Genomic DNA, 115343 nt, shown 5'->3' on the forward strand with positions numbered 1-115343 from the left:
GGCGTCATCTTATCTGGAGCAGTTCTATGCCATCTGCGTGTGCGTCCCCCTCTCGTCCTGTATTACATCTGCTGTGCGGCAAAATTGCCGCTGGAAAATCAACGCTGGCCCATCAGCTGGCGCAGGAAACCGGTGCGGTAATCGTTAGCGAGGATGCGTGGCTGGCCCATCTTTTTGCTGAAGAGATGCAGGATGTGGCGGATTACGTGCGCTGTGCCGGTAAGCTGCGCAATGCGATGACGCCTCATCTCATCTCGCTGTTGCAATGTGGCGTGTCGGTGGTGCTGGATTTCCCCGCCAACACCGTTGGTCAACGTCAGTGGATGAAGGCGGTGATCAACAGCGCCGAGGCTGAACATCAACTGCATTTCCTCGATGTGCCCGATGCGCTTTGCAAAACGCGGCTGCAGGCGCGCAATGCCGCCGGTCAGCACGACTTTGCTGCTACCGATGCGCAGTTTGCGCTGATAAGCAGCTACTTCGTTGCGCCGCAGAGTGAAGAGGGCTTCAATGTGGTAACGCATCGCGAATTAAGCAGGTAAATGATGAACAAAACGTGGTGTCAAACGCTGAATCTCGTCTATCCGATTATTCAGGCGCCGATGGCGGGTGTTTCCACGCCGGAAATGGCGGCGGCGGTCAGTAACAGCGGCGCGCTGGGATCGATCAGCGTGGGCGCCTCAACGCCGCAACAGGCGGCGATCATGATCCGTAAAACCCGCGCCCTGACCGCCGCACCCCTCAACGTTAACGTCTTCTGTCACGCGCCGGTGCAGCGCAATCCACGGTTGGAACAGGCGTGGATTCAACGCTTTCAGCCGGTTTTTGCCCGCTATCAAGCGGCACTGCCTGAGTCGCTGGCGGAGATTTATCACACATTCCTAGATAACGACGCAATGCTGGAAGTGCTACTGGAAACCGCGCCTGCCGTAGTGAGCTTTCATTTTGGTCTGCCGTCCGCCGCGGTGGTGCAGCGCTTGAAACGTCGCGGGATCATTACCCTGGCAAGTGCAACTAACGTTGCGGAAGCACGCACCATTGAAGCCGCAGGCATCGATTGTATTGTGGCGCAGGGCATTGAGGCGGGCGGTCACCGCGGGGTATTCGATCCGGCAGGTGAAGATCAGCGGCTCAGCACCTTTACGCTGGTGCAGGCGATTCGCAAGATGTCGCGCCTGCCCGTCATCGCAGCGGGCGGCATCATGGATGGCGCGGGCATTGCCGCCATGCTCAAGCTGGGTGCGGTCGGTGTGCAGCTGGGAACGGCTTTTATCTTGTGTCCGGAATCAGCCGCCAATGCGGCGTATCGTCAGGCGTTAAAAAGCGAGCAGGCGAACAGGACCGAAATGATCGCAGCCATTTCCGGCCGATCGGCAAGATGTCTAACGAACGATTTCTGCCATCTGGCGCGTCATTTCGCGCAGGAGACCATTCCGCCTTATCCGCTGGCCTATGCGCTGGGCAAGGCGCTGGCAGCCGCAGCCGCAGCCAAAGGTGAACACGGATTTGGCGCGCAGTGGGCCGGACAGGGCGCGGCACTGGCGCGGGATATGCCGGCCGCTGAATTGATTAATACGCTGGTGGCGGAGTGGCAGGCGGCGTAAACGTGAGTCCTGTTTTGCTGGGACACTCTGCGTGGTTAAGGAGCCAGTGATGACAACTCCCCCGTATATCAATCCCGGAGAACAGGTCGTGTTGTACGACGGCGTATGCAAATTGTGCAACGCGTGGGTAGTTTTTTTACTTCGTCACCGTATTCCGCGCCATATACGTTTTGCGGCGGTTCAGAGTGAGCAGGGGAAGGCGCTATTACGTTTTGCCGGTCTGCCGGATGACAATATCCGTAGCATTGTGTTGATGAAAGACCATGACCATTGGCTGCGCGCGCAGGCGATATTTCGCATCATGCAATGTATGCCGTGGCCGTGGCGAATCCTGGCGGTATTGCAGTTTATGCCTGACGTTATCAGCAATTATTGTTACGACCGCATTGCCTTAAATCGCTATCGTCTTTTTGGCCGTTACGACAATCATTACAAGATTGAATCCGATTATAACGGCCGATTTTTAGACCAGTAAAACAGGGTCCGCAGTATTACTCCTCAAAGCGGTACTCTGCCTCGTTCATCGTGCTGGCCATCATGGATTTAATCCATTCGGTCGGTTCTCGTTTACCGCTTCGTTTGTGTGAATATATTTTCACCGTGAACCTGGGTGCTGGAAACGGCAGCCTGAACGTTTTCACCCCTGCGGCCTGTTTAATTTTGCCGGCCACGAATGAGGGGATCGCCATCAGAAGTTCGCTTTCTGCGACAATAAACGGCGCGCTAAGCATTGATGGTGTTCTCATGGTAATGCGACGTTTAAAACCTATCTGTTCAAGATGGGGATCCAGTAATCCCTGTTTTTCATTCCACGGCGTAACGACCAGATGCCCAGCAGCAAGATACTCCTCCAGGCTCAGACTGGAACGTTGCACATTGCTAACCACAATAAATTCATCACTGAATAAATCGGTCTCTTCCAGATCGGGATGATGCATGCCGTCCGGCTCGCTAAAACTTAGCGCCATATCGATTTCACCGGCGAGTAATTCAATCAGTGCCGGATTATGCGGTAAATGGCAGAGTTCAAAACTCAGGTTGGGTGCCGTCGTTGTCAGCGCATGCATCAGCCCCGGAAATACACAAAAAGCGGTGTAATCCGTTACCGCAATTCTAAAACAGACATCACTGGTTAGGGGATTAAAAGGCTGCACCGGGCTGAGATGCCGATTTAGCCCGGTTAGCGTTTCGGCAATATAGGGCGCCAGCTGACAGGCATAGACGCTGGGACACATTTTGTGGCCCTCGCGATAAAACAGAGGATCGTTAAAAAATTCACGTAATCGGGAGAGCGCGTGGCTTAGCGCAGAGGTACTCAAACTGAGTTCAATCGCGGCCAGCCTGACCGAGCGATGTCTGAAAACTGCGTCGAAAACGGGGAGGAGATTCAAGTCCAGTCGACGCAGAACATGATGCATGAAATTCACCTATCATTGATTTTATTGCACTTATTTCATCGAACAATACCCATTATGCTGGGTAGCATCAATATGATTAAGTCAGAAAATAATGAATGAAGATAACGATTCGGCCAGCCAATCCTGAAGACGCGGACGCCATCTACGGCATGATTGCTGAGTTGTCGGTTTATGAGCATGGATTGCAGCAGTCATCAGCTACCGCTGAAGAGATCAGAAAGATGCTATTCACTCCCGAAAGTAATAGTGAAGCGTTGATGTGTGAGATTGATGGCTCAACCGCCGGTTATGCCGTGATTACCAGTAGCTACTCGGCATGGCTCGGGCGTCGCGGACTCTATTTGGAAGATTTGTACTTCTCGCCCAATTTTCGCGGACTGGGCGCAGGTAAAGCGCTGCTGCAGTATGTCGCGCAGCACGCGGTTAATCACCAGTGCAATCGTATTGAGTGGAGCGCGTTAGATTGGGATCAGTCGGCCAGAGAGTTCTATCTCAGTATTGATGCGCTGCCCTTAAATGAGTGGGTTCGTTATCGACTCGACGGGGCGGCATTAGAAAAATTCGCCGCCACCGCGCTGCAATAGGTATTCAGTCACACTGAGCTAAGAGGTGAAAACGTAACTTGCCGAGCGCACGACTTGTAGCGGCGCAATGCATTGTGCGATAAATCGCGCCGCTACGGCGTGGGGTAATTTTAAGCCGTGCTTAACGGATTGGCATTCGGTCAAACCGGCCGATCAAGGTCATTCCCGTTACAGTGACTGCAGAAACGCCAGCAAATCCGCATTCAACTGATCGGTATGCGTCACCGCAAAGCCGTGAGGGGCATTGTCATACACTTTCAGCTGCGCCCCGGCGATCATTTCGGCGGCAACTTTCCCGGTGGTTTCGAATGGCACGATCTGGTCGTTGCTGCCGTGAATCACCAGCGTAGGAACGTCGATTTTCGCCATGTCTGGACGGAAATCTGTCTCAGAGAAGGCGGTAACACAATCAATGGTGCCTTTCAGCGAGGCCAGCAGGGCAATATTCAATGTCTGCGTTAGCGCGCCTTGTGAAACCGTTTGACCGGCGTTGGTGCCGTAGAACGGCGTCGCAAAATCACTGATGAACTGCGCACGATCTTTTCGTAAGCCCTGACGAATGCCCTCAAACACCGATAAATCGACGCCTGCTGGATAATCGGCGGCTTTGCCGAAAATCGGTGTCACCGCACCTAACAGCACTAAACTGTCCACGCGGGCGGTACCGTAATTGTTGATGTAGCGCGCGACATCGCCACCGCCCATCGAGAAACCGACCAGCGTCACGTTTTGCAGATCCAGATGGGTGATCAGGTCATTGATATCAGAGGCAAAGGTGTCGTAGTTGTAGCCTTCCCACGGTTGATCGGAACGACCAAAGCCACGGCGATCGAAAGCGATTACGCGGTAGCCTTTCTCCGCCAGGAAATTAAGCTGGCTGTCCCACATATCCCCATCGAGCGGCCAACCGTGACTGAACAGCACTGGCTTGCCGGTGCCCCAATCTTTGAAATAGATGGCTGTACCATCTTGCGTCTTAAATGTGCTCATGTTTGTGCCTTATTGATGTTGATTGATGAGAGCGCCTTATTCAGGCGCCACGAGATAACGTACTGCCGGAAGGTCTGTGCCCTGATGGAAACCCAGCACCCGGTTCTGAATCTTTTGATCGTTCATGGTGTAACGCTCGCGCTGCCGCAAATGTTCCATCCATGAGCCGACGACAAAGGTCTCGACAAAAATGCCGGGCTGCAGCATGTCTTCATACAGAGACCAATTGAGCGCGCCGCCCCGCCGTCTGACACGACGCATATCCTGCATGCAGACCGCAAAAGCATGCGCATCGCTACGGTCGATTTGATAGTGATAGCTGACCATTACCGGCCCGCGATCGTGGCGAATCTGCAGTTCGGGCAAGGGATCGTTAACCGTACTGAGATCGAGGTTCAGATCCGGATCTTGATCGAGCCGCCAGCGCAGCACCGTCAGGCTGGCCAGCAGCATGCCGACGGTGGCGACAGACAGTGAGAAGGGAATGCTGAATGTTGATGCCAGTTGTCCCCACAGGGCGCTGCCTAACGTCATCGAGCCAAAAAACACGGTCAGATAGACCGCCAGCGCACGGGCTTTCACCCATTTGGCGGCGCTGCGTTGCGCACCAAGGTTGAGCGTGGAGAGCACGGCGATCCATGCAAAGCCGGTAAAGAACTCAAACGCATTGAGCAGCCAGACGTGACGAATAAACGCCAGCGCCAGCATAGTGGCAGCAAACATGATGCTGGCGAGCACCATCAATTGATCCGGATTAAAGCGTTTGCGCAGGCGCGGCAACAGCAGTGCGCCGCAAATTGCGCCCATGCCGATGCAACCCAACATAACGCCGTAGCCGCCCGGCCCGAGCCCCAGTTCACGTCGAGCCACCAGCGGCAATAATGCCCAGCCAGCACTGCCAAACACAAAGAAGGCGATGGTACGCGCCAGCACATTGCGCAGTACCGGCGCGGCATGAACATAACGTACGCCCGCGCGTACCGCCGGGAAGAAGTGTTCCGGTGGTAGGCGCTGCACACTGGGCTGCGCTTTCCAAACGTAAAGCACGATAAAGACACCCAGTACCGATAATGCATTGAGCAAAAACACCATCCACGGACCAGCAAATGACAGGATCAAGCCACCGAGCGCCGGGCCGATAGCGCGACTGATATTGATACCGAGTGAGTTGAGCGCAATCGCGGGGCCGAGTTCTTCCTTGCTGACCAAATCCGGCACGATGGCCTGAAAAGGTGGCGAGCTCATCGCCGCGCCGGTGCTGAGCAGGAAAGCGGCAATCAACAGCACCAGCGGTGTGACCAGCCCCGCAAAGGAAAGGCATGTCAGGCCGGCTGCGGCAATGAATACCCAAATCTGTGAGAACAGCAGATATTTACGGCGATCAACGATATCCGCCATCACGCCAGACGGCAGTGCAAACAGAAACATCGGTAAGCTGCTGGCGGCTTGCACCAGCGCCACCGAGAGCGGATCGGCGCTCAGAGTCAGCATGGTCCAGTTGATGCCTACGTCGTTCATCCATGAACCGACATTGGACACCACGGTGGCAATCCACAGCATACGGAATACTCGCTGACGCAGCGGCTGCCACGGTGAAACCGTCAGCGGTACGGCTGGTAAATCCGCCTCAGGCGTGTCATGAACATCATTAACCTGCGCCACGTGCCACCTCCGATGATCCCGCGCTGAAAAGGCGCCAGCGTCCCGCGCCGGTGAGCGCCAGCGTCGTGAAAATGATCAGCAGCAGCCAGCCAAACTGGCCTTCCGCTATGCTCCAGTCGGGATGGACAAACACCATCGCCACCAGTAACACACCGATGATGGGCAGACAGGCCAGTCGGGTAAAGACGCCGAGCAGGATAAACAGCGGACAGACCACTTCAGCAAATATCGCCGGCAGTAGACTCATGTAAGGACCCAGGCCAAACGGATCCTCAATACGCGTCAGTTCTTCGCTGAAATGAAACACTTTCGGCAGGCCATGCACGTGAAGCAGTAGCAGGCAGCCGGTAAGCCGCAGGAAGAACAGCCCCGCATCAATGCGAGGCGGCTGAGAGAGTGAATTTTTCATGGTTTAGAAGGCGAAGCAGCTGCAGCCGAGCGCGCCCCAGAAGGCGTTCTCTTCCGAAACCGGCAGGTTAGCACCGCGCGCAATTTCGTGAGAATGGGAATGCACGCCGCACGGGCCGCTGCAGTGATGCGCGTGTTGCATCATGCCGACACGGGTATTTGCAGCGGGCGGCGCACTGCGATAGTGGCCGGGAACCTTGACCACGGGCGACCATTCCGGCAGCACTGGAATCGATGGCGGCGCTTCTGAACTGAACGATCCTGCGGCATACACGATGTTACCGTCGACAATGGTCAACACGGACTCAATGCCTTTAATCTCCTCTTCGGGCACGCTGAAGTAGTCTTTGCTCAGTACCACCATGTCGGCCAGCTGACCGATTTTAATCTGGCCTTTTTTGCCTTGCTCGCTGGAGAACCAGGCGCTGCCTTGCGTCCACAACATCAGCGCCGTATCACGATCGAGGCGGGCGTTAACGTCGTACATCTGCATGCCGCCCACGGTTCGTCCGGAAACCAGCCAGTAAAGTGCGGTCCACGGGTTATAACTGGCCACGCGGGTCGCATCGGTTCCCAAACCTACCGGCACGCCGGTCTCCAGCATGCGCGCCACCGGCGGCGTGTGGCGGGTCGCCTCAATGCCATAACGCTCGGCAAAGTATTCGCCCTGGAAAGCCATGCGATGCTGTACGGCAATGCCACCGCCCAGCTCTTTGATACGGTCAAGGTTACGCTGCGTCACAGTTTCGGCGTGGTCGAAGAACCAATGCAGACCGTTGAACGGAATGTCGCGGTTCACTTTTTCAAACACATCCAGCATGCGGCTGATCGATTCATCGTAAGTGGCATGCAGGCGGAACGGCCAGCGGTGCTCCACCAGATGACGCACCACGCGCTCCAGCTCATCTTCCATGCCTGGCGCCAGATCCGGACGCGGTTCGAGGAAATCTTCAAAATCGGCGGCGGAAAATACCAGCATTTCACCGGCGCCGTTGTGGCGGAAGTAGTCGCTGCCCTGGCCCGGCGTCAGCATATCAGTCCATTTTTCGAAATCTTCCAGCTCGTGGCCCGGACGCTGGGTAAACAGGTTGTAGGCGATACGCAGCGTCATCTGCTTCTTCTCATGCAGCTCAGCAATGACTTCGTAATCTTCGGGATAGTTCTGGAAGCCGCCGCCGGCATCAATCGCGCTGGTCAGGCCCAGACGGTTTAGCTCGCGCATAAACTGGCGTGTGGAGTTCACCTGCTGCTCCAGCGGCAGTTTCGGCCCTTTCGCCAGTGTGGCGTAGAGGATCATGGCATTCGGGCGCGCAATCAGCATGCCGGTTGGGTTGCCATTGCTGTCACGCTGGATCTCGCCGCCCGGTGGATTTGGCGTGTCTTTGGTGTAACCCACCACCTTTAACGCGGCGCGGTTGAGCAGGGCGCGATCGTACAGATGCAGGATGAATACTGGCGTATCGGGCGCCGCTTCATTGATCTCATCCAGCGTAGGCATGCGACGCTCGGCGAATTGAAACTCGGTCCAGCCGCCCACTACGCGCACCCACTGTGGCGACGGCGTGCGCAGCGCCTGTTCTCTCAGCATGCGCAGGGCATCCGCGATGGAGGGCACGCCTTCCCAGCGCAATTCGAGGTTGTAATTCAGGCCGCCGCGGATCAGGTGAAGGTGCGAGTCGTTCAAGCCGGGCACGGCAGTATGGCCTTTAAGGTCAATCACTTTGGTGCCTTCACAGTGATGCTGCATCACCTCGGCCAGAGTGCCTACTTCGAGAAATTTACCCTCGCGCATCGCCACGGCTTCGGCAATCGGATTGCCGCGATCGACGGTATGAAACCGGCCATTGGTCAAAATGATGTCTGCTTTACCTAACGTAACCATAAAACCTCCTGAATGAGATGTCCTGCCGATTTCGCAGGTTAACTGCGTGTTAGGGATTATGTTCAGGGGCGCGGGAAAGCGTCTAGTTATACAAAAGGATAGGTATACCTCCGTATAGTTATACCTATAGATAATAGTTTGCCTGCCCGAAGGTTCTTACACTGCGTCCAGACATTCACCTCAATGGAACAAAACATCATGACGACGAGCAAACTTGAAGTACTGACGCCGCAAAACTGCCAGATCATTTTTATCGACCAGCAGCCACAAATGGCCTTTGGCGTGCAGTCAATCGACCGCCAGGTCCTGAAAAATAACGTGGTAGCGCTGGCTAAAGCCGCTAAAGTTTTCAACATTCCTACCGTGCTGACCACCGTTGAGACCGAGAGCTTCTCAGGTAACACGTTCCCGGAGCTGCTGGATGTGTTCCCAGGTCAGGACATTCTCGAGCGTACTTCCATGAACTCGTGGGACGACCAGAAAGTGCGTGATGCGCTGGCAGCCAACGGTAAAAAGAAAATTGTGGTTTCGGGTCTGTGGACCGAAGTGTGTAACAACACTTTCGCGCTGTGCGCCATGCTGGAAGGCGATTACGAAATCTATATGGTGGCGGACGCTTCAGGCGGCACCACCAAAGAAGCCCACGACTATGCCATGCAGCGCATGATTCAGGCTGGCGTTATTCCCGTCACCTGGCAGCAGGTGATGCTGGAGTGGCAGCGCGACTGGGCGCACAAAGAGACCTATAACGCCGTGATGGATATCGCTAAAGAGCACTCAGGTGCCTACGGCATTGGTGTTGATTACGCTTACACCATGGTGCACAAAGCGCCTTCGCGTCAGAAGAGTGAGCATCGCACTCTGGCTCCGGTTGCCGCGCCAGTTCGCTAATTCGTCCTCCAGGCGAGCGCGTTTTGGGCTCGCCTGCCTCTTTTGCAAGGAGGACCTGTGAGTCCTTTACTCATTTCTCTGGCTGCGGGCGTGTTTATCGGCCTGATTTACGCCTTACTCAACGTGCGATCGCCGGCTCCGCCCGCCGTGGCGTTAGTAGGATTGTTGGGCATGATTATTGGCAGTTCGCTGGGCGGCAAACTGACGCATCCAACGGCCTCCGCCGCGCTGCACCCTAATACTCAGCGCTTGATTGCCGCCGAGCAGCCGTCACTACCCGCCACGCTAACCCCTAAACAGGCGGGATAACGATGCTAAAAACCTATGCGATTTCCCTCGCCGTCGGCATTTTAGTCGGCATCATTTATGCCGTCATGGACGTCAATTCCCCGGCTCCGCCGGTGATTGCGCTGCTGGGACTGTTTGGTATGCTGGTCGGCGAACAGATTATCCCGCTGTGCAAACGCCTGATTAACCGTCAACCGGTGACGCTGGCCTGGTTCCGTCACGAATGTGTCCCAAAAATCAGTGGCACGCCGCCACCCTCCGGTGACAAAACCCCCTAAGGACGCACCGCAGGGAGTGAATAATAATTAAGGAAAACAGCATGCAGCTGTCGCAGCGCATTGTCGTTGTTGATGATGAACGAACTGTTCGCAGTGGTCTGACCAATCTGCTGCAGTCGGAAGGTTACGCAACGCAGGCGTTTGAGTCGGCTGAGGCTTTATTAGCGGACGAAATGGCGCTGAAAGATGCTGCGCTGTTCATTATTGATGTTGAGCTCAAAGGCATGTCGGGTTTTGAATTGTTTCGCGAGCTGGTAAAACATCTTAAGAATCCTCCCGGCATCATCATCTCCGGCAACGGTGATGAAAATATGCTCTGGTATGCCATCAACTTAGGCGCGATAACCTTTATGCGAAAGCCCATTGATATCGACCTGCTGTTTGAACATATCCGCCAGGCGTTGCCCTCCCAGGCTGCGCGCCAATGAGCACGCTTTTCCTGTCGTTAAATATTTCGGATGACGCGGGGCTGGTACTCAGCGACGACATTGTTTTCACGCCTCTTGCTCAGGAAGGGCAGGTTGAATGGCTCGAATGCCGACATCTTATTTCCGATGAGTGCTTCATTCTGGCCACGGCTGCGGCAGAAGAGGCCGATTTTCAGGTTACTCAGTTGCTGAAAAATGAGTACGCGCTGCGCAGCTCATTAGCGGAAGGTTGGGCGCTAAAACCCCTCAGACACACGCTATATCATGGGCGCTACGCCCTGATTTACGGCGCTTTCAGCTACCGAACGCTGGCTGATTATCTGCGCCTGCCTGCGGGTAAAATTCACAAATTGACCCGTTGCGCCGTCCTGCTGTGCACCGCACTCAGTAAGCTGCATCAGCAAGGCGTGGTCCACGGCGACATCAAGCCGGCTAATTTTTTCTTCACCGACCAAGGTGACGTGCTCCTCGGTGGCTTTGGCCTGGCGTTTAAGGAAACCGATTCACAGCAGCCGCTGCGTGCATCGATTACCGGTGGAACGCTGGCCTACATGTCGCCCGAACATACCTCGCGCACCGCGCACGCTGTCAGCCGGGTGAGCGATCTCTACAGCCTCGGCATCGTGCTCTATGAGCTGCTGACCGGCAGGCTGCCCTATGGCAGCGCCGATGGCGGCGTGGCTGAATGGGTGCATCATCACATTGCTTCCGAAGCGCTGCCGCCCCATTTGCTGCGCAAAGATGTGCCTCTGGTGCTCTCATCGATTATTTTACGGCTGCTGACTAAATCACCCGAACACCGTTATCAAACGATCGAAGGCGTGCTGGCCGATCTCCGGCGCTGTGAGTCAAATTTGATGCCTGACGGTTTAGTGGAATCCTTCGTGCTAGGATTACAGGATATGCCGACGTCGACACTGTTATCCGACGTACTGTATAGCGATCATGCTCAGGCCAGTGAGATGCTGGCGGCTTTTGATGAGGTGAGCAGCAGCGGTAAACACTGCATGGTGGCGATCGGTGGCGTGCCCGGTTCAGGAAAATCGTCCCTGATTGCCTCGGCGCTAAAAATTCTGCGGGATAAAAATGCGCTGCTAACGGTGACCAAAGCCGATCAGCACTCACCCATTTTGCCTTACGCGGTTTTTACCTCGGCGTTCCGGTCGCTGACGCTGCATCTGCTCGGGCTGCCAGCCGACGAGTTGACGCGCTGGAAAATACATATTGCGCGCCAACTGGGTAATTATGCCGGACTGGCGGTCAATCTGGTGCCTGAGTTGGGCATCTTGCTCAACCAGAAAGCCACGGTACAGGCGGATGCGCGTTCGCTGGACGCACGCAATCGTCTGAACCTGGTGGCATGCAGCCTGGTGAAAGCCTTTACGGTGCCGGGGCGACCGCTGATCCTGCTGATTGATGATGTGCATTGGGCCGATCAGGCGACCTTGCAGCTGCTGCAGAATCTGCTGCGTTCCAGCGAAGATATTCCCTTATTGCTGGTGATTTCTCACCGCGATCGCGCCTCGTTGCCGTGTCCGACGATCTCAGCCAGTCTTGATCGTATTCGTGCGGCGGCCACCCGCATTGTGGATGTGACGCCCGAGCCGCTGTCGGTGAAAAATATTGCCAGCTGGCTGGCCGGGCTTTTTCACTCCCGCAGCGCGGAGACGGCAGAGCTTGCGCAAATTATTCATGAAAAAACCGCCGGTAATCCGCTCGCCACGCGAGAATTTTATCGCCAGGCGGTGCGCGATAATCACATCACGCACGTTGCATCGCATAAATGGCGCTATAACCCGCAGGCGTTGAAACACAGCCATTACACCGCTAACGTTGCCGCCAGCGTGCTGCAACAGCTGCAATTGCTGCCTCTTCCGGTGGGCCAGCTGTTAGGCCGACTGGCCTGCATCGGCAGTACGGGCGATCTGCAGATATTGGGCGGCATTCTGGGCACACCCGTGACTGCCATTCACTCCACGTTATTACCCGCCGTTGACGCCCGGCTTGTCTCGCTGATAGAGAACACCTACACCTTTATGCATGACAGCATGCATGAGGCCGCGTTGACGTTGCTCTCGCCTGAAGTAAAAGATGATTTTCACTACGCCGCCGCCGGCTATTACCTGCAGGCATCCCGCGAGGATAGCGCGCATACGCTACTGTTTAGTGCCGCACACCACACCATCACCCTGAAAAACCGCACACTTTTGATGCCGGAAGCCGCTGCATTCTGTCAGCTGTTATTGAATGCGACCCGACGAGCGAAAATTATGGGGGATTACGCGTCTGCGCTGCGTTTCTTGCAAACCGCCCGATTGCTCAATGCCCTGTCAGGCGAGGAGGAGAGTGGCGTATTTTTGTTTGAGCAAGCGGAGTGTGAATTTTTAAACGGCAATTTATCGGGCGCGTTAGCGTTGAGTTCAGAGATTCTCGCCACACCCGGTGCGGTAACAGATAAAGCCGAAGCGGCCACGCTGATTGCTGAAATTCATATGCGGCAGTCTGACAGCCAACTGGCATTGGAAACCGCCTTAGCCTGGCTGGCGGTTTTTGGCATTCATTTAAACCGCTCTCCGGATAAAGCTGAGTGCGATGCCGCCAGGCTGCTGCTGAAAGAGGATGTAGGGAAAAATCCTTACACGCGCTTTCGTTCACTGCCGCGGTTGAACTGCCACAAAACCGAAGCCGTCATGAACCTGATGGCCAGTGCCAGTACTTTCGCGGCCTTTATCAGCCCAAGGCTACAGTTCATTATCCTGTGCAGACTTCTGCACCTGACGATGGACAAAGGCATCAGCGGTGCATCCACGCTGGCACTGGCGTGGTACGGCGTGGTGTGTGGCGATCAGTACGACGAATACAGCCGCGGATTTGCCAGTGCGCTGCTGGCCCGTGAGCTGGTGTATAAACACGACTTCGTCAGCTACAAAGCGCGTACGTTAATGCCGCTGGATCAGGTCAGCGTGTGGACCATGCCGCTGAGTTACGCCATTGAGTGCGCTAAAACCACCTTTGACGTCGCGGTGGATATCGGCGATCGCACATCGGCATGTTTGGCGCTGCGACATCTCACGATGAATTGCCTGGCGCGCGGTGACCATCTTGATGGGGTGCATACGTCGATCATGCGCGGCATGGTTTATGTACGCAAAGCGCAATATCGCGATGTGGAAGTGATTCTCGGTATGCAGTTGGATTACGTGATGTTCTTACGTAAACCTACCGGCGAGACGTTGTCCGGCGATGATTTCAGGGTGCCAGCGTTAAACGTGGTTAAACCGGAAAATGCCATTGAACCGCCGTTTTTGATGCAGTTTTGGGCGCGGTTGTATAAAGGCATGGCCCATTTTTTTGCCGGTGAATATGCCGCTGCCCACGGCCAGTTCGCTGATGCTGCACCGCTGACTGACGTTATTCCCGGTCATGTGCATATGCTGGATTTTCATCTGTATAGCGCGCTGTCACTCACGATACCGCGGCAACCGAATGAGGTTGATGACAGTCAGTGGCAACAACTGCAACGCCATCTTGAAAGGATCATTACCTGGTCATCGGAGAATCCTGGCACCTTTGCCGATAAAGCGGCGCTGCTGCGTGCCGAATTGCTCAGGCTGGAAGATAAGAGTGGATCGGCGCTTGAGCACTATGAAAACGCCATCGAACTGTCGCGCAAAGGTCAGTTCCATCATATCAATGCTCTGGCGTGTGAGCTTGCTGCGCGCTGTGCCAGTGATCGGGGCATGGCATTCGCCGCCGATGGCTATATTAAGGGCGCCCTTGTTGCATGGGATCGCTGGGGCGCGGGGGCAAAAGTTCGTCAACTTGAAATGCACTATCCCCATCTGGCGACACAACATCCACAAACCGCATTAAACACCGTGACGTTTGAGCAAAGCGCGGCGATCAGCGACGTGCAGAGCATGGTGACCGCCATGCGCGCGTTAACCGAAGAAATCAATCTTGATCGGCTGATCCATATTTTGATGATGATGCTGGTGGAGCGCGCCGGGGCTCAGCACTGTATTTTGATTCGTCTCATTGACGGCAATGTACCTGAAATACAGGCCAGAGCGTCCTCCACGGTGGAAGGTGTCAGAGTTAAGATCGTGAAGGAATTGCCGGTTGCGACCGATCTGCCGCTGTCAATTCTCTCGGCGGTGATCCGCACCGGACAGGAAATTCGTACTGGAAGACCGGAAGTGTTCAGTCCATTTAGTCAGGATAACTATCTGGTTGCCTCCGGTGCGGCGGTGATGTGTGTGCCGATGTTCCGTCAGGCACAAATGGTGGGGGTGCTCTATCTGGAAAACCGGCTGATGCCGGAGGTCTTCACCGCTGAGCACTCAAGAATTGTGTCGATGTTAGGGGCGCAGGCCGCGGTTTCACTGGAAACCGCACGGTTGTATGCCGAGCTGGTGGAAGAGAACATCCAGCGTCGGAAAATTGAAAAACAGCTGCGCGCCAGCCAGACATCGCTGATGCTCGGTGAAAAAATCAGTCATACCGGAACCTGGCACTGGCATCTGGCGCCGGATATCCAGCTGATATCGGACGAATATAAACGCATCATGGGGCTGCCGGCTGGGCAGGTAAGCACCTCAATGGCGGAGTTTCAGCGGCGGGTACATCCGGACGATATTCTCTGCCTGAAGGCGTTGATTGAAACCAGCGTGGCGAATGGCGTGAGCATGCAGGCTGAATTCCGCATTATCCGTGATGACGGTGAATGCCGTTATATCAAGGGCATCGGTGAGCCGGTGGAAAACTGGCCGGATGTCGCTGAATATTTCGGTACGCTGACGGATATCACCGCGCAGCGTCAGTCTGAGGATGCCGTCAGGATTGCGCAGGCAGAGCTCGCACGCGTTGCGCGGGCCACCACGGTAGGACAGCTGACGTCTTCTATTGCCCATGAAATCAATCAGCCGCTGATGTCGATTGTGGCGAATGCGGGCGCCAGCCTGCGCTGGTTAAAGCGCGATCCGGTCCAGCTGGATAAGGCCAGCCAGAGCCTTGAAGAAATTATCAACGAAGGGCAGCGGGCCGGCGAAATTATTCGCGGTCTGCAGTCTCTCACGCGTAATAACGTCGCAGAGTATGGACCCGCCAGATTGCATCTGCTGGCACGCGATATTTTAACCTTGTCGCGTCTGGAACTGGAGCGCCGCTCCGTTTCGTTAGAGCTGGATATCAAAGCAGAATGTGATGAGGTCTTTTGCGAGCGCGTACAGATTCAACAGGTGCTGCTTAACCTGGTCATTAATGCCATTGAAGCGATGGCCGATCATCCGGGGACGCGGTTATTGCGACTTTCATCATCCAACCCTGATCCTAAAGTTATTCGTATTGAGGTAGCTGACAACGGCACCGGCTTATCAGCCGAGGTTATTGACAAAATATTTGACTCATTCTATACGACAAAAGCGGAAGGGATGGGAATGGGCCTGACAATCAGTAACGAAATAATTAAACGTCATGGTGGCATACTGAGTGCGGAAAATCGTCCGCAGGGCGGCAGCATATTCTGGTTTACGTTGCCGGTGAATACTGATAAATAGTTTTTCTTCTCCTCCCGCACTATTTTGCGGGAGAAGCGTCACACCGTTATTACCCTACAATATAACGCGTGGCGTTATTCATCTTGCAGTAAGTTGAGTTTTTCAGCGGCTCTGACCAATTCTGAAACCGAACGCACCGCCATTTTTTCCATCACCCGGCGTTTATGCACTTTTGCCGTAATTTCACTGATTACCATTTCTGCGGCAATCTGTTTATTTAACAGACCGCGAATGACAAACTGCATCAGTTCCCTTTCTCGTGGCGTTAAAGAGTGATAACGCCCGGTGAGTGCGATTTTTTCCTGTGACAGCGCTGCGCTTTTTTCGGCCAGCGCCATGGCATCGGCTACCACTTGCATCAGATCATCGGGCATCACCGGTTTGGTAAGAAATTCAAAGGCACCGGCTTTCATCGCTCTGACACTCAGGGGAATGGTGCCAAAGCCGGTCAGGAAAATGGTGGGAATAGTGTATCCGCGCGCGGTGAGATCGTGCGAGACATCAAAACCGTCCAGACCCGGCATGTTCATATCGACAATTAAACAGCTCGGCGTACTGTAATGCGGCTGATGCAAAAATTCCGTGGGGGAAGTAAAGGTCGCGATCAGATAGCCTTCTGAGCTCAGAAGATTTTGCAGCGCGTTGATGACAGAGGGGTCATCGTCAACAATATAAATCGTTCTATCCATAAAAACTCATTCAGACTCTTACGAGTTCTATTCACTACATGCGAGCTAATATACCCGCAAAATAGTGCCTTAGGAATGGCGAAAAACTTATATGTGAAATCGATGATGTGCTGCGCAATATGAACGGTGCAAGCGTAAAAAGGTGAGAAGGCCAAAACGGCTTTCTCACCCAGCAGACGTAAAGATTATATCAATCAACCTTTAGGGTTCATCAATACGTGATACTTTCAATGTGGTTTGTTCCCCACGACCATACACTTTTCCGCTGACGCGAACTTTATCATCGGCGGAATAGGTTTTTTCTTTGAACGCTGACTTTTCGGCATTGATGGTGATCGTTCCCGTATTATCACGGAATTTATAACTGTCACCTTTAAGTTTTTCAATAATATGACCCTCAAGGGTGACATAGCCGCCCTGACGGAAATCCCGAATACGCGATATGGGTGTTTGACCGGTATCTTCTGAACCCTTAAAACCCGCATCCTGATTGTTTTGTGGCGGTGCGGTTTCGCCTGACTTGTAGCCACCTTCCGCTGCGCTAACACCGACGCTGAACATCATTATTACCGAAGCTAAAACGATATGTCTCATACGTTCTCCATGTTTTATCGTGCTTTCTCTGTTTCAAGTCTGGCACAAATACGCGCGACTGCACGACAAACGCAGCGGCAATTGATAAAAACACAACGGTATTTATCAGGATTAATCTCATTATTTAAAAACCAATTAACCTTTTGCTTAAAATAACCTCACCTTACATCAACCTCATTAATCTCTTTAAACATCATTTATAAGCGAAGCGGAATTTTAACGCTATTTTTGCTCTACAGTTAATAGGGTCTTAACTGGAGGAGCATGTAACATGTCGAAAGATAAAAAAGAACAAAATTTAACCCATGCCGCGCCGCACAAAGGGCCGGAAACCTCTGAGCCGGGTTTAGGCGATTTAGCGCCGCAAGGCGGCGGACATAAACCCGCGGCCGAACCGACGCCACCGGGCAAACAACCCACCGCGCCCGGCAGCCTTAAAGCACCCGCAACACAAAACGACAAGCTTGAGCAGCTCGACGAGTATCGTAAAAATGGCGAAAACGCCGACCTGACCACCAATCAGGGCACCCGCATCGCCAACGATCAGAACTCGCTGCGCGCCGGTTCACGCGGTCCGACACTGCTTGAAGACTTCATCATGCGCGAAAAAATCACGCATTTTGACCACGAACGTATTCCTGAGCGTATCGTGCATGCGCGCGGTTCAGCGGCGCATGGCTATTTCCAGCCTTATCGTTCCATGGAAAAATTGACCAAAGCGGGCTTCCTCAGCGATGCCGAAAAAATCACACCCGTCTTCGTGCGTTTTTCCACTGTGCAGGGTGGCGCCGGCTCGGCCGATACCGTGCGCGATATCCGTGGATTCGCCACCAAGTTCTATACCGATGAGGGCGTTTTTGATTTAGTCGGCAACAATACGCCGGTGTTTTTCATTCAGGATGCCCATAAGTTCCCGGACTTCGTGCATGCGGTGAAACCCGAACCGCACAACGAAATTCCACAGGGGCAGAGTGCGCACGACACCTTCTGGGATTATGTGTCGCTGCAGCCGGAAACGCTGCACAACGTCATCTGGGCGATGTCGGATCGCGGCATTCCGCGCAGCTACCGCACCATGGAAGGCTTTGGCATCCACACCTTCCGCCTGATTAATGCCGAGGGTAAAGCCACTTTTGTGCGCTTCCACTGGAAACCGGTAGCGGGCAAAGCCTCGCTGCTGTGGGATGAAGCGCAGAAGCTGACCGGTCGCGATCCTGATTTCCACCGTCGCGATCTGTGGGAAGCCATTGAAGCGGGTGATTTCCCGGAATATGAGCTGGGCTTGCAGCTGATCCCTGAAGAAGACGAGTTCAAATTCGATTTCGACATTCTTGATGCCACCAAACTGATTCCTGAAGAGCTGGTGCCGGTGGAGCTGGTGGGCAAAATGGTGCTCAACCGCAATCCGGATAACTTCTTTGCCGAAACCGAGCAGGTGGCGTTCCATCCGGGCCACATCGTGCCGGGGCTGGATTTCACCAACGATCCCCTATTGCAGGGCCGCTTGTTCTCCTACACCGACACGCAAATCAGCCGTCTGGGTGGGCCGAATTTCCATGAGATTCCGATTAACCGTCCGGTTTGCCCGTACCATAACTTCCAGCGCCAGGGCATGCATCGCACGGAAATCGATACCAACCCGGCCAACTACGAACCGAACTCCATCAATAACAACTGGCCACGCGAAGTTCCGCCTGCGGCCAAAGAGGGTGGATTTGAGAGCTACCAGGAGCGGGTGGAAGGCAGCAAGGTGCGTGAGCGTAGCCCGTCGTTTGGCGAATACTACTCGCAGCCACGGCTATTTTGGTTAAGTCAGACGGCGGAAGAGCAGCAGCATATTATCGGCGCCTACTCATTTGAGCTGAGTAAGGTGGCGCGTCCTTACATTCGCGAACGTGTGGTCGATCATCTGTTACAAATTGATGTCACACTGGCGCAGGCCGTCGCCACCAATCTGGGCCTGAAACTCAGTGATGAACAGCTTAAAACCGCTCCGCCGAAGGATGTGAACGGCCTGCAGAAAGATGACAGCCTGAGTCTGTATGCGCAACCGAGCGGCGATATTAAAGGCCGTCAGGTCGCGTTACTGCTGAGTGACGGGGTAAAAGCCGCCGACGTGCTGGCGATTCTGCAGGCGCTAAAAGCGCAGGGTGTGCATGCCAAAATTCTGGCGGCGCACATGGGACAAGTGCTGGCGGATGACGGATCGGTACTGCCGGTTGACGCCACCTTTACCGGTCTTCCTTCTCTGACCTTTGATGCGGTGATTGTGCCAGATGGCAATATTGATGCGTTGCTGCTGAGCGGTGATGCGCGCTATTTCCTGCTGGAAGCATACAAGCATCTCAAAGTCATTGGTCTGAGCGGTGATGCGCGCCGGTTTAAAGCACAGTTCAACGTGCAGGATAACGAGGCTGAAGAAGGGCTGGTGGAAGACGTTAAAGCCGAAGGCACCTTTATGGCGGATTTCCTCTCCTTGATGGCATCCCATCGCGTGTGGTCGCGCAGCAAAAAAGCGCTGACCGTCGCGGCTTAACGATTTAGCGCGGCATATTGTTTGCCGCGCTGAACCGCATCGCAATAAAAAAAGCCCGCACTAAGCGGGCTTGGTAGATGCCACTACCGAATGATCTCGTCGTAAACGCGTGCTGTGTTGCTGCCACTGAGTGTGGTGGAGCCATACTACAGTAATATTTCGTTACTGGTCATATGAGTTATCGATGGTGCCAAAAATAACCTTAATCGTCTACTGAAGCGCTGTTTACCTGCTTAACTCTGTTGTGTGCGGAAAACAGAGGACAAAATGCAGTTAAAAAGAAAAACGGACAACACGACAACATCTGATGCGGGTTTGCTGAAAAGCATTGTGCTGTCGGGCATGCTGCTGCTGATCACGGTGGCCAGCATGAGCATCTGGACCTTGCGTGAAGATTGGCTTGGCACGGTGCGTCAGACGCAGGAATCCGCGATGAATCTGGCGTTATCACAGTCGCGTCAGGCGGAAGACACCTTTTTGCAGACGGAACTGTCGCTGCGTCAGGTTCAGCGTGATCTGCAGCTACAGCTCGCAACGCGTATTCAGGGCGCTGATCTGAGTAATACCATGCGCGAGCTGCAACGCCGCTTGCCGCAGTTGCACGGCTTGTTCTACTACGATGAAGACGGCAAGTGGATTGCGACCTCTGCGCAACGCATGCCCAACAATATCAATAACTCCGATCGCGAATACTTTGCTTTTCAGCGCAATAATCGCCGCAACAGCGTGCATATCGGCCCGGTGATCAACAGTCGCAGCACCGGCGAGTTAGTGATCCCCGTTTCCCTGCGCGTCAGTGATGCCAGCGGTGGATTTAAGGGCGTGTTACTGGCCACCATCAGAGTTGACTTCTTCCGTCGTTTCTACAGCTATTACGAGCTTGGTGCGCGTGATGTGCTGGTGTTAATGCTGGCTGACAGCACCGTGCTGTATGCCCGCCCGATGCCAGACAGTTTCATCGGAAAAAATCTCTCGTCCAGTCCGCTGTTTCAGGAGATGCTGGCCAAAATGGATCGCGGTAGCGGGCAATGGAAATCGGTGCTTGATGATCAACCGCGTATCTTTGGTTTTGCGCGTTCCGATCGCTATCCTATTATTGTCGCGGCCGGTTACAACAGCGACGATCTCTTCCATGTATGGGTCAACCGTCGGGCGCAGGATATTCTGCTCAGCATCATCCTGCTGCTGACCATTATGCTACTCGGCACCTTCCAGCTGCGTCAGGCGCGTCGCGTGTTGCGTTATCAGCAGGAGCTGCACCGCCTGCGCGACAAACTGCACAACGCCAATCTTGCACTGAACAAACTCGCGCATGTTGATGGTTTAACCGGTCTGGCAAATCGCCGGGAATTTGATCGTTTCCTGCATGACGCGCTGGCAAATGTCGCCGTAAGCGGTAAACCGCTTTCGCTGATTATGATGGATATCGATTTCTTTAAGCACTACAACGACACTTACGGCCATATTGCCGGGGACAAGTGTTTGAAAGTGATCGGTGAGGTGTTAACTAACGTGGCCGGGCGGCGAACCGATATGGCCGCGCGCTATGGCGGCGAGGAGTTTGCGCTCATCCTGCCTGATACTTCATTCGATGAGGGGATGATCATTGCCCAGCGGGTTGTTGACGCGGTGAGGGAAAAGCAGCTTGCGCATGATTCTTCGCCCAAAGGCTTTGTCACGCTCAGTGCCGGCTGCGCGACCACCGCCACATCCGCCAGCCTCAGCGCGGTGAAACTGCTGGAGTACGCCGATCACGCCTTGTACCGGGCAAAGCGTGAAGGGCGTGATGGTGCGAAAGGCGTGACGGTGCTGCCTTTGTCAGATGAGCAGAGAGAATAATGGGCTTATTCCACTGCGGGCAGCTGGTACTTGATATATTGACGCAGCGCTTCATGCATCTGGCTATTGCTTTCGTCCTCTAAGCCGCGTTCTTCATATTCTTTCGCCAGCTGAATAATCACCTCGTCATATTTCCCCTTGAAGGTGATGTTATTAACTGCCACTTGCTTAATCATTAACTCGCGCAAGGCAGCGACTTCAATCTCCAGTCGGCTAACGTTTTCTTCCAGCTCTTTTACGCGTTCTTCATTCGCCATAGGTTCTCCGGATGTTATTAAGCTGTGGCTGTGTCAGGGCCTGAATATCGCATTGGCATGCGTGTAATTCAAGCGTGAAGCGGTTACTTCGCCACCGGCAGATCCGCCAGCCGGGTGGTGTAGGCCGGGGATAGCATCTCGCGCTTCATCGACCAGGGTTTCTGAATCCCTTGTCCGGCAAACCATAACGCGCCGCGCTGATGGGCATTCATTTTGTCGATCAGTGCCATCAGCTGGTCACTATTATGACGCGGCTGATACTCAGCAAACAGATCAAACTGCGCCACGCCATCGCTAAAGAAATCACCCAACATCACACCGCCTTTCATATATCGTTTACCGGGAACCCAGATGCGATCTAAACAGTTGAGCGTGGCCTGAATAATATCGCGACTGTCAGCCGTGGGCGTAATCAAGGTTTGGCTGGCCGCATTGGCGTAATAAGGATGATGCGGGTCATGTGGACTGGTGCGAATAAACGTACCGATATGACGGCAATATTGCCGCTCGCTGCGCAACTTCTCTGCGGCACGTGCGGCGTAATTGGCGATGGCTTCGCGCATATCCTGGTATTCGGTAATGCGGTCACCAAACGAGCGCGAGCAGAGGATATTTTGTCGATTGGGAATCACCTCCTCAAACGCCAGACAAGACTCGCCACATAATTCACGCACCGTGCGCTCCAGCACCACGCCAAAGTGTTTACGGATGAGCGCAGTCGGGGTTTCAGCCAATTGCAACGCGGTGGTAATCCCCATCAGGTTGAGCTTTTGCGATAAGCGACGGCCCACGCCCCACACCTCTTCGACCTTAACGAGTTTCATCAACTCGCGCTGGCGGCGGGGCAAGGAGAGATCCATCACGTTCTCGGCTTTGGTCCAGCGTTTCGCAGCCCAGTTGGCGAGCTTGGCGAGGGTTTTGGTCGGCGCAATGCCGACACCCACGCGCAGATGAGTGTCTTGATAAATGCGATCGCGAATATCGCAGCCTAACTGTTCGAACGTCATGCAGGCATTGATGCCGGTGACGTCAACGAAGGCTTCATCGATGGAATATTCATCCACGCGCGTGGATATCAGCGCCAGTGTTTCCATCACGCGGCGCGACATATCACCGTACAAGGCATAGTTGGACGAAAACACCACCACCTTATGGCGCATCAGCTCTTCGCGATGTTTAAAGTAGGGCGCGCCCATTTTGATGCCCAGCGCTTTGGCCTCTCGGCTCAGGGAAATAATGCAGCCGTCGTTATTCGACAGCACCACAATCGGCTTGCCGCGCAGATCCGGGCGAAACACCGTTTCACAGCTGGCGTAAAAGGAGTTCACATCCACCAGGGCAAACATCAGCGGCCTATGGTTTTAATCACGTGTTTAACGATGCCGAAAACTTCGAACTCATCGGCGTCAGGAATGGCGATAATCGCATGCGCGGCATTCATCGGTTTGAGATGCAGGTAAGGCTGTAACATCAGTTGTTTCACGGTGAACTCACCCGAAAGCGACGCCACCACAATGTCACCGTGTTTGGGTTTGAGCGAACTGTCCACCACCAGCATGTCACCTTCATTGATACCAATGTCGATCATCGAGTCACCGCTGACTCTGATGAAGTAGGTAGAGCTGGGGTGATCCACTAAAAAATCGTTGAGGTCGAGGCGTTGTTCTACGTAGTCCTGAGCGGGCGACGGAAAGCCGCAGGGCACGCGGCTGATGAACAAGGGTAACGCTAAAATGGCGCGGATTTCCGCGGGCTGAAAAAACTGCATGGCTGCGATCTCAAATCGTTACTGTATATGTATACAGTAATATCGATTGGGCAGTTTGATCAAGCCAGAACAGGCAATGATCTGCAAAACAGTTGGTAGCAAAGAGAATTTATTCTGCAGAAAACGGCCTGCTGCTGCGCTTAAATCATCATCCCCATGATCTGCATCGTGCTTTGCTGCGAGGCGGTGACAAACGGAATGTCTTTGATGTGCTGCATACCAAAGGCTTCATAGAACTTTCGAGCGCGTACGTTATTGCCTAACACTTCCAGCCACAGATAGCCTTCGCGTTTGTCACGCGCCTCATTGATGATGCTCTCAAACATCCATCGACCATAGTTTTTCCCGGTTTCTTCCGGATTGAGATACAGCTTATTCAGCAACGCGCCGCTCATGCCAGAATCCGGCACCGGCGTGTTCCAGGTGACTTTGGCGAAGCCAATGGGCTTGTCGGTCTCGGCAATCAGCCAGCTTTCATTGGGCGCCGCTAAGCTGCTATTCAGCTCTGCCAGACCATATTCCTTGTCGATAAAGGCATCCAGTTCTTCTGCGGAAACCCACATATGTTTGAAATGCGCATTGTAGGTCATGCGCCCCAGCAGGTGCAGCAGCTCTGCATCCTCTGCCTTGGCTTTGCGTATGGTAAACTCCATGCCAGATTTCCTTGCTTAATTCTTGTTATTAATCACATCGTCGGTGCGAGCACGGCAACCGAACGGCAATTACCATAACGTGTTAGTAACAAAAACCCAAGATAACCAGAGCTTTCTGTTAACAAGGCGCTACGCCGATGATCTATAGTAAGTACTGAGAACCAAGCGTAAGCCCATATTCTCAGGAGGTAGAAGATGTCAGATTCGCAACCTAAAATTATCGGCGAAGCCGCCTATACGCTACTGGTGCGCCGCGAGGAAGTCAGTGTCTTATCACTGTTGGCAGAGCTCGCGCGCATGGCGAGAAAAGCGCAAAACAGTGAACAGCTGCAACGCATTGCCCAGGCCCAGCAATGGTTGCTCACGCACCGCCAACCGGCGGGCAGCGATAATCGTGTCCATTCAGCGTTACGCGGGTTGAGTCGTCAGGAAGGCAGTGTCAGACTGCCCTCGGCAGACACCGACGACAATTAACTATCCCAGCGGGCTCACGCGTCGATAACTTTCGGCGCTGAGCTCATTGATTTGGAAATAAAAGCTTTCCAATTATCCTAATTCACACTTATTAGCACTTTTTGCAACAAACCCCACCTAACAACTTGAGTAAGCTCCTTGTACAGCTTTTTGCTACCTGTACAACTTTACTTAGGTCAAATGATCTAACTTTTTCATTTATTGGGGTCAATTATGCGTCAGAACGGATACACGCCGAGTTCAGTCGAGGCCATTGCCAACTACTTCAGCAAAGCGTCGCTGCCATCGCAGCAGGAAACATTGGGTCAGATCGTGGTTGAAATCCTGCGTGAAGGCCGTAATCTCAACCGCAAATCGCTCTGCACCAAGCTGCTGCGCAGACTGGAACTGGCTGCTAATGCGGAAGAAGAGCATCATTATCATCAGCTGATTGGCTTATTATTCGACCGCGAAAGCTGAGAGCCAGTCAGACGTCAAACTTGTACAAGTATAAATATTTTACTCTGAAAACGCTCCCACACTGTCTTCGCCCCGCACCGGGGCGAAGCGGCGATCAGAGATTCGTTATGAATAATTCGTTATGAATAGAAGTGAACACCAGAAAATAATCGATGAAATTATTGGCGAAGCGGCGCTGGCGCTCTTGCAGCGAACGGGGCCCGTCAATACCCAGGCGCTGATGGATCAGCTGATGTTGATGAAGCAACAGAGCTCGAATGACGAACAGCGTGCGGCCATCACTGCCGCTATCACCGAGGTGCGCAACAGTATTTCGGCGGGGAAAAAGCGCCGGGAAGAGCAGCCGCAGAGAGACAACGTTCTTCAGCTGTTTGGTAATAATGAACAGTCTGGCAACAATCGTAAACATTGACCGATTGGCTCGCGTTTAGGCATATAGATTCGAGCATATACGCAATCACGGGACTGAAATTATGTCGGAAAATCACAACCTCTATGCTGCACTGCCTGACACCGAGCTGGCCGAGCATTTTCGCAATGCAGATAGCACATTAAGAAATGAATCTGCAGTGCTGGATAGGGTTATCCGCCACGTGCTGGCCACCGAAGGACGCGTCAGTAATAAATCGATTATTCTCTGCCTGATTATGGCGCTGGAAACCGCAGAAAGTGATGCCGAAGCCGATGTGCTGCGCAAGACACTGGAAATAGTGGTGGGCTATACGCCTGACGACGCCTGATATTCCGCTCTGTCCCCCCACGCGGGGACAATATTGTCAATCCTTCGCAATGAGAGCCAACCGGCGCTTCGCTTTGCCAATATTAATTCTATGCAACCACGTCCGAAACTGTTTTAACTGTATATGTGAAGCGATCTCGGTAGAAAGCGTGCAAATATACAGCTGACTCTGCGTATGATTATTGGTGCCGGTGGCGTAAATTTCGCTTTTATTATCACGCTGTTGTAATTCTATTCCCGTGAAGTGTAAATCCCCCCACAGCTGTAGAGTGGTCTCGAACTTTTTAAAGTCCATTATGATGCCCTTATTATGTTCACGCGTAATGAAGTCGTGCTGGCTCAGCAACGTAAAGCAATTCAGTGTTTAAGCCAGCATAGTTGGAGACTACTTTTAAGGATAATCGCGTTTAGACGCGGATCGTCTGATCCATTTGCGTTTATTACCGCTTTGCTTATCCATCGCTAATGCACTGGCGCTGGCAGGATCAAACAGTGACAAACTTTCTATTTGATGCACCATAATCACTTTACGAAACTCCAGCACACTTTTAGGTGTTGAGGAAAAATCGATGTTGTGATTTTGGTACCACTGGCTGTAATTATGCTCAACGGCCAGGCTCAGCGTGCGTGGATCGCGATAACCGCTCAGCATCGGAATTAACACGATATTGGCGGTATTAGGGTATTCAAAGGTGGCGGCATGGATCATCCCGATATAGATACGGCGCGATTTCAGCGTCACCCAAGCCAATTCACCTTCTTCCATGCACTGCAGCAGCAGTTGCTCAATGCCGTTGGAACGGGAAAGGCGCTGATAAAGCTCCTTACGTCCTATCGCGTTGAGCCGGGCGCTGACCGCCCAATTGGAACGGTACATGCAAAACAGAATGGCAAAGGCCAACATCAGTACCACCGGCGCCTGGATGCCTAAAAAACTCCACGTCATGAAATCGACGTTCCAGTGCACATTCTCTGCCGAGGTTAGGGCAAAGGCATTGTTCACGCCCGATGCAGCCAGCAGGATCAGCCAGATGATCGCGGTCGCCAGCACGCCTTGCAGAACAAAAATACAGCCATATAGGGCAATGAGAAAATAGACATCCCAGCCAAAGGATCGTTTAATTTTTAAGCGACTCGACATGTCGCGACTGGTGTACCAATAGCCGCACACCATCATTACCATAAATATCGCCGTACCCATTTAAATATCCTTCAGTGTGCTGACATGCTCGGCAAAATCGCGCTGCACTTCAGGACTCAATGGATTAACCGAAGCGTTACCATCTTCATCAATAATAATTCTATCGCCTTCCTCAATCGATTCCTGAATGTCCTGCCGCGTCATGACTTGCAGTAATGATTCGGGGCTACCGAACAGGGAAGTTATAAAACCGAACATAATCGAGCAATCCTTCTTATTTATACCAACATTAACTATGGCACATCCCTCAGTAACCAAGCCGCGTAACTGAAATAAAGGGGACTTTCCGGATTAATCTGCCAGAGGTGCATGAATGCGCACCAAACGAAAATTACGGCAAACAAAGGCAGGGTCGCCATTTATGGCGTAATGCCGCTCACTTAAGCAAATCATTGCCTGGTTATGCAGGTGCGCATGAATGCGCACCCTACGAAAACCCAGCTCTGTAAACGTAGGGTCACCATTCATGGTGACCGATTCACGCTTAACTAACGAACATTACGCCATTTATGGCAACCTGATGATAATCATGAGGAATCACTGTTGAGTCAGTGGCGTTTTACTGCCAGGTTCCGCGCCGGTGATCGGATTGAGATCGGGGTGTGAAGCGGTACGCGCCGCAAGCGTGTCCAGATCGCTCAACTGCCCGGCGGGTAGCGTGACGCTGGCTGAACCATCCCCGCCATCCACCGCGGGTTGAGGATCGGCTACATAATCAAAGTTCTCGTCCGAATTCCAGCTGCCGCGAATATCGTCGCCCTGAGACATGTTGTAATAAGTGTGGGCATACTTTTCAATCGGTGGCAGTTTGCCCGGCGGGAAGTTGTTGTGGATGGAGTAGAGCGCTTTTTCAAACGACAGCTGATGCGCCACTTCACGCGTCATCAGGAAGCCCAGCGCGTCCTTCACGCCGACATCATCGGTGAGATTAATCAGGCGTTCATAAAGGATTTTGGCGCGGGCTTCGGCAGCGACGTTAGAACGCAGATCCGCCGTTACTTCGCCGATGGTATCGATATAGGCCGCGGTCCAGGGTACGCCAGCGGAGTTGGTCAATGCCGGGCCGCCGCCGTACAGAATCGAGGTCAGATGGCTGTCATTACCCGCGCCGGTAATCGATCGATAGAGCGCGCCTTGCTCTTCACTGCCTTCCGCCAGCGTGCCTTTCGCACCCTTATTCAGCATGCCGACCAGCGAACCGATAATTTCCAGATGGCTTAACTCTTCAGTGGCGATATCCATCAGCATTTCACGACGGCCTACATCTTCATCACTTAAACCCTGCGTGAAATAACGCATCGCAGCGGCCAGTTCGCCCTGCGGACCGCCAAACTGTTCGAGTAATAAATTGGCCAGACCGGGATTGGGTGCATTAACGCGCACGGTAAATTGCAACTGTTTTACGTGTCGAAACATAGCTCACCTCAAAAAAAATAAAAATGGAGAAAGAGAATTAACAGGGATAGTTAAAATAATGAGTAACGATAAGAAATGGAGGAGGGAAGGAGTGTACTTTGCCTTGCGCCCATCAACTGCATGCCGCCTGATTAATACTAAGCGTGCATCCCATTGCTGCAAGCGTACCGGGTTAAATATATTTTCTTTCGATGTGCGGAATTACTTTTATTTCGCGTTTAGTGAATAGTGGCATGAATTAAATAATTGATAAGGATGATGTGTGCAGCCGGTTATTTATGCCTAACGCTTCTGCCTGGTGCGCATCAATGCGCACCAGCTAAACCGCCAGGGTCGCCATAAATGGCGACCGGGTATACACGTAATTAGAACAACTCACGATACAGTGACGCGATCATCGCCACGCTGCACTCGCGCGGATTGCCCGGCGTACAGACATCGGCGAAGGCGGCGGCGGCTAATGCTTCCACATCCTGTTCCTGCATGCCGATATCACGCAGCCTTAGCGGAATACCGATATCATGGTTTAAGGAGATCACCGCATCAATGGCCAGCGCACGCGCATCGGCTAATGAACACGCATAAGCACCTTCCATGCCTAACGCATGGGCGATAGCGCGATATTTCTCGCCGGTATGCTCGGCATTGAATGCCATGATATGCGGCAGCAGTACGGCATTGGCGATGCCGTGCGGCGTGCCATAAAACGCGCCCAGCGGATGCGCCATGCCGTGCACCAGACCCAGGCCGACATTCGAGAAGCCCATTCCGGCGATGTACTGGCCGAGCGCCATATCCGCTACGCCGGCAGGCACGCCTTTAACCGAGTCACGCAGCGAGCGGCCAATAATTTCAATCGCCTTGAGGTGGAACATGTCGGTGAGTTCCCACGCGCCGCGCGTGATATAGCCCTCAATCGCATGGGTAAGTGCATCTACGCCGGTCGCCGCTTTCAGGCTGGCGGGCATGCTGGCCATCATGTCGGGATCAATGATGGCAATCGCTGGAATATCATGCGGGTCGTAGCAGACGAACTTACGTTTTTTCTCTTCATCGGTGATGACGTAATTAATTGTCACTTCGGCTGCGGTGCCTGAGGTGGTTGGCACCGCAATAATCGGCACGGAAGGATTGCGCGTGGCAGCACCGCCTTCCAGCATGCGTACGTCGCTGAACTCCGGATTGGCGATCATCATGCCGATGGCTTTGCAGGTATCCTGCGGCGAGCCGCCGCCCACCGCGATCAGATAATCGGCGCCTGAACGACGAAAAGCGTCGACCCCCGCATGCACCACATCGACGGTGGGATTGGGGATCACCTCGTCGTAAATGTCGAAACTGAGGTCGTGCTGTGTCAACAGATCGGTGATACGGGTGGCGACAGAAAACTTGATGAGATCTTTGTCGGTCACCACCAATGCTTTGCTAAAACCGCGTTTATGAATCTCATCGACAATCGAATGAATAGCGCCCGCACCGAAATAGGCGGTCTCATTGAGGATCATTCTGTTAATCATATTAATTACCTTCACGTAGATGCCAGATTTGAGTTTTTTCGATTAAATTCATCAAGATAAGAAGATTTAACCGTATCCAGATTTACGTGGTAATGAAGATGCAGATATTGCGTTGCCTCAATAAAACCGCGGTTTCTGCTTAGCGGAATAAACAGGAGAAATCACGACCCTAAACGCATCGTCTCTGCACGTTTTGCCGTGTCGTAAACATATTGCAGCATCGGTTCCAGATCGGTATCAGGTCCGGAGCTGATGATCTTGGCGCGCAACCACTCAATCTCGCTGGTGATATCCGACGGAAAAATGGTGTTGTTCTGCGCATTACGCAGCCATTTCAGCAGAAAGTTATTCTTGCCGCGTACGCCGCCAGATTTCTTCGTTTTGGCGTTGATTTTGAGGGCGACCAGAATGCAGTAATAGAAGTGAACGCGTTGGCTGTAGCTTTGTGGGATCATGCGCTTTCACCCGCCATGACAGGTGAAAAATGTGATGTCGATCGGTTTTCCATCGTCCGGATTCCTGCCTGAATTCATCTAAAAGCCGTGATAAATGTTGCCCAGGGCTCTCTTTCCGCGCTGTGGCCGCACGGTAAACGAACCATATGATAATCCTCGCGAAGGATGCAAGTCGGCTTAATCTGGGAAATGAGGCGGACCATGGCAGCGCTGGTGGTCAAAATAAGCGAAGCGTATGAAAAAACGATAAGGTGATTCTTTTGCGGCATAAAGCTTAAAACGGCCACTTATCCTATAGCGAAGCCGCGCATATCTGGCAATATCGTGATCTGTGTCTACACTTAAAGCTGACGATGTTCGCAGTAAGCTTGGCGAGTGAGTTCAAATGATGTTTGTTTGTGGAGAGTTATCTATCGAAATGCCGTGTTATCTGCAAAACCTCCTTGCATACAATTCTGCGGTTGTTACCGCCTCGATCGCCCCGCCAGCCTCCGAACATCCTGTAATGGTACATTCCACAAGACAGGAGAAAAGTCGTGACCCCCGCGGTTAATCAGAACAGCACCTTGCCGTCGTTAAGTGGCGGACTTTATGCCTTCTTTTTTGATGTCGACGGCACGTTGGCAGCGATTCAGTCGCAGCCCGAGTCGGTCTCTATTCCCGCCTCGGTACGCCAGCTCCTGCAACAAATTTCCCAACTCAGCAACGGCGCGTTAGCGCTGGTTTCCGGACGTCCGATTGCGCAACTCGATGTCTTAGTGGCGCCACTCAAAGCCCCAGCCGCTGGTGTACATGGCGCAGAACGCCGCGATGCGGCGGGCGCCGTTCATCGCCACAGCTTGCCGGGGGATATTGCGCAAACGCTGCAAACCGAACTGCAGCACACGCTGGATCAGTGGCCTGATACGCTTTTAGAAGTGAAGGGCATGGCGTTTGCGTTGCACTACCGTAATGCGCCGCAGTATGAAAACGCCATCATGCAGCTGGCGGAAGACGCCGTCGCCCGTTTTCCTGAACTGGCGCTCCAGCCGGGCAAATGCGTGGTGGAACTCAAGCCACAGGGCATTGATAAAGGTGCAGCCGTGCGTGAGTTTATGCAGGAAGCGCCTTTTGCCGGACGCATTCCGGTATTTGTGGGAGACGACCTGACAGATGAAAAGGGATTTCTGGTGGTGAACGCCATGCAGGGAATTTCTGTCAAAGTCGGTGAAGGGGCCAGCCATGCACGCTATCGCCTCAACAGCGTTGAGGCCGTATGGCACTGGCTTGAACAACTATTATTACAACTAGAACATGACAATGTTGGTAAGGAGTTTAGGTTATGAGTCGTTTAGTCGTCGTATCTAACCGTATCGCGATTCCCGATGGTAGCAAGGCCAGCGCAGGCGGGCTTGCTGTCGGTATTTTGGATGCTCTACGAGATACCGGAGGATTATGGTTTGGCTGGAACGGAGAGATCAGCGAATTCTCAGGAGAAGATGAGGATGAAGAGCTCTCTCAGCTCGAAAAAGACGGAATTACCTACGCGTCACTGCCGCTGAATCAAAACGATTACGATCAGTATTATCTGCAGTTTTCGAATACCGTCATTTGGCCCGCTTTCCACTATCGCCTCGATCTGGTGCAGTATCAGCGCGAAGCATGGGAAGGTTACTGTCGGGTGAACACGTTGCTGGCGCAGCGTCTGAAGCCCTTACTGAAGCCAGACGATGTGTTATGGATCCACGATTACCACCTGCTGCCGTTTGCTGCCGAGCTGCGCAAACTGGGCATTAATAACCGCATCGGATTCTTTTTACACATCCCGTTCCCGACGCCAGAGATCTTCAATGCGTTGCCACCGCATCAGGAACTGCTGGAAATGCTGTGCGATTACGATCTGCTGGGCTTCCAGACAGACTCTGACCGCGTGGCGTTCCTTGATAGCCTGAGCCAGCTAACGCAGTTGCAGAATAAAGGTGAGAAAAAGCACCGAGCTTTCGGCAATACCTTTATGACCGAGGTCTATCCGATTGGTATTGAGCCGGATACCATTAAAGAGATGGCAGAAGGACCGTTGCCACCGAAAATGGCGGCAATGAAACGCGATCTCGGGGATTTGCAGAACATCATTGCCTGCGAGCGTCTCGATTATTCCAAAGGATTACCGGAGCGTTTCCTGGCCTTCGAAGCCTTGCTGGAGAACTTCCCCCAGCATCGTGGCAAAATCCGCTATTCGCAAATTGCGCCTACTTCACGTGGCGATGTTCAGGCCTATCAGGACATCCGTCATCAGTTGGAAACGGAAGCGGGGCGCATTAACGGCAAATACGGCACGCTGGGTTGGACACCGCTTTACTATCTCAACCAACACTTTGACCGCCGTTTATTAATGAAGATCTTCCGTCTGACCAACGTCGGTTTGATTACGCCATTGCGTGATGGCATGAATTTGGTGGCGAAAGAGTATGTGGCGGCGCAGGATCCGGATAATCCAGGTGTACTGGTGCTGTCGCGCTTTGCCGGTGCGGCAAATGAGCTGACCTCGGCGCTGATCGTCAACCCTTACGATCGTGATGAAGTGGCCGCGGCGCTGGATCGCGCGTTGACCATGCCGCGTACCGAACGTATTTCGCGTTATAACGACATGATGGCGGTGTTGCGCAAACAGGATATTTCGCACTGGCGTGAAAGCATTCTGAAAGATTTAAATACCTTGCCGGTGCGCAGTGACGATCACGGTACGGAAAATAAGGTCGCTACCTTTCCTAAATTAGCGTAAGCCCGCTAAAAAAGGGCGCGTAAATGCGCGCCCTTATCCTTCACCGCGCAATAAATTGCGCCGCTACGCTAAATGCAAACATTGAGCATTTCGCCCATTATTCGCACGCTCTGTAGCGGCGCGATTCATCGCGCGTCTTTTGAACTTCCGCTGCGCTGCACAGCGTTTCCACGCGCCACTTTAACTTCACGAAATCGATTTCATTTTATTAAGCGTGAATGCGCTGATTCATCAGTAAAAAGCGCACCTTTTGGTTAAAAAACGCCCGATAATAGAAAAAAAAGCTTTTTTTTGCTCTCACCCTAAAGTTCCGCGCTGGTACGCCGATAGTTCTCGCGTAGCAAACCGAAAAAACGCCTATTCATTCATTTCTCTAATGTAACGCCCTGTTACATCCCTTGCCATGCGCTAAACACTCCCTACGATCCACTGACAGTTCCCAGGCGCTCTGCGCCCAGACTTCACGCTTCGCTAGCGCCTCGCTTTAGTACTGGCGGGCAATATTCCCTGTAAGTGATTAATTTAGAAGCGAATAATTTTGCTTTGATTCGGAGTATTATGCTGCAGATAGTATTTTATGTAGCGTGTTATAGCACTGTAATCGCAACAAAACAGATAACTGATCGTGTGGTAACGACAATCTGCCACAGAGCCTAAAATCGGCCTCCGATTAGCAAAATATCAGGGAAATAATCAGGATTCGTGCAAAAAACGCACAACAGAAAAGCAGCGCTGAAGGTTTAGGAAAAAATTTGCCTTAAAAGTGTGACGCAGATCACACTTTATCTAAAATTTCGCGCCACTCACGTTGTATGTCGAAATCAGACGATATAGATTTGCGTTGTTTTCGGAATAGTCTTAAAAACTGTAAGCAGACGTCACGGAAGATGGTTACAACTCAAGCAAAGAATGGCCTGGAGTTTTGATTACTACTGATCAGTATCCAAACAGAAAGTGAAGGATGCGTTGGCTCAAGCCTGATTATTTTTTGCCATCTTTAGATTTACCAACCAGCAGCCCGAACCATAGAACAATTTAATTCTGTGGCCGTATATGTGTCGCGTCTATCAGGATGGAAAAAAATGGGTACATCAGAATTACTAAAACATATATATGACATCAACTTGTCATATTTGCTTCTTGCTCAGCGTTTAATTAACCAGGAAAAAGCTTCAGCAATGTTTCGTTTAGGCATCGATGAGTCGATGGCAGATGCATTGTCACAATTAACCTTACCTGAGATGGTTAAATTAGCGGAGACCAACCAATTGGTTTGCCAGTTCCGCTTTACCGACCACAACCACATTAATCGTTTGACTCAAGAGTCACGCGTTGATGACTTGCAGCAAATCCATACCGGTATTTTATTATCCAGCCGCTTATTGCGAAGTGCGTCTAAAGATGACGTCTCTGCGAAGAAGAGGGCAGTTTAATGACTGAAAAAAGTATTGTTCAGGAAGCGCGCGATATTCAGCTGGCAATGGAGTTGATTACGTTGGGCGCACGACTGCAAATGCTGGAGAGTGAAACTCAGCTAAGCCGCGGTCGCCTGATTAAACTCTATAAAGAGTTGCGTGGTGCTCCACCCCCGAAAGGCATGCTGCCATTCTCTACGGATTGGTTCATGACCTGGGAACAAAACATTCACTCCTCTATGTTCTGCAACGCCTGGCAGTTCCTGCTGAAAACCGGGTTGAACAGTGGTGTTGAAGCGGTGATTAAAGCTTACCGTTTGTATCTTGAGCAGTGTCCGCAATCGGACGAGGGCCCGCTGTTGGCGCTAACGCGTGCATGGACCCTGGTGCGATTCGTTGAAAGTGGCATGCTGGAACTTTCTGACTGTAAGTGCTGCGGTGGAAGCTTTATTAACCACGCACATCAGCCAGTGGGCAGCTTTGTCTGCAGCCTTTGCCAGCCGCCATCACGTGCCGTAAAAAGACGTAAACTTTCTGCAGATTCTGCCGATACCTTTCCACAACTGCTGGATGAACAGGTTAAACGCGCCGTTTAAGTTTGTTCGCATCGTGGAAAATATCCAGCAGCGGTTAATACCGCTGCTTTTTTTTTGCCTGCGATAAACGAATAACACCTGCGGCTCTCTGGCTTAACTTCCATCAACACGTTACGGACGTAAGGATTTTTTGTGCTGATAATTCTGGGTTATATCGTGGTCGTCGGCTCCGTGTTGGGCGGCTACGCGATGGTCGGCGGACATTTAGGCGCGCTATATCAACCGGCGGAGCTGATCATTATCGGCGGTGCCGGTATTGGTGCTTTTTTAGTCGGTAATAATGGCAAATCGATTAAGAAAACATTAAAAGCGCTGCCATTGTTAATGCGCGGCTCGAAATATAACAAAGCGGTATACATGGATTTAATGGCGCTGCTCTATCGCCTGATGGCGAAATCACGTCAGCAAGGCATGCTTTCATTAGAGCGCGATATTGAAGATCCCAGCCAGAGTGAAATTTTCGCTAACTATCCGCGTATTTTGTCCGATAAACAGTTAGTCGATTTTATTACCGATTATTTGCGTTTAATGGTCAGTGGAAATATGAATGCGTTTGAAATCGAAGCGCTGATGGATGAAGAGATTGAGACCTACGAGCACGAGTGCGAAGTACCAGCGCAAAGTATATCAGCAGTGGGTGATGGCTTACCGGCTTTCGGTATCGTCGCCGCCGTAATGGGCGTGGTACATGCGCTGGCCTCAGCAGATCGTCCGGCTGCAGAACTCGGTGCGTTAGTCGCCCATGCGATGGTCGGTACCTTCCTCGGCATCTTGTTGGCATACGGTTTTATCTCGCCGCTGGCCTCCGTGCTGCGTCAGAAATGTGCCGAAACCACCAAGATGATGCAGTGCGTGAAAGTGACGTTGCTCTCAAGCCTCAACGGTTATGCGCCGCAAATTGCGGTCGAGTTTGGTCGTAAAACGCTCTATTCCGCCGAGCGTCCATCGTTCTCTGAACTGGAAGAGCACGTGCGTAACGCCAAGAACCCGGCGAAACAAACTTCGGATGAGAATTCATGAAAGCAGGCAATCGCCCTATTGTGCTGGTTAAAAAGCGCAAACATAAAGGTCACCATGGCAGCCACGGTTCGTGGAAGATTGCCTATGCCGACTTTATGACGGCGATGATGGCGTTCTTTATGGTGATGTGGTTGCTCTCCATCTCCAGCCCCAAAGAGTTGGTCCAAATTGCGGAATACTTTAAAACGCCGCTGAAAGTGGCATTAACCGGCGGTCAACGTAGTAGCGACAGTGAAAGTCCAATCCCCGGTGGCGGCGACGATCCGACGCAGCAAAAGGGTGAAGTAAAGAAAATTGTCGATATGGATGCGCAGAAGAAAAAGCTGGAAGAGATTCGCCTGAATCGCCTGCGTGAAAAGCTCGATCAGCTGATTGAAGCCGATCCGCGTCTTAAGGCAATGCGCCCGCATCTGATTATTAACATGGTGGAAGAGGGGCTGCGCATTCAGATTATTGATAGCCAGAACCGCCCGATGTTTAGAACCGGCAGCGCCGACGTCGAGCCGTATATGCGCGACATCCTGCGCACCATTGCACCGGTACTGAATGATATTCCAAACAAAATTAGCCTGTCAGGCCACACCGACGATATCCAGTATGGCAATGGCGATCGCGGCTACAGCAACTGGGAGCTGTCGGCAGATCGTGCCAACGCCTCACGCCGCGAGCTGATGATCGGTGGGCTGGACGGCAGCAAAATGCTGCGTGTGGTCGGTATGGCCGACACCATGAAGCTGAAAAACCGTGGTGCTAATGATGCAGTCAATCGCCGCATTAGCCTGCTGGTGTTGAATCACGACACCGAAGCGGCAATTGAAAAAGAGAATGCCGAGAGCGATGCCGTTCAGGTCAGCGACCCGGCGCAAATTATCCCCGACATTACCGCACCCGCCGTACCGGCTGTGCCGACTGCCCCAACAGGTTCCACTGCGACACCGGCTGCGCCGGCTGCTGCAACGGCACCTGCGGCAGCGGCAACGCCCGCGGCGAGCGTGGTGACACCAGACCAACCCTCACAGCCGAGGTGATCCCGTGAGCATGGACATCAGCGATTTTTACCAGACGTTTTTTGATGAAGCCGATGAGCTGTTAGCGGATATGGAGCAACACCTGTTGGGACTCGATCCCCAGGAGCCCGATTCCGAGCAGTTGAATGCCATCTTCCGCGCCGCCCACTCCATCAAGGGCGGAGCCGGTACGTTTGGCTTTACGGTTTTACAGGAAACCACCCACATCCTGGAAAACATTCTGGATGGTGCGCGCCGCGGCGAGATGCAGCTCAGCACCGATATCATCAACCTGTTTTTGGAAACCAAAGATATTATGCAAGAACAGCTCGATGCCTATAAAACGGCGCAGGAGCCGAACGTAGAAAGCTTTAAATACATCTGCGAAGCGCTGCGTCAGCTGGCACTGGAAGCGAAAGGCATTGCGCCTGAAGCGCCAAAGGTCGCCGAAGTCGTTGACATCGCGGCTCCGGCTGCAGCTGCAGGCCTGCGTCTGCAGCTGATTGACCTCAAAGAGAAAGAGCCGGAGCTGATGCTGGAAGAGCTCGGCAATCTTGGTACGGTCAGCAATGTGGTGAAAGGCGCTAACTCGCTGGACGTCACCATTGATGGCGTCGGCAAAGATGACATTGTCGCGGTACTGTGCTTTGTGCTCGATGAAGCACAGATCCACTTCCCGGCAGGCGCGGCAGCAGTGGCCGACGCCCCAGTGGCTAAAGTGGCCGCTGAACCGGTGCAAACCGCGACCGTAACCGATATCACCCCCGCGGTGAAGCGCGAACCTAAGCGTGCAGCCGCACCGGCCAAAGGCAGCGAATCCAGCAGCATTCGCGTTGCAGTAGAGAAAGTTGACCAGCTGATCAACCTGGTCGGCGAACTGGTGATCACCCAATCGATGCTGGCGCAGCGTTCCGGCGCGTTAGATCCGGTGGCACATGGCGACCTGCTGAACAGCATGGGCCAGCTGGAGCGTAACGCCCGCGATCTGCAGGAATCGGTGATGTCGATTCGTATGATGCCAATGGAGTATGTCTTCAGTCGCTTCCCGCGTTTAGTTCGCGATTTGGCCAGCAAGCTGGGCAAAGAAGTGGAACTGACGCTGCTTGGCAGCTCGACCGAACTGGATAAGAGCCTGATTGAGCGCATCATCGATCCGTTGACGCACCTGGTGCGTAACAGCCTCGATCACGGTATCGAAACCCCGGAAAAACGTCTGGCTTCCAGCAAAACAGCGGTGGGTAACCTGACGCTGTCTGCGGAACATCAGGGTGGCAACATCTGCATCGAAGTGATCGATGACGGTGCCGGTCTGAACCGCGAACGTATTCTGGCCAAAGCGCTGTCGTCTGGCCTGCCGGTCAGCGAAAGCATGAGCGATGAAGAAGTCGGTATGCTGATCTTCGCGCCGGGCTTCTCCACCGCGGAGCAAGTGACCGATGTGTCTGGCCGCGGCGTCGGCATGGACGTGGTGAAACGGAATATCCAGGAGATGGGCGGTCACGTCGAAATCTCCTCGAAGCAGGGCAAAGGCACCACCATTCGCATCCTGCTGCCGCTGACGTTGGCAATCCTTGACGGCATGTCCGTGCGCGTGGCCAACGAAGTGTTCATTCTGCCGCTCAACGCGGTGATGGAATCGCTGCAGCCGACCGCGGAAGAGCTGAAACCGCTGGCCGGTGGCGAGCGCGTGTTGGAAGTGCGTGGCGAATATCTGCCGCTGGTGGAACTGTGGAATGTGTTTGAGGTGCAGAACGCCAAAACCGACGCCACACAAGGCATCGTGGTGATTCTGCAAAGCGCAGGCCGTCGCTATGCGCTGCTGGTTGATCAGTTGATTGGTCAGCATCAGGTCGTAGTGAAAAACCTTGAAAGCAACTATCGCAAAGTGCCGGGCATTTCTGCCGCCACCATTCTGGGCGATGGTAGCGTGGCGCTGATTGTGGATGTCTCAGCACTGCAATCGTTGAACCGTGAAAAGCGTGTGGCCGGTGCCGCAGCGTAATAGATAACGAAAGGGTAAAAAAATGACTGACATGGCAACCGTGACCAAAATCGCTGGCGAAACCGTGGGCCAGGAATTCTTAGTTTTCACACTGGGTGACGAAGAGTACGGCATCGACATTCTGAAAGTGCAGGAGATTCGTGGCTACGATCAGGTAACCCGTATCGCCAACACGCCGGAGTTCATCAAAGGTGTAACTAACCTGCGCGGCGTGATCGTGCCGATCATCGACCTGCGCGTGAAATTCTCGCAGCCGGATGTGGTGTACAACGAGAACACCGTGGTGATCGTGCTGAATCTTGAGCAGCGCGTGGTGGGTATCGTGGTTGATGGCGTTTCTGACGTACTGTCATTGACGCAAGAGCAGATTCGCCCTTCACCGGAATTCGCCGTCACCATGTCCACCGAGTACCTGACCGGTCTGGGCGCGCTGGGTGAGCGTATGCTGATTCTGGTCGACATCGAAAAGCTGCTGAGCAGCGAAGAGATGGCGCTGGTGGATAACCTGCGTACCGCGTAATAAAAACACCGGGTCGCTGCGGCGGCCCGTTATCATCACGTACGTGAATTAACTCGTTAAAAATCAATAACAAATCCGCGAAAAAAACCTGCTGTTTTCCTCAATATTCTCCGCCGCTGGTCGATAACTGTTCTGCATTATTTTTCTTCTTTTTCCAGGGCAAACTATGTTTACGAGAATCCGCGTTGTCACCAGTTTATTGCTGGTGTTGTTGGTGTTTGGCTTTTTACAGCTGGCATCCGGCTCACTGTTTTTCAAAGCGCTGAGCGATGACAAAAACAGTTTTAACGTTTCACAACTGGCGAGCAAAAACATTGCCGCTATCAATGATGCCTACATGAGCCTCAATCAGAGCCGTGTGGTGTTAACCCGCATTCAACTGCGCATGGCAACCAGTAAACTGACCGGTACCGAAGCGGATATCGCCGGTTTGTACGACGACAGCAAAGCCTTCCAGAAAGATGCCGCAGATAACTACACGCTGTTTAAAGCCACACCGGATACGCCGGGACAGGATGTCGCGCTCAACAAACGTCTGGATGAAACCTATTCGGCTTATGCCAGCGCGCTGGGTGAGATGCAGGATGCGCTGCTAGCGAAAGATCTGGCGCAGGCGGGCAAAGTGCCGGTCGCGCCGAGTCAAAGTGCGTTCCTCAAGGAGTATCGCAATTGGCGCGCTGACCAGAATCGCTTAACGGCAGCAGGAGTTGAAGCGAACAGCAGCGCCTATGTCAGCATGATGTGGATGTTAGGCACGGTGATGGCTCTGGTCGTGGCGGTGATTATGTTGTGCTGGTTCGGCATGCGCAACATCCTGATTAAGCCGCTTAACGATAACATTCAGCATATTCAGCACATTGCGCAGGGTGATTTGACGCAAAGCATCGCGGTTGAAGGACGCAACGAAATGAGCCAGCTGGCGGAAAGCCTGCATGAGATGCAGCAGTCGCTGGTGCGTACGGTGAGTGATGTGCGTGACGGTTCGGACGCCATCTTTACCGGGGCGAGCGAAATCTCTGCCGGCAACAACGATCTCTCGGCACGCACCGAAGAACAGGCGGCTTCACTGGAGCAGACCGCAGCCAGCATGGAACAGCTGACCGCCACCGTGAAGCAGAACGCGGAAAACGCGCGTCAGGCGTCACAGCTGGCGCTGAGTGCCTCCGAAACCGCGCAGAAGGGCGGTGACGTGGTTCAAGGCGTGGTGCGAACCATGAGCGACATTGCAGGCAGTTCGAAGAAAATTGCCGATATCACCAGTGTGATTGATGGCATCGCCTTCCAGACCAATATTCTGGCATTGAACGCGGCCGTAGAAGCCGCGCGCGCCGGTGAGCAGGGACGTGGATTTGCGGTGGTAGCCGGTGAAGTGCGTAATCTGGCCCAGCGCAGTGCGCAGGCGGCAAAAGAGATCAAAGGGTTGATTGAAGACTCTGTCAACCGGGTGAACAGCGGTTCAGCCTTGGTTGGCACCGCCGGTGAAACCATGAGCGATATCGTGAATGCGGTAACGCGTGTGACCGACATCATGGGCGAAATTGCCTCGGCGTCGGATGAGCAGAGCCGGGGTATCGATCAGGTCGGTCAGGCGGTGACGGAGATGGATCGCGTGACGCAGCAGAACGCCTCGCTGGTGGAAGAGTCTGCCGCGGCGGCGGCATCGCTCGAAGAGCAGGCCAGCCGTTTAAGCCAGTCCGTCGCGGTATTCCGCGTACCGCGCGCGGCACAAGCGCAACCGCAGGCGAGAGCCGGTGTGCGCCATCCGCAGATCGCCCCGCCCGCGCTGGGCACGCCACGTAAAGCGGTGACCGCGGCGGCGGGTGACAGTAACTGGGAAACGTTTTAATTCGCTGAAAGTCCGGTCGGCATCAATGCCGCCCTACACGATTGACCCGTAGGGTCGCCATTCATGGCGACCAGAACAACCCTGAAATGCGGCTTTATCGCTCCGTCGATAAAGGCGCATTTTTTTTACTGTTAATTTTTTTAGTTATAAAACACTGCAATCATACTTAAACGCAGAGTTTTAATTTGTAAAGTCGCTTAAGCACCCTGAAAAATTCAGAATATTGGTCGATAACGGGGGAAGCTGAAACGAATCCCTGGAGATCCCATGTTAAAACGAATCAATGTAGTGACCAGTTTACTTGCCGTATTACTGGTTTTTGGCGCTTTACAATTACTGTCGGGAGGCTTGTTCTGGTCTGCCTTACAAAAAGATAAAGAGGCGTTTGCGGTGGCGCAGATCTCAACCAACAATGTTGGCGCGATGTCCGATGCCTGGATTGAACTGAACCAAACCCGCACGGTGCTCAACCGCGCCATGCTGCGTATGCAGGGCACCATGGCGGCGCAGGCCAATGGCGGTCAGTTGGGCGCGTTAATTGCCCAGACTGAAAAGCAGCTCGATGTTGCCGCAGGCCACTATCAACGTTACTACGATTCCCCCGCCACACCGGGCTTGCCGGATGCGTTGCGCGATAAATTAGAAGCGAACTATGCCGCGTTTAACGACGGACTCAAAGCGATGCTGGAACGCCTGAAAGCCAACGATCTGCAAGGGATGTTTGCGCAGAACATTGAAGCCAAACAAGTGGCGATGAAAGCCACCTACGAAGAGTGGCGCACGGCTCAAAGTGCGCTGGCAGCGGAAGGCGTGGCGCAAAATCAGCGTGCCTTCCACACCATGATGTGGCTGCTGGCGTCTGTGGCGCTGGTGGTGATTGTCGTCATTGTTGGCTGTTGGTTCGGCTTACGCAGCGTGCTGATTCAGCCGCTGCATCAGTTGCTGGCACATATTCGCCATATCGCCGCAGGCGACCTCACCCAAAACATTGTGGTGGAAGGGCGTAATGAAATGAGCCAGTTGGCCGGTAGCCTGCATGAAATGCAGCAGTCGCTGGTCAGCACCGTAGGCAATGTGCGCGATGGTTCCGATGCGATTTTCACCGGAGCCAGCGAAATCGCCGCCGGTAATAACGATCTTTCGGCGCGGACTGAAGAACAAGCCGCTTCACTGGAGCAAACCGCTGCCAGCATGGAGCAGCTGACCGCTACGGTGAAACAGAATGCGGAAAATGCGCGTCAGGCCTCACAGCTGGCTCTCAGCGCTTCCGACACCGCGCGCAAAGGCGGCGAGGTGGTTGATGGTGTGGTGCGTACCATGCAGGATATTGCCGGCAGTTCGAAGAAGATCGCTGACATTATTAGTGTGATTGATGGCATTGCCTTCCAGACCAATATCCTGGCGCTGAATGCGGCGGTTGAAGCCGCGCGTGCCGGTGAGCAGGGCCGTGGTTTTGCCGTGGTGGCAGGTGAAGTGCGTAACCTGGCGCAGCGCAGTGCACAAGCGGCGAAAGAGATCAAAGGCTTGATTGAAGACTCGGTAAATCGCGTCAATAACGGCTCGCAGCTGGTCGGCACCGCCGGAGAAACCATGAATGATATCGTCGGCGCCGTTACGCGCGTTACCGATATTATGGGCGAGATTGCTTCGGCATCCGATGAACAGAGCCGCGGTATCGATCAGGTAGGGCAAGCGGTGACCGAGATGGATCGCGTCACGCAGCAGAACGCCTCGCTGGTAGAAGAGTCAGCCTCTGCCGCCGCGTCACTGGAAGAGCAGGCGAGCCGTTTGAGCCAGTCTGTCGCCGTATTCCGCATTCCGCGCGCCACTCAGGCGCAGCCAAAGGTGCGTCAGGCCGTCAGCGTCCCGCGCAAAGCGGTGAGCGCGCCGGTGGCGGAAGGTAATTGGGAAACGTTTTAACGTCTGAGTAGCAGGTCGGCATGAATGCCGACCCTACAAAACCTGTACCTCATCCCTAGGGTCACCATGCATGGCGACCTCCTTCATCCCCGCTGGTCCAACCCCTTCTAACACACATAAAGATCCCCTCAGGAAAGCCGATAACAGGAGCGATCCGCCAACCAATGAGGTGTTTATGTTAAGTCGTATTCGTGTTGTATCCGGCCTGCTGTGCGTGCTGGCGCTCTTTGCCTTACTGCAGCTGTTTTCCGGTGGGGTGTTCTACTCCACGGTAAAAGCCGATAAAGATAATTTTGCCTATAACCAGCGTCTGAGCACGCTGCAGCGGGCAATGGGCACCTCATGGGTATCGCTGGTTCAGGCGCGTAATACGCTGAACCGTGCGGGCATCCGATACCTGCTGGACAGTCAGCAGGCTGGCTCAGGCGCAACCGTGAAAGATCTGGTGGCGCTGGCGAGCGAGGAGTTGAAGCACGCTGATGAGGGTTTTGCCGAATTTAACGCCAACCTGTCTGAAAAGGGCAAAAAGGCAGAGAACGTGCTGACGCTGCAGGCTAACTACAACGCCTATCGGGGTGCACTGGGTGAGTTGATCGATTTCCTCGGTAGCGGAAATTTTAAAGGGTTTGTTGATCAGCCGACGCAAGGATTCCAGGACAAATTTGCCAAGGATTACAACGCCTGGATGGGTTACAACATCGTGCTGGCGAACAAAGGCATTGAGGCAAATGAAGCGGCCTACACCCGTTCCATCATGCTGGTGGTAGGCACGCTGCTGGTGACCTTGCTGGTGATTGCGCTGGTGTGGAGCGGCATGCGCACGGTGCTGATTCGTCCGCTGAAGCAGAGCATCGAGCACATTCGTCACATTGCACGTGGCGATTTGACGCAGCAGGTGGAAATCAGTGTGCGCAATGAGATGGGCGAACTGCTGACCTCAGTACAAGAGATGCAGCACGAACTGGCGCGGACGGTGCGTATCGTGCGTGACGGTTCCGATGCGATCTACACCGGGGCCAGCGAAATCGCCATGGGCAACAACGATCTCTCCTCGCGTACCGAGCAGCAAGCGGCTTCGCTGGAAGAGACCGCTGCCAGCATGGAGCAGTTGACCGCTACGGTGAAGCAGAACGCTGAAAATGCCCGTCAGGCATCGCAACTGGCGCTCACCGCCTCTGAAACCGCGCAGCAGGGCGGCAAAGTGGTGGATGGCGTGGTCACCACCATGAAAGAGATCACCGGCAGCTCGAAGAAAATCGCTGACATCATCAGCGTGATCGATGGCATCGCCTTCCAGACCAATATCCTCGCACTGAACGCCGCAGTGGAAGCTGCGCGCGCCGGTGAGCAGGGACGGGGTTTTGCCGTGGTAGCGGGTGAGGTGCGCAGTCTGGCACAGCGCAGCGCACAGGCGGCGAAAGAGATTAAAGGATTGATCGAAGATTCGGTCAGCCGCGTCAACACCGGTTCCGTGCTGGTGGAGAGCGCCGGGGAAACCATGACCAACATCGTGAATGCGGTCACGCGCGTCACCGACATCATGGGCGAAATCGCCTCGGCGTCGGACGAGCAGAGCCGTGGTATCGATCAGGTTGGCCTGGCGGTGAACGAGATGGATCGCGTGACGCAGCAGAACGCAGCCCTGGTAGAAGAGTCTGCTACCGCGGCGGCCGCGCTGGAAGATCAGGCAAGCCGACTGAAACAGTCGGTTGCGGTGTTCAATATAGGTAAAGAATTTGTCGTTCAGGCCGTTAACGTATCTACAGCGGCAAAAAATTTGCGTTCTGGTGCGCCAAAAACGTTGGCACCTGCAGGCGCACGTAGCACTGACGATAACTGGGAAACCTTTTAATCCTTGTGGCCGCCGCAAGGCGGCCCATGAGAATGGCGCGACTGGCAGCACAGTAGCAACCGCAGTATCACAATTTAAACAGTTTGTTGCCGGGTGACCTGAAATGAAGAAATCGACGTTATTGGATCAAAGTGAAGCGACATCGCTGCTCTCGCAAATGGTGCAGCGCTTACCGCTCTCAGATACTCATTTTCGTCGTATTAGCCAGCTGATTTATCAGCGCGCGGGCATTGTGCTGGCCGACCACAAGCGCGAGATGGTTTACAACCGTTTAGTGCGTCGTCTGCGCACGCTGAATATCGATGACTTTGGTCGTTATCTGGCGTTGCTGGAACACGACCAAAACAGTGCTGAGTGGCAGGCGTTTATCAACGCGCTGACCACCAACCTGACCTCTTTCTTCCGCGAGGCGCATCACTTCCCGATCCTCGCGGATCATGCGCGTAAGCGCACGGGGAATTACAGCGTGTGGAGCACCGCCGCCTCAACCGGCGAAGAGCCGTACTCCATCGCCATGACATTGGCAGAAACGCTGGGCACCGGTCCGGGTAAATTCCAGGTACACGCCAGCGATATTGATACGCAGGTGTTAGAAAAAGCCGTGGCGGGCGTCTATCGCCAGGAAGAGCTGCGCACGTTATCGCAGTCGCAGCTGCAGCGCTTTTTCCTGCGTGGCACTGGCCCGCACGAAGGCATGGTGCGCGTGCGTTCCGACCTCGCCAACATGGTGAACTATTCGCAACTGAATTTACTGGCCAACGACTGGGCGTTGCCGGGTCCGTTCGACGCGATCTTCTGTCGCAACGTGATGATCTATTTCGATAAAGAGACGCAGGAACAGATTCTGCGCCGTTTCGTGCCCCTGCTGAAACCCGGCGGTCTGCTGTTTGCCGGGCATTCAGAGAACTTTAGTCAGATCAGTAAAGAGTTCTGGCTGCGTGGACAGACAGTCTATGGACTGAGCAAGGAAAGACGATGAGCAAAATCACCGTGATGTGCGTGGATGACTCTGCGCTAATGCGTCAGTTGATGACGGAAATCATCAACAGCCATCCCGATATGGAGATGGTCGCGAGTGCGCCAGATCCCCTGGTGGCGCGGGATTTAATCAAACAGTACAACCCGCAGGTGTTGACGCTGGATGTGGAAATGCCGCGCATGGATGGCCTCGATTTCCTCGAGAAGCTGATGCGCCTGCGTCCGATGCCGGTGGTGATGGTTTCCTCGCTGACCGGTAAAGGATCGGAAGTGACGCTGCGCGCGCTGGAGTTAGGTGCGGTGGATTTTGTCACCAAGCCACAGCTTGGCATCCGTGAAGGCATGCTGGCCTACAGCCAGATGATTGCCGATAAAATTCGCGCCGCCGCGCGCGCCAAACTGCATGTGCGGGCCTCTGCACCGATGCCGGTGATGCTGAAAGCGGGGCCGCTGCTGAGCAGTGAAAAGCTGATCGCCATCGGCTCATCCACCGGCGGCACCGAAGCGATTCGCCATGTATTACAGCCGCTGCCGGCGACCAGCCCGGCGCTGCTGATTACGCAACACATGCCGCCGGGTTTTACCCGCTCGTTTGCCGAGCGACTGAACAAACTGTGCCAGATCACCGTGAAAGAAGCGGAAGACGGCGAGCGTATTTTACCGGGCCATGCCTATATCGCGCCAGGCGCGATGCACATGGAATTGGCGCGCAGTGGCGCGAACTATGTGGTGAAACTGAATGACGGTCCGCCGGTGAACCGACACAAGCCATCGGTTGATGTGCTGTTCCGTTCGGTGGCGGTCCATGCAGGACGAAATGCGGTTGGCGTGATCCTGACCGGGATGGGTAACGATGGCGCGGCCGGGATGCTGGAAATGCATCGCGCCGGCGCCTGGACCATCGCCCAGGATGAAGCCAGCTGCGTGGTATTTGGCATGCCGCGCGAAGCGATTGCGATGGGCGGCACCAGTGAAGTGGTCGATTTGGGCCACATCAGTCAGCACATGCTGGCGAAAATTAGCGCCGGACAGGCATTGCGAATTTAACAAGCCCGTCCTGCTGGACGAGACAACACGGGAGTAGATATGGCTGATAAAAATATGCGCTTTTTGGTGGTGGATGACTTCAATACGATGCGTCGTATCGTCCGTAACCTGCTGAAAGAGCTTGGATTCAATAACGTCGAAGAAGCAGAAGACGGCGTCGATGCCCTGACTAAACTGCGTGCAGGCGGCTTTGATTTCGTGGTTTCAGACTGGAACATGCCGAACATGGACGGTCTGGAACTGCTGCAAACCATTCGTGCCGATGCCACGCTGAATAAACTGCCGGTACTGATGGTCACCGCGGAAGCGAAGAAAGAGAACATCATCGCAGCAGCGCAAGCGGGCGCCAGCGGCTACGTGGTGAAACCGTTCACCGCGGCCACGCTGGAAGAGAAGTTAGGCAAAATATTCGAAAAACTGGGTATGTAAGGAGATGTGATGAGCGACCTTCCGAAATCAACCGAAGAAGCCTCGGCACACGACATTATTACCCGCATCGGCTCCCTGACGCGCATGTTGCGCGACAGTCTGCGTGAGCTGGGGTTAGACCAGGCAATAGCAGAAGCGGCGGAAGCAATTCCTGACGCGCGCGATCGTCTGGATTATGTTGTGCAAATGACGGCGCAAGCGGCTGAACGTGCGTTGAACTGCGTTGAAGCAGCGCAGCCACACCAGGACCAAATGGAAGCCAACGCCAACCAGCTGAAAGGCCGCTGGGATGCGTGGTTTGAAAATCCGATTGAACTGACAGATGCGCGCGAGTTGGTTTCGGATACGCGCCAGTTCCTGACTGACGTTCCGGGACACACGTCGTACACCAACAAGCAGTTGCTCGAAATCATGATGGCGCAGGATTTCCAGGACCTTACCGGTCAGGTGATCAAGCGCATGATGGATGTGATCCAGGAGATCGAGCGTCAGCTGTTGATGGTGCTGTTGGAGAATATGCCAGAAGCCAACGCCGCAGCCCGTAAGGATGCGACCAGCCTGCTGAATGGTCCGCAGATCCATGCCAATGCACCCGGCGTGGTCGCGAACCAGGATCAGGTTGATGACCTGCTGGATAGCTTAGGGTTTTAATGTTTTGGCTAGCGGTCGGCATAAATGCCGACCCTACGCCGTTTTGTAGGGTGGGCATGCATGCCCACCTGGTCAAAGCGTGCAGTAAAATCACGATGCCGCACGTTTTCTCAACCCTTCCGCTTCCGCCACCAGCACCTGTACACCCAACGCCTCAAACGCCGCGATCTGCGCCGAAGTAATGCCGCTATCGGTAATCAGATAGTGAATATGGCTCCAGTCGCACGGCAAGGCGAACATCGAAACCTTATCAATCTTGCTGGAATCGGCCACCACATAGACGGTATTGGCGGATTTGATCATCGCCAGTTTAACCTTGATATCGGTCTCGCTAGGAAAGCTCAAACCCAAACGCGGTGAGATACACGCCGTGGCAAGAAACAACTTCTCCGCCAGGACGTTTTCGAAAAACGAGGCGGCTTTCTCTCCCGATGTCGATAGCGTAGGAAACTTGAAGGTGCCGCCGGTCAGCAAAATATTGATGCCCGGTTCACCGCCCAGCTTCAGCGCAATATTCACCGCGGTCGTGATCACTGACAACCGGCGTATATGGCTAATCGCTTCGGCAATCGCCGTGGTGGTCGTGCCGGAATCGAAAATCACCGTATCGCCATTTTCAACATACTGTGCGGCAAGTCGGCCAATCGCCTGTTTTTCATCGAGATGCGTCTGACGCTCCAGCAGCATCGCGCCGGTATTGCGCTTGCCGGTCATCAGCGTAGCGCCGCCGTGATAACGCTGCACGTGCCCCTCTTGCTGCAACATGCGCAGATCGGTACGAATGGTCGCTTCCGTCAGGCCAAAGGTATCTGTTAACGCTTTTACCGTGACGGTGCCGTCTTCGCGGATCATCTCCAGAATCTTCTCACGGCGTTGCTGCATATCAGCCAACTGCTCAGTTTTGCTTTTCAATCGAAATGCTCCCTCTTTCCAATCACGGTCTGATTCCACCAAAAAGTAAACCCGAGCTGATTTTACTCTGCGTTTTGGCCATTTGCGAGGCAGCTTCCAGAAATGATGATTTTCGAATGAAAATAATAATTAGCTATGCGATTGATTTCGCAGAAAGCCGTTAGCCACTCTATCCATGCGCCACATGCCGTCATTTTTTCAAATTCAATAAAATCATGGGGATAATTTTTATTGCTGCAATTTGTATGAAATTTGATCTCCCCCACAAACCATTATTTATCGATAGCTTATATTTTTGTTCGAAAATGATATTTGTAATAACGATAATCCTGCCAGCGGTAAACCTGGTCGTAGCGTAATGATGAAAGGAGTGAGTGAATGAGTGGGGAATATGACGTTAACCTGCGCTACGGCGTGAACATTGAGCAGGATTTAACCGGGAAAGTGGCGGTGGTCACTGGCGGGCTAGGCGGGATTGCGATGGCCAGTAACGCCATGCTGCTGGAGAAAGGGGCGCGGCTGGCGCTGCTCTATCCGCCATTCGAAAGCGACAAAGTGGCTGGCGTGCAGGATCAGTTTGCGGCCGATCGCGTGCTGCTGGTGTGCTGTGACGTAACCGATCCTTCCTCGGTTGACGCGGCATTCAATCACGTCGAACAGCATTATGGCCAGATCGATATTCTGGTGAACTGCGCGGGCTACGTCATGTTGCAGCCGGTATTAGAAACCGATTTTGCCGAGTGGCAAAAGCAGATTGACGTCAATCTCACTGGGCCTTTCCTCTGCTCGCAGGCGGCGGGTAAACGCATGGTGCGTGCCGGTAACGGCGGCAAAATCATCAACATTGCCTCGCAGGCGGCATCCATCGCTATCGACAACCACGTTGCCTACACCTCTGCCAAAGCCGGCCTGCTCGGCATGACCAAAGTGATGGCCAAAGAGTTTGCTCCGCATCGCATTAACGTCAACACCTTGTCGCCCACCGTGGTGCTGACGCCAATGGGTGAAAAAGCCTGGCGCGGTGAGAAGGGCGAACAGATGAAAAAACTCATCCCACTGGGACGCTTTGCCTATACCGACGAAATCGCCGCTGCGGTGCTGTTCTTCGCCAGCAACGGCAGCGACATGATCACCGGCGCAGATTTGATGATCGACGGTGGCTTTACCATCTGGTAACGCCGCGCCAACACCAGAACGGCTGACCCTGCAAATACAACAAAGAGAAAACCACCATGAAAAAACCTACCCTGCTGTTGACTGCCATTGCCAGTTGCCTGATCGCGCAAGCCAGTTTCGCTGCCGAAAAGGGCACCATCATGATCCTGGTGAACTCACTGGATAACCCGTATTACGCCTCTGAAGCCAAAGGTGCCAACCTCAAAGCGCAAGAGCTGGGCTATAAAACCAGCGTGCTGTCGCATGGCGAAGATGTGAAAAAGCAAAGTGAACTGATTGATGCCGCCATCGGTAAAAAAGTACAGGGCATTGTGCTGGATAACGCCGACTCCACCGCCAGCGTTGCGGCGATTAAAAAAGCCAAAGATGCCGGAATTCCTGTGGTGCTGATTAACCGCGAAATTCCGGTGGATGACGTGGCGCTGGCACAAATCACTCATAACAACTTCCAGGCCGGTTCCGACGTGGCGAACGTCTTTGTTGAGAAGATGGGTGAAAAGGGCAGCTACGCTGAACTCACCTGTAACCTTGCCGACAACAACTGCGTCACGCGTTCCAAATCCTTCCACCAGGTTCTCGACCAATATTCAGACATGAAAAGTGTCGCGCGTCAGGATGCGAAAGGCACGCTGATTGACGGCAAACGCATTATGGACAGCATCCTGCAGGCACATCCGGATGTGAAAGGGGTGATTTGCGGTAACGGACCGGTGGCGCTGGGCGCGATTGCGGCGCTGAAAGCGGCGGGCCGTAGCGATGTCATCGTGGTGGGCATTGACGGCAGCAATGATGAACGTGATGCGGTGGAGAAAGGCGACCTGAAAGCCACGGTAATGCTGCAGGCGCAAGCCATCGCCGCGCAGGGCGTAACCGACCTCGACAACTTTATTCAGAAAGGCACCAAGCCTGAGAAGCAGCGCGTCATGTTCCGCGGCATTCTTATTACGCCAGACAACGCCAAAGGCGTGCAGGACTTTAACTTCAAGTCGTAATCAACGCGGTGCGCCCGGTCACCGGGCGCCCAGGAGAATGTGATGCACAGACGACTCTGGTTACTGCTACCTGTCGTGATCCTTAGCGGTTGCCGCATTGTGTCGCAGCAGGAGCTGGCCGACCTGAAAAATCCGCCCAATGCCAACATGGGCAATATCACGCAGATGTGGCAGCAAAAGCTGGTACCGCAAATTGCCCATGACGCGAAACCGCTGGCAGAACTGATGAAGTCGCTCCAGTCGGCCACGGATTTTGATAGCGCTTGTAAAACCTACGGCTATCGCAGTCAGGAAGAGAATCCCTGCGTATTCAGCGTCAGCCTGAATGGCGAGGTAACGGCAGTGAATACCACCTCGCGCAGCGGCAAGATGACGCTGAAAGATGTCTCGGGTGCCAGCGTAACGGTGCAAACCGGGCCAATTATTCGCGGTACTGCATTACGTGATGTTTACAAAGGCGTCAGCTATCAGGACTTCAATGATCAGGTGATGTTTGGCGATTTCGGTCGCACCATCAATCAGCAGGCATCCGACATGATGCAGGCATTTAAGCCGAAAGTGGGCGACAAAGTGGCGATTGCTGGCGTGTTCAGCAGTTGGGACATTCCGCAGCAGGCGCCCGATATCACACCGGCGCAAATCACCCGGCAATAAGGAGAGGGCTATGTCGCAAATCCCGCCCGACGGGCCGCTGGATGTGATTATCGAAACCCGCAATGTGTCACGTATTTATCCCGGCGTTACCGCCCTGGATCAGGTCAATTACCGCGTCTATCGCAACAAGGTCAACGTGCTGATTGGCGAAAACGGCGCGGGCAAATCCACCATGATGAAAATGCTGGCTGGCGTCGAGATCCCCTCCTCCGGCGAAATTCTGCTGGATGGTGAGGCGGTGGCGCTGAGCTCCACGCATCAGGCGGAAAAACAGGGCATCAGCATTATTTTCCAGGAGCTGAACCTGTTTCCCAACATGAACGTGATGGACAACATTTTTATGGCCAATGAGTTTTTCCAGCGCGGCGTGATCAACGAGAAGTATCAATACTCACTCGCCAAAGCGCTGCTGGAGCGGCTGGAACTGGATGTTGATCCCTATGCGCCGCTGGCTGAACTCGGTATCGGCCATCAGCAGCTGGTGGAGATTGCACGTGCGTTATCTAAGGACACGCGCGTGCTGATCATGGATGAACCGACCAGCGCATTGAGTCAGTCAGAAGTGAAGGTGCTGTTCAACGTTATCGACCAGCTAAAACGGCGCGGCGTCACCATCATCTATATCTCGCATCGCCTGGAAGAGCTGATGGAGATTGGTGATCACATCACCATCTTCCGCGATGGACGTTTCATCAGCGAGCGTGACGTTCGCGACGCCTCGATCCCGTGGATCATTGAGCAGATGGTGGGTGATAAGAAAAAGCACTTCGATTATCAACCGGCAACGCAAGGCGAAACGATACTCAGCGTGAACGGGCTTACCGCTCTGCATCAAAACGGCGGCTACAAGCTCAATGATGTCTCTTTCTCGCTGCGTAAAGGCGAGGTGATTGGCATTTACGGTTTGCTCGGCGCGGGCCGCACGGAGCTGTTCAAAGGGCTGATTGGCATGATGCATTGTCAGTCGGGCAGCGTCAGTCTCAACGGCGAAGCGCTGGAGAAACGCAGCTTCCAGCAGCGATTGAAAAAAGGCATCGCGCTGGTGCCGGAAGATCGTCAAACCGAAGGCGTGGTGCAGCTCATGTCAATCACCGCCAACATGACGCTCAGCGATCTCAGTCTGCGTGGCTTTCGTCGCTGCTGGCGCATGCTCAATCCGCATAAAGAGCAGCGCCGCGTCGATGAAATGATTGGTCATCTCGCCATCAAAGTCAGCGATCCCGAGCTGCCAATTACGTCCTTAAGCGGGGGTAATCAGCAAAAAGTGGTGCTTGGCAAAGCACTGATGACCGGGCCGCAAGTGGTGCTGTTGGATGAGCCGACGCGCGGCATCGATGTGGGGGCAAAAACTGACGTTTATCACCTGATTGGCAACCTGGCGCAGCAAGGATTGGCGGTGATGTTTTCCTCGTCCGAGCTGGATGAAGTAATGGCGCTGGCTGATCGCATTCTGGTGATGGCGGATGGTCGCATCACCGCCGACTTACCGCGCGCGGTGGTCACGCGCGAAGCCCTGATTAGCGCCTCAACGCCGCATGATTGAGCCCGCTGGAGAGTAAGACGATGAATCAAAAATACCTGTTCTATATGTACCTGCTTAAGGCGCGCACCTTTATTGCCCTATTCATTGTGGTGAGCTTCTTCAGCTTTATGGTGCCTAACTTTCTCACGACCTCCAACCTGCTGATTATGACGCAGCATGTGGCGATCACCGGGTTGCTGGCGATCGGCATGACGCTGGTGATTCTCACCGGTGGCATCGATCTCTCGGTGGGCGCTGTGGCGGGCATTTGCGGCATGGTGGCGGGCGCGCTGCTCACCAATGGCGTGCCGCTGTGGGGCGGCAATGTCCTGTTTTTCAACGTGCCCGAAGTGATTCTGGTGGTGGCGCTGTTCGGCATTGCGCTGGGACTGATTAATGGCACCGTGGTGACGCGACTCGGCGTGGCGCCCTTTATCTGTACGCTCGGCATGATGTACGTCGCACGTGGCGCTGCGCTGCTGTTTAACGACGGCAGCACTTACGCCAACCTCGTCGGCACACCGGCGCTCGGCAACACCGGCTTTGCTTTGCTGGGTTCGGGGTCGGTGCTGGGCGTGTTTATCCCGATATGGATGATGCTCGGCTTCCTGCTGCTGGGTTTGTATCTGACACGTAAAACACCGCTCGGCCGCTACATCTACGCCACCGGTGGCAACGAATCGGCGGCGCGCCTGGCAGGTGTGCCCATCATCAAAGTCAAAGTCTTTGTTTATGCCTTTTCCGGTTTGTGTGCCGCGCTGGTGGGATTGATTGTGGCGTCGCAGCTACAAACTGCGCATCCGATGACCGGCAACATGTTCGAGATGGACGCCATCGGCGCCACGGTGCTGGGCGGTACGGCATTGGCTGGCGGACGTGGTCGGGTATCGGGATCGATTATCGGGGCCTTTGTCATCGTGTTCCTCGCCGATGGCATGGTGATGATGGGCGTCAGCGATTTCTGGCAAATGGTCATTAAAGGGTTAGTGATTGTCACCGCCGTGGTGATCGACCAGTTCCAGCAAAAATTACAAAGTAAGGTGGTGCTGCTGCGCAGACATGAAAAAAAGCAGCAATCGGCCGCCATGCCTGAAGCGACACATGGATAACAGGAGGCACTATGACACGCGATTTTAGTGGAAAGACGGTGGTGATTACGGGCGCATGCCGCGGAATTGGCGCGGGTATTGCCGCACGCTTTGCCCGCGATGGGGCACGATTGGTGATGGTGTCGAATGCCGATCGCGTCTTCAGCACCGCGCAGGTTCTCGAACAGCAGTTTGGCAGTGAGATTCTGGCGTTACAGGTAGATGTAACCAATGAGATCGAAGTGCAGCAGCTTTATCAGCAGGCGGCTGAACGCTTTGGCAGCATTGATGTATCGATTCAAAATGCCGGTGTCATCACCATCGATCGCTTCGATTCGATGCCGAAAAGCGACTTCGAGAAGATTCTGGCGGTGAATACCACCGGCGTGTGGCTGTGTTGTCGTGAAGCGGCAAAGTATATGGTTAAGCAGGGCAGCGGCAGCCTGATCAACACCTCGTCTGGTCAGGGACGTCAGGGCTTCATTTATACGCCGCATTATGCCGCCAGCAAGATGGGCGTGATTGGTATTACTCAGAGCCTGGCGCTGGAGCTGGCGCCGTGGCATATCACGGTGAACGCGTTTTGTCCCGGCATCATTGAGAGTGAAATGTGGGACTACAACGATCGTGTGTGGGGCGAGATCCTCAGCAGTGATAAAAAGCAATATGGCAAAGGGGAGCTGATGGCGGAGTGGGTAGAAAATATACCGCTGAAGCGTGCAGGGCAGCCTGAAGATGTTGCCGGCTTGGTGGCGTTTCTCGCCTCTGAAGATGCGCGTTACATCACCGGCCAGACCATTAATGTGGATGGCGGGTTAATCTTCTCCTGATGTTTCCTCCAGGTGCGCATGAATGCGCACCCTACAAAACCACGTTCGACTCGGTATTGTCTTAATCGAATCCAGACATTTCCGGCACTTGCATCAGAATATGCTAGGGTAGACTTATGCAGTTTTGTGAGCCATCTCTAATTCTGAACCGGGTCGAACTCTCTTTTAGCTATGTTATTTACTTTGTTATCACTCAAAAGCGTGCGTTATCTCTCTGGTATTGCAGCACTTGCCGCATCCGCGCCCGCGCTAGCATTGATTTCTGATACTAAACTCGCAGATGCCCCGTTTAGCGATCCCACACGTTTCCAGAAAATGGCCGATCAGCTGCCCGCTTTGGGTTATCAGGATGAAACGGAAGCGTTCAACAAAAAGCTGGCAACGATTGCGAAAAGCATCGGTGAAGCCAGCCAGAACAGCACGGCTGACAATCCATTAGGTCAGCAGGCCGGTCTGTGGGCTTTCAATCATTTCCGCGATGAAGTAGGAAATCGACTGGAAAATGAAGGTCAGTCGCTGCTGTCGCCCTATGGCAATGCGCAGATCGACTTTAACGTGGATATCGAGGGTAACTTTACCGGCAGCGGTGCTTCGCTACTGACACCGTGGGCGGATAACTACCGCTATCTGACCTTCAGTCAGGTCGGTTTTCATCAAACCGATGACGGGCTGGTGGGCAATGTTGGCCTTGGACAACGCTGGGTGGCGGGCAAATGGCTGCTGGGTTATAACGGCTTTGTCGATCGCATGTTCAGCAGCGGCCAGCAACGCGCTTCGCTTGGTACGGAAGCGTGGGGCGATTATCTGCGTTTCTCCGCCAATTATTACACGCCGCTATCAGGCTGGCAGGATCGCAATCCTTTCCAGCAGCAGCGTATGGCGCGCGGCTACGATTTCACCACGCAAGGTTATCTGCCGCAGTATCGTCAACTCGGCGCGTCGGTGAGTTGGCAGCAATATCTTGGCGATAACGTCGATCTGTTTAGCTCCGGTAATCGCTACCACAATCCGGCTGCGTTGACCTTTGGCGTCACGTATACGCCGGTGCCGCTGGTGACCTTATCAGCCAGCCATAAAACCAGTGATAGCGGTGAGAGCCAGGATCAACTTGGCTTGCGCCTTAACTATCGCTTTGGCGTGGCGCTCAGCCAGCAGTTGAGTCCGGATAACGTCGCGGCCGCGCATTCACTGCGTGGCAGTCGCTACGATAACGTTACGCGCAGTAATACGCCGGTGCTGGAATATCGCCAACGTAAAACGCTGTCGGTGTTTCTCGCCACACCGCCGTGGCAGTTGAATGGCGGAGAAAGTTTGCCGCTGAAACTGCAGATCCGCAGTACCAATCCGATCGCTAAAGTGATGTGGGAGGGCGATACGCAGGCGCTGAGCCTGACGCCAGGTGCCAATCCCAGCGATCCGCAGGGCTGGAGTGTGATTCTGCCCGCATGGGATAGTTCGCCAGGCGCACGTAATAGTTATCGCTTGTCAGTAGTGTTAGAAGACAGCAAACAGAATCGTGTCACCTCGAATGAGATCGTGCTGGAGTTGCAACCGCCTTTCTCATTGGAACAAGGCGATAACAATCGATTTGATTTGCTGGCGCCGTAATCGGTGTGTGCAGAATATAAAAAGGGCAGCTTACGCTGCCCTTTGCTCATATCCAGCCGACACAGCCGGATATGCAATGAGGGAACGGCCATTTAGAACTGGTACACCAAACCTACCGCAGAGACATCATCAGATGAGATGTTCAACGCATTGTCGTCTTTCAGCAGGTTGATTTTGTATTCCGCATACACAGACATGTTTTTGTTGAAGTAGTAAGTCCCGCCTACCGCAACGTATTTTGTGAGATCGACATCACCAATACCTTCAATCTCTTTACCTTTCGATTGCACGTAGCCGACGGAAGGACGCAGACCGTTCAGGAACTGATACTGCGCAACCGCTTCAAAGTTCACAGCTTTGTTGGCAAAGCCGCCGCTGATTGGCGTGGCATTCAGCGTTTCGCCATACATAGTGGCCAGGTAAATCTGGTTAGCATCGTATTTCACGCCCGCAGTCCAGTGCTGTGCTTTCTCGCCTTCGCCACGTAAGGCCTGGTTCTGCGCATTGGTGCGATCCAGGCTGGCGTAAGCGCCGACCAGGCTCAGACCGAAATCGAAATCGTATGAGGTGGAGAGGGCGAAGCCATCACCATTCGAACGACGCACAGCAATGCTCGGATCGCTACGATCGTTTTTGCCTTCATACTGTGCCGCAACGTTCCAGCCTTTTACCAGACCGAAGAAATCTTTGTTACGCCAGGTCAGCACGCCACCAGAACGACTGGACAGGAAGCCATCAGAGTAACCTTGATCACCGCCGAAGAAGGGCAGCATATCGGTGTAGCCCAGTACGTCATAAATCAGGCCATAGTTACGGCCATAATCGACAGAGCCAAACTGACCAAATTTCAGACCGGCAAAGCCCAGGCGGGTTTTGTTACCTGACTGCGCATCAGCGCCTTCAGAATTGCTCAGGCTGTACTGATATTGCCATTGACCGTAGCCGGTCAGCTGGTCGTTGATCTTGGTTTCGCCCTTAAAACCCAGACGGGTATAAGACGACTTATCGCCATTTGATGCATCGTCATCAGAAAACAGATGCGAGACGTTAATTTTGCCAGTCAGATCCAGTTTGTTGCCATCTTTGTTATAGATTTCGGCGGCCTGAGCCGAAGAAAGTCCCAGCAGTAAAGGCATTACTGCTGCCAGTAAGGAGCGCTTCATCATTTAATTTTTACCCTGTAATATTTTTTAATTTTGTCCCCATTTTCGGGGTGAAAAGAAAATGACACAAAAGGTTCAAGATCGACAGTGCAATATATGTAACTAAATATTTCTGGTTAACTTTTTGTGTGATTTTTAATCTTAAATTCCATTATGTGGAATTCTTTATTGATTAAACTTATCCATAAAATGAGAGGGGAGATGATTAGTTTAATAGTTAACATTATGATTTGTATGAATTATTTTAAATTTAAAGATGCGTAAATAACATCAGTAGCTTGTTCGTGAAATAGCACAAGCCTATGCATTATTGTTCAATAGAAGATATCTGAATCCCGCTAATCATTAGCAGGGTAATTAACGTATTCATGTGTTTGTGTCTTTTTATTTCTGTTCTGATAATAACCTTGGTCACAATATGTTATTTAGCGTTCATTTAAGAATGGATTGGCTAAATAATATTCAATCCGGCAATTGAAATGTTAAAAGCCATTTAATTAGCTGATGGCCTTATCTGCACCGCGCTAATGCTTTTCTGCACCAATCAAGCACGTGACGCCCCAAAAAGGGGCGTTTATCGCTTCAATTTGGCGAAATATTTCCTGTGCGATCACAAAAGCGATATTTCATTTTGCCGATGCATAAATCCGCTAAATAAATGGCTGCCATTCAACCCCCATCAGACTTGTATTCACTTTTTATGCAATTAAAGTGAATAGTAAGAGTTGTTAAGTTATTGATATTTCGTAGTGGTAAGCCGTTTATGCAATTTTGCAGCTAGCTGGCACGCTAACTGCAATATACAGTAGAGCTGTCACTTAACATTATTAACAATTTTAAAACAAAAGCTTCACCGGGTGTGGAGCAGGAGAATGGGCTATGTCACTGCAGGTTTCACGTCAACATTTCGATCAATGGATGATGCCAGTTTATGCACCCGCTGCTTTTGTTCCGGTTCGTGCTGAAGGGTCAACGCTCTGGGATCAGCAAGGTAAAGATTATATCGATTTCGCCGGTGGCATAGCCGTTAACGCATTGGGTCATGCGCATCCCGCGTTGCAACAGGCGCTGACCGAGCAGGCGGGCAAACTGTGGCATACCGGCAACGGCTATACCAATGAACCGATCCTGCGCCTCGCCAAACAGCTGATTGATGCCACCTTTGCCGATCGTGTGTTCTTCTGTAACTCCGGTGCTGAAGCAAACGAGGCGGCATTAAAGCTGGCTCGTAAAACCGCGCACGATCGTTTTGGTGCGGAGAAAAATGGCATCGTTGCTTTTAATAATGCATTCCACGGTCGCACGCTGTTTACCGTGACGGCGGGTGGACAACCCGCCTATTCACGTGATTTTGCGCCGCTGCCGCCGGCGGTGGAGCACGCTCATTTCAACGATCTGGCCTCTGCGGCGGCGCTGATTAATGACCAAACGTGCGCGGTTATCGTTGAGCCGATTCAGGGTGAAGGCGGCGTGCTGCCAGCCGATCCCGCATTCCTGCGCGGGCTGCGTGAGCTTTGCGATAAACACCATGCAGTGCTGATTTTTGACGAAGTACAGAGCGGCGTGGGTCGTACCGGCTCGCTGTATGCCTACATGCATTACGGCGTAACGCCGGATGTGTTGACCACCGCCAAGGCGTTGGGCGGCGGCTTCCCGATTGGCGCCATGCTGACGCGCGAAGATTTGGCGCAGGTGATGGGTGTCGGCACGCACGGCACCACTTACGGCGGCAACCCGTTGGCGGGCGCCGTGGCCGGCAAAGTGATGGAGTTAATTAACCAACCGGCGTTTATGGCGGGCGTGGCCGAGCGTCATCAATGGTTTGTTAACGCACTGGAAGAACTGAACCGACGTCTGCCGGTGTTCAAAGAAGTGCGCGGGCTAGGGCTGCTGATTGGCGCGGTGCTGAACGATGATTTCGCCGGCAAAGCCAAACAGTTCAACCTTACTGCGGCTGAAGAGGGCGTGATGGTGCTGATTGCTGGCGCTAACGTGGTGCGTTTTGCGCCGGCGCTTAATATTAGCGAGCGCGAAGTCAAAGAAGGGCTAGCGCGCTTCGAACGTGCCTGTGAACGCGTGCTCAAAGGAGCCACATCATGATGGTGATTCGCCCCGTCGAACGTGACGATCTTGCGCAGTTGTTGTCGCTGGCGGGCAAAACCGGAGGCGGCTTAACTTCGCTGCCTGCGGATAGCGATACGCTCAAAGCCCGTATTGAGCGTTCGCTGCTGACCTGGCAAGGTGCGCTGCCGCCCGCTGAACAAGGCTATGTGTTTGTGCTGGCCGACAGTGAAGACAATCGAGCCGTCGGCATTTGCGCCATTGAAGCGGCGGTGGGTTTGCAGGATCCCTGGTACAATTTCCGCGTCGGCACGCAGGTGCACGCCTCGAAAGAACTGAATGTCTATGCCAGCTTACCGACGCTGTCGCTGAGCAACGATCACACCGGCAGCAGCGAACTCTGTACGCTGTTCCTCGATCCCGATTACCGCGATGGCAAAAACGGCCATCTGTTATCGAAATCGCGCTTTCTGTTTATGGCCAACTTTCGCGACCGCTTTATGCAACACGTGGTGGCGGAGATGCGTGGCGTCAGCGACGACAACGGTCATTCGCCATTCTGGGACAGCGTTGGCAGTCGCTTCTTCTCCATGGAGTTCAGCAAAGCCGATTTTCTCAGCGGTACCGGGCAAAAAGCCTTTATCGCGGAGCTGATGCCAAAACATCCGCTCTACATTCATTACCTGTCTGAAGCGGCGCAAAAAGTGATTGGCGAAGTCCATCCGAAGACTGCGCCCGCGCGTGCGGTACTGGAGGCAGAGGGCTTCCGCTATCTCAACTATGTCGACATCTTTGACGGCGGTCCGACGCTGGAGTGCGAAATCGATCGCATTCGCGCCATTCGTAAGAGCCGTCTGCTGACTGCGGAAAGCGGTGACGCCGATGACAATTGGCCGCTGTGTCTGGTGGCTAACGGCGATTATCAGCATTTTCGCGTGGCGCTGCTGCCGGTGGATATGGCATCCGGCACGATACGTCTTAATGAGACCCAGCGCGCGGCGCTGCACTGCAACATTGGCGATGAGCTGCGTGTGGTTACGCTGTGTCGCGAGGAGAAAAAAGCATGACGCATTTTATTAATGGTCAATGGGTGACCGGCGGCGCTGACGCCTTAAATAAACACAATCCGGTCACCGGCGAAACGCTGTGGCAGGGTAAAGCGGCTTCGGGCGCGCAAGTGGCCGAAGCCTGCGAAGCGGCTCGCGCGGCGTTTCCGCTGTGGGCGAGAAAACCTTTTGCGGAACGCCAGGCGCTGGTAGAAGGCTTTGCCCGTTTGCTTGAAAAGCATAAAACCGCGCTGGCGGAAACTATCGCCCAGGAAACTGGCAAGCCGCGCTGGGAAACGCTGACTGAAGTGCAGGCGATGATCAATAAAATCGCCATTTCGATTAAGGCCTATCACAGCCGCACCGGCGAACAGACCGACGGCGAGAGCTCGTTGCGCCATCGTCCACACGGCGTGCTGGCGGTATTTGGTCCGTATAATTTCCCCGGTCATCTGCCAAACGGGCATATCGTGCCGGCTTTGCTGGCCGGTAACTGCGTGGTGTTTAAGCCGAGTGAACTGACGCCGCTGACGGCGGAGAAAACCGTTGAGCTGTGGCAGCAAGCGGGTTTACCTGCAGGCGTGATGGCGCTGGTGCAGGGCGGTCGTGAAACCGGCCAGGCGCTGGCCAATGAGCCGCAAATTGATGGCCTGCTGTTCACCGGCAGTGCCGCCACCGGCTATCACCTGCATCGCCAGTTTGCCGGACAACCTGAAAAAATGCTGGCGCTGGAGATGGGTGGCAACAACGCGCTGATTGTTGAAGATCCCGCGGATCTGGATGGCGCGGTGCACATCGCCGTTCAGTCGGCCTTTATTACCGCTGGACAGCGCTGCACCTGCGCGCGTCGTCTGCTGGTGAAGCGCGGCGCGGCGGGCGATGCCTTCCTGCAGCGATTGGTTGACGTTAGCGCACGCTTACAGCCCGGCGCGTGGAATGCCGAGCCGCAGCCGTTTATGGGCAGCGTGATTTCCCCCGTTGCGGCGGGACATATTTTTGCCGCATGGCAGCAGCAGGTGGATAAGGGCGGAAAGGTGTTGCTCGGTATGCACTGGCCGGATCGCGACAGTGCCATCATCACGCCGGGCATCATTGATGTCACCGAAGTGAATGATTTAGCAGATGAAGAGGTATTTGGTCCGCTGCTGCAAGTGATTCGTTACGACAGCTTCGAGCAGGCGATTGCTATCGCCAACAACACCCGTTATGGGCTGTCATGTGGATTGATTTCGCCGCAGCGCGCGCAGTTTGATCTGCTGTTGTTGGAAGCGCGCGCCGGTATTGTCAACTGGAACAAACCGTTGACCGGTGCAGCCAGTACCGCGCCATTTGGTGGCATTGGTGCTTCAGGTAACCATCGTGCCAGCGCATGGTACGCCGCCGATTACTGCGCGTGGCCAATGGCATCGCTTGAGAGCCCGGCGATGGCGCTGCCGGGCAGCTTATCGCCGGGCCTCGATTTCTCACCGCAGGGAGCGAAATAATGAAAGCGTTTGAAGCTAACTTTGATGGGCTGGTCGGCCTGACGCATCACTACGCTGGATTATCGTTTGGTAATGAAGCCTCAACGCGCAATCAGCTGCAGCCCTCTAACCCGCGTTTGGCGGCAAAGCAGGGCTTACTGAAGATGAAAGCGCTGGCGGATATGGGCTACGTGCAGGGTGTCATTCCGCCGCATGAGCGTCCCAATCTGCCGTTGCTGCGCCAGCTCGGTTTTAGCGGTAGCGATGAGCAGGTTCTGGCACAGGCGGCGAAGAGCGCGCCACAGCTGCTGTCGGCGGCCAGTTCAGCCTCGGCGATGTGGGTGGCCAATGCGGCCACGGTATCTCCGTCGGCAGATAGCGCCGATGGTCGCGTGCATTTCACCGTTGCCAATTTAAATAACAAATTCCATCGCGCCATTGAGGCGCCGGAAACCGCCGACCTGCTGCGCGCGATTTTCCGCAATCCGCAGCACTTCAGCGTGCACGATGCGCTGCCGCAGGTGGCGCAGTTCGGTGATGAGGGCGCGGCCAATCACAACCGCTTCGGCAGTGATTATGGCGATGCGGGCGTGCAGCTGTTTATCTATGGCCGCGATGGCCAGCAGCAGGGCGCGACACCGGCACGTTATCCGGCGCGCCAAACGCGGGAAGCCAGTGAAGCGGTGGCGCGTTTACATCAGCTTAACGCGCAGCGCACGCTGTTTGCCCAGCAAAATCCGGCAGTCATCGATCAGGGTGTGTTTCATAATGATGTGATTGCCGTAAGCAATCAGCAGGTGCTGTTCTGCCATCAGGATGCGTTTGTTAATCAACCGCAATTGCTGAGCGACCTCGCCGCGCGGGTGAGCGGTTTCCAGCCCATTGAAGTGCCGCGCGATAACGTGTCGGTGACGGATGCGGTGAACACCTATCTGTTCAACAGCCAACTGCTGCAACGTGCGGACGGCGGCATGCTGTTGGTGCTGCCGGAAGAGTCGCGCCAGCATGCGGGCGTGTGGCGTTATCTCTGCGAGCTGGTGGAGAGCGGCGGGCCGATTCGTGAACTGAAAGTGTTCGACCTGCGGGAAAGTATGTTTAACGGCGGTGGACCGGCCTGTTTGCGCCTGCGTGTGGTGTTAACCGAAACCGAACGGCAGGCGTTGAATCCGGCGGTGCTGATGAACGATCGTCTGTTTGCCACGCTCAACGATTGGGTCGATCGCCATTATCGCGATCGCTTAACCCAGGCGGATTTAGCCGATCCGCAACTGCTGCGGGAAGGGCGCACCGCGCTGGATGAGCTGACGAAGCTGCTAGACTTAGGCAGTGTCTACGCGTTTCAGCGTTAACGCCGGGCGAGAGGTTCGCCCCAAGACGTTAAAAAGGAGTGAACATGCAGGATTTTTTACAGCAGACGTTGTCTGGTGAGCCGCCACAGCAAAGAGAGGGCAGCAACGACCATCTCAGTTGGCAATGGCATAATGAGGGACTGATGTCCCTCACGCCGCATACGCCAACGCAGCAGGCGCTGGTGCTTTCTGCGGGCATTCACGGTAATGAAACCGCGCCGGTTGAAATGCTCAATCTGTTACTGACGCCGCTGTTGAAGGGCGAGAAGCCGCTGGCAGTGCGCTTGTTGGTGATTTTGGGCAATCCGGCTGCGTTGCGTAGCGGCAAGCGCTACCAGCAACATGATATTAACCGCCTGTTTGGCGGACGCTGGCAGCAAGTGGCCGATGTGCCAGAAGCGCAGCGTGCATTGCAGCTGGAGCAAGAGTTGGAGAGTTTCTGGCGCACCTGTCTCGATCACGAAGTGCGCTGGCACCTCGATCTACATACCGCCATTCGCGGTTCGTATCATGCGCGCTTTGGTGTGATGCCGCTGAATCCTAATCCGTGGCCCGAAGACTTTATGCACTGGCTGGCGGCAGCAGAAATGGAAGCGCTGGTGTTCCATCGTTCACCGGGCGGCACTTTCACCCATTACAGCTGCGAACACCATGATGCGGCGAGCTGCACGCTGGAACTCGGCAAGGCTTTGCCATTTGGTGAGAACGATCTGAGTCAGTTTAGCGGCGTGCACCGGGCGCTGGCGGCGTTACTGTATGGCGATGCGTTGCCAGAAGTGCATGAACAACCGCGTCATTATCGCGTAGCGCAGCAGCTTACCCGCCACGGTGACAAGTTTGTATTACACATGGGATCGGAGACGCTAAACTTTACCGCTTTCCCGCAGGGTACACTGCTGGCGGAAGAGGGTGACAGACGCTACTACGTGCAGCAGGCGCGCGAGTACGTGCTATTTCCCAACCCCAATGTTGCGCCAGGATTGCGCGCCGGGCTGATGCTGGTGGAAGAGAATGAACAGACGCAGGCGCTGGCGTTGTGATGCAGTTGCATACGATGGCGTAATGCCGATCAGTTAAGCTCAGCAGAAAATCATCGCACAGGTCGTCGCGGCGCAATGTACTGCGCCGCGACGACCTGTGCGTTTACATCCCTGACTGATCAGCACTTCGCCCTGTATGGCGGCCCTGCCACGGAGGAGATGCGTTTAGATGCGCCGTTGGCGAGCAACGAGATTAAAGCCCGATATTTCCCTTTCTGAAAATCGACAAGACCATTACACTCCTCCTTAATTCCTGCGTTTTTCCCTTGATTGTCATAAACTTTTTCAATTCCTCACGCATTTCTTCTCTTTCTCTCCATGATTGCCCAATCTCTGTCTTTTATGCTTTCAGGGCTTTACTCAGCCTCTGAGTAGTTGACGTTCAGCGTCGTATGCTTGTTTCCGAAGACGCGACACAGGCTGTCGTCATTAAACTGATAAGTAAGGACAATATTATGCGTAAATTAACTTCTGTGTTCCTGGCTACCGCAATGGCTCTTGGTGCTGCAAATATCGTCCATGCAGCAGCAGACAACCTGACTCCGCCGCCAGCAGGCAGCGAAAAACCGATGCACAAACCGCCAATGCGTCATCATGGCATGGAGATGATGTTTAAAGGTTTGAACCTGACCGATGCGCAGAAAGCGCAGATCAAAACCATCCTGCGTGATGGTCACAAAGAGATGAAACGCCCGTCGCTGGAAGAGCGTCGTGCTGACCATGCCATTATCGCTTCCGATACGTTTGATCGTGCGAAAGCCGAAGCGCAGGCCGAGAAAATGACTGCCAATGCGAAAGATCGTGCGCTGCAGATGATGGAAACCCAGAACAAGATTTATAACGTACTGACTCCTGAGCAGAAGAAACAGTACAACGCCAACTTTGAAAAGCGTTTGACCGAGAAAGGCCCGCATGATGGCAAAACTCCGCCACCGCCAGCTGATGCTGAATAAGTTATGGGTTAATTGAATAGAGACCGCCGACGTTGTCCATAGCGTGAGAAGCTTTGGGCAACATTGGCGGTTTTTTTATAGCTCGATCAGCGGGAACACGCCCGAGAGCAGCGGGCGACAGAGGATTTTATAGCCATCATGATCAAAACCGTGTGAGGCGCGCTGCAGCTGGCGGGCTTCGGCTTCGTTACTCACCGATCCCAGCCAAAACCAATGGTCGATAACATGGATTTGGGTGATGTCTGTTCCACTTTCAACCATGCCAACCGGGCCTTGCCACGGCCAGCACATGATGCGCATCTGCTCTAATGCCGCATGCAAACGCTGCTGATGCTCAGCAACCGACTCTTTGCCACAACACGCACCGGCGCAGCGCTTTAGGGCGGCACGAAAACAGCCGCGTCCTGGACGTAGTGATTCCAATCCTAACAAGCCATGACACAAGCGTTGCTCATCGGCGATGGCTTTAAGTTTCTCCAGCGCGGCGAAACGACTGCGAAACAGGCCGTAAAGATTGGGCGAGCGCGAGAAATCAAGATCCTTCGCATACACCACCTGCGGTGGACCCTCACCCAACTGCAGCGAACAGAGCTGACGATTCTTGCGCAGGCGCTTATTGAACAACGGCTGCTGGGTTTTGATCATCTGCGCTTCGAGCAACTGCGCGCCGACATCGCCTGCCGTGGGGATCCAGGTGACACGTCTTGCCTGACGCAGCATTTTGGCTTCATCCGGCGTACGGAAATGCGCCATCACCCGACTGCGCAGGTTGACGCTTTTGCCGATATACAGCGGCAGATTTTCGCTTTCACCGTGAAAGGTATATACGCCGGGCTGATTGGGTAAACCTTCCAGCCACTGACGTAAATGTTCGGGATATTGATAGATTGCTGCCGCATCGAAATCGAGGCGGTGGCTGGCTGCACGTCTGACCAAAGCACACTCCAATTACTGGTTGTTCATCCAGTGTATCAAACTGTGCTTTTTCTCGCCAGTCAGCGGCGATGAGAAAGTTTCCCGCACCGACGGCGGGAAACGTAACGCGCTTATTTCTTCCAGAAGTCGTCGAACACGGTGATCGGCGGGCGACGTTTGTGCTCGGTTTTCAGATACCAGCCTTCGATGGTTTTCGCCGCAGCGGCATCGATGGTTTTGCCTTCCAGATAAGCATCGATTTGCTGATAGGTTACGCCGAGCGCCACCTCATCCTGTAAACCTGGACGATCGTCTTCCAAATCAGCCGTTGGATGTTTGAGATAAAGGTGTTCCGGGCAGCCCAGCGTTTTCAGCAGTTGTTTGCCCTGGCCTTTATGCAGGCGGAAGATGGGGTTGATGTCGCTGCCGCCGTCACCGTACTTGGTGAAGAAACCGGTGATCGCCTCCGCCGCGTGGTCAGTACCGACCACCACGCCTTTGGTCATACCGGCGATGCTGTACTGCGCTTTCATGCGCTCGCGCGCTTTTTCATTGCCACGTACGAAATCTGACACTGTGATACCCGCGTCTTTCAACGCACGTTCGCTGGCCAGAATCGCTTCTTTGATGTTCACCACCAGCGTGCGATCGGGTTGAATGAACGCCAGCGCATCCTGACAATCCTGCTCATCGGCCTGCACGCCATACGGCAAACGCACGGCGATGAATGTGTAATCATTATCGCCGGTCTCTTCACGCAGTTCGCGGATAGCGGTTTGCGACAAGATGCCGGTCAGCGTCGAATCCTGGCCGCCGCTGATGCCAAGCACCAGCGTTTTCAAAAAGGGATGGGCTTTCAGGTAAGACTTTAGAAAATCCACGCTGACGCGGATCTCCTGCTGCGGGTCGATAACGGGCTTTACACCAAGGGCTTCAATGATTTCTTGTTGCAGTGACATGAACCTCTCCTCAAGTCAGTAGCCTGACGGCACAATACGAATCATCTGCTAAAGCTAACGTCTCTCCCCACAAACAACAAGCCACACGGCTTATTGTTCAGGTTATTTGCTGGCAAATCAGGCGTTTTTTGACTTCTGCACCAGCACATTAAACGACACCATCGCCAGCATAAAGCAGCCAAAGACGGTGCCGGTCATGCTCACCACCGAGGTGCCGCCCAGGCCGGTGATCGGCACGCTGATGGCGCCAAAGGTGAACATGCAAACGCCTATTACGGCCGATGCGCTACCCGCACGTTGACCCTGGCTTTGCATCGCCAACGATGAGGCGGTGGTGGCGATCACGCCATTACTGGCAATGGTGAAGAACAGGGCGACCAACATAATCGGCAGCGCAGCACCGGTGAGTCCCGCCAGCAGCAAGCCGCTCGACGCGACAAACGCCAGCGTCAGGCCGCCTTTCAATACGCGATATTCACCCCACAGCGGACACAGGCGCGCACTGGTTTGTGAAGCAATAATCAAGCCGAGCCCGTTGGCGGCGAAACAGAAGCTGAAGGCTTGCGGAGTCAGTCCGTACAACTGTTGCAGCACAAACGGTGAGGCACCGATGTAAGCAAACATGCCGGACATCATAAAACCTTGGGTCAGACAAAAGCCCATAAACTGACGATGGGTGACGACCTGGCCCAGCGCCGCCCAGGCGGAAAAGATCGATCCCTGACTGCGGCGCTCAGGTGGTAAGGTTTCATGCAATTTCCAGCGTGCGAGGACCATCAGCACGATGGCGATGCAGCCAAGCACCACGAAAATGCCGCGCCAGTTAAGCACCGTCATTAAGGCACCGCCCAGCACCGGCGCCCCGATCGGCGCTAAGCCATTGACCAACATCAGCAGTGCAAAGAAACGCGTCAGTTCATGGCCGCTGTACATATCACGTGCAATGGCTCGCGATAGCACCGCGCCGCCCGCGCCAGCCAATCCTTCGAACAAACGCGCGACCAGCAGCGAGTGAATATCTTTTGCCAGCGCACAGCCAATTGAGGCAATAAACAGCAGTACCAGCGATAACAGCAGCGGACGGAGGCGACCAAATTTGTCGCTCATGGGCCCAAACAGCAATTGACCAGCCCCCAAACCGAGCAGACCCGCCGTCAGGCTCAGCTGCGCCGTGGCGGTTTCAGTGTGCAGATCGCGCGCTAATTCAGGCAGCGCAGGCAGGTAAAGATCGATACAAAGTGGCCCGAGCGCAGCGAGCAGGCCCAGCGTGATGGCATAAATTAGCCGATGAGAAGGTGCAGGTGTCATTCATCCTCTGTCTTTATTCATTACTATAGGTATTTTTTCGCGGGTGATTATACGAACCGTAGCGCATCAACACAGCATTTTTACCAAATCCTAACGCTTCGGAATTTGGCTAAATTTATCCCATAAAGTTGATAAATCTGGATTTATGTTCCAGGCTTACTCCACATGGACAAAAAAACGAGGAACAACAACATGAATAAAGTGATGGGATGTATCGCTGCCGCTATGACGCTGGCAGCCCTGTCTGGTTGTACGACTTATGACAAAGCTGAAAGCTACGTAACCAAACCGGTTGTGAAGGATGTAAAAAAAGGCATGACGCGTGATCAGGTTCGCCAGATTGCCGGTCCAGCCTCTACCGAAATCACCATGGTTCACGCACGTGGTACGTGCCAGACTTATGTGATTGGCGAGCGTGATGGCAAACCGCAGACCTACTTCGTGAGCTATAGCGACACCGGTCGCGTAATGAATTATGGTTTCCAGAGTTGTAAAGACTACGATACCGATCCGCAAGCGGCTCAGTAAACGCAGCAGAATAAATAATAAACGGCCCGTCATTGACGGGCCGTTTTTCGTTGTGGCACTTATAAGCCGTAAGGGCGTGGCACTTCAATATAATCCCCGCCGATTTCGCGCTGGTAGTAATGACCCTCCTGCACGTAATAACGCTTACCGTTAAAATCCAGCACGCGCATACCACCGCCCGGTGGGGCTTCAGGCGGTTGCACCACCACGTAGGTGTCGCCCTGGCGTTGATAATAATTGCCGTTCAGCATGTAATAGGTCAGGCCGCCTAGCAATACTGCCGTTGCCGCTTCCGGTAAGAAACGCAGCGGGCCGGGGCCGCCCCAATGCGGACCTCCACCCCAATGCGGAGCTGGACCGGGGCCCCAACCGCCGGGATGGGCGAAACTGATAGCTGGTGTTAACAAGGTTAACGCCAGCACCGAGGCGATAACTGTTTTCATCGGTGATTCTCCTGCTGTGACTTACAGCAGAATTGGCTTTTCACTGGTAAAACTCAAGCAAAAAGCGGCCGATTTTTCGTCTGTTTACCATGCTTAACGCTATCCTGACGCAGCCGCCATAATTGAGGGGGATTAGGGAGAAGGGGGGATAAAAAAACGGCAGGCCACTGGCCTGCCGTTGTCGTGATGAGGAAAGTTAGCGATGTGCTAATTCGGCGTGTTCGTCGCTCTCCAGCACTTTCTTGTCGGTCAAACCGAGCCAGCGGCTGGTGAGTGAACCGGCGGTCATGGAACCATTGACGTTGAGCGCGGTACGGCCCATATCGATCAGCGGTTCGATGGAGATCAGCAGCGCGACTAACGTCACTGGCAGGCCCATCGCTGGCAGTACAATCAACGCGGCGAAGGTTGCACCGCCGCCAACACCGGCCACACCGGCAGAACTCAGCGTTACGATACCCACCAGCGTGGCAATCCACATTGGGTCGAACGGGTTAATGCCAACGGTTGGTGCAACCATCACTGCCAGCATAGTGGGATAGAGACCGGCACAACCGTTCTGACCAATAGTGGCACCGAATGAGGCTGAGAAGCTGGCGATAGATTCTGGCACGCCAAGGCGACGTGTCTGCGTTTCCACGTTCAATGGAATACTGGCTGCGCTGGAGCGGCTGGTAAAGGCAAAGGTGATCACCGGCCAGACTTTACGGAAGAAGCGCATTGGGTTGATGCCGTTGACCGACAGCAGCAACGCGTGCACGGCAAACATGATCGCCAGACCAAGATAAGAGGCCACCACGAAACCACCCAGTTTAATGATGTCCTGTAGGTTGGAGCCGGCCACCACTTTGGTCATCAGCGCCAGCACACCGTACGGCGTCAGCTTCATAATCAAACGCACCAGCTTCATCACCCAGGATTGCAGGGTATCGATCGCCACCAGCACGCGTTCGCCTTTCACCTTGTCATCTTTCAGCAGTTGCAGCGCTGCTACACCGAGGAACGCGGCGAAAATCACTACGCTGATGATCGAGGTTGGATTGGCGCCCGCCAGATCGGCAAACGGGTTTTTCGGGATGAAGGAGAGCAGCAGCTGCGGCGTGCTGAGGTCAGCTACTTTGCCAACATAGTTGCTCTGAATCGCGCTCAGACGCGCGGTTTCCTGTACACCTTGCACCAGACCTTCGGCGCTCAGACCAAACAGGCCAGTCACTAACACGCCGACCAGAGCGGAGATCGCGGTAGTAAACAGCAGCACGCCAATGGTCAGCACACTGATTTTTCCCAGCGATGAGGCGTTATGCAGACGGGCCACCGCGCTCAAAATCGAGGCGAAGACCAGCGGCATCACAATCATCTGCAACAGTTGAACGTAACCGTTACCGACGATGTTGAACCAGCCAATCGACGCTTTAACCGTCGGGCTGTTTTCGCCATAAATGGTTTGCAGTGCCAGACCGAATGCTACACCAAATACTAAACCGGTCAGCACGCGCTTTGACAAGCTCCAGCTTTGGTTGCCAATGCGGTTCAACAAAATCAGCAGCGCGATAAACGCCACGATATTAATGATTAGGGGAAAATCCATGCTCAACTCCAGAGTGTGACATGCCATCCCGTTGGAATGGCACGAAAAACAGTAAGTCCCCGTTAGGGAATATTGAGAATGTTATCAGTTCAGAACGGGGCAGACTTATACCCAAAAGGAATGGTTTATAACTTTATCTCTTGATTCGGCTGGTTATTGACCGTTTTGACCATTAACCAGCCGACCGACGCCATTTTGTAGCGTATTGAAGAGCTGTTCCGGCCATCCATTGGCACCAAAAGAGGGCAATCCGGGCGGGAACCACAACGCATACCCGACCAGCGCCAGGCAAAGTGCCCGCTCCAGTTGGTTACCTTTCTGGCTTTTAAGTATCGGCAACCGAAAGCGCCAGCGACAAGGCCACAACAGCGGCACACCTGCAGGCGTTAACATATCGGCGACGATATGGCTAAGATAACCAAGCGTCATACCTTGCAATACATCGGCCGGAAGAAACCAATCGGCGGGTACATTGATCTGGAATAGCCACAAACTTACCGCGACCGCCAGCAAACTGTGGGTAAAACCACGGTGACCAAAGGCGCGGGCGATGGGGTGCGACAGCCACCTCAATCGCTGGCCTAAAACGGACTTGGGGTGATCGATATCGGGTAGCAGGCAGGTCAGCAGCGCAGCAGGGACTAAATGCCACCAATCGGCGCTGGCCAGCACTGGCGTCAGCTCCGCGCGCTTGGCAAAAATGGCGCTGGCAATGGCAAAAATGATATGGCCTTCGGCCGTCATGATGAAACCTGGCTGCATAAAACTGTCGATGCATCCAGTATAGGGATTTATCCAGTGAATGAGAATGGTGACGCTGTAACGAAGCGTTAATATTTTTCACTTTCCCGCGTCACAATGACGCGGGAAAAGAATGGGTTATGTTAGCGCGCTAACCAACCGCCATCGACCGCTAAAGTATAACCCTGCACATAATCCGATGCGCCAGAGGCGAGGAACACAACCGGGCCCATCATGTCGTCCGGGATGCCCCAGCGACCTGAGGGTATACGGCCCAAAATTTCCTCGTTGCGTGATTCATCGCTGCGCAGTTGTTCCGTATTGTTGGTGGCCATATAGCCTGGTGCAATAGCGTTGACGTTGATACCGTGCTTCGCCCATTCGTTAGCCATCAGGCGCGTTAAACCCATCACCGCACTTTTTGATGCGGTGTAGGAAGGCACGCGAATGCCCCCCTGGAACGAGAGCATTGAGGCAATATTGATGATTTTGCCGCCGTTGCCTTGTGCAATAAACTGCCTTGCGACCTGCTGCGACAGGAAGAACAGGCTTTTACTGTTGATGTTCATCACATCGTCCCAATCCTGTTCGCTGAAGTTGAGCGCATCTTCGCGGCGAATAATACCGGCGTTATTCACCAGAATATCGATGCGTCCGGCATGTGCCACCGCTTGTTCAACAATGTGCGGCACAATGGAGGGTTTGGTAAGATCGGCCTGAATCGCCCAAAAACGGCGGCCTAATGCTTCAACTTTCGCTTGCGTATCATCTGGTCCTGCGCGATTGACGCCAATAATGTCACAACCTGCCTGCGCCAGACCTAGCGCCATGCCTTGCCCCAACCCGGTATTGCAGCCGGTGACCAGCGCGATTTTGCCATCAAGATTAAATGCGTTAAGAATCATAATTCGCTCCTTGTTAGCGCAGCGCGCTGATGCTGACGTGGTCCATGTCATCAAATACCTGGTTTTCGCCCACCATGCCCCAGATAAAGGTATAACGCTGTGTTCCAACGCCCGCGTGAATTGACCAACTCGGTGAAATTACAGCTTGTTCGTTATGCACTAATAAATGACGCGTCTCTTGCGGCTGGCCCATCATGTGGAACACGGCACTGTCGTCGGCCATATCAAAGTAGAAGTAGACTTCCATGCGGCGTTCGTGGGTGTGGCATGGCATGGTGTTCCACAGATTGCCATCGTCAAGGCGCGTTAGCCCCATCGTTAACTGGCAGGTTGGTAACACGTCGGGCACGATGAATTTATTAATGGTGCGACGATTCGAGGTGGCGGCATCACCCAGCGTGGCTTTTACTGCCTCATCGAGGGTGATTTTTTTGTCCGGATAATGGGTATGTGCCGGCGCGCTGTTATAGTAAAACTTCGCCGGACGGCTGGCATCGCTGCTGCGGAAAATCACGCTCTGTGCGCCTTGCCCGACATATAACGCTTCCTGATTACCTATCTCCCAGGTATTGCCGTCCACTTCAATTAAACCCGGTCCGCCAACGTTAATCACGCCGAGCTCGCGGCGTTCGAGGAAGTAACTGACGCCCAGCTGTTTGCCCACCTCATGACCGATGGTTACCGCTTTCTGCACGGGCATCACGCCGCCAATGATGATGCGATCGATATGGCTGTAAGTGAGGGTGTAATTGTCGGCGTCGAAAATTTTGTCGACCAAAAACTCGCGGCGTAAGCCGTCGGTATCCAGGGTTTTGGCATGCTCGCTATGAATGCTTTGACGAATGTCCATCTCAGGCCTCTCAAGGGTCAATGGAAGTGGTCCCGATGCGGGTCTTTGGGCATCTTAGGCAGGATGAGATGGTAATTCAATAAAAATGAAACGATGTTTTATTTATTTGCGTGTGCGATCAAGTTGCATAAAAAAGCCCGCGTTGTGCGGGCTGTGATTAACCGTGCAGATGCTCAGGTTTGAGCTGGGTTAAATCATCAAGAATTACATTGGCTAATGCCCAGCGGGCATCAGCACGATGATCGGGCGCCGGCACCACAATCGAACGCATGCGTGCGGCTTTGGTGGCAATCATGCCGTTAAAGGAGTCTTCCAACGTCACGCAGTTAAGCGGATCGATGCCCAGTTTGGCAGCGGCGTCGAGATAGACCTGCGGATGCGGTTTACTGTATGGCAGGGTTTCAGCCGAAGCCAGCACATCAAAGTATTTGCGCAGGTCAAACATCTCCAGAACGCGCTCCAGCATGTGCAGCGGCGAAGCGGATGCCAGACCGATTTTCAAACCCTGTTGCTGGCATAATTGTAACGCCTGTTCCACGCCTGGCAGCAGCGGGCGCGTATCTTCTACCAGCGCCAGCGCACGCGCAATAATGCGGTTCGTGACTTCTTGCTGATCCGGACCGCTCCACGGCAGCGCTTCAAACCACATGCGCACGGTTTGATCGATACGTAAACCCAAAGTATCCGGTAGCTCATGACGGCGAGAGATATCCACATTCAGGCTGGCGAAAATATCTAACTCCGCCCGATCCCACAGCGGTTCTGAGTCGATTAACAATCCGTCCATATCAAAGATGGCGGCCATTACGGGACGACGATATGACATACAACAGCTCCCTTTAAAATTTGGCTTACCTTATCACGAGTGCTGTCGAAAGCCGATGTGTGGCAGGCCACGCATTTTTCAGGAAAATTTGCAGTAGTGCAGGTAGACTTAGGCAAAACTATTTCGGTTCAGGGAGACACCATGACTTACCAACAGGCTGGCCGCATCGCCATCCTCAAGCGAGTGGCTGGCTGGGTGATTTTTATACCAGCATTGTTATCCACTATTATTTCTTTGCTGGGTTTTATGTTTAAGCACAGTGAAAAGCAGCCTGGCATTGATGCCGTGATGCTGGATTTTGTCCATGTCATGGTCGATATGGTGAAGTTCAATACGCCTTTCCTGAATGTTTTCTGGCAGAACTCACCGGTGCCGGAATTTAATGGTGGCGCGAACATTGGCTTTTGGCTGATCTACATTCTGATTTTCGTGGGCATTGCTTTGCAGGCTTCGGGCGCACGCATGTGGCGTCAGTCACGCCATATCAAAGAGGGGATTGAAGATCAATTGATTCTGGAACAGACCAAAGGCAGTGAAGGGCGCACACGTGCACAGCTGGAAGAGAAGATCCATATCCCGCGCCACACCATTTTTTTGCAGATTTTCCCGCTCTATATTTTGCCAATCATTATCGCTATTGCCGGCTACTTTGTGCTGAAGTTACTCGGCATGCTGTAAAGCGTCAGGCCGGTCTGGCCTGACGTTCTCCCAACACATCTTCATCTAACAACTGGCCGATAGCGAACTGCGCTTCGCCCGTCCAGTTGCCGCCGAAAACATTGGCGCGATTAAGCAGGTAATAAAGCTGATAGACCGGCTGACGTTGTGAGAATCCGTCTTCAAGGGGCCAAACCGCGTGATAGCCATCAGTAATTTGGTGCGGCAGGTCAGCATAATAACTCAGCATCGCCAAATCACATTCCCGGTCACCCCAATAGCAGGCAGGATCGAACAGCCACGGGCCGCTTGTGCTGCCTGCACAATTGGCGGGCCATAAATCACCGTGTAATAAAGAAGGTTGCGGATGATGGTTGGCTAACGTGCGCTGCACACAATCGACAATGAGCTCGGTATCGCCGTAATGCACCCCTTTTTCAGCAGCCAGTTGCAGCTGCCAACCTATGCGCTGTTCAGCAAAGAAAACTGACCAGCGGCGTAACCAACTATTCGGCTGTGGCGAGGTGGTGATGTTGTTGTCGAAATCGAGACCAAATTGCGGTTGCTCGCTCCATTGGTGCAGATGCGCTAATTGCTGACCGAGTTGAAAGGCACTCTGTTCGGTAAACGGTTCGGGAGGAATATATTCGAGCAGCAAGAAGCTGGTATCTCGATCGTTGCCCACGCCATAAACCTTCGGTACGCGAACAGTTTGCGTGCGTGCCAGCAGATCAAGTTGATCGGCTTCCCAGCTAAACAACGTAAGCATATCGCGGGTGTTACATTTGACGAACACATCTAACTCGCCATACCGGATACGCCAGGCGGGATGCACATCGCCACCGGGGAGTTCCTGATGGTCGGTGATTTGGGCATCACCGGCGTACTCGCTTAACAGACGACTAATGGCTGACCACATCGGGTAATCCTCTTGGTTCGCTGCGTGAGTTCGATTGTAACGCGCAAAACTTCAGCAAATTTGACCTCGATGCCGTTTTTTGCAACGTGTCAGGATTGTTTTTTCAGAAACGCGTCCAGCGTTGTCACTGCCACTTCAGGTTTATGGTCAAGGGCGATTTGGGCAAATCCCGCAGCTTGTTCAGCGACTTCATGCTCCTCTAAGGCGCTGACCGTGCCAAAGCTATTGGTGCCAAGCTCATGCGGATGGCCTTCATCATCCGTTAACGTTGTGCTGTATCCGCCATTAATCATGGCGCTATTAACCGACTGCAGGTCGCCGAGTCCGTTCTCTTGGTATTTCAGCGTGACAATGTAACGTTTTACATCATGGTCGCTCATCATTCACCTCATTGTTATCGAACAGATTTCAGCGTAGACCAGCAAGCAGGATTGAGCGAATTTCGAGCAGTTTATTGGGAGGAAATGACGCATCAATCTACCGCGTTGCACTTCGGATATTTCTTGTTGTCCTTAAGCTGTTATTTGGTTATTTGCCCCCTATAATGCGCAACGGAAATGGGAAGAATCCCATTAAATGAGCGCTTCAGCGGCTTTCCTGGCTTTTTTTGTGAGTACATGCTTTTTTACAAAACTTACGCTAAATTGCATTGCTTGGTCGGAGAAACGCTTCAAACTCTTCGTTTTTTAAACTGTCGTACGGATTATTTTTAATGAAAGCCCTTAACAAGCTGTCCGCTGTTTTATTGCTCTCTGCTGGAGCATTTTGTCACCAGGCATTTGCAGATAACGCCGTTTTCACCTCCATGGATGATCCTTCTACGGCAAAAAAACCGTTTGAAGGCAGTGCGTCAGCGGGTTATCTGGCTCAAACCGGTAACACCACCAGCTCTTCTCTGAGTGCCGCTACCAACATGACGTGGTACCAAACCAATACTGCATGGAGCTTGTGGGGTAACGCCTCGAACAACTCCTCTAACGATGAGCGTTCGTCCGAGACCTACAACATTGGTGGTCGTAGCCGTTATAACCTCAACAGCGCCGATTACCTGTTTGGTCAGGCAAGCTGGTTAAGTGATCGTTTCAACGGTTATGACTCCCGCGACGTATTGACCGCTGGTTACGGTCGCCAGTTCCTCAACGGTCCTGTTCACTCACTGCGTGCTGAAGTCGGTCCGGGTGTGCGTTACGACGATTTCCATGATGGCGGCCATGAAACCAAAGCTCTCGGCTATGGTGCGGTGAGCTATCAGTGGCAGCTGACGGATACCACCAAATTTATCCAGGGTGTTTCCGTGCTGAGCAGCTTCGGTGAAGACACCACGCTGAACTCAGAAACCGCGCTGCAGGTGGCAATTAATGCGCACTTCGCGCTGAAGCTGGGTTACAACGTGACCTGGAACAACAATCCGCCAGAATCTGCGCCGGATCGTACTGATACCAAAACCACTATCCAGCTCTCATACTCAATGTAAGCGAGCCGAATAGGGATCACCGCTGCCAGGCCTGTGCCTCGCAGCGGTTTTTTTTATTTCTCTTTAGCTTAGCGAATCTCAGCACGGGTTTTGATCGGCGGTGAAAGCTGCTATTATCATCGCCGCTTTACACTCCTGGCGTCATTCCGACAATGTGGGTCTGACATCACGCCAGGTAACACACTACGAAACTGATTTTTGCATGTAGGCTTTCGTGTGGCTTACCACTGCAATTAAGGATATGAAATGCCAGTAATTACTCTTCCTGATGGCAGCCAGCGCAGCTTTGACCGTCCGGTCAGCGTGATGGATATTGCGTTGGATATTGGACCGGGTTTGGCGAAAGCCTGTATCGCGGGTCGCGTGAATGGCGAGTTGGTCGATGCCGTTGATCCGATCACCGAAGATGCTCAGGTAGCCATTATTACCGCCAAAGACGACGCCGGTTTAGAAATCATTCGTCACTCTTGCGCGCACCTGTTAGGGCATGCAATCAAGCAACTGTGGCCAAACACCAAGATGGCTATCGGCCCGGTGATTGATAACGGTTTCTATTATGACGTCGACCTGGAACACACCTTGACCCAGGAAGATCTTGAGCTGCTGGAAAAGCGTATGCACCAGCTGGCTGAAAGCAATTACGATGTCGTTAAGAAAAAGGTGAGCTGGCAGGAAGCACGTGATGTGTTTGCTGAGCGTGGCGAAAGCTACAAAACCACCATTCTTGACGAGAACATCAGCCACGACGATCGTCCTGGCCTGTATCACCATGAAGAATACATCGACATGTGCCGTGGTCCGCACGTGCCGAATATGCGTTTCTGCCATCACTTCAAACTGCAGAAAATCTCCGGGGCTTACTGGCGCGGCAACAGCGATAACAAAATGCTGCAGCGTATTTACGGTACGGCCTGGGCGGATAAAAAGCAGCTGGCTGCCTATTTGCAGCGTCTGGAAGAAGCGGCGAAGCGCGATCACCGTAAAATTGGTAAGCAGCTTGATCTTTACCACATGCAGGAAGAAGCGCCTGGCATGGTGTTCTGGCATAATGACGGCTGGACCATCTTCCGCGAGCTGGAAGTGTTTGTGCGTACCAAGCTGAAAGAGTACGACTATCAGGAAGTGAAAGGTCCGTTCATGATGGATCGCGTGCTGTGGGAAAAAACCGGGCACTGGGAGAACTATAAAGAAGCGATGTTCACCACCTCTTCGGAGAACCGTGAGTATTGCATCAAGCCAATGAACTGCCCAGGCCACGTTCAGATCTTTAATCAGGGTCTGAAATCCTACCGCGATCTGCCGCTGCGTATGGCGGAGTTTGGTAGCTGCCATCGTAATGAGCCATCGGGTGCTTTGCATGGTCTGATGCGCGTACGCGGCTTTACCCAAGATGATGCTCACGTCTTCTGTACTGAAGATCAGGTACGTGATGAGGTGAACAGCTGTATTCGCATGGTATACGACATGTATAGCACCTTCGGTTTTGAAAAAATCGTGGTGAAACTGTCGACCCGTCCGGAAAAACGTATCGGTACCGACGAAATGTGGGATCGTGCGGAAGTCGATTTGGCAGAAGCGCTGAAAGAGAATGACATTCCATTCGAATATCAGCCGGGAGAAGGTGCCTTTTACGGCCCTAAAATTGAGTTTACACTGTACGATTGTCTCGACCGCGCCTGGCAGTGTGGTACCGTTCAGCTAGACTTCTCCCTGCCAAAGCGCCTGGATGCGACTTTTGTCGGCGAAAACAACGATCGCCAGACACCGGTGATGATTCACCGCGCAATTCTCGGTTCAATGGAGCGTTTTATCGGCATCCTGACCGAAGAGTTCGCTGGATTCTTCCCGAGTTGGTTGGCGCCAGTGCAGGCTGTGGTGATGAATATCACTGACAGTCAGGCAGAATATGTCAGCGAATTGACAAAGAAATTGCAGAATGCGGGCATTCGTGTCAAAGCAGACTTGAGAAACGAGAAGATAGGCTTTAAAATCCGCGAGCACACATTACGTCGCGTCCCTTATATGCTGGTTTGCGGTGACAAAGAGGTGGAAGCAGGCAAAGTTGCCGTGCGCACCCGCCGTGGTAAAGACCTTGGGAGCATGGACGTAGATGTGTTTGTTGAGAAGCTGCAACAAGAGATTCGCAGCCGACATCTTCACCAATTAGAGGAAAAAGGTTATTAAAGGCGGAAAACGAGTACAACCAACACGTCCGAACCGTATCAACGGCGAAATCCGAGCCACCGAAGTGCGCTTATCTGGCCTCGAAGGTGAGCAACTTGGCATTGTCACCCTGCGTGAAGCCATTGAGAAAGCTGAAGAAGCTGGCGTAGATTTAGTTGAAATCAGCCCGAACGCCGAACCACCGGTTTGCCGTATTATGGATTACGGCAAGTTCCTTTATGAAAAAAGCAAGTCTTCTAAGGAACAGAAGAAGAAGCAGAAAGTTATCCAGGTTAAGGAAATTAAATTCCGTCCTGGTACCGATGATGGCGACTATCAGGTCAAACTACGCAACCTGATTCGCTTTCTGGAAGAGGGCGATAAAGCCAAAATCACGCTGCGTTTCCGCGGTCGTGAGATGGCGCACCAGCAGATCGGTATGGAAGTGCTTAACCGCGTCCGTAAAGATCTGTGTGAAGACATGGATTTGGCGATTGTCGAATCCTTCCCTTCGAAGATCGAAGGTCGTCAGATGATCATGGTGCTCGCTCCTAAGAAGAAACAGTAGGCCTTCAAGTAATAAAGCCGCGCAACGCTTGCGTTGTGCGGATTTTTATTCGCCTATCTGATTCATTTTATTAACAATGCGAAGTGGATATTTGTAAAAATGCCAAAGATTAAAACTGTACGTGGCGCCGCTAAGCGCTTCAAGAAGACCGCTTCTGGCGGCTTCAAGCGTAAGCACGCGAACCTGCGTCATATTCTGACTAAAAAGTCTACTAAGCGTAAACGTCACCTGCGTCCGAAAGGCATGGTGTCTAAAGGCGATCTGGGTCTGGTTATTGCCTGCCTGCCGTACGCATAAGTAAACTTTTTATAAATCTGCCTGATAACTTTGCGTACCGGCCTTCGGCCAGCAGGGGATAGGGCATCACAGAATATGATATAGGAGAGCTCACATGGCTCGCGTTAAACGTGGTGTAATTGCTCGCGCACGTCACAAGAAAATCTTAAAACAAGCTAAAGGCTACTATGGTGCACGTTCACGTGTATACCGCGTTGCCTTCCAGGCTGTTATCAAAGCTGGTCAGTATGCTTACCGTGACCGTCGTCAACGTAAGCGTCAGTTCCGTCAACTGTGGATCGCGCGTATCAACGCTGCGGCTCGTCAGAACGGTATCTCTTACAGCCGTTTCATCAATGGCCTGAAAAAAGCCTCTATTGAAATCGACCGTAAGATTCTGGCTGACATCGCTGTATTCGACAAAGTGACATTTACTGCACTTGTTGAAAAAGCAAAATCAGCTCTGGCGTAAGTCAGTTGAAAAAGGGAGCTTGCTCCCTTTTTTATTACCCGCAACTCACGCAAAAGATTGACATTTTGGTCGCTGCGCATTTCAATAGTGCGGTTTCTAAATATGACAAGGTAACGCAAGCATGAATGCTGCTATTTTCCGTTTCTTTTTTTACTTTAGCGCCTGAACATCAGGGGCTTTTGCGCATAAGAAAAGAAACGAAAAATCGCGCTAAAAGCCTCCCTCGTGGAGGCTTTTTTGTTTCTGGCGACACTTAATCGGATCATCTGATCCCAACGAGAACTGACCAGCCCGGCTGGAAGAAGAGGAAATCATGTCCCAACTCGCAGATCTGGTGGCGCGTGCCACGGCCGCCATTGACGAGGCGGCGGATATCGCTGCTCTGGACGCCGTGCGCGTCGAATTTCTGGGTAAAAAAGGGCATTTGACGCTGCAAATGACCACCCTGCGTGAACTGCCGGCAGAAGAGCGTCCGGCAGCGGGTGCGGTGATCAATGAGGCGAAGCAGCAAGTGCAGGATCGTCTTACCGCACGTAAAGAAACGCTGGAAAGCGCTGAGCTGAACGCACGTCTCGCTGCAGAAACCATCGATGTCTCGCTGCCTGGCCGTCGCATTGAGAATGGCGGTCTGCATCCGGTAACCCGCACCATCGATCGTATCGAAAACTTCTTCGGCGAACTGGGCTTTGCGGTGGTGACCGGTCCGGAAATCGAAGACGATTACCATAACTTTGATGCCCTGAACATTCCCGGCCATCACCCGGCGCGTGCCGATCATGACACCTTCTGGTTTGATGCCACGCGTTTGCTGCGTACCCAGACATCTGGCGTACAGATCCGCACCATGAAAAACCAGCAGCCGCCAATCCGCATCATCGCGCCAGGCCGCGTTTATCGTAACGACTACGATCAGACGCACACGCCGATGTTCCATCAGATGGAAGGTTTGATTGTTGATAAAGACATCAGCTTCACCAACCTGAAAGGCACTCTGCACGATTTCCTCAACAACTTCTTCGAAGAGAACCTGCAGATACGCTTCCGTCCCTCTTACTTCCCGTTCACCGAACCGTCTGCTGAAGTGGATGTGATGGGTAAAAACGGCAAGTGGCTGGAAGTGCTGGGCTGCGGCATGGTGCATCCGAACGTATTGCGCAATGTAGGCATCGATCCAGAAATCTATTCGGGCTTTGCTTTTGGCATGGGCATGGAGCGCCTCACCATGCTGCGCTACGGTGTGACCGATCTGCGCGCCTTCTTCGAAAATGATTTACGTTTCCTCAAACAATTTAAATAAGGGCAGGTTATCCAATGAAATTCAGTGAACTCTGGTTACGCGAATGGGTAAATCCAGCCCTGGACAGCGCTGCGCTGTCTGAGCAAATCACCATGGCTGGCCTTGAAGTGGACGGTGTAGATCCCGTTGCTGGCGCTTTCCACGGTGTTGTGGTGGGTGAAGTGGTTGAGTGTGGTCAGCATCCGAACGCTGACAAACTGCGTGTCACTAAAATCAATGTCGGTGGCGATCGCCTGTTGGATATCGTATGTGGCGCACCCAACTGTCGTCAGGGTCTGAAAGTGGCGGTGGCGACCGTCGGCGCTGTCCTGCCAGGCGATTTCAAAATCAAAGCGGCAAAACTGCGCGGCGAGCCTTCTGAAGGCATGCTCTGCTCCTTCTCTGAGCTGGGTATTTCCGACGATCACAGCGGCATTATCGAGCTGCCGGCTGATGCACCGATTGGTACCGACATCCGCAGCTATCTGCAGCTGGATGACAACACCATCGAAATCAGCGTCACGCCAAATCGCGCCGATTGTCTGGGTATCATTGGGATTGCACGCGATGTCGCCGTGCTGAATGGTTTGCCGTTGACGGCGCCAGCCATTGAGCCGGTCAATGCAACCATCCCCGATACTTTCCCAATTCGGGTCGATGCCACCGCAGCGTGTCCGCGCTATCTCGGCCGTGTGGTGAAAGGCGTCAATGTGAAAGCCGCTACGCCGCTGTGGATGCGTGAAAAGCTGCGTCGTTGTGGCATTCGTTCAATCGATCCTGTGGTCGATATCACCAACTTTGTGCTGCTGGAACTTGGCCAGCCAATGCACGCCTTTGATCTCGATCGCCTCGACGGCGGTATCGTGGTGCGTATGGCAGAAGAGGGCGAAGTGCTGACGTTGCTGGACGGCACAGAAGCCAAACTCAGCAGCGACACGCTGGTGATCGCCGATCACCATAAAGCGCTGGCGATGGGTGGCATCTTCGGTGGCGAGCATTCGGGCGTGAATGAAGAGACGCAAAACGTACTGTTCGAATGTGCCTATTTTGATCCGCTAGCGATTACCGGTCGTGCACGTCGCCAGGGTCTGCATACCGATGCATCGCACCGTTACGAGCGTGGCGTTGATCCGGCACTGCAGCACAAAGCGATTGAACGTGCCACGCAGCTATTGCTAGACATCTGTGGCGGCGATGCGGGTCCGGTGATTGATCAAACTGACGCGAGTGCGCTGCCACCACGGGCGACCATTACGCTGCGCCGTGAAAAACTCGACCGTTTAATTGGTCACGTAATTGCTGACGATCAGGTCACGGACATCCTGACGCGTCTTGGTTGCGAAGTGACGGTTGGCACAGGCGAGTGGCAAGCTGTTGCACCAAGCTGGCGTTTCGATATGGCTATCGAAGAAGATCTGGTGGAAGAAGTGGCGCGCGTATACGGCTACAACAACATTCCTGATGTGCCGGTGAAAGCCAGTCTGATCATGACACAGCATCGTGAAGCCAATCTTTCGCTGAAGCGGGCGAAAAATCTGTTAGTGGATAAAGGTTATCAGGAAGCGATTACCTATAGCTTCGTCGATCCCAAACTGCAGCAGTTACTGCATCCGGGCGCAGAGGCTCTGATCCTGCCAAGCCCAATATCCAGTGATATGTCGGCCATGCGCCTGTCACTGTGGACCGGTTTGCTGGGCGCGGTGGTGTATAACCAAAACCGTCAGCAGGGCCGTGTACGCCTGTTTGAGAGCGGTTTGCGCTTTGTTCCTGATACACAGGCCGATCTGGGTATCCGCCAGGATCTTATGCTAGCGGGCGTATTAAGCGGTAATCGCTATGAAGAGCATTGGGATCTGGCGCGTCAGACAGTTGACTTCTATGATTTGAAAGGCGATTTAGAATCGCTGCTGGAATTGACCGGTAAACTTGATGCGATTTCTTTCCGTGCGGAAGCCAATCCGGCGCTGCACCCAGGACAAAGCGCCGCCATTTATTTACAGGACGAACGAATCGGATTTATCGGGGTGGTTCATCCAGAGCTGGAACGTAAGCTGGATCTTAACGGTCGCACCTTAGTGTTTGAACTGCTTTGGAATAAGGTCGCAGACCGCGTCCTGCCTGATGCGCGCGAGATTTCCCGCTTCCCGGCAAACCGCCGTGATATCGCTGTTGTAGTGGCTGAAAACGTCCCTGCAGCAGATATCATTGCGGAGTGTAAGAAAGTTGGCGTAAATCAGGTAGTTGGCGTAAACTTGTTTGACGTGTACCGTGGTAAGGGCGTAAACGAAGGCGAAAAGAGCCTAGCGATTAGCCTGATTTTGCAGGATACCAGCCGGACACTCGAAGAAGAGGAGATTGCCGCGACCGTTTCCAAATGTGTTGCGGCATTAAAAGAGCGATTCCAGGCAACCTTGAGGGATTGAACCTATGGCGCTTACAAAAGCTGAAATGTCAGAGTACCTGTTTGAAAAACTCGGGTTGAGCAAACGCGATGCCAAAGAGTTGGTGGAACTTTTTTTTGAAGAGGTTCGCCGCGCTTTGGAAAACGGAGAACAGGTAAAACTGTCCGGATTTGGTAATTTTGATCTGCGTGACAAAAACCAGCGTCCGGGCCGTAACCCGAAGACGGGGGAAGATATTCCTATCACCGCGCGCCGAGTGGTGACATTCCGTCCGGGACAGAAGTTGAAAAGTCGCGTCGAGAACGCGACACCCAAGGATGCTGACTAATTTCAGTACGACAAAAAGGCCGCTTAGCGGCCTTTTTTTTGCCTTGAATTTGTCCGCCCTACACGATTTATTCATGATGTAAGGATTTCGTAAGTATCCGGAAAATAGGGTGAAAATCGGCTCACACCGATAGTGACGGCGTCAACACTTTTGCTATAACAGCGCCATCACATAAAAAGAGGTTCAGCTGATGAAAAAGACAGCACTTTTATTAAGCATCCTGTTAGGTATGCCGCTGCTGGCTAGCGCCAATGTTTCCGTTAACATCAACACGCCGGGTGTTTCGATCCATATCGGCGACCAGGATAAGCGTGGCTACTATTGGGATGGTTACGACTGGCGTGCGCCAACATGGTGGAAACAGCATCATAACCAGCGCATTGGCACCAAAGGTCCGCACGGATACTGGAACGGTAACGGCTGGCAGGCGCAGCATCCGGGCAATGGGCCCCACCGGGATGACAAGCGTCAGCCACAGCGACAACCGCAGCCGCAGCATCACGACCAGCGTGATAATCAGCAACCGCGTGATAACCACGGTCAGCCGATTCCGCCACATCAGTAATGCTTCTCCAGCGGCGCCACCACAGCGCCGCTTTCTTTTTGCTGCAATCCCACTACAATCAAATCTCTGTTTTCTCAGCCAATCTTATCTATGACTCTGCTGGATCAGCTTGCTCATCAGGCAAATCGCCGCAGCCAGCGCTGGCTTATTGCACTCAGTGCGCTGCTGCTACTGCTCATTGGACTAAGCCTGTGTGCCGGTGACAGTTGGATTTCACCCCCACAATGGTTTTCGGCGGATGGCGAACTGTTCGTCTGGCAACTGCGTATGCCGCGCACGCTGGCGGTGTTGCTGGTCGGCGCGGCCCTGGCGGTGTGTGGCGTTGTGATGCAGGCGCTGTTCAACAACCCATTGGCTGAACCCGGCTTACTCGGTGTTTCTAACGGGGCGGGGATTGGTTTGGTGTTAGGCGTCATGCTCGGCAACGGTTCGTTATGGAGCTTAGCACTGGCGGCGATGGCCGGAGCGCTGCTGATCACGTTGATTTTGCTGCATTTCGCTCACCAACAACTCTCGGTTAGCCGCTTACTATTAACCGGTGTGGCACTCGGCATTATCTGTAGCGCCATCATGACGTGGGCGGTGTATTTTAGCACCAGCCTCGATCTGCGCCAGTTGATGTACTGGATGATGGGCGGCTTTAGCGGTATCGACTGGCGTTACGGCTGGATGATGCTGGCGCTGCTGCCGGTAACACTGCTGCTGATTGCTACCGCGCGCACACTAAATTTGCTGGCGCTGGGCGAAACCTCGGCACGTCAGCTCGGATTACCCCTGCTGCTATGGCGTAACCTGCTGGTGCTAGCCATGGGATGGCTGGTTGGCGTAAGCGTGGCAATGGCCGGCGCGATCGGATTTGTCGGCCTGGTTATCCCGCACTTATTGCGTCTTAGCGGTTTCAGCGATCATCGTTATTTGTTGCCTGCTGCGGCATTGGCCGGTGCAGCAGTGTTACTTGGCGCAGACATTATTGCCCGGTTGGTGCTCACCTCCGCCGAACTGCCGATTGGTGTGGTCACTGCCACGCTCGGCGCGCCGCTGTTTATCGTGTTATTAGTGAAGTCTTCGCGCTAGCTTTGGCTGGCAACTTGTTATCAACAACAGGAATCGACTATGAGCATTTATCAAACAGAACTGGTTACGTTAGACGGCGAAAAAACCACGCTGGCGGAATATGAAGGAAAAGTGTTGCTGGTAGTGAATGTGGCATCAAAATGCGGCCTGACGGCACAGTATGAGCAGTTAGAATCGCTGCAGAAAGCCTGGCAGGATAAGAACTTCAGCGTGCTCGGCTTCCCGTGCAACCAGTTCCTTGAGCAGGAACCGGGCAGCAACGAAGAGATTAAAACGTTCTGCAGCACCACGTATGGCGTGACTTTCCCGATGTTCGATAAAACTGACGTCAACGGCGAGCATCGTCATCCTTTATATGCCCAGTTGACGGCGGCGCAGCCGGTCGCGCAACGTCCCGAGGGCAGCGGATTCCTGGAACGTATGGAGAGCAAAGGCCGCGCGCCGAAAGCACCAGGCGATATCCTCTGGAACTTCGAGAAATTCCTCATCAACAAGCAGGGCAAAGTGATTGCGCGCTTCTCTCCGGACATGACGCCGGACGATCCCATCATTCTGAAAAGCGTTGAGCAGGCGCTGGCCGAGTAAATGGTATTGCAGTGTCAGGGAGCCAACGTCGCAGGGCGATTGGCTCCCGTTGAACTTAGCCTCATTGCCGGTGAGTTAGTGCATCTGGTTGGGCCCAACGGTGCTGGCAAAAGTACGCTGCTCAACGTGCTATCGGGTTTACTGCCGAGTCAAGGCAGTATTCTGCTTGATGGCACGCCGCTGACTGCGTTGAACGGAGCGGCATTAGCCCAGTTGCGCGGCTGGTTGCCGCAGCAGCAGATGGCACCGGGGCAAATGCCGGTTTGGCACTACTTACGCATGCATATCACCGCACAGGCGGCGGAAACAGACCGCGTTTTACAGGCCGTCCTGACTCAGTTAGGCCTGCTGGATAAACTGACGCGCAGCCTTACGCACCTTTCCGGCGGCGAATGGCAACGCGTACGGCTGGCTGCCGTGGTGTTACAGATTCATCCGGCGATCAATCCACGCGGCAAACTGCTGCTGCTGGATGAGCCCATGAGCGCATTGGACGTGGCGCAGCAACGTGCGGTCGATAAGCTGCTGGCCGAACTCTGTTGCAGCGGTCTGGCGATTGTTGCCAGCGGGCACGATCTCAATCACAGCCTGCGCCATGCCGATCGCGTGTGGTTAATGCATCAGGGCGCGGTTGTCCGTCAGGGCCGAGCCAGCGAGGTGCTGACCGCTGCGCAATTAACACCGCTTTACCAAACCCCGTTTGAACAAATCGCTACCGCGCAAGGTCCGCTGCTGTTTATTCCCTGAGAGATGATTGCGTGCCGTGGCGCTTTGCCGCTAAAGTGTTTGCCGGGCGAGGGAGGAAGGAAAATGCTGATGCGACTGACAATTTTGATTCTGGCACTGTTGCTGGCGGGCTGTAGCCATCATGCGCCGCCGCCTAATGGTCGCCTGTCTGATTCCATCACCGTGATAGCCCAACTTAACGATCAACTGAGCCGCTGGCGTGGCACGCCTTATCGCTACGGTGGTTTAAGCCGCGGTGGCGTTGATTGTTCAGGCTTCGTCTATCTTACCTTCCGCGATAAGTTCGACATGCAGTTGCCGCGCTCGACCAGCGATCAAACCGACATTGGTACGCGTATCGACAAAGGCGATCTGTTGCCTGGCGATCTGGTGTTCTTCAAAACCGGCAGCGGAGAAAACGGTTTGCACGTGGGTATTTACGATACGGACAATACCTTTATTCACGCCTCGACCAGTCAAGGCGTGATCCGCTCTTCGCTGGATAATGTTTACTGGCGAAAAGTATTTTGGCAGGCCCGTCGCATCTAAATAGCGCTGGTTACGCTGAATAAAAGACGCGAGAAAAGAAAGGTTATCTCACCCTGAATTAAATCCGAATCGTGCCGATATTTAACTATCATTTAAAATGGCACTTTACCCGCCATCGATTTAATACTATTAATAAAGCTAAATTTATTTAATGGGTATGGACATTAACCCCGGCTTATTTGGCTTAAGTATTATTTACGGCTTAAATCGGCGTAATAAGACCTAAAACGGCACCTCTTCAAACGTTTGGTCCTATTGCCTGGTGGTATTCGTTGATATACGATGCGCCAATTGCCATTACTTCTGGCTTGAACAATGAAAGTCCATTTGTCTGCCGACTATCAGTCGGAAACCTGGTTTTATCCAGTTTACTCTCTGGCGGGCCAGCTGACTGCGGTCGAGCTGGTGACGCAATTCGTCCACGACAGTGCACCTATTACGCTGCCGCAGGATTTGCTATTGCCACAATTGGACGATGCACAGCAATTACGTTTGCTGCAGAGCCAGCTTTCATTGCTGGAAAAGTACCGCGACTTTTTTGAGATTAATCAAATTACCGCTTTGGTTCGTATTGATGATTCCATGGCTAATACACTTTTAGCCAGCGAATTTCTGCTAAGGAAATTCCGACAAATTCCCTTTATTGTTTTAGATATCAGCGAAACGTTTCCGCAATTATCGTTGGGTAAATCTCATCCGTTGTTAGCTGCATTGCAGCGCGAATTTCGCTTATCGCTTTCACAATTTGGAGCAGGCAAGGCGCCAGCAACGGCGGTGTACGATAATCTGTTCAGCGTGTTAAAACTGGATAAAGGCTTTATTCAGGAGCTGGCCAAACGTGCATCGTTTACGCCTTTTATTCAGACAGTTATCAATAATTTCTCTGAGTATGCAGAGCAGATCATTATTTGCGGTATTGACGATAATCAGATAATGGAAAAAATGGCTACGTTAACCGGTGCGCAACTGCAAGGCAGCCTGTTCCCGGTGGTACAGGCCGAGCGTTTGAACGATCTGATCTATTCCGATCTGAATTTACACACGCCTTCATAGCCGTCATCCTTTCGCCTGTCTTCCGCGCCGTGTCGGCGTTACACTCTTCTTTATCTTAAAACTCAATGCTGGTGCCTTGTTTAAGCGCACCTTCAGGAGTGTCGATGCAATTTATTAATAGCTGGCAGCAAGAATTACCCGGATTCTACACCGCGCTGGACCCAACCCCATTGGCGGGCGGACGGCTGTTTTATCACAATGCGCCGCTGGCACAGGAGATGGGTTTAGACGATGCGCTGTTCGCAGGCAACGGGCACGATGTGTGGTCAGGACGCGGATTGTTGCCGGGCATGTCGCCGCTGGCGCAGGTTTACAGTGGTCATCAGTTTGGCGTCTGGGCAGGACAACTGGGTGACGGACGCGGCCTCCTGCTCGGCGAACAGCAGCTGGCGAATGGTCGTAAGCTCGACTGGCACTTAAAAGGGGCAGGTTTGACGCCTTATTCGCGTATGGGCGATGGCCGCGCGGTAATCCGCTCCAGCGTGCGAGAATTTCTCGCTTCCGAAGCGCTACATCATCTTGGCATTCCGACCACGCGCGCGCTGGCGTTAGCCATTGGCGATGAGCCAGTGCTGCGCGAAACGCAGGAGCGCGGCGCGATGTTAATGCGCATCGCAGACAGCCATCTGCGTTTCGGCCATTTTGAGCATTTCTATTACGGCGGTGAACAAGACAAAGTGCGCCTGTTGGCGGATTACGCTATACGCCATCACTGGCCGCAGCTTAAAGACGAGGCCGATCGCTACGTGCTGTGGTTCACCGATATCGTCAAGCGCACCGCCAGCCTGATCGCCCATTGGCAAAGCGTGGGCTTTGCCCACGGCGTAATGAATACCGATAACATGTCGATCCTTGGCTTAACGTTGGATTACGGCCCATACGGTTTTCTCGACGACTATCAGCCGAATTACATCTGCAATCACAGTGATTATCAGGGCCGCTACGCCTTCGAAAATCAGCCGATGATTGGTCTGTGGAACCTCAATCGTCTGGCACATGCTTTGTCGGGTCTGATGACCACCGAGCAACTCAAACAGGCGCTCGGCCATTATGAAAACGCGCTGATGCGCGTTTGGGGCGAGAAAATGCGCGCCAAACTTGGCTTGCTGACGGCAGATGCCAACGACAACACGCTGCTGACCGGCTTGTTGTCGATGATGACGGCGGAACACAGTGACTACACGCTGACCTTCCGCATGCTGAGCGAGACGCAGCAGCAGGAAACCCGTTCGCCGTTACGCGATGAGTTTATCGATCGCGACGCCTTTGATCGCTGGTACAGCGACTATCGCCAACGCTTGTTGCAAGATGAGGCCAGCGATGCGCAGCGTCAGGCGGTGATGAAGGCGGCCAATCCGGCGCTAGTATTACGCAATTATCTGGCACAGCAGGTGATTGAAGAGGTGGAAAACGGTGAGATAACCGCATTGGAAACGCTGCATTGTGCATTACAGCAGCCGTTTAGCGATGCGGCCGTCAGCGCGGAGTTGCGCCAACGGCCACCGGAGTGGGGCAAAACGCTGGAAGTGAGTTGTTCCAGCTAAGCGATACTAAAAACGGCTGTCGACTGCGGCAGCCAGTTTCGCCAGCACCTCGGCGCTGTCTTCCCAGCCGAGGCACGGATCGGTGATCGACTGGCCATACGTCAGCGCTTCACCGCTCACTACTTTTTGATTCCCTTCCTGCAGGAAACTCTCAATCATTACGCCGGCCACCGCCCGCGATCCCGCACGGATTTGTGCGGCCACGTCATCAGCAACATCACGCTGACGACCATGCTGCTTCAAACAGTTGCCGTGGCTAAAGTCGATCACCAACTGCTCAGGCAAATTAAAGTCACGTAAATTGGCGGCGGCTGCCGCCACATCTGAGGCGTGATAGTTCGGTTGACGGCCGCCGCGCAGGATCACGTGACCATGCGGATTGCCGCTGGTTTGATAAATGGTCATTTGGCCGTTTTTATCCGGTGACAGGAACATGTGACTGGCGCGTGCGGCGCGAATCGCATCCACGGCGATCTGCACATTACCGTCGGTGCCGTTTTTAAAACCGACCGGGCAGGAGAGCGCGGAAGCCATTTCACGGTGAATCTGGCTTTCGGTGGTGCGCGCACCAATCGCGCCCCAGCTGATCAGATCGGCAATAAACTGGCCGATCACCATATCGAGGAATTCGGTGGCCGTTGGCATGCCCAGCGCGTTGATATCGAGCAACAATTTTCGGGCGATAGCGATACCGCGGTTCACATCGTAGCTGCCATCCAGATCGGGATCGGAGATCAGGCCTTTCCAGCCAATCACGGTGCGCGGTTTTTCGAAATAGGCGCGCATCACGATTTCCAGACGATCTTTATGGCGCTCACGCAGTACGTTCAGACGTTCAGCATAGTCAATGGCGGCTTTTGGGTCGTGCAGCGAGCAAGGGCCAATAATCACCAGTAGACGCGGATCCTCACCGGTCAGGATGCGCGCAATGCGTTGGCGAGAAGCGGTGACGTTAGCAGCAATCTCTGCCGAAATAGGGTGTTCATGAGCCAGCGTAGCCGGAGTCAGCAGGCTACCGATGCGCGCAGTACGCAGTTCATCAGTCTTGTTCATTGGGATTCTCAAAATTTGTTCTTCGCAACGGTGAAATACCGGGAAGTGATGGTGGTCACAATAAACTAATAGCCTGCGAATTCAACCTGCTAAAAACAAAGGTCATCACGGCAGACGGAAGCCAGGCTTTACGATCGTGATATAGGTGCAAAAGGGCCGTCAAACCGTGTATGCATCGTAGCGGCGCAATGTATTGCGCGATAATCGCGCCGCTACAGAATGTGCGGTCAATACATGCTACGACTCAGGCCCATGATATCGAGGATTTTAGTGGCGATCTCTTCTACTGAATAATTGGTACTGTTGAGGTAACGAATCTGGTTAGTACGGAACAGTGCTTCCACTTCGCCCACTTCAAGTCGGCATTGGCGCAGCGAGGCATAGCGAGTATTTTCGGCACGCTCCTGACGAATTGCAGCCAAACGTTCCGGATCGATGGTCAGACCAAAAAGTTTATGTTGATGCGCACGCAGCGCCGGCGGGAGCTTTAGGTTATCCATATCATCGGCGATGAAGGGATAGTTGGCGGCACGTACGCCAAACTGCATCGCCAGGTAAAGGCTGGTGGGCGTTTTACCGCAGCGGGATACGCCGAGCAAAATCACCTGCGCATCTTCCAGGCCGCGCAGGGAAATGCCGTCGTCATGCGCTAAGGTGTAATCGATGGCCGCAATACGCGCGTCATATTTGCCGAGGTTGCTGGCGGTTAAACCGTGCGTGCGGTGTGCCACCGGCATCGAGGCTACACCTAGCTCACTCTGCAACGGTGCCACCAGCGCCTGTACGATGTCCTGACAAAAGCCTTCACTCTCCAAAATAATTTCGCGGACATCGGGCGTGACGATGGAAAAAAACACCACTGGGCGTACGCCGCTCTGCTGATACAACGCGTTAATCTGTGCCTTAACGGCTTGGGCACGCTGCACATTTTCTACAAACGGCAGCGTCACGCTATGGATCATCACGGGAAACTGCGACAGTACCGCATGCCCGAGCACTTCGGCGGTAATCGCGGTGCCATCAGAAATATAGAATACGCTTCGTTCAGTGTTCATAGTGCGAAATATCCTCTTGCGTACCAATGCCCAAATAATCGATAACAATATTTCATTTTAAATAATAGTAAAATGAAATATCCATATTGTCTGCTATTGTGCTCACAAAGCTGCATCAGCGAATAAACAATTTAATATGAAATGCTGTTTCGAAAAGCGATATTTTCGCGCATTTTCCTTTTCGCGCATGAAATAAAGTTTGAAGGCGTTGCGCAACAAAAATCAATCGCTAACCCTCTGAAAAAGGGAAAAATATCGTTGTGGCAATCCATTAGCGTGAAATAACGCGGTTGCGCAACTCAATTAATTCTAAGTACTAATCCTATTTTGTCATTCTTTTCCTGCTTTAACGATTCAACACTTAGTCTTTATTAATGGGTTGTGCCAGGCTGGTTTGGCGAACAGCAAAATGTTCCATGTGTATTCACATCATTTAAAAGGATAATCTCAATGTCCAATCAAGACCAACAGTCGCTAGTGCTCTGGTACAACCAGCTTGGCATGCATGATGTTGATCGGGTGGGAGGCAAGAATGCTTCCCTCGGAGAAATGATTACTAATTTGTCGTCGCTGGGCGTTTCCGTTCCAAACGGGTATGCGACCACATCTTACGCATTTAATCTGTTTCTCGATCAAAGCGGACTGAACCAGCGTATTTATGATTTGCTGGATAAAACGGATGTTGATGATGTTGCAGAACTCGCGCAAGCGGGCAAACAAATTCGTCAATGGGTGATCGATACACCTTTCCAGCCTGAGCTGGAAGCGGCGATTCGCAGCGCTTACGAACAACTCTCTGCTGATGATGATGAGGCCTCCTTTGCGGTGCGATCGTCAGCGACCGCCGAGGATATGCCCGATGCCTCGTTTGCGGGTCAGCAGGAGACTTTCCTGAACGTGCAGGGCTATGACGCGGTGATCATCGCGGTGAAGCACGTTTATGCATCCTTATTTAACGATCGTGCCATCTCTTACCGGGTGCATCAGGGCTACGATCATCGCGGCGTCGCGCTCTCGGCCGGTATTCAGCGCATGGTGCGCTCGGATCTCGCTTCGTCAGGCGTGATGTTTACCATTGATACGGAATCGGGCTTTGATCAAGTGGTGTTTATCACCTCAGCCTTCGGTTTGGGTGAAATGGTGGTGCAGGGCGCGGTCAACCCCGACGAATTTTACGTGCATAAACCCACGCTGGCAGCCAATCGTCCGGCGATTGTGCGCCGCACCATGGGCTCGAAAAAGCTACGCATGGTTTACGCGGATTCACAAGAACATGGCGAGCAGGTGCGGATTGAAGATGTCGAGCAGGAACAGCGCGATCGCTTCAGTTTAACCGATGACGAAGTACAAGCGCTGGCGCGACAAGCGGTGCTGATTGAACAGCACTACAAACGCCCGATGGACATTGAGTGGGCGAAAGATGGCCACACCGGCAAACTGTTTATCGTGCAGGCGCGTCCGGAAACGGTGCGTTCCAATGGTCAGGTGATGGAACGCTACACGCTGCAGGGTAAAGGGAAAGTGGTGGTCGAGGGCCGGGCCATTGGTCATCGCATCGGAGCCGGTGAAGTCAAAGTCATCCATGACATCAGTGAAATGCACCGCATTGAAAAAGGCGATGTGCTGGTGACCGACATGACCGATCCTGACTGGGAACCGATCATGAAGAAAGCCTCGGCAATCGTAACCAATCGCGGCGGTCGTACCTGCCATGCGGCGATCATCGCGCGTGAACTGGGCATTCCAGCGGTGGTGGGTTGTGGCGATGCGACCGATCACCTGAAGGATGGCCACAAAGTGACGGTTTCCTGCGCCGAAGGCGATACCGGTTATGTCTATGATGAACTGCTGGACTTTGACGTCACCAGTTCGCAGGTCGATACCATGCCGGATCTGCCGCTGAAAATTATGATGAACATCGGTAATCCGGATCGTGCTTTCGATTTCGCCTGCTTGCCAAACGAAGGTGTAGGTTTGGCGCGTCTTGAGTTCATCATTAACCGCATGATTGGCGTGCATCCGAAAGCGCTGCTGGAATTTGATCAGCAAACGCCAGAGTTGCAGCAACAGATTCGTCAAATGATGAAAGGCTTTGATGACCCGATTGAGTTTTACATCGGCCGTTTGACTGAAGGGATCGCCACGCTGGGCGCCGCGTTTGCGCCGAAGCGTGTGATTGTGCGTCTCTCGGATTTCAAAACCAATGAATACGCCAATTTGGTCGGCGGCGAGCGTTATGAGCCGGAAGAAGAGAATCCGATGCTTGGTTTCCGTGGCGCGGGTCGTTATGTCGCTGACAACTTCCGCGACTGCTTCAAGCTGGAGTGTGAAGCAGTGAAACGGGTGCGTAATGAAATGGGACTGACCAACGTTGAGATCATGATTCCGTTCGTGCGTACCGTCGATCAAGCCGAAGCGGTGGTAGCCGAATTAGCGAAAAATGGCCTGAAGCGTGGCGAAAACGGTTTGAAAGTGATCATGATGTGTGAGATCCCTTCTAATGCCTTGCTGGCTGAGCAGTTCCTCGAGCATTTCGATGGCTTCTCAATTGGTTCTAATGACATGACGCAGCTAGCGTTGGGCCTTGATCGTGACTCTGGCGTGGTGTCCGCGCTGTTTGATGAGCGTAATGATGCGGTAAAAGCGCTGTTGTCGATGGCGATCAAAGCGGCGAAGAAGCAGGGTAAATACGTCGGCATTTGTGGGCAGGGCCCGTCGGATCATCAGGACTTTGCGGCATGGCTGATGGAGCAGGGCATTGATAGTTTGTCGCTCAATCCGGATACCGTGGTCGAAACCTGGCTGGGTTTAGCAGAACTGAATGCTGCGAAACATTAACCTAACGGCAATGTGCAGGCATTAGACTTGATTCTAATCTGTCCGCGCTGAATTCATTAAGGCCAGCTCTGCTGGCCTTATTTTTGCCTGTTTTAAAGGCAAAAAAAAGCCCATCACAGGGGATGGGCAAAGACTACACACAGCAATTCTTTACTTTACTCAGGGGAATAAGGTTGTTTAAAAATCAGTAGCTTGATTCCAAACATAGGAAACATGTTATTGATCAGGCTGGTCGACGTCTTTAAGAATCCTCTTATTAGTTTAAAGCTGATAACCTTTTGAGGTGTTTTTTCTCACTTTTAACCCCGCTTTCAGCTGTAAAAATAATCATTCCATTAGTGAATCCCGCCTAAATGGCTTAAAACTGCGTTTTTTCTTAAAAATTGCTAATGGAAAAAATTTATTGTCACGATGAAAGTTACGGTCGCATTAGGGCGGTTAAAGTAAGGCCAGTCTAAAACGGTGAAAGTGCAGTGGGTAAAGTGAGGCGTATTCCTACGCCCACTCTGCATTCGCCTCTGCGGCCTGTTTGCGCTTAGGGTTGTTCTTCTTCATGATCGGCGAGCGCTTCGATGGCGGTTTGCATATCGTCATCCGGTTCGGGCGCTTCATGCATCCACACTGTGACCAGTCGATAAGAGACCGCCAATACCACCGGGCCGATAAACAGTCCGATCATCCCGAAGGCAATCAACCCGCCAATAACGCCGGAGAGAATGAGGATCATCGGCAAATCGGCGCCCATGCGAATCAACACCGGACGCAATACGCTGTCCAGCGTGCCCACCACGCAGCTCCACACCAGCAGCACCGTGCCCCAGGTGGTATCGCCGCTCCAGTAAAGCCAGATAATGGCTGGCACCAATACCACTAGCGGCCCGAGCTGCACTAAACAGGTCAGAATCATCAGCACGGTTAACAGCGTGGCATAGGGAATACCGGAAATCGCCAGACCAATACCGCCGAGCACCCCTTGAACCAGCGCGGTGACAACCACGCCCAGCGCCACGGCACGAATGGCCTGACCGGCCAGCAATACCGCGGCATCGCCACGCCGTCCGCTCATGCGATAAGCAAAATGACGAATGCCGTGACCCACCTGTTCGCCCCGCCAGTAGAGCAGCACGCTAAACAGCAGCATGACGATGAGATGCATCATAAAGCGGCCAAAATGTCCGGCCTGCGCCACGAAAAAGCCCGTAGTCCGACCAATATAAGGCTGCACCTGGTTCAGCATTGCGGCACCGCCGCCATCGACTAATTTGTGGTAGCTGGAGTAGAGTTTTCTGCCGACATAGGGGATCTCACGTAGCCAGGCTAAATCGGGCATCAGCAAATGGCGCTGTGTCGCCCAGGCGATCACGGGCGCGCTATTATCAATCAGGCTGCTCACCAGCAGAGCGATAGGAATAATAAACAGCAGTAACAGCAAAATGGTCATGGCGATGACCGCCAGTGAGCGTCGCCCCCATAAAAGCTGTTGCAGACGAATCATCATCGGCCAGGTGGCAATGACCACCATACTTGCCCAGGCGAAGCCCAAAATAAAGGGCTGCACTACCCACAGACAGGCGATGATCATGATCAGAATGAACATCAGTGAAAACAGCATTTGCGGTAAATCCATACCGCGTTGCAGGTTTTTCATCACAACGGTTAACCTCGATTGAATCCTTCAGAGTGGGGCTGAACAGCCCTGATTAATGATGATCTATTTCCTGAAAATTAAACAGGAAAAGCAGCGACAGCGGTGCGCTTTCCTGAAAAAACAGCAGGCAGCAGAAAAGTATGATAAAACCAAGGGCTGAAAAAAATCACGACGCAAACGTTTACAACATCTCGGTCACTCAATAATGATCCCACAGATTTCTCAGGCTCCGGGCCTCGTTCAACTGGTGCTGACATTCCTGCAGTCCTTAAAAGAGCAAGGCTTCACCGGTGATACCGCCACCAGCTATGCCGATCGTCTCTCGCTTTCCACCGACAACAGCATTTATCAGCTGCTGCCTGATGCGGCGTTGTTCCCGCGCTCCACGGCGGATGTGGCGTTAATTGCACGCCTTGCGGGGGAAACTCGCTTTACCAGCCTGGTGTTTACGCCGCGCGGTGGCGGTACGGGCACCAACGGTCAGTCGTTGAACCAGGGCATCGTGGTGGATATGTCGCGCTACATGAACCGCATCCTGGAAATCAACACCGAGCAAGGTTGGGTGCGTGTTGAGGCGGGCGTGGTAAAGGATCAACTCAATGCATGGCTGAAGCCGTATGGCTTCTTCTTCTCGCCGGAGCTCTCCACCAGCAATCGCGCCACGTTAGGCGGCATGATCAACACCGACGCATCGGGACAAGGTTCGCTGGTATATGGGAAAACCTCCGATCATGTGGAAGGTCTGCGGGCGGTGCTGCTGGGCGGCGATATTCTCGATACGCGTGCTATGCCGACTGCGCTGGCGGAACAGCTGGCGAATACGCCAACGGCGGAAGGCCGCATTTATCAGCAGGTGTTAAGCCGCTGTCGTGAACAGCGCGATCTGATTTTAGAAAAATTCCCCAAGCTCAATCGCTTTCTAACCGGTTACGACCTGCGTCATGTGTTCAGTGACGATATGCAGACGTTTGATCTGACGCGTCTGCTGTGCGGTGCAGAAGGTACGTTAGCGTTTATCACCGAAGCGCGGCTGGATATCACGCCGATCCCGAAAGTACGCCGCCTGGTGAACATCAAATACGATTCTTTCGACTCGGCACTGCGCAACGCGCCTTTTATGGTGGAAGCCAAAGCGCTGTCCGTGGAAACCGTCGATTCGAAAGTGCTTAATCTGGCGCGCGAAGATATTGTCTGGCATTCGGTGAATGAATTGATAACCGATGTGCCAGACAAGGAGATGCTTGGCCTCAATATCGTGGAGTTTGCCGGTGATGATGGTGAATTGATTGAGCAGCAGATCGGCACGCTGTGCCAGCGCTTAGATGAACTGATGGTGCAGCAGTTAGGCGGCGTTATCGGCTATCAACTGTGTAACGATTTGGGCGGCATTGAGCGTATCTATAACATGCGCAAAAAAGCGGTTGGCCTGCTGGGTAATGCCAAAGGGCGCGCCAAGCCCATCCCCTTTGTTGAAGATACCGCGGTGCCGCCAGAGCAGCTGGCTGATTATATTGTCGATTTCCGCGCGTTGCTCGACAGCCACGGTCTGAGCTACGGCATGTTTGGTCACGTTGACGCCGGCGTGCTGCATGTGCGTCCGGCGCTGGATATGTGCGATCCGCAGCAGGAACTGCTGATGAAGCAGATCTCCGATGAAGTAGTGGCGCTGACCGCGCGCTACGGTGGTTTATTGTGGGGCGAGCACGGCAAAGGTTTCCGCGCGCAATACAGCCCTGAATTCTTTGGCGAAACGCTGTTCAATGAGCTGCGCCGCATCAAAGCAGCGTTCGATCCCGCCAACCGTATGAACCCCGGCAAAATCTGTACGCCGCTCGGCAGCGACGAGCCGATGATGCCGGTTGATGCGGTAAAACGCGGCACTTACGATCGGCAGATTCCCGTCACCGTGCGTAATGAATGGCGCGGCGCAATGGAGTGTAACGGCAACGGTTTGTGCTTTAACTTCGATGCGCGCAGCCCGATGTGCCCGTCCATGAAAATTACCCGCAACCGCATCCATTCCCCGAAAGGGCGCGCGACGTTGACGCGTGAATGGTTGCGCTTGCTCTCTGAGCAGGGCGTGGATCCGACGCAGCTGGAGCAGGCGTTGCCAAAACAGGGCGCCAGCTTGCGTACGTTGATTCAGCGCACGCGTAATACCTGGCACGCGAATCAGGGCGAATATGATTTCTCGCACGAAGTGAAAGAGGCGATGTCGGGCTGTCTGGCGTGTAAAGCCTGCTCGACACAATGCCCAATCAAAATCGATGTGCCGAATTTCCGTTCACGATTTTTACAGCTTTATCACACCCGCTATCTGCGTCCGATGAGCGATCATCTGGTGGCTTCCGTGGAGAGTTATGCACCGCTGATGGCCAAAGCGCCGAAGATGTTTAACTTCTTCCTCAAGCAGCCGTGGGTGCGTGAACTGAGTAAAACGCACATCGGTATGGTGGATTTGCCGCTGCTGTCGTCGCCGAGTCTTAAGCAGCAATTGAGCGGCCATCCGGCGATGAACCTGACGCTGGAACAGTTAGAAGCGCTCGATTCTACGCAGCGTGAAAACTGCGTGCTGGTGGTGCAGGATCCTTTTACCAGCTATTACGAAGCGCAGCTGGTGACCGATTTCATCAAGCTGATTGAAAAGCTCGGTTATCGCCCGGTACTGTTGCCTTTCTCACCAAATGGCAAGGCGCAACATGTGAAAGGCTTCCTGCAGCGCTTTGCGCGTACCGCCAGCAAAACCGCCGATTTACTCAACCGCGTGGCGAAATTGGGTATGCCGATGGTCGGCGTCGATCCGGCGACCGTGCTCTGTTATCGCGATGAGTACCTTCAGGTGTTGGGCGAGCAGCGTGGAGAGTTCAACGTGCAGTTGGTGCATGAGTGGCTGCAAAGCGCATTGGCGGAACGCGCGGAGCAAACCGCCAGCGGCGAAGCCTGGTATTTGTTTGCGCACTGCACCGAAGTGACCGCGCTACCGTCCACGCCGACTCAGTGGCAAAACATCTTTGCACGCTTTGGCGCGAAGCTGGAAAACGTCAATGTGGGCTGTTGCGGCATGGCGGGGACTTATGGCCATGAAAGCGTAAACCTGGAGAATTCGCTGGGGATTTATGAGCTTTCCTGGCATCCGCAGCTGCAAAAGCTGCCGCGTCAACGCTGCCTGGCGACCGGTTTTTCCTGTCGCAGCCAGGTGAAACGCGCAGAAGGCAATGGCATGCGTCATCCACTGCAAGCCTTGCTGGAAATGATGTAAACAAATTGTAGGAGACGTCACAAAGCTGGATTAGAATATCCAGCCTGCATGGCGGACGAAGTCGCTCTGCAGGCGGGTGGCTTGATCCCATTCGCCGCTGAGTGCCAGTTGATGACACAAGCGTGTTAACGACAGGCGCGCCAGTTGGTAGGCTTGAATACGAAACAAACGATCACGGTCGGCGTTGCCCATCTCCTGCACTAAGCGGTGATGGAGCTTACCCATGGCATGTAAAAAGCTGTGATCGTCGCCATTCAATTCGCAGATTTCTGCCATATCGAGACAGGTGTCGTTAAAGCGACGCAGTTGTTCGAGGGTGCAATCGGTGCGATTGAGCTTTGCCTGAGCCATGTAGAAGTCAACGGTGATGTCGCGTACCGAAAACTTATATTCGTCGATTTTATGTTGTAACCAGGCTGAGACGGTAAGCGTCATATCGCCACCTAAATTGGTTAATGATAATCATTATCATATTCAACCGCGTCAGGAATGCAATTCCCGCTGTGAAATTTTATTGATTTCCTCTGCCTGTTACTAAAATCGGCAATAACAATTTCTTTACATGGTGGAAAGGCGTAACCTATCAATAGTGATTGAAACGTAAAATTGATTTAAGAAATTTTTCGGCAATTTAATAGGTTACGAGAGGGAGGTGCGCACGGGAATGCCTTCCTCAATCTGCTTTTAAGCGACTATGCTTAATAAAGCAGCTGTAAAAAACAGCACGAGATGATTATCCCTGCAAAACAAGAGGTTGAAGTGATATCTGATATCACTACCATAGGGGGATAGCCTGAAAAGGCCCAGACATACGAGGTAGCACAATGTCATCAGTAAATGCCGACTCTTTTTCACCCGAAGATTTCGTCTGGAAAGGGCTCACGCTGACCGAATCGGCAGCAAAACAGATTCTTAACCTGGTAGATCAAGACCCTGAAGTCAAGGGATTGAAACTGGGTGTGAAAACGTCCGGCTGTGCCGGTTTTGGGTACGTTATGGATCTGGTAAAAGATCCGGCCGATGACGACCTGCAGTTTGAGCAATTCGGCGCAAAACTCTTTGTGCCACTTCAGGCGATGCCGTTTGTTGACGGTACCGAGCTGGATTATGTCCGCGAAGGTCTTAACCAGATTTTTAAATTCAACAACCCTAAAGCTCAACACGCCTGCGGGTGCGGTGAAAGCTTTGGCGTCGAGTAAGTGAAATATGTCACGACACAGCGAAGCATCTGACGATGTACAAATGTGGGAAGGTAAGCTCAATTATAAAGAGGGCTTCTTTACCCAGTTACAAACCGACGAATTTGCCCACGGCATCAATGAAGATGTGGTGCGTGCCATTTCGGCCAAACGTAACGAACCTGAATGGATGCTTGAATTCCGTCTTAAGGCGTTCCGCGCCTGGGAACAAATGGAAGAGCCGCACTGGCTGAAAGCGCATTACGAAAAACTGGATTATCAGGATTACAGCTACTACTCCGCGCCGTCCTGCGGCAACTGCGATGACAGCTGTGCTTCTGAACCCGGCGCCACTCAAACTTCTGGCAGCGTTGCGTCGAGCGAATACCTGACGCAGGAAGTGGAAGAGGCGTTTAATCAGTTAGGCGTTCCGGTGCGTGAAGGTCGTGAAGTGGCGGTGGATGCGATTTTCGACTCCGTCTCCGTTTCAACCACCTATCGCGATAAGCTGGCGAAGCAGGGCATTATTTTCTGCTCATTCGGCGAAGCGATTCACGATCATCCAGAGCTGGTACAGAAGTATCTCGGTACTGTGGTGCCGCCAAACGATAACTTCTTTGCCGCGCTGAACTCCGCTGTGGCCTCTGACGGCACCTTCGTTTACATCCCGAAAGGGGTACGTTGCCCGATGGAGCTGTCGACCTATTTCCGTATTAATGCGGCAAAAACCGGTCAGTTCGAGCGCACCATTTTGATCGCCGATGAAGACAGCTACGTCAGCTACATCGAAGGTTGCTCTGCACCGGTGCGTGACACCTATCAGCTGCACGCCGCAGTGGTAGAAGTGATCATTCACAAAAATGCGGAAGTGAAATATTCAACCGTACAGAACTGGTTCCCGGGCGGTGAAGGTGAGGGCGGTATCCTCAACTTCGTGACCAAACGTGCGCTGTGCGAAGGCGATCACAGCAAGATGTCCTGGACACAGTCTGAGACCGGTTCGGCGATCACCTGGAAATACCCAAGCTGCATTCTGCGCGGTGACTATTCGATTGGTGAATTCTATTCCGTCGCACTGACCGCAGGCCGCCAGCAGGCAGATACCGGTACCAAGATGATTCACATTGGTAAAAACACCAAGTCAACCATCATCTCGAAAGGTATTTCTGCCGGTAAGAGCCAGAACACCTATCGCGGCCTGGTGAAAATCATGCCAACCGCCACCAACGCGCGTAACTTTACGCAGTGTGATTCGATGCTGATTGGTGCTGAGTGTGGCGCGCATACCTTCCCGTATGTGGAAACGCGCAACAACACCGCCCATCTGGAGCACGAAGCCACCACCTCGCGCATCGGTGAAGATCAGATGTTCTACTGCCTGCAGCGTGGCATCAGCGAAGAAGATGCGATCTCCATGATCGTTAACGGCTTCTGCAAAGACGTTTTCTCCGAGCTACCACTGGAATTTGCCGTGGAAGCGCAAAAATTGTTAGCGATCAGCCTTGAGCACAGTGTGGGCTGATGCCCGTTGCCGGAAGCAATGTGAAGGAAAGAGTATGTTAAGCATTAAAGATTTGCAGGTTAGCGTTGAAGACAAAGAGATTTTGCGCGGTCTGAACCTTGAAGTAAAACCGGGCGAAGTCCACGCGATTATGGGACCAAACGGTTCAGGTAAAAGTACCCTGTCTGCAACGCTGGCTGGTCGTGAAGATTACGAAGTCACTGGCGGTTCGGTTACCTTTAAAGGCAAAGATCTGCTGGAACTTGAGCCAGAAGAGCGTGCCGGCGAAGGCATCTTCATGGCGTTCCAATATCCGGTAGAAATCCCGGGCGTCAGCAACCAGTTCTTCCTGCAGACTTCAGTCAACGCGGTACGTAAATACCGTGAGCAGGAGCCACTGGATCGTTTCGATTTCCAGGATTTTATCGAAGATAAAATCCAGCTGCTGAAAATGCCGGAAGATTTGCTGACCCGTTCAGTGAACGTCGGCTTCTCCGGCGGTGAGAAGAAGCGTAACGACATCCTGCAGATGGCGGCGCTGGAACCTGAGCTGTGCATCCTTGATGAAACCGACTCCGGTCTGGATATTGATGCGTTGAAAATCGTGGCAGAAGGCGTCAACAGCCTGCGCGACGGTAAGCGCTCTTTCATCATCGTCACGCACTACCAGCGTATTCTGGATTACATCAAACCGGATCACGTGCACGTGCTGTATCAGGGCAAGATCGTTAAATCTGGCGATTTCTCACTGGTGAAACAGTTGGAGGAGCAAGGCTATGGCTGGCTTACCGACCAAGAGTGATAACGCCCTGCAGCAGTGGCATCACCTGTTTGAATCGCGCGGCGACGTGCGCTCTTTACAGGCGCAGCAGCACTGGCAGCAACTGATGCGTGTCGGCTTGCCGACGCGTAAGCACGAGAACTGGAAATATACGCCGCTTGATGTCCTGCTGGCGCAGCAGTTTGTCCTGCCTCAGCCGCAAGAAATCAGCGCTGAGCAAGTTGATGCGCTGGCGTTGCCAATTGATGCGGTGCGTCTGGTGTTTGTTGACGGACTTTTTCAGGCCGAATTAAGCAGCCGCGATACTGGCCTGTTTGAGATTCAGCATGCGCAAGCCTCTGAGCGTCGTCCGCTGCCGGCACCGATTCAGCCGGAAGTGTTCCTGCATCTGACTGAAAGCCTGGCGGAAGAAGCCACCACCATTCGTCTGGCGCGTGGCAAATCGGCGGCGAAACCGCTTTATTTGCTGCACATCACCAGCGGCCAGGATGCGGGCACCAATACCGTGCACCATCGCCACCATCTGCAGCTGGAAGCCAGCGCAGAAGCGGAAGTGATTGAGCACTATGTGACGCTGAATGATGTGGCGCACTTCACCGGCGCGCGTTTCACTTTTGACGTCGCGGATAATGCCAAACTGCAGCACATCAAACTGTCATTTGAGAGTGAGAAGGCTTACCACTTCGCGCACAATGATGTGGTGATGGGACGTGACGCGAATGTAAGCACCACCAGCTTCCTGCTGGGTGCAGGCTTATCGCGCCACAACACCAGTGCACAGCTGAACGGCGAAAATACCAATCTGGCGATCAACAGCTTGTCGTTGCCGGTGAATCAGGAAGTGTGCGATACCCGCAGCTATCTGGAGCACAATAAAGGCCACTGCATTAGCCGTCAGATGCACAAAGTCATCGCGCGCGATAAAGGCCGTGCGGTGTTCAACGGCATGATTAAAGTGGCACCGCATGCGCTGAAAACCGATGGACAGATGACCAACAACAACTTGTTGCTGGGCCGCCTGGCTGAAGTGGACACCAAGCCGCAGCTGGAAATCTATGCTGATGACGTGAAGTGCAGTCACGGTGCGACCATTGGTCGAATTGATGAAGAGCAGATGTTCTATCTGCGCTCGCGCGGCATCGATGAGACTGCCGCACAGCGTATGATCATCCATGCATTTGCCGCTGAACTCACCGAAACGCTGGAGAATCCGGTACTGCGTCAGGTGGTGCTGCAGCGCATTGCCGCGCGTATTCCGGGAGTTGAGTCATGAGTTTCGATCTCGAACGCATCAGAGCGGAATTTCCGATTCTGAAACGTGAGGTCAACGGACATCCGCTGGCCTACCTTGATAGCGCGGCCAGCGCACAGCGCCCGCTCGCAGTCATCAATGCGGAAAGTTATTTCTACCAGCACGGCTATGCGGCCGTGCACCGCGGTATCCATTCGTTGAGCGCCCAGGCGACCACCGACATGGAGAACGTGCGTCATCAGGCAGCGCGTTTTCTCAATGCTGCATCGCCCGAAGAGATCATCTTCGTCAAAGGCACCACGGAAGCCATCAATCTGGTGGCGAACAGTTGGGGCGGCAGTCAGCTGCAGCCGGGCGATAACATCATCATCACTGAGATGGAGCATCACGCTAATATCGTGCCATGGCAGATGGTGGCGCAGCGTACTGGCGCAGAGATTCGCGTACTGCCGCTGAATACGCAGGGTGAACTGGCGCTGGAGCAGTTGAGCGGCTTGATCGACAGTCGTACGCGTTTGCTGGCAGTGACACACGTTTCTAACGTGCTCGGCACCGTTAACCCGGTGAAAGCGATCGTTGCGCAAGCGAAAGCCGCTGGTGTGATTACGCTGGTGGACGGTGCGCAGGCGGTGATGCATTACGCGGTGGATGTGCAGGATATCGATTGCGATTTCTACGCGTTCTCCGGCCATAAAATCTATGGCCCGACCGGCATTGGTGTGCTGTACGCGCGTAAAGCGCTGCAGGAGATCATGCCGCCGTGGGAAGGTGGTGGTTCAATGATTTCTGAGGTAGTGCTGCCCACTGGCACCACCTGGAATACTGCGCCTTGGCGTTTTGAAGCGGGTACGCCGAATACCGGTGGCATCATTGGTTTGGGTGCGGCGTTAACGTGGATTACTGAGCTGGGCCTGGATGTGATTCATCAGCGCGAATCGATGCTGATGCGTTATGCGCTGGATAAACTGGCTTCGGTGCCGGATCTGGTGATTTACGGTCCAGACAGTCGCAGCGGTGTGGTGGCCTTTAACCTTGGCAAGCATCACGCGTTTGATGTCGGCAGTTTCCTTGATCAATACGGTATTGCCATCCGCACTGGCCATCACTGCGCGATGCCGCTGATGCGTCATTATGCGGTGCCGGCAATGTGTCGAGCCTCCTTCGCGCTGTATAACACCGAAGAAGAAGCCGATCGCCTGGCCGCAGGTTTGACCCGTATTCATCGTCTGCTGGGCGGTTGAGCAGATTTCAGGAGTGATCCATGGCGAATTTGCCAGATAAAGAGAGACTGGTACGTAACTTTAACCGTTGCGCTAACTGGGAAGAGAAGTACCTCTACATCATTGAACTCGGTGGGAAATTACCAGAATCCTCCGAAAGCTTGCAGCAGCCAGAACACGTGATTTCAGGTTGTCAAAGCCAGGTGTGGATCCGCATGACCCCGCAGGCTGATGGCACCATCGCCTTAGAAGGTGACAGTGATGCCGCCATCGTTAAGGGTTTGATTGCAGTGGTATTTAGCCTGTATCAAGGGCTTAAGGCGCCAGAGATTCTCGATCTCGATGTGCGTCATTGGTTCGGCGAATTGGCGTTGACCTCACATCTCACTCCCTCGCGTTCGCAGGGGCTTGAAGCGATGATCCGCGCGATCCGGCATAACGCTCAGACCCTCAGCTAAGTTACACTCCCCAGACCCCGGCTTGACCGGGGTCTGTTCTATCCGACAAAGAGAAAATTGCATGAAACCAGCCTTACGATTAGCCGGTGCATTGCTGTTGTCCTGTTGCGGACTCTCTGCACCTGCATTTGCAACCGTTTATCCCCTACCAGCCGATAACAGCCGTTTAATTGGCGAGAATACGCTTACCACTGTGCCGGATGACAAACGGCCGTTAGAAAGCATTGCAGCGCGTTATAAGATAGGCATGCTGGGCATGCTGGAAGCGAATCCAGGCGTTGATCCCTGGCTGCCAAAGGCCGGCACACAATTAACCGTGCCGCTGCAGATGCTGCTGCCCGATGCGCCACGCGAAGGCATTGTCATCAACCTCGCAGAACTGCGGCTTTACTATTATCCGAAAGGTGAAGATCGCGTTGTGGTCTATCCGATTGGTATTGGCCAGTTGGGCGCCATGACGCCAACCATGGTCACCAGTATCAGCCAGAAAATCCCTAATCCTACCTGGACGCCGACCACCAATATCCGTAAGCGCTATGCCAAAGAGGGCATCACCTTGCCAGGCGTGGTACCTGCAGGGCCAGATAATCCAATGGGGCTGTTTGCCATGCGTCTGGCGCGCGGCACTGGTCAATATTTGATTCACGGCACCAATGCCGACTTTGGTATTGGCATGCGCGTGAGTTCTGGCTGCATTCGCCTGCGTCCTGATGATATTGAAGCGTTGTTCAACAGCGTGCCGAAAGGCACGCGCGTGCAGGTCATCAATCAGCCAATCAAGTATGCGATTGAGCCCGACGGTAAGCGCTACGTTGAAGTGCATCAGCCTTTATCACGCAATGATAAGGACGATCCGCAAACCATGCCAATTGCGCAGTCTGCGCAGCTGAAAGCCTTCTCAAAGAGCGACAAGAGCGATACGGCGTTGATTAAGGAAGTGATAGCACGACGTTCAGGCATGCCAGTGCTGGTAAGCAGTGGTGAGCCGGTAACAGATGAGAGCACTGTGCCGACGGAGAAGGGTGCTGAAGCGAAAGGTGCGGCGGAAGCGCAACCCTGATTCCGGACCAGAGAAACGCAGAATCAGGACAAAAAAAATGGTGCCACATGGGCACCATTTTTCAAACCAGAACTCTTACTTACGGTAAGAGTGAGCCTGGTTGTCCAGACGCTGGTTAGCACGAGCTGCGTCATCTTTAGCAGCCTGAACGTCAGAACGGATTGCGTTCACGTCGTTGCTCAGCTGATCAACTTTAGCGTTCAGAGTCTGAACGTCTGAAGACAGTTGGTCGATTTTAGCGTTGCTTGAGCAACCAGCCAGCATAGTTGAAGCCAGGACTACCGCGCCCAGTACCAGTTTAGTACGATTCATTCTTTATACCCTCTAGATTAAGTTAATCTCCATGTAGCGTTACAAGTATTACACAAAGCTTTTTGAGTTGAGAATAAATTTTTGATGAGAACATGCTTAAATTTGATCGTTCGCTCAAAGAAACAGCATTTAACAGAAGATGATGAAAATAATTAGCTAAAACAGAGAGATTTAATCGGACTAACCTTAATCATACGAGATTTTGAATAGTTAATTTCGATTGGAAATTTCTGGCTTTTGTATTACGACAGCAATAAAAAAAGCGCCTGCAAAAGGCGCTTTTTAATAAAAATTCAGTTGCTAATCAGATTACATGTACGGAAGCGGTATTTGTCGTTCCGCTTGGTACTAATGCACCTGAAACCATCACCACAACATCGCCTTTCTGCGCATATCCGCTTTCCAGCGCCATTTCTTTACCAATGCGGTAGAAATCATCAGTTGAGGCAATTTCAGTTACCAGATGCGTTTCGATACCTTTGCTCAGTATCAGCTGGCGCGCGGTGGTTTCGTTGGTGGTGAGCGCCAGAATGGTGGCATCCGGGAAATACTTACGGATGGCTTTGGCTGATTTACCGCCTTCGGTGGCTACAACAATGAGTGGTGCTTCCAGCTTCTCTGCCGTCTCAACCGCACCGCGGCAAACCGCTTCGGTGATGCGCAGCTTACGTGAGTCTTGCAGCGAATCGATGCGGGATTTCATCACGCGATCGGTACGCTCACAGATGGTCGCCATGATGGTGACCGACTCCAGCGGATAGCGGCCTTTCGCACTCTCACCCGACAGCATCACGGCATCAGTCCCATCAAGGATGGCGTTAGCGACGTCGCCAGCTTCCGCGCGAGTAGGGCGTGGGTTCTTGATCATTGAATCCAGCATCTGTGTAGCGGTGATCACCACTTTGCGTGCTTTATTACACTTCTTGATCATCATCTTCTGCGCGAAGATCACTTCTTCAACCGGGATTTCTACGCCGAGGTCACCACGGGCAACCATGATGCCGTCTGACGCTTCGAGGATCTCGTCGAAGTTGTTCAGGCCTTCCTGATTCTCGATTTTCGAGATGATCTGAATGTGCTCGCCGCCATGCGCTTTCAGGTGCTCACGGATTTCCAGCACGTCAGAACGCTTACGGATAAACGAAGCGGCGACGAAATCAACGTTTTGCTCGCAACCGAAGATCAGGTCGCGCTTATCTTTCTCCGCCAGTGCAGGCAGCTGAATGGAAACGCCCGGCAGGTTCACGCCTTTGTTTTCACCCAGATCGCCATTGTTCAGAACATTACACACCACCGAGTTTTCAGTGACTTCAGTGACCTGCATACCGATCAACCCATCGTCGACTAGCACGGTGTTGCCAATTTTCAAATCTTCGGTGAAACCGGCGTAGGTCACGGCAACACGTTCGCTGTTACCAATCACCGACTGATCGGTGGTGAAGGTGAAGGTCTGGCCAGCTTTCAACGACACATCGTTGCCGCCTTCCAGTTTCATGGTGCGAATTTCCGGACCTTTGGTGTCCAGCAAAATAGCGGCCTGACGACCGGTTTTTTCCATTACGGCACGCATGTTGGTGATGCGTTGACCATGTTCAGCGTAATCCCCATGTGAGAAGTTCAGGCGCATCACGTTCATGCCTGCTTCCAGCAGTTGGGTCAGCATCTCTTCAGATTCGGTTTTTGGACCGATAGTACAAACGATTTTGGTCTTTTTCATGTCAGGTTTTCTATAAGTTGTGATGGATGATAAAGGTCGGAATTCGATGCGCATGGCACCGAAGTGAGAATAGTTATGGTGTTGGAACGGATTTCACAGAAATAAGAATAGGAGACGAAAGCAAAGCGTGCAGAGAAGTTATGCAGTACGCGAGGGAACTGAGTCATCAGTGTTGCGCAAATCATTGGAGTTGTTTGCATAGGCACGTTAGCGCTGAAACCTTTCAGGTGGAACAACGCGGCATAGTATAGTCGCTAAGTATGCGAAAACCAATATAAAAGCGGCGTAAGAAAGACGATGCAGATCAAGAAAAGGGTGTTGCGCAAGGAGATAAAACCAGAGTGGTGCGCTCTAATGGACTCGAACCATCGACCCCCACCATGTCAAGGTGGTGCTCTAACCAACTGAGCTAAGAGCGCATTCAGGAAATTCAATAATTGGTGCGTCCGAGTGGACTCGAACCACCGACCCCCACCATGTCAAGGTGGTGCTCTAACCAACTGAGCTACGGACGCACTTGGTGCGCTCTAATGGACTCGAACCATCGACCCCCACCATGTCAAGGTGGTGCTCTAACCAACTGAGCTAAGAGCGCAACACGCTGTCAGGACGACAGCGGGGACGAATATTAACGGCAGGTCGTGATGCTGGCAAGGGGAAAAAGTGTTTTTCCCCCACGACTGACCAGCAACTGTGCTATGCGTCGTTTTTTTCGCCATTACCCGTCAATTTATGTGCCTTCAGCCACTTAGCGTGCAGCACGCGCGAGGATGACCTGTGCAGGTAAGCGCTGCAAACGACGGATACGCCAAATCATCATCACTGCCGCTGAAGTCAGGCCGATAATAAAGCCGCACCAGAAACCGGCTGGGCCTAATTTCGGTAATACCCAGTCCGTCATCGCCAGCACATAACCTACCGGTAATCCCAGCACCCAATAAGCAATAAAGGTAATAAAGAAGATCGAGCGCGTATCTTTATACCCGCGCAAAATACCGCTGCCAATCACCTGAATCGAATCTGAGAATTGATAGATCGCCGCCAGCAGCATCAACTGCGCGGCAAGGGTAATCACTTCCGGATTGGTGGTATAAAGTGCGGCGATATCGTGACGGAAAATCACGGTAAACAGCGCGGTGAGACCTGCCATGCTGATGCCCACGCCTTGTCCGGTCCAGGCGGCGACGCGCGCCTGTTCGGCCGAGCCTTGTCCGAGTCGATAGCCAACACGAATGGTGGTTGCCACGCCAAGTGAAAGGGGCAACACGAACATCAATGAACTGAAGTTAAGCGCGATTTGGTGGCCAGCCACTTTCACGATGCCGAGCGGTGATACCAGCAGCGCGACCACAGCAAATAGCGTGACCTCAAAGAACAGCGCTAATGCCACCGGCAAACCCAGCGTGAACAGACGTGACAAAATGGCGCGTGATGGTGCGGACCAGCGCGTTTTCATACGAATGTCGCGCATACTTGCCATGCGTTTCACCCAGAAGCGCATCACCAAAAACATCACCCAATAGACCGATGCTGTCGCCACGCCGCAGCCTACGCCGCCCAGGGCCGGCATACCAAAATGGCCGTAAATAAAGACATAGTTAAGCGGAATGTTCACCATCAGGCCGAGAAAGCCGAGCAGCATCGCCGGTTTGGTTTTCGACAAACCTTCACATTGGTTGCGCATCACCTGGAACAGCAGATAACCCGGCGCACCCCACAGTAATGCATGGAGGTATCCTTCAGCTTTCGCGGCCAATTCGGGATCAATGTCATGCATGGTGTTAATCAGATAACCGGCGTTCCACAGCACGACCATAATCAACAGCGCGACAGCCATTGCCATCCAGTAACCCTGGCGCACTTGTTCCGCGATACGTTCGCGTCGTCCTGAACCGTTGAGTTGCGCAACGGTAGGCGTCAAAGCCAGTAGAAGACCATGGCCAAACAGAATGGCGGGAAGCCAGATAGAGGTGCCGACAGCAACGGCGGCCATATCCGTGGCGCTTACCGCACCGGCCATAACAGTATCTACAAATCCCATCGCAGTCTGGGCTACCTGAGCAAGGATGACCGGAATCGCGAGGGCCAGCAATTGACGCGCTTCTGTAAAATACTTCTGCACGTAACACCTGCTTAATTAAAGAAGAGAGTGGGGCGAAATCCCCAAAGAATGCGCGGCATAGTGTAGCGGCAGTGTTAGCTTCCGCCAAACATTGATCGCATTTTGTTTAGCAAGTTGTGTAAAGTTTGAACCCCGCCAAATTAAGCTGCCGCCGACAAGCTGTGATAAACTGACGCAAACTTTGCAGAGGCTGAGATTATGTTTACTGGAATTGTGCAAGGCACGGCAGAAATTGTCGGCATTGAAGAGAAAGATCTGTTTCGTACCCATATTGTGCGCTTACCGGACGATCTGTTACCGGGACTGGCGCTGGGCGCATCGGTGGCACATAACGGTTGCTGTCTGACCGTGACCGAGATTAACGGCGATCTGGTTAGCTTCGATCTGATTAAAGAAACATTGCGCATTACCAACCTGGGTGAATTAAAGGTGGGTGATGTTGTGAATATTGAGCGTGCAGCGAAGTTTAGCGATGAAATTGGCGGTCACTTAATGTCTGGCCATATTATGACCACGGCGGAAATCTGCAAAATCATCCAGTCAGAAAACAACCGCGAAATCTGGTTTAAATTACAGGACGCCACGCAGATAAAATATATTCTGCATAAAGGTTTCGTCGGCATCGATGGAATCAGTTTAACCGTGGGCGACGTGACGAAAAGCAAATTCTGTGTGCATCTGATTCCAGAAACGCTGGAGCGCACCACGCTAGGCGCGAAGAAGTTTGGTCATAAGGTCAATATTGAGATTGATCCTCATACTCAAGCGATTGTGGAAACGGTTGAACGCGTTTTAGCGCAGCGTGAAGCCGCCGCACTGGCGCAGCTTGATAGCGCAGAATAATGCGGTTTAAAAAGGCGCCATGCGGCGCCTTGATTCATTTCCAGATGCGCATTAACGCGCAACGCGTAATCCGCCATCCTTGCCACGACTAAACACCACCTGCCACAGCTGAATATCACGGGCACGAAACGCACCGGCGCAGGCATTGAGATAATAATCGAACATCCGTTTAAAACGTTCGCCATATTTCTCGGCCAGTTGCGGCCAGCCAGCCTGAAAACGGTCGTACCACGCCATTAACGTTGTATCGTAATCCGTGCCAAAATTATGCCAGTCTTCCATAACGAAATGTGGCTCACTGGCGTCCGCGATTTGTCGAACCGACGGCAAACAACCGTTCGGGAAGATATATTTATCAATCCACGGATCGACATTCATATCTGTCGTGAGGGCACCAATGGTGTGCAGCAAAAATATGCCGTCTGGCTTGAGATTGCGGTCAGCAACATCAAAATAAGTGGCATAGTTTTTCGGCCCGACATGCTCAAACATACCGACGGAGACGATGCGATCATATTGATTATTAAGATCGCGATAATCCTGCAGCAAAATAGTGACATCTAAACCTTCACAGCGTTGTTGAGCCATTTTTTGCTGTTCGGCTGAAATCGTCACGCCATGCACCGTTACGCCATAGTGGCGCGCCGCATATTCTGCCAGCCCGCCCCAGCCACAACCGATATCCAACAGCGTCATGCCCGGTTCCAGTTGTAACTTGCGGCAAATCAGATCCAGTTTTGCCTGCTGCGCATTTTCCAATGTTTCGGCATCTTTCCAGTAGCCGCAGGAATATTGCATATAAGGGTCAAGCATTAATGAGAAAAGATCATTGCCGAGATCGTAATGTTCTTTACCGACAATCC

General features: G+C 53.2%; 108 protein-coding genes, 3 tRNA genes, 1 other RNA gene and 1 other annotated feature (1 of these 113 only partly in view). Of the genes, 71 read left to right on the plus strand and 41 right to left on the minus strand.

The features are described from left to right. The first annotated feature begins 26 nt into the window (after positions 1 to 26). Genes ACRQ84_RS03845 through ACRQ84_RS03855 form a run of 3 tightly spaced genes read left to right on the plus strand, consistent with a single transcriptional unit; the run spans position 27 to position 2079 of the window. The gene (locus ACRQ84_RS03845) at positions 27 to 542 is read left to right on the plus strand and encodes a P-loop nucleotide/nucleoside kinase family protein (RefSeq protein ID WP_064740952.1); all 516 of its coding nucleotides are present in this window, start codon (positions 27 to 29) and stop codon (positions 540 to 542) included. A gap of 3 nt (positions 543 to 545) precedes the next feature. Further along, on the plus strand, positions 546 to 1604 hold the full coding sequence (locus ACRQ84_RS03850) for an NAD(P)H-dependent flavin oxidoreductase (RefSeq protein ID WP_483817880.1): 1059 nt from the start codon (positions 546 to 548) through the stop codon (positions 1602 to 1604). A 49-nt stretch (positions 1605 to 1653) separates the two neighbouring features. After that, entirely contained in the window at positions 1654 to 2079 is a 426-nt protein-coding gene (locus ACRQ84_RS03855) for a thiol-disulfide oxidoreductase DCC family protein (protein WP_064740953.1), read from the plus strand. Between the two features lie 16 nt (positions 2080 to 2095). Here the strand turns inward: ACRQ84_RS03855 and ACRQ84_RS03860 are convergent, their stop codons facing one another. Continuing rightward, a complete protein-coding gene (locus tag ACRQ84_RS03860; RefSeq protein WP_483817219.1) occupies positions 2096 to 3022 on the minus strand; it encodes a LysR family transcriptional regulator in 927 nt (308 codons plus the stop codon). A 95-nt stretch (positions 3023 to 3117) separates the two neighbouring features. Here ACRQ84_RS03860 and ACRQ84_RS03865 point away from each other — a divergent pair, with 95 nt between their 5' ends. Further along, positions 3118 to 3606 (plus strand): GNAT family N-acetyltransferase, encoded by a 489-nt coding sequence (locus ACRQ84_RS03865; RefSeq protein WP_064740955.1) that lies wholly within the window; start codon positions 3118 to 3120, stop codon positions 3604 to 3606. Between the two features lie 168 nt (positions 3607 to 3774). Here ACRQ84_RS03865 and ACRQ84_RS03870 read toward each other — a convergent pair whose 3' ends face one another. Genes ACRQ84_RS03870 through ACRQ84_RS03885 form a run of 4 tightly spaced genes read right to left on the minus strand, consistent with a single transcriptional unit; the run spans position 3775 to position 8548 of the window. Next, positions 3775 to 4596, minus strand: coding sequence for an alpha/beta fold hydrolase (locus tag ACRQ84_RS03870; RefSeq protein WP_483817220.1), 822 nt, complete (start codon positions 4594 to 4596; stop codon positions 3775 to 3777). Positions 4597 to 4632: 36 nt separating this feature from the next. Beyond that, positions 4633 to 6258 carry an MFS transporter gene (locus ACRQ84_RS03875; RefSeq protein WP_064740957.1) on the minus strand — a complete coding sequence of 542 codons (1626 nt, stop codon included), beginning with the start codon at positions 6256 to 6258 and terminating at the stop codon, positions 4633 to 4635. Beyond that, positions 6245 to 6667: a DoxX family protein gene (locus ACRQ84_RS03880; protein WP_483817221.1), complete on the minus strand. Its 423-nt coding sequence runs from the start codon at positions 6665 to 6667 to the stop codon at positions 6245 to 6247. The genes ACRQ84_RS03875 and ACRQ84_RS03880 overlap by 14 nt, the downstream gene beginning before the upstream one ends. 3 nt (positions 6668 to 6670) lie before the next feature. Next, entirely contained in the window at positions 6671 to 8548 is a 1878-nt protein-coding gene (locus ACRQ84_RS03885) for an amidohydrolase (protein ID WP_064740959.1), read from the minus strand. Between the two features lie 198 nt (positions 8549 to 8746). Between ACRQ84_RS03885 and ACRQ84_RS03890 the strand changes: the two genes are divergently transcribed. Genes ACRQ84_RS03890 through ACRQ84_RS03910 form a run of 5 tightly spaced genes read left to right on the plus strand, consistent with a single transcriptional unit; the run spans position 8747 to position 15991 of the window. Then, the gene (locus tag ACRQ84_RS03890; protein WP_064740960.1) at positions 8747 to 9439 is read left to right on the plus strand and encodes a hydrolase; all 693 of its coding nucleotides are present in this window, start codon (positions 8747 to 8749) and stop codon (positions 9437 to 9439) included. 57 nt (positions 9440 to 9496) lie between these two features. After that, complete coding sequence (locus tag ACRQ84_RS03895; RefSeq protein WP_483817222.1) at positions 9497 to 9748, plus strand: DUF1427 family protein; 252 nt, start codon at positions 9497 to 9499, stop codon at positions 9746 to 9748. A 2-nt stretch (positions 9749 to 9750) separates the two neighbouring features. Further along, the gene (locus ACRQ84_RS03900) at positions 9751 to 10005 is read left to right on the plus strand and encodes a XapX domain-containing protein (protein ID WP_064740962.1); all 255 of its coding nucleotides are present in this window, start codon (positions 9751 to 9753) and stop codon (positions 10003 to 10005) included. Between the two features lie 41 nt (positions 10006 to 10046). Continuing rightward, a complete protein-coding gene (locus tag ACRQ84_RS03905) occupies positions 10047 to 10433 on the plus strand; it encodes a response regulator (protein ID WP_064740963.1) in 387 nt (128 codons plus the stop codon). Beyond that, on the plus strand, positions 10430 to 15991 hold the full coding sequence (locus ACRQ84_RS03910) for an ATP-binding sensor histidine kinase (protein ID WP_483817223.1): 5562 nt from the start codon (positions 10430 to 10432) through the stop codon (positions 15989 to 15991). Before ACRQ84_RS03905 ends, ACRQ84_RS03910 begins: the two co-directional genes overlap by 4 nt. Before the next feature lie 74 nt (positions 15992 to 16065). Here ACRQ84_RS03910 and ACRQ84_RS03915 read toward each other — a convergent pair whose 3' ends face one another. After that, positions 16066 to 16680, minus strand: a complete 615-nt coding sequence (locus ACRQ84_RS03915) for a response regulator transcription factor (RefSeq protein WP_483817224.1) — start codon at positions 16678 to 16680, stop codon at positions 16066 to 16068. Positions 16681 to 16881: 201 nt separating this feature from the next. Further along, entirely contained in the window at positions 16882 to 17274 is a 393-nt protein-coding gene (locus ACRQ84_RS03920; RefSeq protein WP_064740966.1) for a YgiW/YdeI family stress tolerance OB fold protein, read from the minus strand. Between the two features lie 271 nt (positions 17275 to 17545). On the opposite strand from ACRQ84_RS03920, the gene katE reads away from it, so the two are divergent. Together katE and ACRQ84_RS03930 are read left to right on the plus strand one after the other, a co-directional pair. Then, positions 17546 to 19810: a catalase HPII gene (gene katE / locus ACRQ84_RS03925; RefSeq protein ID WP_483817225.1), complete on the plus strand. Its 2265-nt coding sequence runs from the start codon at positions 17546 to 17548 to the stop codon at positions 19808 to 19810. Positions 19811 to 20077: 267 nt separating this feature from the next. Beyond that, positions 20078 to 21649 carry a sensor domain-containing diguanylate cyclase gene (locus ACRQ84_RS03930; RefSeq protein WP_064740968.1) on the plus strand — a complete coding sequence of 524 codons (1572 nt, stop codon included), beginning with the start codon at positions 20078 to 20080 and terminating at the stop codon, positions 21647 to 21649. 5 nt (positions 21650 to 21654) lie between these two features. Here the strand turns inward: ACRQ84_RS03930 and ACRQ84_RS03935 are convergent, their stop codons facing one another. The 4 genes from ACRQ84_RS03935 to ACRQ84_RS03950 form a co-directional block, all read right to left on the minus strand. Next, positions 21655 to 21906 (minus strand): hypothetical protein, encoded by a 252-nt coding sequence (locus ACRQ84_RS03935; RefSeq protein WP_064740969.1) that lies wholly within the window; start codon positions 21904 to 21906, stop codon positions 21655 to 21657. Between the two features lie 83 nt (positions 21907 to 21989). Further along, entirely contained in the window at positions 21990 to 23252 is a 1263-nt protein-coding gene (gene umuC, locus ACRQ84_RS03940; protein ID WP_483817226.1) for a translesion error-prone DNA polymerase V subunit UmuC, read from the minus strand. After that, positions 23252 to 23674 (minus strand): translesion error-prone DNA polymerase V autoproteolytic subunit, encoded by a 423-nt coding sequence (gene umuD / locus ACRQ84_RS03945; RefSeq protein WP_064740975.1) that lies wholly within the window; start codon positions 23672 to 23674, stop codon positions 23252 to 23254. Before umuD ends, umuC begins: the two co-directional genes overlap by 1 nt. 140 nt (positions 23675 to 23814) lie before the next feature. Further along, complete coding sequence (locus ACRQ84_RS03950; RefSeq protein WP_064740976.1) at positions 23815 to 24327, minus strand: GNAT family N-acetyltransferase; 513 nt, start codon at positions 24325 to 24327, stop codon at positions 23815 to 23817. Positions 24328 to 24522: 195 nt separating this feature from the next. Here ACRQ84_RS03950 and ACRQ84_RS03955 point away from each other — a divergent pair, with 195 nt between their 5' ends. From ACRQ84_RS03955 to ACRQ84_RS03970, 4 genes are all read left to right on the plus strand, one after another. Further along, complete coding sequence (locus ACRQ84_RS03955) at positions 24523 to 24801, plus strand: hypothetical protein (RefSeq protein ID WP_483817227.1); 279 nt, start codon at positions 24523 to 24525, stop codon at positions 24799 to 24801. A 213-nt stretch (positions 24802 to 25014) separates the two neighbouring features. After that, entirely contained in the window at positions 25015 to 25260 is a 246-nt protein-coding gene (ycgZ, locus tag ACRQ84_RS03960) for a regulatory protein YcgZ (protein ID WP_483817228.1), read from the plus strand. A 121-nt stretch (positions 25261 to 25381) separates the two neighbouring features. Beyond that, positions 25382 to 25672: a hypothetical protein gene (locus ACRQ84_RS03965; RefSeq protein WP_064740979.1), complete on the plus strand. Its 291-nt coding sequence runs from the start codon at positions 25382 to 25384 to the stop codon at positions 25670 to 25672. 61 nt (positions 25673 to 25733) lie between these two features. Next, the gene (locus tag ACRQ84_RS03970) at positions 25734 to 26000 is read left to right on the plus strand and encodes a biofilm development regulator YmgB/AriR family protein (RefSeq protein ID WP_064740980.1); all 267 of its coding nucleotides are present in this window, start codon (positions 25734 to 25736) and stop codon (positions 25998 to 26000) included. 390 nt (positions 26001 to 26390) lie between these two features. Here ACRQ84_RS03970 and ACRQ84_RS03975 read toward each other — a convergent pair whose 3' ends face one another. From ACRQ84_RS03975 to ACRQ84_RS03995, 5 genes are all read right to left on the minus strand, one after another. Then, complete coding sequence (locus ACRQ84_RS03975; RefSeq protein ID WP_064740982.1) at positions 26391 to 27200, minus strand: hypothetical protein; 810 nt, start codon at positions 27198 to 27200, stop codon at positions 26391 to 26393. Continuing rightward, complete coding sequence (locus ACRQ84_RS03980; protein ID WP_064740983.1) at positions 27201 to 27398, minus strand: hypothetical protein; 198 nt, start codon at positions 27396 to 27398, stop codon at positions 27201 to 27203. A gap of 339 nt (positions 27399 to 27737) precedes the next feature. After that, positions 27738 to 28616, minus strand: coding sequence for a manganese catalase family protein (locus ACRQ84_RS03985; RefSeq protein WP_483817229.1), 879 nt, complete (start codon positions 28614 to 28616; stop codon positions 27738 to 27740). Between the two features lie 365 nt (positions 28617 to 28981). After that, positions 28982 to 30133: a lactaldehyde reductase gene (gene fucO / locus ACRQ84_RS03990; protein WP_483817230.1), complete on the minus strand. Its 1152-nt coding sequence runs from the start codon at positions 30131 to 30133 to the stop codon at positions 28982 to 28984. 161 nt (positions 30134 to 30294) lie between these two features. Beyond that, positions 30295 to 30588, minus strand: coding sequence for a hypothetical protein (locus ACRQ84_RS03995; protein ID WP_483817231.1), 294 nt, complete (start codon positions 30586 to 30588; stop codon positions 30295 to 30297). Positions 30589 to 31124: 536 nt separating this feature from the next. Here ACRQ84_RS03995 and otsB point away from each other — a divergent pair. The 15 genes from otsB to cheZ all read left to right on the plus strand — a co-directional run bounded on the left by otsB (position 31125) and on the right by cheZ (position 48632). Next, entirely contained in the window at positions 31125 to 31913 is a 789-nt protein-coding gene (otsB, locus tag ACRQ84_RS04000; RefSeq protein ID WP_483817232.1) for a trehalose-phosphatase, read from the plus strand. Further along, positions 31910 to 33349 (plus strand): alpha,alpha-trehalose-phosphate synthase, encoded by a 1440-nt coding sequence (otsA, locus tag ACRQ84_RS04005; protein WP_064740986.1) that lies wholly within the window; start codon positions 31910 to 31912, stop codon positions 33347 to 33349. The genes otsB and otsA overlap by 4 nt, the downstream gene beginning before the upstream one ends. Before the next feature lie 1082 nt (positions 33350 to 34431). Then, positions 34432 to 34782 (plus strand): flagellar transcriptional regulator FlhD, encoded by a 351-nt coding sequence (flhD, locus tag ACRQ84_RS04010; RefSeq protein ID WP_064740987.1) that lies wholly within the window; start codon positions 34432 to 34434, stop codon positions 34780 to 34782. Next, complete coding sequence (gene flhC / locus ACRQ84_RS04015; protein ID WP_008102852.1) at positions 34782 to 35360, plus strand: flagellar transcriptional regulator FlhC; 579 nt, start codon at positions 34782 to 34784, stop codon at positions 35358 to 35360. The genes flhD and flhC overlap by 1 nt, the downstream gene beginning before the upstream one ends. 132 nt (positions 35361 to 35492) lie before the next feature. After that, entirely contained in the window at positions 35493 to 36380 is an 888-nt protein-coding gene (gene motA / locus ACRQ84_RS04020; protein ID WP_007891047.1) for a flagellar motor stator protein MotA, read from the plus strand. Then, positions 36377 to 37408, plus strand: coding sequence for a flagellar motor protein MotB (motB, locus tag ACRQ84_RS04025; protein ID WP_064740988.1), 1032 nt, complete (start codon positions 36377 to 36379; stop codon positions 37406 to 37408). The genes motA and motB overlap by 4 nt, the downstream gene beginning before the upstream one ends. Before the next feature lie 10 nt (positions 37409 to 37418). Next, a complete protein-coding gene (gene cheA / locus ACRQ84_RS04030; RefSeq protein ID WP_483817233.1) occupies positions 37419 to 39389 on the plus strand; it encodes a chemotaxis protein CheA in 1971 nt (656 codons plus the stop codon). Between the two features lie 22 nt (positions 39390 to 39411). Next, positions 39412 to 39909: a chemotaxis protein CheW gene (cheW, locus tag ACRQ84_RS04035; protein WP_064740990.1), complete on the plus strand. Its 498-nt coding sequence runs from the start codon at positions 39412 to 39414 to the stop codon at positions 39907 to 39909. Between the two features lie 166 nt (positions 39910 to 40075). Next, positions 40076 to 41755, plus strand: a complete 1680-nt coding sequence (locus tag ACRQ84_RS04040) for a methyl-accepting chemotaxis protein (RefSeq protein WP_483817234.1) — start codon at positions 40076 to 40078, stop codon at positions 41753 to 41755. Between the two features lie 267 nt (positions 41756 to 42022). Then, entirely contained in the window at positions 42023 to 43675 is a 1653-nt protein-coding gene (locus ACRQ84_RS04045; protein ID WP_483817235.1) for a methyl-accepting chemotaxis protein, read from the plus strand. Positions 43676 to 43850: 175 nt separating this feature from the next. Then, a complete protein-coding gene (locus ACRQ84_RS04050; protein ID WP_483817236.1) occupies positions 43851 to 45527 on the plus strand; it encodes a methyl-accepting chemotaxis protein in 1677 nt (558 codons plus the stop codon). Positions 45528 to 45630: 103 nt separating this feature from the next. Continuing rightward, entirely contained in the window at positions 45631 to 46506 is an 876-nt protein-coding gene (gene cheR / locus ACRQ84_RS04055) for a protein-glutamate O-methyltransferase CheR (protein ID WP_064740994.1), read from the plus strand. Beyond that, complete coding sequence (locus tag ACRQ84_RS04060; RefSeq protein WP_064740995.1) at positions 46503 to 47552, plus strand: protein-glutamate methylesterase/protein-glutamine glutaminase; 1050 nt, start codon at positions 46503 to 46505, stop codon at positions 47550 to 47552. The genes cheR and ACRQ84_RS04060 overlap by 4 nt, the downstream gene beginning before the upstream one ends. A 39-nt stretch (positions 47553 to 47591) precedes the next feature. Beyond that, positions 47592 to 47981 carry a chemotaxis response regulator CheY gene (cheY, locus tag ACRQ84_RS04065; protein ID WP_008102871.1) on the plus strand — a complete coding sequence of 130 codons (390 nt, stop codon included), beginning with the start codon at positions 47592 to 47594 and terminating at the stop codon, positions 47979 to 47981. Positions 47982 to 47990: 9 nt separating this feature from the next. Then, positions 47991 to 48632 (plus strand): protein phosphatase CheZ, encoded by a 642-nt coding sequence (gene cheZ, locus ACRQ84_RS04070; protein ID WP_007892566.1) that lies wholly within the window; start codon positions 47991 to 47993, stop codon positions 48630 to 48632. Positions 48633 to 48722: 90 nt separating this feature from the next. Here cheZ and ACRQ84_RS04075 read toward each other — a convergent pair whose 3' ends face one another. Further along, the gene (locus ACRQ84_RS04075) at positions 48723 to 49544 is read right to left on the minus strand and encodes a DeoR/GlpR family DNA-binding transcription regulator (RefSeq protein ID WP_483817237.1); all 822 of its coding nucleotides are present in this window, start codon (positions 49542 to 49544) and stop codon (positions 48723 to 48725) included. Positions 49545 to 49922: 378 nt separating this feature from the next. Between ACRQ84_RS04075 and ACRQ84_RS04080 the strand changes: the two genes are divergently transcribed. The 7 genes from ACRQ84_RS04080 to ACRQ84_RS04110 all read left to right on the plus strand — a co-directional run bounded on the left by ACRQ84_RS04080 (position 49923) and on the right by ACRQ84_RS04110 (position 57414). Continuing rightward, positions 49923 to 50720, plus strand: coding sequence for a GolD/DthD family dehydrogenase (locus ACRQ84_RS04080; protein ID WP_064740997.1), 798 nt, complete (start codon positions 49923 to 49925; stop codon positions 50718 to 50720). 56 nt (positions 50721 to 50776) lie between these two features. Continuing rightward, positions 50777 to 51712 (plus strand): D-ribose ABC transporter substrate-binding protein, encoded by a 936-nt coding sequence (locus ACRQ84_RS04085; RefSeq protein WP_064740998.1) that lies wholly within the window; start codon positions 50777 to 50779, stop codon positions 51710 to 51712. 42 nt (positions 51713 to 51754) lie between these two features. Further along, a complete protein-coding gene (locus ACRQ84_RS04090; RefSeq protein ID WP_483817238.1) occupies positions 51755 to 52366 on the plus strand; it encodes a DUF2291 family protein in 612 nt (203 codons plus the stop codon). 10 nt (positions 52367 to 52376) lie between these two features. Then, positions 52377 to 53909: a sugar ABC transporter ATP-binding protein gene (locus tag ACRQ84_RS04095; RefSeq protein ID WP_483817239.1), complete on the plus strand. Its 1533-nt coding sequence runs from the start codon at positions 52377 to 52379 to the stop codon at positions 53907 to 53909. Between the two features lie 20 nt (positions 53910 to 53929). Further along, positions 53930 to 54997, plus strand: a complete 1068-nt coding sequence (locus tag ACRQ84_RS04100) for an ABC transporter permease (protein ID WP_483817240.1) — start codon at positions 53930 to 53932, stop codon at positions 54995 to 54997. 11 nt (positions 54998 to 55008) lie between these two features. Continuing rightward, on the plus strand, positions 55009 to 55806 hold the full coding sequence (locus ACRQ84_RS04105) for an SDR family oxidoreductase (protein ID WP_483817241.1): 798 nt from the start codon (positions 55009 to 55011) through the stop codon (positions 55804 to 55806). 171 nt (positions 55807 to 55977) lie between these two features. After that, positions 55978 to 57414: a YchO/YchP family invasin gene (locus ACRQ84_RS04110; protein ID WP_483817242.1), complete on the plus strand. Its 1437-nt coding sequence runs from the start codon at positions 55978 to 55980 to the stop codon at positions 57412 to 57414. Between the two features lie 92 nt (positions 57415 to 57506). Here the strand turns inward: ACRQ84_RS04110 and ACRQ84_RS04115 are convergent, their stop codons facing one another. Continuing rightward, positions 57507 to 58580 (minus strand): porin, encoded by a 1074-nt coding sequence (locus tag ACRQ84_RS04115; protein ID WP_483817243.1) that lies wholly within the window; start codon positions 58578 to 58580, stop codon positions 57507 to 57509. Between the two features lie 876 nt (positions 58581 to 59456). Here ACRQ84_RS04115 and ACRQ84_RS04120 point away from each other — a divergent pair. The 6 genes from ACRQ84_RS04120 (at position 59457) to spy (ending at position 66489) form a co-directional block, all read left to right on the plus strand. Then, the gene (locus tag ACRQ84_RS04120; protein ID WP_483817244.1) at positions 59457 to 60677 is read left to right on the plus strand and encodes an aspartate aminotransferase family protein; all 1221 of its coding nucleotides are present in this window, start codon (positions 59457 to 59459) and stop codon (positions 60675 to 60677) included. Beyond that, positions 60674 to 61705 carry an arginine N-succinyltransferase gene (astA, locus tag ACRQ84_RS04125; RefSeq protein WP_483817245.1) on the plus strand — a complete coding sequence of 344 codons (1032 nt, stop codon included), beginning with the start codon at positions 60674 to 60676 and terminating at the stop codon, positions 61703 to 61705. Before ACRQ84_RS04120 ends, astA begins: the two co-directional genes overlap by 4 nt. Next, positions 61702 to 63168 carry a succinylglutamate-semialdehyde dehydrogenase gene (astD, locus tag ACRQ84_RS04130; RefSeq protein ID WP_483817246.1) on the plus strand — a complete coding sequence of 489 codons (1467 nt, stop codon included), beginning with the start codon at positions 61702 to 61704 and terminating at the stop codon, positions 63166 to 63168. Before astA ends, astD begins: the two co-directional genes overlap by 4 nt. Then, complete coding sequence (gene astB / locus ACRQ84_RS04135; RefSeq protein ID WP_483817247.1) at positions 63168 to 64496, plus strand: N-succinylarginine dihydrolase; 1329 nt, start codon at positions 63168 to 63170, stop codon at positions 64494 to 64496. Before astD ends, astB begins: the two co-directional genes overlap by 1 nt. A gap of 44 nt (positions 64497 to 64540) precedes the next feature. Then, entirely contained in the window at positions 64541 to 65536 is a 996-nt protein-coding gene (astE, locus tag ACRQ84_RS04140) for a succinylglutamate desuccinylase (protein ID WP_483817248.1), read from the plus strand. A 455-nt stretch (positions 65537 to 65991) separates the two neighbouring features. Next, the gene (spy, locus tag ACRQ84_RS04145) at positions 65992 to 66489 is read left to right on the plus strand and encodes an ATP-independent periplasmic protein-refolding chaperone Spy (RefSeq protein WP_064741010.1); all 498 of its coding nucleotides are present in this window, start codon (positions 65992 to 65994) and stop codon (positions 66487 to 66489) included. 75 nt (positions 66490 to 66564) lie between these two features. Here spy and cho read toward each other — a convergent pair whose 3' ends face one another. The 3 genes from cho to ACRQ84_RS04160 all read right to left on the minus strand — a co-directional run bounded on the left by cho (position 66565) and on the right by ACRQ84_RS04160 (position 69671). Then, on the minus strand, positions 66565 to 67425 hold the full coding sequence (gene cho / locus ACRQ84_RS04150; protein WP_483817249.1) for an excinuclease Cho: 861 nt from the start codon (positions 67423 to 67425) through the stop codon (positions 66565 to 66567). Positions 67426 to 67535: 110 nt separating this feature from the next. Continuing rightward, entirely contained in the window at positions 67536 to 68363 is an 828-nt protein-coding gene (gene nadE / locus ACRQ84_RS04155; RefSeq protein WP_483817250.1) for an ammonia-dependent NAD(+) synthetase, read from the minus strand. A 117-nt stretch (positions 68364 to 68480) separates the two neighbouring features. Further along, a complete protein-coding gene (locus tag ACRQ84_RS04160; protein WP_483817251.1) occupies positions 68481 to 69671 on the minus strand; it encodes a multidrug effflux MFS transporter in 1191 nt (396 codons plus the stop codon). Positions 69672 to 69863: 192 nt separating this feature from the next. Between ACRQ84_RS04160 and osmE the strand changes: the two genes are divergently transcribed. After that, the gene (osmE, locus tag ACRQ84_RS04165; RefSeq protein ID WP_483817252.1) at positions 69864 to 70199 is read left to right on the plus strand and encodes an osmotically-inducible lipoprotein OsmE; all 336 of its coding nucleotides are present in this window, start codon (positions 69864 to 69866) and stop codon (positions 70197 to 70199) included. Positions 70200 to 70258: 59 nt separating this feature from the next. On the opposite strand, the gene ACRQ84_RS04170 is transcribed toward osmE, so the two are convergent. The 6 genes from ACRQ84_RS04170 to hxpB form a co-directional block, all read right to left on the minus strand. Further along, positions 70259 to 70642 (minus strand): DUF6515 family protein, encoded by a 384-nt coding sequence (locus ACRQ84_RS04170; protein WP_483817253.1) that lies wholly within the window; start codon positions 70640 to 70642, stop codon positions 70259 to 70261. 196 nt (positions 70643 to 70838) lie between these two features. Next, positions 70839 to 72230: an L-cystine transporter gene (locus tag ACRQ84_RS04175; RefSeq protein WP_483817254.1), complete on the minus strand. Its 1392-nt coding sequence runs from the start codon at positions 72228 to 72230 to the stop codon at positions 70839 to 70841. Between the two features lie 153 nt (positions 72231 to 72383). After that, entirely contained in the window at positions 72384 to 72974 is a 591-nt protein-coding gene (locus ACRQ84_RS04180) for a metal-dependent hydrolase (protein ID WP_064741219.1), read from the minus strand. 140 nt (positions 72975 to 73114) lie between these two features. Continuing rightward, entirely contained in the window at positions 73115 to 73876 is a 762-nt protein-coding gene (kduD, locus tag ACRQ84_RS04185) for a 2-dehydro-3-deoxy-D-gluconate 5-dehydrogenase KduD (RefSeq protein ID WP_064741016.1), read from the minus strand. Positions 73877 to 73889: 13 nt separating this feature from the next. Continuing rightward, positions 73890 to 74726 (minus strand): 5-dehydro-4-deoxy-D-glucuronate isomerase, encoded by an 837-nt coding sequence (kduI, locus tag ACRQ84_RS04190; RefSeq protein ID WP_483817255.1) that lies wholly within the window; start codon positions 74724 to 74726, stop codon positions 73890 to 73892. Between the two features lie 157 nt (positions 74727 to 74883). Then, positions 74884 to 75552, minus strand: coding sequence for a hexitol phosphatase HxpB (hxpB, locus tag ACRQ84_RS04195; RefSeq protein ID WP_064741018.1), 669 nt, complete (start codon positions 75550 to 75552; stop codon positions 74884 to 74886). A 141-nt stretch (positions 75553 to 75693) separates the two neighbouring features. Between hxpB and ACRQ84_RS04200 the strand changes: the two genes are divergently transcribed. Continuing rightward, a complete protein-coding gene (locus ACRQ84_RS04200; protein ID WP_064741019.1) occupies positions 75694 to 76230 on the plus strand; it encodes a YniB family protein in 537 nt (178 codons plus the stop codon). A gap of 4 nt (positions 76231 to 76234) precedes the next feature. Here the strand turns inward: ACRQ84_RS04200 and ACRQ84_RS04205 are convergent, their stop codons facing one another. Beyond that, positions 76235 to 77128: a fructosamine kinase family protein gene (locus ACRQ84_RS04205; RefSeq protein ID WP_483817256.1), complete on the minus strand. Its 894-nt coding sequence runs from the start codon at positions 77126 to 77128 to the stop codon at positions 76235 to 76237. Positions 77129 to 77217: 89 nt separating this feature from the next. Beyond that, a complete protein-coding gene (ghoS, locus tag ACRQ84_RS04210; RefSeq protein ID WP_064741021.1) occupies positions 77218 to 77508 on the minus strand; it encodes a type V toxin-antitoxin system endoribonuclease antitoxin GhoS in 291 nt (96 codons plus the stop codon). Positions 77509 to 77840: 332 nt separating this feature from the next. Here ghoS and ACRQ84_RS04215 point away from each other — a divergent pair, with 332 nt between their 5' ends. The 16 genes from ACRQ84_RS04215 to ACRQ84_RS04290 all read left to right on the plus strand — a co-directional run bounded on the left by ACRQ84_RS04215 (position 77841) and on the right by ACRQ84_RS04290 (position 92183). Beyond that, positions 77841 to 78602: a DUF481 domain-containing protein gene (locus tag ACRQ84_RS04215; RefSeq protein WP_064741022.1), complete on the plus strand. Its 762-nt coding sequence runs from the start codon at positions 77841 to 77843 to the stop codon at positions 78600 to 78602. A gap of 246 nt (positions 78603 to 78848) precedes the next feature. Then, positions 78849 to 80786 (plus strand): threonine--tRNA ligase, encoded by a 1938-nt coding sequence (thrS, locus tag ACRQ84_RS04220; RefSeq protein WP_064741023.1) that lies wholly within the window; start codon positions 78849 to 78851, stop codon positions 80784 to 80786. Beyond that, positions 80782 to 81333 carry a translation initiation factor IF-3 gene (gene infC, locus ACRQ84_RS04225; protein WP_064741024.1) on the plus strand — a complete coding sequence of 184 codons (552 nt, stop codon included), beginning with the start codon at positions 80782 to 80784 and terminating at the stop codon, positions 81331 to 81333. The genes thrS and infC overlap by 5 nt, the downstream gene beginning before the upstream one ends. 99 nt (positions 81334 to 81432) lie before the next feature. Next, on the plus strand, positions 81433 to 81630 hold the full coding sequence (gene rpmI / locus ACRQ84_RS04230) for a 50S ribosomal protein L35 (RefSeq protein WP_004157374.1): 198 nt from the start codon (positions 81433 to 81435) through the stop codon (positions 81628 to 81630). A 94-nt stretch (positions 81631 to 81724) separates the two neighbouring features. Beyond that, positions 81725 to 82081: a 50S ribosomal protein L20 gene (gene rplT / locus ACRQ84_RS04235; protein WP_007892678.1), complete on the plus strand. Its 357-nt coding sequence runs from the start codon at positions 81725 to 81727 to the stop codon at positions 82079 to 82081. A gap of 116 nt (positions 82082 to 82197) precedes the next feature. Continuing rightward, positions 82198 to 82323 (plus strand) — a sequence feature (Phe leader region). After that, a complete protein-coding gene (gene pheM / locus ACRQ84_RS04240; RefSeq protein ID WP_106120997.1) occupies positions 82203 to 82247 on the plus strand; it encodes a pheST operon leader peptide PheM in 45 nt (14 codons plus the stop codon). (Overlaps the previous feature by 45 nt.) 71 nt (positions 82324 to 82394) lie before the next feature. Further along, positions 82395 to 83378: a phenylalanine--tRNA ligase subunit alpha gene (gene pheS / locus ACRQ84_RS04245; RefSeq protein WP_483817257.1), complete on the plus strand. Its 984-nt coding sequence runs from the start codon at positions 82395 to 82397 to the stop codon at positions 83376 to 83378. A gap of 14 nt (positions 83379 to 83392) precedes the next feature. Next, a complete protein-coding gene (gene pheT / locus ACRQ84_RS04250; RefSeq protein ID WP_483817258.1) occupies positions 83393 to 85780 on the plus strand; it encodes a phenylalanine--tRNA ligase subunit beta in 2388 nt (795 codons plus the stop codon). 4 nt (positions 85781 to 85784) lie between these two features. Continuing rightward, a complete protein-coding gene (gene ihfA / locus ACRQ84_RS04255) occupies positions 85785 to 86087 on the plus strand; it encodes an integration host factor subunit alpha (protein WP_007892687.1) in 303 nt (100 codons plus the stop codon). A 190-nt stretch (positions 86088 to 86277) separates the two neighbouring features. After that, a complete protein-coding gene (locus tag ACRQ84_RS04260; protein ID WP_483817259.1) occupies positions 86278 to 86652 on the plus strand; it encodes a DUF2502 domain-containing protein in 375 nt (124 codons plus the stop codon). Between the two features lie 90 nt (positions 86653 to 86742). Continuing rightward, positions 86743 to 87726: a vitamin B12 ABC transporter permease BtuC gene (btuC, locus tag ACRQ84_RS04265; protein WP_483817260.1), complete on the plus strand. Its 984-nt coding sequence runs from the start codon at positions 86743 to 86745 to the stop codon at positions 87724 to 87726. Between the two features lie 39 nt (positions 87727 to 87765). Continuing rightward, positions 87766 to 88311: a glutathione peroxidase gene (locus tag ACRQ84_RS04270; protein ID WP_064741029.1), complete on the plus strand. Its 546-nt coding sequence runs from the start codon at positions 87766 to 87768 to the stop codon at positions 88309 to 88311. Beyond that, entirely contained in the window at positions 88312 to 89058 is a 747-nt protein-coding gene (btuD, locus tag ACRQ84_RS04275; RefSeq protein WP_483817261.1) for a vitamin B12 ABC transporter ATP-binding protein BtuD, read from the plus strand. Positions 89059 to 89127: 69 nt separating this feature from the next. After that, positions 89128 to 89586, plus strand: coding sequence for an NlpC/P60 family protein (locus ACRQ84_RS04280; RefSeq protein ID WP_064741220.1), 459 nt, complete (start codon positions 89128 to 89130; stop codon positions 89584 to 89586). Between the two features lie 315 nt (positions 89587 to 89901). After that, positions 89902 to 90639: an EAL domain-containing protein gene (locus ACRQ84_RS04285; protein WP_064741031.1), complete on the plus strand. Its 738-nt coding sequence runs from the start codon at positions 89902 to 89904 to the stop codon at positions 90637 to 90639. A 104-nt stretch (positions 90640 to 90743) separates the two neighbouring features. Then, positions 90744 to 92183, plus strand: coding sequence for a protein adenylyltransferase SelO (locus tag ACRQ84_RS04290; RefSeq protein WP_483817262.1), 1440 nt, complete (start codon positions 90744 to 90746; stop codon positions 92181 to 92183). A gap of 6 nt (positions 92184 to 92189) precedes the next feature. Here ACRQ84_RS04290 and ACRQ84_RS04295 read toward each other — a convergent pair whose 3' ends face one another. Together ACRQ84_RS04295 and ppsR are read right to left on the minus strand one after the other, a co-directional pair. Further along, positions 92190 to 93236: a 3-deoxy-7-phosphoheptulonate synthase gene (locus ACRQ84_RS04295; protein ID WP_064741033.1), complete on the minus strand. Its 1047-nt coding sequence runs from the start codon at positions 93234 to 93236 to the stop codon at positions 92190 to 92192. Positions 93237 to 93463: 227 nt separating this feature from the next. Next, the gene (gene ppsR / locus ACRQ84_RS04300; protein WP_064741034.1) at positions 93464 to 94291 is read right to left on the minus strand and encodes a posphoenolpyruvate synthetase regulatory kinase/phosphorylase PpsR; all 828 of its coding nucleotides are present in this window, start codon (positions 94289 to 94291) and stop codon (positions 93464 to 93466) included. A 450-nt stretch (positions 94292 to 94741) separates the two neighbouring features. On the opposite strand from ppsR, the gene ppsA reads away from it, so the two are divergent. Beyond that, positions 94742 to 97129, plus strand: coding sequence for a phosphoenolpyruvate synthase (ppsA, locus tag ACRQ84_RS04305; protein WP_064741035.1), 2388 nt, complete (start codon positions 94742 to 94744; stop codon positions 97127 to 97129). A gap of 98 nt (positions 97130 to 97227) precedes the next feature. Here ppsA and rprA read toward each other — a convergent pair. Together rprA and ydiK are read right to left on the minus strand one after the other, a co-directional pair. Further along, an RNA gene (rprA, locus tag ACRQ84_RS04310) (antisense sRNA RprA) lies at positions 97228 to 97335 on the minus strand. A gap of 329 nt (positions 97336 to 97664) precedes the next feature. Then, positions 97665 to 98777 carry an AI-2E family transporter YdiK gene (ydiK, locus tag ACRQ84_RS04315; RefSeq protein ID WP_483817263.1) on the minus strand — a complete coding sequence of 371 codons (1113 nt, stop codon included), beginning with the start codon at positions 98775 to 98777 and terminating at the stop codon, positions 97665 to 97667. Between the two features lie 205 nt (positions 98778 to 98982). Here ydiK and ydiJ point away from each other — a divergent pair, with 205 nt between their 5' ends. After that, a complete protein-coding gene (ydiJ, locus tag ACRQ84_RS04320; RefSeq protein WP_483817264.1) occupies positions 98983 to 102036 on the plus strand; it encodes a D-2-hydroxyglutarate dehydrogenase YdiJ in 3054 nt (1017 codons plus the stop codon). A gap of 30 nt (positions 102037 to 102066) precedes the next feature. Here the strand turns inward: ydiJ and ACRQ84_RS04325 are convergent, their stop codons facing one another. Further along, a complete protein-coding gene (locus ACRQ84_RS04325) occupies positions 102067 to 102471 on the minus strand; it encodes a hypothetical protein (protein ID WP_007892715.1) in 405 nt (134 codons plus the stop codon). 389 nt (positions 102472 to 102860) lie between these two features. Here ACRQ84_RS04325 and sufA point away from each other — a divergent pair, with 389 nt between their 5' ends. The 7 genes from sufA to ACRQ84_RS04360 all read left to right on the plus strand — a co-directional run bounded on the left by sufA (position 102861) and on the right by ACRQ84_RS04360 (position 109486). Next, entirely contained in the window at positions 102861 to 103235 is a 375-nt protein-coding gene (sufA, locus tag ACRQ84_RS04330; RefSeq protein WP_064741038.1) for a Fe-S cluster assembly scaffold SufA, read from the plus strand. Between the two features lie 7 nt (positions 103236 to 103242). Then, positions 103243 to 104736, plus strand: a complete 1494-nt coding sequence (sufB, locus tag ACRQ84_RS04335) for a Fe-S cluster assembly protein SufB (protein WP_064741039.1) — start codon at positions 103243 to 103245, stop codon at positions 104734 to 104736. Positions 104737 to 104770: 34 nt separating this feature from the next. Then, a complete protein-coding gene (gene sufC / locus ACRQ84_RS04340; protein WP_008102973.1) occupies positions 104771 to 105517 on the plus strand; it encodes a Fe-S cluster assembly ATPase SufC in 747 nt (248 codons plus the stop codon). Continuing rightward, positions 105492 to 106769 carry a Fe-S cluster assembly protein SufD gene (gene sufD / locus ACRQ84_RS04345; RefSeq protein ID WP_483817265.1) on the plus strand — a complete coding sequence of 426 codons (1278 nt, stop codon included), beginning with the start codon at positions 105492 to 105494 and terminating at the stop codon, positions 106767 to 106769. Before sufC ends, sufD begins: the two co-directional genes overlap by 26 nt. Then, a complete protein-coding gene (gene sufS / locus ACRQ84_RS04350) occupies positions 106766 to 107989 on the plus strand; it encodes a cysteine desulfurase SufS (RefSeq protein ID WP_483817266.1) in 1224 nt (407 codons plus the stop codon). The genes sufD and sufS overlap by 4 nt, the downstream gene beginning before the upstream one ends. 20 nt (positions 107990 to 108009) lie before the next feature. Beyond that, complete coding sequence (gene sufE, locus ACRQ84_RS04355) at positions 108010 to 108426, plus strand: cysteine desulfuration protein SufE (protein ID WP_007892732.1); 417 nt, start codon at positions 108010 to 108012, stop codon at positions 108424 to 108426. Between the two features lie 61 nt (positions 108427 to 108487). Next, positions 108488 to 109486, plus strand: a complete 999-nt coding sequence (locus ACRQ84_RS04360; RefSeq protein WP_483817267.1) for a L,D-transpeptidase family protein — start codon at positions 108488 to 108490, stop codon at positions 109484 to 109486. Between the two features lie 75 nt (positions 109487 to 109561). Here ACRQ84_RS04360 and ACRQ84_RS04365 read toward each other — a convergent pair whose 3' ends face one another. The 6 genes from ACRQ84_RS04365 to ACRQ84_RS04390 all read right to left on the minus strand — a co-directional run bounded on the left by ACRQ84_RS04365 (position 109562) and on the right by ACRQ84_RS04390 (position 113637). Next, positions 109562 to 109798, minus strand: coding sequence for a major outer membrane lipoprotein (locus ACRQ84_RS04365; RefSeq protein ID WP_064741043.1), 237 nt, complete (start codon positions 109796 to 109798; stop codon positions 109562 to 109564). Positions 109799 to 110102: 304 nt separating this feature from the next. Then, complete coding sequence (pykF, locus tag ACRQ84_RS04370) at positions 110103 to 111515, minus strand: pyruvate kinase PykF (protein WP_061716691.1); 1413 nt, start codon at positions 111513 to 111515, stop codon at positions 110103 to 110105. Positions 111516 to 111857: 342 nt separating this feature from the next. Next, positions 111858 to 111934, minus strand: a tRNA-Val gene (locus tag ACRQ84_RS04375). 19 nt (positions 111935 to 111953) lie between these two features. Continuing rightward, positions 111954 to 112030: transfer RNA gene (locus ACRQ84_RS04380), tRNA-Val, on the minus strand. A 3-nt stretch (positions 112031 to 112033) separates the two neighbouring features. Then, positions 112034 to 112110: transfer RNA gene (locus tag ACRQ84_RS04385), tRNA-Val, on the minus strand. A gap of 153 nt (positions 112111 to 112263) precedes the next feature. Then, the gene (locus tag ACRQ84_RS04390; protein ID WP_064741044.1) at positions 112264 to 113637 is read right to left on the minus strand and encodes an MATE family efflux transporter; all 1374 of its coding nucleotides are present in this window, start codon (positions 113635 to 113637) and stop codon (positions 112264 to 112266) included. Positions 113638 to 113835: 198 nt separating this feature from the next. Here ACRQ84_RS04390 and ACRQ84_RS04395 point away from each other — a divergent pair, with 198 nt between their 5' ends. Continuing rightward, on the plus strand, positions 113836 to 114480 hold the full coding sequence (locus ACRQ84_RS04395) for a riboflavin synthase subunit alpha (RefSeq protein WP_483817268.1): 645 nt from the start codon (positions 113836 to 113838) through the stop codon (positions 114478 to 114480). A 51-nt stretch (positions 114481 to 114531) separates the two neighbouring features. On the opposite strand, the gene cfa is transcribed toward ACRQ84_RS04395, so the two are convergent. Further along, positions 114532 to 115343 carry the 3' portion of a cyclopropane fatty acyl phospholipid synthase gene (cfa, locus tag ACRQ84_RS04400; protein ID WP_483817881.1) on the minus strand. It continues 337 nt past the right edge of the window, so the window shows 812 of its 1149 coding nt (coding positions 338-1149); its start codon lies beyond the right edge, outside the window; its stop codon occupies positions 114532 to 114534.

It is taken from the genome of Pantoea sp. E2023-21 (genome assembly GCF_051302795.1).
Taxonomy (GTDB): domain Bacteria; phylum Pseudomonadota; class Gammaproteobacteria; order Enterobacterales; family Enterobacteriaceae; genus Pantoea; species Pantoea ludwigii_A.

What these genes read in the sequence shown, in the direction of transcription:
- ACRQ84_RS04115 (WP_483817243.1), bottom strand. Translation starts at nt 58,580, where the DNA reads ATGATGAAGCGCTCCTTACTGGCAGCAGTAATGCCTTTACTGCTGGGA.
- sufD (WP_483817265.1), top strand. Translation starts at nt 105,492, where the DNA reads ATGGCTGGCTTACCGACCAAGAGTGATAACGCCCTGCAGCAGTGGCAT.
- ACRQ84_RS03905 (WP_064740963.1), top strand. Translation starts at nt 10,047, where the DNA reads ATGCAGCTGTCGCAGCGCATTGTCGTTGTTGATGATGAACGAACTGTT.
- spy (WP_064741010.1), top strand. Translation starts at nt 65,992, where the DNA reads ATGCGTAAATTAACTTCTGTGTTCCTGGCTACCGCAATGGCTCTTGGT.
- pheT (WP_483817258.1), top strand. Translation starts at nt 83,393, where the DNA reads ATGAAATTCAGTGAACTCTGGTTACGCGAATGGGTAAATCCAGCCCTG.
- pheS (WP_483817257.1), top strand. Translation starts at nt 82,395, where the DNA reads ATGTCCCAACTCGCAGATCTGGTGGCGCGTGCCACGGCCGCCATTGAC.
- sufB (WP_064741039.1), top strand. Translation starts at nt 103,243, where the DNA reads ATGTCACGACACAGCGAAGCATCTGACGATGTACAAATGTGGGAAGGT.
- ACRQ84_RS03855 (WP_064740953.1), top strand. Translation starts at nt 1,654, where the DNA reads ATGACAACTCCCCCGTATATCAATCCCGGAGAACAGGTCGTGTTGTAC.
- astA (WP_483817245.1), top strand. Translation starts at nt 60,674, where the DNA reads ATGATGGTGATTCGCCCCGTCGAACGTGACGATCTTGCGCAGTTGTTG.
- cheR (WP_064740994.1), top strand. Translation starts at nt 45,631, where the DNA reads ATGAAGAAATCGACGTTATTGGATCAAAGTGAAGCGACATCGCTGCTC.
- pykF (WP_061716691.1), bottom strand. Translation starts at nt 111,515, where the DNA reads ATGAAAAAGACCAAAATCGTTTGTACTATCGGTCCAAAAACCGAATCT.
- ydiJ (WP_483817264.1), top strand. Translation starts at nt 98,983, where the DNA reads ATGATCCCACAGATTTCTCAGGCTCCGGGCCTCGTTCAACTGGTGCTG.
- ACRQ84_RS03920 (WP_064740966.1), bottom strand. Translation starts at nt 17,274, where the DNA reads ATGAGACATATCGTTTTAGCTTCGGTAATAATGATGTTCAGCGTCGGT.
- nadE (WP_483817250.1), bottom strand. Translation starts at nt 68,363, where the DNA reads ATGTCACTGCAACAAGAAATCATTGAAGCCCTTGGTGTAAAGCCCGTT.
- ACRQ84_RS03985 (WP_483817229.1), bottom strand. Translation starts at nt 28,616, where the DNA reads ATGTTTCGACACGTAAAACAGTTGCAATTTACCGTGCGCGTTAATGCA.
- ACRQ84_RS03845 (WP_064740952.1), top strand. Translation starts at nt 27, where the DNA reads ATGCCATCTGCGTGTGCGTCCCCCTCTCGTCCTGTATTACATCTGCTG.
- ACRQ84_RS03885 (WP_064740959.1), bottom strand. Translation starts at nt 8,548, where the DNA reads ATGGTTACGTTAGGTAAAGCAGACATCATTTTGACCAATGGCCGGTTT.
- ACRQ84_RS04105 (WP_483817241.1), top strand. Translation starts at nt 55,009, where the DNA reads ATGACACGCGATTTTAGTGGAAAGACGGTGGTGATTACGGGCGCATGC.
- osmE (WP_483817252.1), top strand. Translation starts at nt 69,864, where the DNA reads ATGAATAAAGTGATGGGATGTATCGCTGCCGCTATGACGCTGGCAGCC.
- ACRQ84_RS04205 (WP_483817256.1), bottom strand. Translation starts at nt 77,128, where the DNA reads ATGTGGTCAGCCATTAGTCGTCTGTTAAGCGAGTACGCCGGTGATGCC.
- btuD (WP_483817261.1), top strand. Translation starts at nt 88,312, where the DNA reads ATGGTATTGCAGTGTCAGGGAGCCAACGTCGCAGGGCGATTGGCTCCC.
- ACRQ84_RS03900 (WP_064740962.1), top strand. Translation starts at nt 9,751, where the DNA reads ATGCTAAAAACCTATGCGATTTCCCTCGCCGTCGGCATTTTAGTCGGC.
- ACRQ84_RS03975 (WP_064740982.1), bottom strand. Translation starts at nt 27,200, where the DNA reads ATGGGTACGGCGATATTTATGGTAATGATGGTGTGCGGCTATTGGTAC.
- cheW (WP_064740990.1), top strand. Translation starts at nt 39,412, where the DNA reads ATGACTGACATGGCAACCGTGACCAAAATCGCTGGCGAAACCGTGGGC.
- ACRQ84_RS03890 (WP_064740960.1), top strand. Translation starts at nt 8,747, where the DNA reads ATGACGACGAGCAAACTTGAAGTACTGACGCCGCAAAACTGCCAGATC.
- ACRQ84_RS03915 (WP_483817224.1), bottom strand. Translation starts at nt 16,680, where the DNA reads ATGGATAGAACGATTTATATTGTTGACGATGACCCCTCTGTCATCAAC.
- astE (WP_483817248.1), top strand. Translation starts at nt 64,541, where the DNA reads ATGCAGGATTTTTTACAGCAGACGTTGTCTGGTGAGCCGCCACAGCAA.
- ACRQ84_RS04290 (WP_483817262.1), top strand. Translation starts at nt 90,744, where the DNA reads ATGCAATTTATTAATAGCTGGCAGCAAGAATTACCCGGATTCTACACC.
- ppsA (WP_064741035.1), top strand. Translation starts at nt 94,742, where the DNA reads ATGTCCAATCAAGACCAACAGTCGCTAGTGCTCTGGTACAACCAGCTT.
- ACRQ84_RS04040 (WP_483817234.1), top strand. Translation starts at nt 40,076, where the DNA reads ATGTTTACGAGAATCCGCGTTGTCACCAGTTTATTGCTGGTGTTGTTG.
- ACRQ84_RS04325 (WP_007892715.1), bottom strand. Translation starts at nt 102,471, where the DNA reads ATGACGCTTACCGTCTCAGCCTGGTTACAACATAAAATCGACGAATAT.
- ACRQ84_RS04120 (WP_483817244.1), top strand. Translation starts at nt 59,457, where the DNA reads ATGTCACTGCAGGTTTCACGTCAACATTTCGATCAATGGATGATGCCA.
- astB (WP_483817247.1), top strand. Translation starts at nt 63,168, where the DNA reads ATGAAAGCGTTTGAAGCTAACTTTGATGGGCTGGTCGGCCTGACGCAT.
- ACRQ84_RS04360 (WP_483817267.1), top strand. Translation starts at nt 108,488, where the DNA reads ATGAAACCAGCCTTACGATTAGCCGGTGCATTGCTGTTGTCCTGTTGC.
- cheA (WP_483817233.1), top strand. Translation starts at nt 37,419, where the DNA reads ATGGACATCAGCGATTTTTACCAGACGTTTTTTGATGAAGCCGATGAG.
- ACRQ84_RS04080 (WP_064740997.1), top strand. Translation starts at nt 49,923, where the DNA reads ATGAGTGGGGAATATGACGTTAACCTGCGCTACGGCGTGAACATTGAG.
- sufE (WP_007892732.1), top strand. Translation starts at nt 108,010, where the DNA reads ATGGCGAATTTGCCAGATAAAGAGAGACTGGTACGTAACTTTAACCGT.
- ACRQ84_RS04100 (WP_483817240.1), top strand. Translation starts at nt 53,930, where the DNA reads ATGAATCAAAAATACCTGTTCTATATGTACCTGCTTAAGGCGCGCACC.
- ACRQ84_RS04170 (WP_483817253.1), bottom strand. Translation starts at nt 70,642, where the DNA reads ATGAAAACAGTTATCGCCTCGGTGCTGGCGTTAACCTTGTTAACACCA.
- sufC (WP_008102973.1), top strand. Translation starts at nt 104,771, where the DNA reads ATGTTAAGCATTAAAGATTTGCAGGTTAGCGTTGAAGACAAAGAGATT.
- ACRQ84_RS03995 (WP_483817231.1), bottom strand. Translation starts at nt 30,588, where the DNA reads ATGATCCCACAAAGCTACAGCCAACGCGTTCACTTCTATTACTGCATT.
- ACRQ84_RS04285 (WP_064741031.1), top strand. Translation starts at nt 89,902, where the DNA reads ATGAAAGTCCATTTGTCTGCCGACTATCAGTCGGAAACCTGGTTTTAT.
- ACRQ84_RS03970 (WP_064740980.1), top strand. Translation starts at nt 25,734, where the DNA reads ATGTCGGAAAATCACAACCTCTATGCTGCACTGCCTGACACCGAGCTG.
- ACRQ84_RS03850 (WP_483817880.1), top strand. Translation starts at nt 546, where the DNA reads ATGAACAAAACGTGGTGTCAAACGCTGAATCTCGTCTATCCGATTATT.
- thrS (WP_064741023.1), top strand. Translation starts at nt 78,849, where the DNA reads ATGCCAGTAATTACTCTTCCTGATGGCAGCCAGCGCAGCTTTGACCGT.
- ACRQ84_RS04180 (WP_064741219.1), bottom strand. Translation starts at nt 72,974, where the DNA reads ATGACGGCCGAAGGCCATATCATTTTTGCCATTGCCAGCGCCATTTTT.
- btuC (WP_483817260.1), top strand. Translation starts at nt 86,743, where the DNA reads ATGACTCTGCTGGATCAGCTTGCTCATCAGGCAAATCGCCGCAGCCAG.
- ACRQ84_RS04175 (WP_483817254.1), bottom strand. Translation starts at nt 72,230, where the DNA reads ATGGATTTTCCCCTAATCATTAATATCGTGGCGTTTATCGCGCTGCTG.
- ghoS (WP_064741021.1), bottom strand. Translation starts at nt 77,508, where the DNA reads ATGAGCGACCATGATGTAAAACGTTACATTGTCACGCTGAAATACCAA.
- flhC (WP_008102852.1), top strand. Translation starts at nt 34,782, where the DNA reads ATGACTGAAAAAAGTATTGTTCAGGAAGCGCGCGATATTCAGCTGGCA.
- ACRQ84_RS04395 (WP_483817268.1), top strand. Translation starts at nt 113,836, where the DNA reads ATGTTTACTGGAATTGTGCAAGGCACGGCAGAAATTGTCGGCATTGAA.
- ppsR (WP_064741034.1), bottom strand. Translation starts at nt 94,291, where the DNA reads ATGAACACTGAACGAAGCGTATTCTATATTTCTGATGGCACCGCGATT.
- ACRQ84_RS04050 (WP_483817236.1), top strand. Translation starts at nt 43,851, where the DNA reads ATGTTAAGTCGTATTCGTGTTGTATCCGGCCTGCTGTGCGTGCTGGCG.
- ACRQ84_RS04085 (WP_064740998.1), top strand. Translation starts at nt 50,777, where the DNA reads ATGAAAAAACCTACCCTGCTGTTGACTGCCATTGCCAGTTGCCTGATC.
- rplT (WP_007892678.1), top strand. Translation starts at nt 81,725, where the DNA reads ATGGCTCGCGTTAAACGTGGTGTAATTGCTCGCGCACGTCACAAGAAA.
- cheY (WP_008102871.1), top strand. Translation starts at nt 47,592, where the DNA reads ATGGCTGATAAAAATATGCGCTTTTTGGTGGTGGATGACTTCAATACG.
- sufS (WP_483817266.1), top strand. Translation starts at nt 106,766, where the DNA reads ATGAGTTTCGATCTCGAACGCATCAGAGCGGAATTTCCGATTCTGAAA.
- ACRQ84_RS03955 (WP_483817227.1), top strand. Translation starts at nt 24,523, where the DNA reads ATGTCAGATTCGCAACCTAAAATTATCGGCGAAGCCGCCTATACGCTA.
- ACRQ84_RS03865 (WP_064740955.1), top strand. Translation starts at nt 3,118, where the DNA reads ATGAAGATAACGATTCGGCCAGCCAATCCTGAAGACGCGGACGCCATC.
- ACRQ84_RS04365 (WP_064741043.1), bottom strand. Translation starts at nt 109,798, where the DNA reads ATGAATCGTACTAAACTGGTACTGGGCGCGGTAGTCCTGGCTTCAACT.
- otsA (WP_064740986.1), top strand. Translation starts at nt 31,910, where the DNA reads ATGAGTCGTTTAGTCGTCGTATCTAACCGTATCGCGATTCCCGATGGT.
- ACRQ84_RS04045 (WP_483817235.1), top strand. Translation starts at nt 42,023, where the DNA reads ATGTTAAAACGAATCAATGTAGTGACCAGTTTACTTGCCGTATTACTG.
- ACRQ84_RS03870 (WP_483817220.1), bottom strand. Translation starts at nt 4,596, where the DNA reads ATGAGCACATTTAAGACGCAAGATGGTACAGCCATCTATTTCAAAGAT.
- ACRQ84_RS04215 (WP_064741022.1), top strand. Translation starts at nt 77,841, where the DNA reads ATGAAAGCCCTTAACAAGCTGTCCGCTGTTTTATTGCTCTCTGCTGGA.
- motB (WP_064740988.1), top strand. Translation starts at nt 36,377, where the DNA reads ATGAAAGCAGGCAATCGCCCTATTGTGCTGGTTAAAAAGCGCAAACAT.
- ACRQ84_RS04280 (WP_064741220.1), top strand. Translation starts at nt 89,128, where the DNA reads ATGCGACTGACAATTTTGATTCTGGCACTGTTGCTGGCGGGCTGTAGC.
- ycgZ (WP_483817228.1), top strand. Translation starts at nt 25,015, where the DNA reads ATGCGTCAGAACGGATACACGCCGAGTTCAGTCGAGGCCATTGCCAAC.
- ACRQ84_RS03950 (WP_064740976.1), bottom strand. Translation starts at nt 24,327, where the DNA reads ATGGAGTTTACCATACGCAAAGCCAAGGCAGAGGATGCAGAGCTGCTG.
- ACRQ84_RS03860 (WP_483817219.1), bottom strand. Translation starts at nt 3,022, where the DNA reads ATGCATCATGTTCTGCGTCGACTGGACTTGAATCTCCTCCCCGTTTTC.
- ACRQ84_RS03935 (WP_064740969.1), bottom strand. Translation starts at nt 21,906, where the DNA reads ATGGCGAATGAAGAACGCGTAAAAGAGCTGGAAGAAAACGTTAGCCGA.
- flhD (WP_064740987.1), top strand. Translation starts at nt 34,432, where the DNA reads ATGGGTACATCAGAATTACTAAAACATATATATGACATCAACTTGTCA.
- ACRQ84_RS04110 (WP_483817242.1), top strand. Translation starts at nt 55,978, where the DNA reads ATGTTATTTACTTTGTTATCACTCAAAAGCGTGCGTTATCTCTCTGGT.
- ACRQ84_RS04260 (WP_483817259.1), top strand. Translation starts at nt 86,278, where the DNA reads ATGAAAAAGACAGCACTTTTATTAAGCATCCTGTTAGGTATGCCGCTG.
- ACRQ84_RS04090 (WP_483817238.1), top strand. Translation starts at nt 51,755, where the DNA reads ATGCACAGACGACTCTGGTTACTGCTACCTGTCGTGATCCTTAGCGGT.
- rpmI (WP_004157374.1), top strand. Translation starts at nt 81,433, where the DNA reads ATGCCAAAGATTAAAACTGTACGTGGCGCCGCTAAGCGCTTCAAGAAG.
- kduI (WP_483817255.1), bottom strand. Translation starts at nt 74,726, where the DNA reads ATGGACATTCGTCAAAGCATTCATAGCGAGCATGCCAAAACCCTGGAT.
- ACRQ84_RS04270 (WP_064741029.1), top strand. Translation starts at nt 87,766, where the DNA reads ATGAGCATTTATCAAACAGAACTGGTTACGTTAGACGGCGAAAAAACC.
- ACRQ84_RS03980 (WP_064740983.1), bottom strand. Translation starts at nt 27,398, where the DNA reads ATGTTCGGTTTTATAACTTCCCTGTTCGGTAGCCCCGAATCATTACTG.
- ACRQ84_RS04295 (WP_064741033.1), bottom strand. Translation starts at nt 93,236, where the DNA reads ATGAACAAGACTGATGAACTGCGTACTGCGCGCATCGGTAGCCTGCTG.
- cheZ (WP_007892566.1), top strand. Translation starts at nt 47,991, where the DNA reads ATGAGCGACCTTCCGAAATCAACCGAAGAAGCCTCGGCACACGACATT.
- ACRQ84_RS04160 (WP_483817251.1), bottom strand. Translation starts at nt 69,671, where the DNA reads ATGACACCTGCACCTTCTCATCGGCTAATTTATGCCATCACGCTGGGC.
- katE (WP_483817225.1), top strand. Translation starts at nt 17,546, where the DNA reads ATGTCGAAAGATAAAAAAGAACAAAATTTAACCCATGCCGCGCCGCAC.
- ACRQ84_RS03910 (WP_483817223.1), top strand. Translation starts at nt 10,430, where the DNA reads ATGAGCACGCTTTTCCTGTCGTTAAATATTTCGGATGACGCGGGGCTG.
- hxpB (WP_064741018.1), bottom strand. Translation starts at nt 75,552, where the DNA reads ATGTCATATCGTCGTCCCGTAATGGCCGCCATCTTTGATATGGACGGA.
- ydiK (WP_483817263.1), bottom strand. Translation starts at nt 98,777, where the DNA reads ATGAAAAACCTGCAACGCGGTATGGATTTACCGCAAATGCTGTTTTCA.
- sufA (WP_064741038.1), top strand. Translation starts at nt 102,861, where the DNA reads ATGTCATCAGTAAATGCCGACTCTTTTTCACCCGAAGATTTCGTCTGG.
- umuD (WP_064740975.1), bottom strand. Translation starts at nt 23,674, where the DNA reads ATGCAGTTTTTTCAGCCCGCGGAAATCCGCGCCATTTTAGCGTTACCC.
- astD (WP_483817246.1), top strand. Translation starts at nt 61,702, where the DNA reads ATGACGCATTTTATTAATGGTCAATGGGTGACCGGCGGCGCTGACGCC.
- ACRQ84_RS04060 (WP_064740995.1), top strand. Translation starts at nt 46,503, where the DNA reads ATGAGCAAAATCACCGTGATGTGCGTGGATGACTCTGCGCTAATGCGT.
- ACRQ84_RS03880 (WP_483817221.1), bottom strand. Translation starts at nt 6,667, where the DNA reads ATGAAAAATTCACTCTCTCAGCCGCCTCGCATTGATGCGGGGCTGTTC.
- ACRQ84_RS04200 (WP_064741019.1), top strand. Translation starts at nt 75,694, where the DNA reads ATGACTTACCAACAGGCTGGCCGCATCGCCATCCTCAAGCGAGTGGCT.
- kduD (WP_064741016.1), bottom strand. Translation starts at nt 73,876, where the DNA reads ATGATTCTTAACGCATTTAATCTTGATGGCAAAATCGCGCTGGTCACC.
- umuC (WP_483817226.1), bottom strand. Translation starts at nt 23,252, where the DNA reads ATGTTTGCCCTGGTGGATGTGAACTCCTTTTACGCCAGCTGTGAAACG.
- ihfA (WP_007892687.1), top strand. Translation starts at nt 85,785, where the DNA reads ATGGCGCTTACAAAAGCTGAAATGTCAGAGTACCTGTTTGAAAAACTC.
- fucO (WP_483817230.1), bottom strand. Translation starts at nt 30,133, where the DNA reads ATGATTAACAGAATGATCCTCAATGAGACCGCCTATTTCGGTGCGGGC.
- ACRQ84_RS03930 (WP_064740968.1), top strand. Translation starts at nt 20,078, where the DNA reads ATGCAGTTAAAAAGAAAAACGGACAACACGACAACATCTGATGCGGGT.
- ACRQ84_RS03965 (WP_064740979.1), top strand. Translation starts at nt 25,382, where the DNA reads ATGAATAGAAGTGAACACCAGAAAATAATCGATGAAATTATTGGCGAA.
- ACRQ84_RS04095 (WP_483817239.1), top strand. Translation starts at nt 52,377, where the DNA reads ATGTCGCAAATCCCGCCCGACGGGCCGCTGGATGTGATTATCGAAACC.